Annotated in this window: 103 protein-coding genes, 2 tRNA genes, 3 pseudogenes and 1 riboswitch; of the genes and pseudogenes, 55 read left to right on the forward strand and 53 right to left on the reverse strand. The window is 63.5% G+C overall.

The window, feature by feature from the left end:
- Both V6M52_RS01250 and V6M52_RS01255 read left to right on the forward strand, forming a co-directional pair.
- Positions 1-466 (forward strand): annotated as a pseudogene (locus V6M52_RS01250) (ABC transporter ATP-binding protein); the annotation flags it as partial.
- The gene (locus tag V6M52_RS01255) at positions 463-1,596 is read left to right on the forward strand and encodes an ABC transporter permease (RefSeq protein ID WP_332686650.1); all 1,134 of its coding nucleotides are present in this window, start codon (positions 463-465) and stop codon (positions 1,594-1,596) included. The pseudogene V6M52_RS01250 and the gene V6M52_RS01255, both read left to right, overlap by 4 nt.
- Before the next feature lie 208 nt (positions 1,597-1,804).
- Here the strand turns inward: V6M52_RS01255 and murA are convergent, their stop codons facing one another.
- Both murA and V6M52_RS01265 read right to left on the reverse strand, forming a co-directional pair.
- Entirely contained in the window at positions 1,805-3,097 is a 1,293-nt protein-coding gene (murA, locus tag V6M52_RS01260) for a UDP-N-acetylglucosamine 1-carboxyvinyltransferase (protein ID WP_332698588.1), read from the reverse strand.
- A gap of 158 nt (positions 3,098-3,255) precedes the next feature.
- Entirely contained in the window at positions 3,256-3,420 is a 165-nt protein-coding gene (locus V6M52_RS01265) for a hypothetical protein (protein ID WP_332686654.1), read from the reverse strand.
- A gap of 122 nt (positions 3,421-3,542) precedes the next feature.
- Between V6M52_RS01265 and V6M52_RS01270 the strand changes: the two genes are divergently transcribed.
- Positions 3,543-3,617 (forward strand) — tRNA-Thr (locus tag V6M52_RS01270).
- A 135-nt stretch (positions 3,618-3,752) separates the two neighbouring features.
- Here the strand turns inward: V6M52_RS01270 and V6M52_RS01275 are convergent.
- The 3 genes from V6M52_RS01275 to V6M52_RS01285 all read right to left on the reverse strand — a co-directional run bounded on the left by V6M52_RS01275 (position 3,753) and on the right by V6M52_RS01285 (position 7,037).
- Positions 3,753-4,862, reverse strand: coding sequence for a LacI family DNA-binding transcriptional regulator (locus tag V6M52_RS01275; RefSeq protein WP_332686656.1), 1,110 nt, complete (start codon positions 4,860-4,862; stop codon positions 3,753-3,755).
- A 159-nt stretch (positions 4,863-5,021) separates the two neighbouring features.
- Positions 5,022-6,011, reverse strand: a complete 990-nt coding sequence (locus V6M52_RS01280) for a substrate-binding domain-containing protein (RefSeq protein ID WP_332698591.1) — start codon at positions 6,009-6,011, stop codon at positions 5,022-5,024.
- A 45-nt stretch (positions 6,012-6,056) separates the two neighbouring features.
- The gene (locus V6M52_RS01285) at positions 6,057-7,037 is read right to left on the reverse strand and encodes an NAD-dependent epimerase/dehydratase family protein (RefSeq protein ID WP_332698594.1); all 981 of its coding nucleotides are present in this window, start codon (positions 7,035-7,037) and stop codon (positions 6,057-6,059) included.
- A 231-nt stretch (positions 7,038-7,268) separates the two neighbouring features.
- Here V6M52_RS01285 and V6M52_RS01290 point away from each other — a divergent pair, with 231 nt between their 5' ends.
- From V6M52_RS01290 to V6M52_RS01310, 5 genes are all read left to right on the forward strand, one after another.
- A complete protein-coding gene (locus V6M52_RS01290; RefSeq protein ID WP_442881797.1) occupies positions 7,269-8,066 on the forward strand; it encodes an ATP-binding cassette domain-containing protein in 798 nt (265 codons plus the stop codon).
- An 11-nt stretch (positions 8,067-8,077) separates the two neighbouring features.
- On the forward strand, positions 8,078-9,094 hold the full coding sequence (locus tag V6M52_RS01295) for an ABC transporter permease (protein ID WP_332686664.1): 1,017 nt from the start codon (positions 8,078-8,080) through the stop codon (positions 9,092-9,094).
- A gap of 170 nt (positions 9,095-9,264) precedes the next feature.
- The gene (locus V6M52_RS01300) at positions 9,265-10,215 is read left to right on the forward strand and encodes a sugar-binding protein (protein WP_332686666.1); all 951 of its coding nucleotides are present in this window, start codon (positions 9,265-9,267) and stop codon (positions 10,213-10,215) included.
- Positions 10,216-10,286: 71 nt separating this feature from the next.
- Positions 10,287-11,861 (forward strand): sugar ABC transporter ATP-binding protein, encoded by a 1,575-nt coding sequence (locus V6M52_RS01305; protein WP_332698597.1) that lies wholly within the window; start codon positions 10,287-10,289, stop codon positions 11,859-11,861.
- Positions 11,858-12,835 (forward strand): ABC transporter permease, encoded by a 978-nt coding sequence (locus V6M52_RS01310; RefSeq protein WP_332698606.1) that lies wholly within the window; start codon positions 11,858-11,860, stop codon positions 12,833-12,835. The genes V6M52_RS01305 and V6M52_RS01310 overlap by 4 nt, the downstream gene beginning before the upstream one ends.
- Before the next feature lie 94 nt (positions 12,836-12,929).
- Here the strand turns inward: V6M52_RS01310 and V6M52_RS01315 are convergent, their stop codons facing one another.
- From V6M52_RS01315 to V6M52_RS01325, 3 genes are all read right to left on the reverse strand, one after another.
- Positions 12,930-13,124, reverse strand: a complete 195-nt coding sequence (locus V6M52_RS01315) for a hypothetical protein (protein ID WP_332698608.1) — start codon at positions 13,122-13,124, stop codon at positions 12,930-12,932.
- Between the two features lie 40 nt (positions 13,125-13,164).
- Complete coding sequence (locus V6M52_RS01320; RefSeq protein ID WP_332698611.1) at positions 13,165-13,620, reverse strand: MucR family transcriptional regulator; 456 nt, start codon at positions 13,618-13,620, stop codon at positions 13,165-13,167.
- A 178-nt stretch (positions 13,621-13,798) separates the two neighbouring features.
- Positions 13,799-14,191: a PRC-barrel domain-containing protein gene (locus V6M52_RS01325; RefSeq protein WP_332690602.1), complete on the reverse strand. Its 393-nt coding sequence runs from the start codon at positions 14,189-14,191 to the stop codon at positions 13,799-13,801.
- Positions 14,192-14,360: 169 nt separating this feature from the next.
- Between V6M52_RS01325 and V6M52_RS01330 the strand changes: the two genes are divergently transcribed.
- Positions 14,361-14,618, forward strand: coding sequence for a hypothetical protein (locus V6M52_RS01330; RefSeq protein WP_332690599.1), 258 nt, complete (start codon positions 14,361-14,363; stop codon positions 14,616-14,618).
- Positions 14,618-14,917 carry a hypothetical protein gene (locus V6M52_RS01335; protein ID WP_332698614.1) on the forward strand — a complete coding sequence of 100 codons (300 nt, stop codon included), beginning with the start codon at positions 14,618-14,620 and terminating at the stop codon, positions 14,915-14,917. The genes V6M52_RS01330 and V6M52_RS01335 overlap by 1 nt, the downstream gene beginning before the upstream one ends.
- A 54-nt stretch (positions 14,918-14,971) precedes the next feature.
- Here the strand turns inward: V6M52_RS01335 and V6M52_RS01340 are convergent, their stop codons facing one another.
- Positions 14,972-15,637, reverse strand: a complete 666-nt coding sequence (locus V6M52_RS01340) for an OmpA family protein (RefSeq protein ID WP_332690593.1) — start codon at positions 15,635-15,637, stop codon at positions 14,972-14,974.
- Between the two features lie 215 nt (positions 15,638-15,852).
- On the opposite strand from V6M52_RS01340, the gene V6M52_RS01345 reads away from it, so the two are divergent.
- The gene (locus V6M52_RS01345) at positions 15,853-16,551 is read left to right on the forward strand and encodes a methyl-accepting chemotaxis protein (RefSeq protein WP_332698617.1); all 699 of its coding nucleotides are present in this window, start codon (positions 15,853-15,855) and stop codon (positions 16,549-16,551) included.
- Here V6M52_RS01345 and V6M52_RS01350 read toward each other — a convergent pair.
- The gene (locus V6M52_RS01350) at positions 16,548-17,318 is read right to left on the reverse strand and encodes an SDR family NAD(P)-dependent oxidoreductase (protein WP_332698620.1); all 771 of its coding nucleotides are present in this window, start codon (positions 17,316-17,318) and stop codon (positions 16,548-16,550) included. The two genes, V6M52_RS01345 and V6M52_RS01350, sit on opposite strands and share 4 nt — an antisense overlap.
- Before the next feature lie 297 nt (positions 17,319-17,615).
- Here V6M52_RS01350 and hemA point away from each other — a divergent pair, with 297 nt between their 5' ends.
- Positions 17,616-18,896 carry a 5-aminolevulinate synthase gene (gene hemA, locus V6M52_RS01355; protein ID WP_332690584.1) on the forward strand — a complete coding sequence of 427 codons (1,281 nt, stop codon included), beginning with the start codon at positions 17,616-17,618 and terminating at the stop codon, positions 18,894-18,896.
- 28 nt (positions 18,897-18,924) lie between these two features.
- Here the strand turns inward: hemA and V6M52_RS01360 are convergent, their stop codons facing one another.
- Positions 18,925-19,617, reverse strand: coding sequence for a helix-turn-helix transcriptional regulator (locus V6M52_RS01360; protein ID WP_332698623.1), 693 nt, complete (start codon positions 19,615-19,617; stop codon positions 18,925-18,927).
- 74 nt (positions 19,618-19,691) lie between these two features.
- Between V6M52_RS01360 and V6M52_RS01365 the strand changes: the two genes are divergently transcribed.
- From V6M52_RS01365 to V6M52_RS01375, 3 genes and pseudogenes are all read left to right on the forward strand, one after another.
- On the forward strand, positions 19,692-20,117 hold the full coding sequence (locus V6M52_RS01365) for a VOC family protein (protein WP_332687851.1): 426 nt from the start codon (positions 19,692-19,694) through the stop codon (positions 20,115-20,117).
- Positions 20,118-20,185: 68 nt separating this feature from the next.
- Positions 20,186-20,323, forward strand: a pseudogene (locus V6M52_RS01370) (EamA family transporter); the annotation flags it as partial.
- 11 nt (positions 20,324-20,334) lie between these two features.
- Positions 20,335-20,916, forward strand: coding sequence for a cation transporter (locus V6M52_RS01375; RefSeq protein WP_332687850.1), 582 nt, complete (start codon positions 20,335-20,337; stop codon positions 20,914-20,916).
- Positions 20,917-21,108: 192 nt separating this feature from the next.
- On the opposite strand, the gene V6M52_RS01380 is transcribed toward V6M52_RS01375, so the two are convergent.
- Together V6M52_RS01380 and mscL are read right to left on the reverse strand one after the other, a co-directional pair.
- Positions 21,109-21,744: a response regulator transcription factor gene (locus tag V6M52_RS01380; RefSeq protein ID WP_332698630.1), complete on the reverse strand. Its 636-nt coding sequence runs from the start codon at positions 21,742-21,744 to the stop codon at positions 21,109-21,111.
- Between the two features lie 251 nt (positions 21,745-21,995).
- A complete protein-coding gene (gene mscL, locus V6M52_RS01385) occupies positions 21,996-22,430 on the reverse strand; it encodes a large conductance mechanosensitive channel protein MscL (protein WP_332687848.1) in 435 nt (144 codons plus the stop codon).
- 140 nt (positions 22,431-22,570) lie between these two features.
- Between mscL and V6M52_RS01390 the strand changes: the two genes are divergently transcribed.
- The 3 genes from V6M52_RS01390 to V6M52_RS01400 all read left to right on the forward strand — a co-directional run bounded on the left by V6M52_RS01390 (position 22,571) and on the right by V6M52_RS01400 (position 25,820).
- Positions 22,571-24,190, forward strand: coding sequence for an ATP-binding response regulator (locus tag V6M52_RS01390; RefSeq protein WP_332687847.1), 1,620 nt, complete (start codon positions 22,571-22,573; stop codon positions 24,188-24,190).
- Between the two features lie 86 nt (positions 24,191-24,276).
- Complete coding sequence (locus V6M52_RS01395; protein ID WP_332698633.1) at positions 24,277-24,618, forward strand: YciI family protein; 342 nt, start codon at positions 24,277-24,279, stop codon at positions 24,616-24,618.
- 5 nt (positions 24,619-24,623) lie between these two features.
- Positions 24,624-25,820 (forward strand): RNA polymerase sigma factor, encoded by a 1,197-nt coding sequence (locus V6M52_RS01400; protein ID WP_332698812.1) that lies wholly within the window; start codon positions 24,624-24,626, stop codon positions 25,818-25,820.
- Between the two features lie 58 nt (positions 25,821-25,878).
- Here V6M52_RS01400 and V6M52_RS01405 read toward each other — a convergent pair whose 3' ends face one another.
- Positions 25,879-26,553, reverse strand: a complete 675-nt coding sequence (locus V6M52_RS01405) for a nucleoside/nucleotide kinase family protein (RefSeq protein WP_332687844.1) — start codon at positions 26,551-26,553, stop codon at positions 25,879-25,881.
- A complete protein-coding gene (locus tag V6M52_RS01410; RefSeq protein WP_332698636.1) occupies positions 26,553-26,843 on the reverse strand; it encodes a DUF6460 domain-containing protein in 291 nt (96 codons plus the stop codon). The genes V6M52_RS01405 and V6M52_RS01410 overlap by 1 nt, the downstream gene beginning before the upstream one ends.
- Positions 26,844-27,059: 216 nt before the next feature.
- On the opposite strand from V6M52_RS01410, the gene V6M52_RS01415 reads away from it, so the two are divergent.
- Both V6M52_RS01415 and pdeM read left to right on the forward strand, forming a co-directional pair.
- Positions 27,060-29,552, forward strand: coding sequence for a ligase-associated DNA damage response DEXH box helicase (locus V6M52_RS01415; protein ID WP_332698639.1), 2,493 nt, complete (start codon positions 27,060-27,062; stop codon positions 29,550-29,552).
- Positions 29,553-29,614: 62 nt separating this feature from the next.
- Positions 29,615-30,322 (forward strand): ligase-associated DNA damage response endonuclease PdeM, encoded by a 708-nt coding sequence (pdeM, locus tag V6M52_RS01420; protein ID WP_332698642.1) that lies wholly within the window; start codon positions 29,615-29,617, stop codon positions 30,320-30,322.
- Here pdeM and V6M52_RS01425 read toward each other — a convergent pair.
- The 3 genes from V6M52_RS01425 to V6M52_RS01435 form a co-directional block, all read right to left on the reverse strand.
- A complete protein-coding gene (locus tag V6M52_RS01425; protein ID WP_332687840.1) occupies positions 30,319-31,041 on the reverse strand; it encodes a TIGR02186 family protein in 723 nt (240 codons plus the stop codon). The genes pdeM and V6M52_RS01425 overlap by 4 nt on opposite strands.
- 35 nt (positions 31,042-31,076) lie before the next feature.
- Positions 31,077-32,003 carry a sulfite exporter TauE/SafE family protein gene (locus tag V6M52_RS01430; RefSeq protein ID WP_332698687.1) on the reverse strand — a complete coding sequence of 309 codons (927 nt, stop codon included), beginning with the start codon at positions 32,001-32,003 and terminating at the stop codon, positions 31,077-31,079.
- Between the two features lie 147 nt (positions 32,004-32,150).
- Positions 32,151-35,672: a peptidoglycan-binding protein gene (locus V6M52_RS01435; RefSeq protein WP_332698690.1), complete on the reverse strand. Its 3,522-nt coding sequence runs from the start codon at positions 35,670-35,672 to the stop codon at positions 32,151-32,153.
- A 208-nt stretch (positions 35,673-35,880) separates the two neighbouring features.
- Here V6M52_RS01435 and V6M52_RS01440 point away from each other — a divergent pair, with 208 nt between their 5' ends.
- The gene (locus V6M52_RS01440; protein ID WP_332687378.1) at positions 35,881-36,552 is read left to right on the forward strand and encodes a response regulator transcription factor; all 672 of its coding nucleotides are present in this window, start codon (positions 35,881-35,883) and stop codon (positions 36,550-36,552) included.
- Here V6M52_RS01440 and V6M52_RS01445 read toward each other — a convergent pair.
- Complete coding sequence (locus tag V6M52_RS01445; RefSeq protein ID WP_332698693.1) at positions 36,549-37,661, reverse strand: quinone-dependent dihydroorotate dehydrogenase; 1,113 nt, start codon at positions 37,659-37,661, stop codon at positions 36,549-36,551. The two genes, V6M52_RS01440 and V6M52_RS01445, sit on opposite strands and share 4 nt — an antisense overlap.
- Positions 37,658-38,014 carry a DUF952 domain-containing protein gene (locus V6M52_RS01450; RefSeq protein ID WP_332698696.1) on the reverse strand — a complete coding sequence of 119 codons (357 nt, stop codon included), beginning with the start codon at positions 38,012-38,014 and terminating at the stop codon, positions 37,658-37,660. The genes V6M52_RS01445 and V6M52_RS01450 overlap by 4 nt, the downstream gene beginning before the upstream one ends.
- A gap of 134 nt (positions 38,015-38,148) precedes the next feature.
- Between V6M52_RS01450 and V6M52_RS01455 the strand changes: the two genes are divergently transcribed.
- Together V6M52_RS01455 and aac(6') are read left to right on the forward strand one after the other, a co-directional pair.
- Positions 38,149-38,790: a S24 family peptidase gene (locus V6M52_RS01455; protein WP_332698698.1), complete on the forward strand. Its 642-nt coding sequence runs from the start codon at positions 38,149-38,151 to the stop codon at positions 38,788-38,790.
- Between the two features lie 2 nt (positions 38,791-38,792).
- Positions 38,793-39,239, forward strand: coding sequence for an aminoglycoside 6'-N-acetyltransferase (aac(6'), locus tag V6M52_RS01460; RefSeq protein ID WP_442881800.1), 447 nt, complete (start codon positions 38,793-38,795; stop codon positions 39,237-39,239).
- On the opposite strand, the gene V6M52_RS01465 is transcribed toward aac(6'), so the two are convergent.
- Positions 39,236-40,846 (reverse strand): lysine--tRNA ligase, encoded by a 1,611-nt coding sequence (locus V6M52_RS01465; protein ID WP_332698704.1) that lies wholly within the window; start codon positions 40,844-40,846, stop codon positions 39,236-39,238. The genes aac(6') and V6M52_RS01465 overlap by 4 nt on opposite strands.
- A gap of 155 nt (positions 40,847-41,001) precedes the next feature.
- Here V6M52_RS01465 and V6M52_RS01470 point away from each other — a divergent pair, with 155 nt between their 5' ends.
- Positions 41,002-41,415: a tellurite resistance TerB family protein gene (locus tag V6M52_RS01470; protein ID WP_332687384.1), complete on the forward strand. Its 414-nt coding sequence runs from the start codon at positions 41,002-41,004 to the stop codon at positions 41,413-41,415.
- Here the strand turns inward: V6M52_RS01470 and V6M52_RS01475 are convergent.
- Together V6M52_RS01475 and metZ are read right to left on the reverse strand one after the other, a co-directional pair.
- Positions 41,412-42,215 carry a transporter substrate-binding domain-containing protein gene (locus V6M52_RS01475; RefSeq protein WP_332698707.1) on the reverse strand — a complete coding sequence of 268 codons (804 nt, stop codon included), beginning with the start codon at positions 42,213-42,215 and terminating at the stop codon, positions 41,412-41,414. The two genes, V6M52_RS01470 and V6M52_RS01475, sit on opposite strands and share 4 nt — an antisense overlap.
- A gap of 161 nt (positions 42,216-42,376) precedes the next feature.
- Positions 42,377-43,585, reverse strand: a complete 1,209-nt coding sequence (gene metZ / locus V6M52_RS01480) for an O-succinylhomoserine sulfhydrylase (protein ID WP_332687386.1) — start codon at positions 43,583-43,585, stop codon at positions 42,377-42,379.
- 40 nt (positions 43,586-43,625) lie between these two features.
- Positions 43,626-43,701: riboswitch (SAM riboswitch) on the reverse strand.
- Between the two features lie 74 nt (positions 43,702-43,775).
- On the opposite strand from metZ, the gene V6M52_RS01485 reads away from it, so the two are divergent.
- The 4 genes from V6M52_RS01485 to V6M52_RS01500 all read left to right on the forward strand — a co-directional run bounded on the left by V6M52_RS01485 (position 43,776) and on the right by V6M52_RS01500 (position 47,799).
- On the forward strand, positions 43,776-44,888 hold the full coding sequence (locus V6M52_RS01485) for a 2'-deoxycytidine 5'-triphosphate deaminase (RefSeq protein ID WP_332698710.1): 1,113 nt from the start codon (positions 43,776-43,778) through the stop codon (positions 44,886-44,888).
- Positions 44,889-45,069: 181 nt separating this feature from the next.
- Complete coding sequence (locus tag V6M52_RS01490) at positions 45,070-46,254, forward strand: aminotransferase class I/II-fold pyridoxal phosphate-dependent enzyme (RefSeq protein WP_332698714.1); 1,185 nt, start codon at positions 45,070-45,072, stop codon at positions 46,252-46,254.
- Between the two features lie 123 nt (positions 46,255-46,377).
- Positions 46,378-46,451, forward strand: a tRNA-Gly gene (locus tag V6M52_RS01495).
- A 76-nt stretch (positions 46,452-46,527) separates the two neighbouring features.
- Positions 46,528-47,799: an MFS transporter gene (locus V6M52_RS01500; RefSeq protein WP_332698716.1), complete on the forward strand. Its 1,272-nt coding sequence runs from the start codon at positions 46,528-46,530 to the stop codon at positions 47,797-47,799.
- Here the strand turns inward: V6M52_RS01500 and V6M52_RS01505 are convergent.
- Entirely contained in the window at positions 47,794-48,672 is an 879-nt protein-coding gene (locus V6M52_RS01505; protein WP_332694162.1) for a hypothetical protein, read from the reverse strand. The genes V6M52_RS01500 and V6M52_RS01505 overlap by 6 nt on opposite strands.
- A gap of 215 nt (positions 48,673-48,887) precedes the next feature.
- Here V6M52_RS01505 and V6M52_RS01510 point away from each other — a divergent pair, with 215 nt between their 5' ends.
- From V6M52_RS01510 to V6M52_RS01520, 3 genes are all read left to right on the forward strand, one after another.
- Positions 48,888-49,871, forward strand: a complete 984-nt coding sequence (locus V6M52_RS01510) for a helix-turn-helix transcriptional regulator (RefSeq protein ID WP_332694177.1) — start codon at positions 48,888-48,890, stop codon at positions 49,869-49,871.
- A gap of 117 nt (positions 49,872-49,988) precedes the next feature.
- Positions 49,989-50,735: a helix-turn-helix domain-containing protein gene (locus tag V6M52_RS19935; protein WP_442881798.1), complete on the forward strand. Its 747-nt coding sequence runs from the start codon at positions 49,989-49,991 to the stop codon at positions 50,733-50,735.
- On the forward strand, positions 50,732-51,652 hold the full coding sequence (locus tag V6M52_RS01520) for an EAL domain-containing protein (RefSeq protein ID WP_332698718.1): 921 nt from the start codon (positions 50,732-50,734) through the stop codon (positions 51,650-51,652). The genes V6M52_RS19935 and V6M52_RS01520 overlap by 4 nt, the downstream gene beginning before the upstream one ends.
- Before the next feature lie 4 nt (positions 51,653-51,656).
- Here V6M52_RS01520 and V6M52_RS01525 read toward each other — a convergent pair whose 3' ends face one another.
- The 5 genes from V6M52_RS01525 to ytfQ all read right to left on the reverse strand — a co-directional run bounded on the left by V6M52_RS01525 (position 51,657) and on the right by ytfQ (position 56,959).
- Positions 51,657-52,397: a FadR/GntR family transcriptional regulator gene (locus V6M52_RS01525; RefSeq protein ID WP_332698721.1), complete on the reverse strand. Its 741-nt coding sequence runs from the start codon at positions 52,395-52,397 to the stop codon at positions 51,657-51,659.
- Between the two features lies 1 nt (position 52,398).
- Positions 52,399-53,376 (reverse strand): galactofuranose ABC transporter, permease protein YjfF, encoded by a 978-nt coding sequence (gene yjfF / locus V6M52_RS01530; protein WP_332694168.1) that lies wholly within the window; start codon positions 53,374-53,376, stop codon positions 52,399-52,401.
- On the reverse strand, positions 53,373-54,377 hold the full coding sequence (locus tag V6M52_RS01535) for an ABC transporter permease (RefSeq protein WP_332694171.1): 1,005 nt from the start codon (positions 54,375-54,377) through the stop codon (positions 53,373-53,375). The genes yjfF and V6M52_RS01535 overlap by 4 nt, the downstream gene beginning before the upstream one ends.
- Entirely contained in the window at positions 54,374-55,891 is a 1,518-nt protein-coding gene (locus V6M52_RS01540; RefSeq protein WP_332698723.1) for a sugar ABC transporter ATP-binding protein, read from the reverse strand. Before V6M52_RS01540 ends, V6M52_RS01535 begins: the two co-directional genes overlap by 4 nt.
- Positions 55,892-55,984: 93 nt before the next feature.
- Complete coding sequence (gene ytfQ, locus V6M52_RS01545) at positions 55,985-56,959, reverse strand: galactofuranose ABC transporter, galactofuranose-binding protein YtfQ (protein WP_332688397.1); 975 nt, start codon at positions 56,957-56,959, stop codon at positions 55,985-55,987.
- Positions 56,960-57,350: 391 nt separating this feature from the next.
- Here ytfQ and V6M52_RS01550 point away from each other — a divergent pair, with 391 nt between their 5' ends.
- Positions 57,351-58,973: an ABC-F family ATP-binding cassette domain-containing protein gene (locus V6M52_RS01550; RefSeq protein WP_332688395.1), complete on the forward strand. Its 1,623-nt coding sequence runs from the start codon at positions 57,351-57,353 to the stop codon at positions 58,971-58,973.
- A gap of 9 nt (positions 58,974-58,982) precedes the next feature.
- On the opposite strand, the gene V6M52_RS01555 is transcribed toward V6M52_RS01550, so the two are convergent.
- The 6 genes from V6M52_RS01555 to V6M52_RS01580 form a co-directional block, all read right to left on the reverse strand.
- Positions 58,983-60,797 (reverse strand): glycosyltransferase family 2 protein, encoded by a 1,815-nt coding sequence (locus V6M52_RS01555; protein WP_332688393.1) that lies wholly within the window; start codon positions 60,795-60,797, stop codon positions 58,983-58,985.
- 15 nt (positions 60,798-60,812) lie between these two features.
- Complete coding sequence (locus tag V6M52_RS01560; RefSeq protein WP_332698726.1) at positions 60,813-61,469, reverse strand: acyl-homoserine-lactone synthase; 657 nt, start codon at positions 61,467-61,469, stop codon at positions 60,813-60,815.
- A gap of 133 nt (positions 61,470-61,602) precedes the next feature.
- Positions 61,603-62,322: an autoinducer binding domain-containing protein gene (locus V6M52_RS01565; RefSeq protein ID WP_332688389.1), complete on the reverse strand. Its 720-nt coding sequence runs from the start codon at positions 62,320-62,322 to the stop codon at positions 61,603-61,605.
- 147 nt (positions 62,323-62,469) lie between these two features.
- Entirely contained in the window at positions 62,470-63,492 is a 1,023-nt protein-coding gene (locus V6M52_RS01570; RefSeq protein WP_442881799.1) for an Hsp33 family molecular chaperone, read from the reverse strand.
- A gap of 235 nt (positions 63,493-63,727) precedes the next feature.
- Positions 63,728-64,660 carry an ornithine carbamoyltransferase gene (gene argF / locus V6M52_RS01575; RefSeq protein ID WP_332698729.1) on the reverse strand — a complete coding sequence of 311 codons (933 nt, stop codon included), beginning with the start codon at positions 64,658-64,660 and terminating at the stop codon, positions 63,728-63,730.
- 121 nt (positions 64,661-64,781) lie between these two features.
- The gene (locus tag V6M52_RS01580) at positions 64,782-65,987 is read right to left on the reverse strand and encodes an aspartate aminotransferase family protein (protein ID WP_332688383.1); all 1,206 of its coding nucleotides are present in this window, start codon (positions 65,985-65,987) and stop codon (positions 64,782-64,784) included.
- A 365-nt stretch (positions 65,988-66,352) separates the two neighbouring features.
- Here V6M52_RS01580 and V6M52_RS01585 point away from each other — a divergent pair, with 365 nt between their 5' ends.
- A complete protein-coding gene (locus tag V6M52_RS01585) occupies positions 66,353-66,916 on the forward strand; it encodes a GcrA family cell cycle regulator (RefSeq protein WP_332688402.1) in 564 nt (187 codons plus the stop codon).
- Positions 66,917-67,847: 931 nt separating this feature from the next.
- Here V6M52_RS01585 and V6M52_RS01590 read toward each other — a convergent pair.
- On the reverse strand, positions 67,848-69,131 hold the full coding sequence (locus V6M52_RS01590) for a sensor histidine kinase (RefSeq protein WP_332698732.1): 1,284 nt from the start codon (positions 69,129-69,131) through the stop codon (positions 67,848-67,850).
- A gap of 90 nt (positions 69,132-69,221) precedes the next feature.
- On the opposite strand from V6M52_RS01590, the gene ppk2 reads away from it, so the two are divergent.
- Positions 69,222-70,079 carry a polyphosphate kinase 2 gene (ppk2, locus tag V6M52_RS01595; protein ID WP_332698735.1) on the forward strand — a complete coding sequence of 286 codons (858 nt, stop codon included), beginning with the start codon at positions 69,222-69,224 and terminating at the stop codon, positions 70,077-70,079.
- Between the two features lie 5 nt (positions 70,080-70,084).
- On the opposite strand, the gene V6M52_RS01600 is transcribed toward ppk2, so the two are convergent.
- Positions 70,085-70,921, reverse strand: coding sequence for a MurR/RpiR family transcriptional regulator (locus V6M52_RS01600; protein WP_332698738.1), 837 nt, complete (start codon positions 70,919-70,921; stop codon positions 70,085-70,087).
- A gap of 115 nt (positions 70,922-71,036) precedes the next feature.
- On the opposite strand from V6M52_RS01600, the gene V6M52_RS01605 reads away from it, so the two are divergent.
- From V6M52_RS01605 to V6M52_RS01630, 6 genes are all read left to right on the forward strand, one after another.
- Positions 71,037-71,783 (forward strand): N-formylglutamate amidohydrolase, encoded by a 747-nt coding sequence (locus V6M52_RS01605; protein ID WP_332688375.1) that lies wholly within the window; start codon positions 71,037-71,039, stop codon positions 71,781-71,783.
- Between the two features lie 36 nt (positions 71,784-71,819).
- Positions 71,820-73,301, forward strand: coding sequence for an amino acid permease (locus V6M52_RS01610; protein ID WP_332688373.1), 1,482 nt, complete (start codon positions 71,820-71,822; stop codon positions 73,299-73,301).
- A 76-nt stretch (positions 73,302-73,377) separates the two neighbouring features.
- Complete coding sequence (locus tag V6M52_RS01615) at positions 73,378-74,739, forward strand: glutamine synthetase family protein (protein ID WP_332688371.1); 1,362 nt, start codon at positions 73,378-73,380, stop codon at positions 74,737-74,739.
- A gap of 131 nt (positions 74,740-74,870) precedes the next feature.
- Positions 74,871-76,253, forward strand: coding sequence for an aldehyde dehydrogenase family protein (locus V6M52_RS01620; RefSeq protein ID WP_332698740.1), 1,383 nt, complete (start codon positions 74,871-74,873; stop codon positions 76,251-76,253).
- Positions 76,254-76,257: 4 nt separating this feature from the next.
- Positions 76,258-77,412: an iron-containing alcohol dehydrogenase gene (locus V6M52_RS01625; protein ID WP_332698742.1), complete on the forward strand. Its 1,155-nt coding sequence runs from the start codon at positions 76,258-76,260 to the stop codon at positions 77,410-77,412.
- A 49-nt stretch (positions 77,413-77,461) separates the two neighbouring features.
- A complete protein-coding gene (locus tag V6M52_RS01630) occupies positions 77,462-77,782 on the forward strand; it encodes a hypothetical protein (protein WP_332698744.1) in 321 nt (106 codons plus the stop codon).
- Here V6M52_RS01630 and V6M52_RS01635 read toward each other — a convergent pair.
- Positions 77,779-79,248 (reverse strand): mannitol dehydrogenase family protein, encoded by a 1,470-nt coding sequence (locus V6M52_RS01635; protein ID WP_332698746.1) that lies wholly within the window; start codon positions 79,246-79,248, stop codon positions 77,779-77,781. The genes V6M52_RS01630 and V6M52_RS01635 overlap by 4 nt on opposite strands.
- A 123-nt stretch (positions 79,249-79,371) precedes the next feature.
- Between V6M52_RS01635 and V6M52_RS01640 the strand changes: the two genes are divergently transcribed.
- Positions 79,372-80,283, forward strand: a complete 912-nt coding sequence (locus V6M52_RS01640) for a sugar kinase (protein ID WP_332698749.1) — start codon at positions 79,372-79,374, stop codon at positions 80,281-80,283.
- A gap of 53 nt (positions 80,284-80,336) precedes the next feature.
- Here the strand turns inward: V6M52_RS01640 and V6M52_RS01645 are convergent, their stop codons facing one another.
- Entirely contained in the window at positions 80,337-81,257 is a 921-nt protein-coding gene (locus V6M52_RS01645) for a VOC family protein (protein ID WP_332698752.1), read from the reverse strand.
- Positions 81,258-81,516: 259 nt separating this feature from the next.
- Between V6M52_RS01645 and V6M52_RS01650 the strand changes: the two genes are divergently transcribed.
- Positions 81,517-83,442, forward strand: coding sequence for a methyl-accepting chemotaxis protein (locus V6M52_RS01650; protein ID WP_332698755.1), 1,926 nt, complete (start codon positions 81,517-81,519; stop codon positions 83,440-83,442).
- A gap of 54 nt (positions 83,443-83,496) precedes the next feature.
- Here V6M52_RS01650 and V6M52_RS01655 read toward each other — a convergent pair whose 3' ends face one another.
- Both V6M52_RS01655 and V6M52_RS01660 read right to left on the reverse strand, forming a co-directional pair.
- Entirely contained in the window at positions 83,497-85,296 is a 1,800-nt protein-coding gene (locus V6M52_RS01655; protein WP_332698759.1) for an ABC transporter ATP-binding protein, read from the reverse strand.
- Positions 85,297-85,770: 474 nt separating this feature from the next.
- Positions 85,771-85,896: a hypothetical protein gene (locus V6M52_RS01660; protein WP_332689024.1), complete on the reverse strand. Its 126-nt coding sequence runs from the start codon at positions 85,894-85,896 to the stop codon at positions 85,771-85,773.
- 154 nt (positions 85,897-86,050) lie between these two features.
- Here V6M52_RS01660 and V6M52_RS01665 point away from each other — a divergent pair, with 154 nt between their 5' ends.
- Positions 86,051-87,283 carry an aminopeptidase gene (locus tag V6M52_RS01665; protein WP_332698762.1) on the forward strand — a complete coding sequence of 411 codons (1,233 nt, stop codon included), beginning with the start codon at positions 86,051-86,053 and terminating at the stop codon, positions 87,281-87,283.
- A 5-nt stretch (positions 87,284-87,288) separates the two neighbouring features.
- The gene (locus V6M52_RS01670) at positions 87,289-88,032 is read left to right on the forward strand and encodes a fumarylacetoacetate hydrolase family protein (RefSeq protein WP_332698765.1); all 744 of its coding nucleotides are present in this window, start codon (positions 87,289-87,291) and stop codon (positions 88,030-88,032) included.
- Positions 88,033-88,047: 15 nt separating this feature from the next.
- Here V6M52_RS01670 and V6M52_RS01675 read toward each other — a convergent pair whose 3' ends face one another.
- The 5 genes from V6M52_RS01675 to V6M52_RS01695 form a co-directional block, all read right to left on the reverse strand.
- Entirely contained in the window at positions 88,048-89,322 is a 1,275-nt protein-coding gene (locus V6M52_RS01675; RefSeq protein ID WP_332698768.1) for an L-fuconate dehydratase, read from the reverse strand.
- A 15-nt stretch (positions 89,323-89,337) separates the two neighbouring features.
- On the reverse strand, positions 89,338-90,069 hold the full coding sequence (locus V6M52_RS01680; protein WP_332698771.1) for an SDR family oxidoreductase: 732 nt from the start codon (positions 90,067-90,069) through the stop codon (positions 89,338-89,340).
- A 64-nt stretch (positions 90,070-90,133) separates the two neighbouring features.
- Positions 90,134-91,078 carry an ABC transporter substrate-binding protein gene (locus tag V6M52_RS01685; RefSeq protein WP_332689015.1) on the reverse strand — a complete coding sequence of 315 codons (945 nt, stop codon included), beginning with the start codon at positions 91,076-91,078 and terminating at the stop codon, positions 90,134-90,136.
- Positions 91,079-91,172: 94 nt separating this feature from the next.
- Complete coding sequence (locus V6M52_RS01690; protein ID WP_332689013.1) at positions 91,173-92,168, reverse strand: ABC transporter permease; 996 nt, start codon at positions 92,166-92,168, stop codon at positions 91,173-91,175.
- Positions 92,165-93,691, reverse strand: coding sequence for a sugar ABC transporter ATP-binding protein (locus V6M52_RS01695; protein ID WP_332698773.1), 1,527 nt, complete (start codon positions 93,689-93,691; stop codon positions 92,165-92,167). The genes V6M52_RS01690 and V6M52_RS01695 overlap by 4 nt, the downstream gene beginning before the upstream one ends.
- A 200-nt stretch (positions 93,692-93,891) precedes the next feature.
- Here V6M52_RS01695 and V6M52_RS01700 point away from each other — a divergent pair, with 200 nt between their 5' ends.
- The 3 genes from V6M52_RS01700 to V6M52_RS01710 all read left to right on the forward strand — a co-directional run bounded on the left by V6M52_RS01700 (position 93,892) and on the right by V6M52_RS01710 (position 96,593).
- Entirely contained in the window at positions 93,892-94,659 is a 768-nt protein-coding gene (locus V6M52_RS01700) for an IclR family transcriptional regulator (protein ID WP_332689009.1), read from the forward strand.
- A gap of 48 nt (positions 94,660-94,707) precedes the next feature.
- The gene (locus V6M52_RS01705; protein ID WP_332698776.1) at positions 94,708-95,529 is read left to right on the forward strand and encodes an amidohydrolase family protein; all 822 of its coding nucleotides are present in this window, start codon (positions 94,708-94,710) and stop codon (positions 95,527-95,529) included.
- A 230-nt stretch (positions 95,530-95,759) separates the two neighbouring features.
- The gene (locus tag V6M52_RS01710; protein ID WP_332698779.1) at positions 95,760-96,593 is read left to right on the forward strand and encodes a sugar phosphate isomerase/epimerase family protein; all 834 of its coding nucleotides are present in this window, start codon (positions 95,760-95,762) and stop codon (positions 96,591-96,593) included.
- Positions 96,594-96,602: 9 nt separating this feature from the next.
- On the opposite strand, the gene V6M52_RS01715 is transcribed toward V6M52_RS01710, so the two are convergent.
- The gene (locus V6M52_RS01715) at positions 96,603-97,982 is read right to left on the reverse strand and encodes an FAD-containing oxidoreductase (protein ID WP_332689005.1); all 1,380 of its coding nucleotides are present in this window, start codon (positions 97,980-97,982) and stop codon (positions 96,603-96,605) included.
- Positions 97,983-98,190: 208 nt separating this feature from the next.
- Here V6M52_RS01715 and dapD point away from each other — a divergent pair, with 208 nt between their 5' ends.
- The 5 genes from dapD to V6M52_RS01740 all read left to right on the forward strand — a co-directional run bounded on the left by dapD (position 98,191) and on the right by V6M52_RS01740 (position 101,928).
- Positions 98,191-99,033, forward strand: a complete 843-nt coding sequence (gene dapD / locus V6M52_RS01720) for a 2,3,4,5-tetrahydropyridine-2,6-dicarboxylate N-succinyltransferase (protein WP_332698782.1) — start codon at positions 98,191-98,193, stop codon at positions 99,031-99,033.
- A gap of 87 nt (positions 99,034-99,120) precedes the next feature.
- Positions 99,121-99,600 carry a DUF805 domain-containing protein gene (locus V6M52_RS01725; RefSeq protein ID WP_332698785.1) on the forward strand — a complete coding sequence of 160 codons (480 nt, stop codon included), beginning with the start codon at positions 99,121-99,123 and terminating at the stop codon, positions 99,598-99,600.
- A 21-nt stretch (positions 99,601-99,621) separates the two neighbouring features.
- Positions 99,622-100,782 carry a succinyl-diaminopimelate desuccinylase gene (gene dapE, locus V6M52_RS01730; RefSeq protein WP_332698788.1) on the forward strand — a complete coding sequence of 387 codons (1,161 nt, stop codon included), beginning with the start codon at positions 99,622-99,624 and terminating at the stop codon, positions 100,780-100,782.
- A complete protein-coding gene (locus tag V6M52_RS01735; RefSeq protein ID WP_332698791.1) occupies positions 100,779-101,321 on the forward strand; it encodes a hypothetical protein in 543 nt (180 codons plus the stop codon). Before dapE ends, V6M52_RS01735 begins: the two co-directional genes overlap by 4 nt.
- 16 nt (positions 101,322-101,337) lie before the next feature.
- Positions 101,338-101,928: a hypothetical protein gene (locus tag V6M52_RS01740; protein WP_332688994.1), complete on the forward strand. Its 591-nt coding sequence runs from the start codon at positions 101,338-101,340 to the stop codon at positions 101,926-101,928.
- Positions 101,929-101,935: 7 nt separating this feature from the next.
- Here the strand turns inward: V6M52_RS01740 and truA are convergent, their stop codons facing one another.
- The 3 genes from truA to def all read right to left on the reverse strand — a co-directional run bounded on the left by truA (position 101,936) and on the right by def (position 104,228).
- Entirely contained in the window at positions 101,936-102,673 is a 738-nt protein-coding gene (gene truA, locus V6M52_RS01745; protein WP_332698794.1) for a tRNA pseudouridine(38-40) synthase TruA, read from the reverse strand.
- The gene (gene fmt, locus V6M52_RS01750; protein WP_332698797.1) at positions 102,674-103,594 is read right to left on the reverse strand and encodes a methionyl-tRNA formyltransferase; all 921 of its coding nucleotides are present in this window, start codon (positions 103,592-103,594) and stop codon (positions 102,674-102,676) included. It lies immediately after the preceding gene.
- A gap of 118 nt (positions 103,595-103,712) precedes the next feature.
- Positions 103,713-104,228: a peptide deformylase gene (gene def / locus V6M52_RS01755; protein ID WP_332698800.1), complete on the reverse strand. Its 516-nt coding sequence runs from the start codon at positions 104,226-104,228 to the stop codon at positions 103,713-103,715.
- 125 nt (positions 104,229-104,353) lie between these two features.
- Between def and V6M52_RS01760 the strand changes: the two genes are divergently transcribed.
- From V6M52_RS01760 to V6M52_RS01770, 3 genes are all read left to right on the forward strand, one after another.
- Positions 104,354-105,772, forward strand: a complete 1,419-nt coding sequence (locus V6M52_RS01760; protein ID WP_332698803.1) for a DNA recombination protein RmuC — start codon at positions 104,354-104,356, stop codon at positions 105,770-105,772.
- 87 nt (positions 105,773-105,859) lie between these two features.
- Entirely contained in the window at positions 105,860-106,351 is a 492-nt protein-coding gene (locus tag V6M52_RS01765; protein WP_332688985.1) for a hypothetical protein, read from the forward strand.
- Positions 106,352-106,424: 73 nt separating this feature from the next.
- Entirely contained in the window at positions 106,425-107,321 is an 897-nt protein-coding gene (locus V6M52_RS01770; RefSeq protein ID WP_332698806.1) for a dienelactone hydrolase family protein, read from the forward strand.
- On the opposite strand, the gene recR is transcribed toward V6M52_RS01770, so the two are convergent.
- From recR to V6M52_RS01785, 3 genes and pseudogenes are all read right to left on the reverse strand, one after another.
- Entirely contained in the window at positions 107,318-107,911 is a 594-nt protein-coding gene (gene recR, locus V6M52_RS01775) for a recombination mediator RecR (RefSeq protein ID WP_332688981.1), read from the reverse strand. The genes V6M52_RS01770 and recR overlap by 4 nt on opposite strands.
- Positions 107,912-107,921: 10 nt before the next feature.
- A complete protein-coding gene (locus V6M52_RS01780) occupies positions 107,922-108,245 on the reverse strand; it encodes a YbaB/EbfC family nucleoid-associated protein (RefSeq protein WP_332698809.1) in 324 nt (107 codons plus the stop codon).
- Positions 108,242-109,019: pseudogene (locus V6M52_RS01785) on the reverse strand (DNA polymerase III subunit gamma/tau); the annotation flags it as partial. The pseudogene V6M52_RS01785 and the gene V6M52_RS01780, both read right to left, overlap by 4 nt.

Below are 109,019 nucleotides of genomic sequence, written 5' to 3' on the forward strand. Positions count from 1 at the left end.
GCTCGACGAACCAACAGCGGGCGTCGACCCCAAGGCGCGGCGGGATTTCTGGGATGAGATCAGGCGGCTGAGCAAGGCCGGCGTCACGGTGCTGGTTTCGACCCACTATATGGACGAGGCGGTACAGTGCGATTTCATCACCTACATCGCCTATGGCAAGAAGCTGATCGACGGGCCGTCGGCCGACATTCCAAGGATGGTCGGGCTGACCACGTGGCGAGCCGAAGGGCCAGAGCTGGCGGCACTGGAGGCCGCGCTTGTGGGCCAGCCGGGGGTGGTCCAGATCGCGCGGTTCGGCTCGACCCTGCATGTGTCGGGGGTGGATGCGGCGGCGCTGGAGACGACGGTGCGGGCGTTCGAGGCGCGGGGCCGGCAGCGCTGGAGCCTCATGCCGGCGGGGCTGGAGGAGGCGTTCATTTACCTGATGACGGGGGCGCGCGACAATTTCTCGCGTGATGCGGCATGAGCCTTTTCTCGTTCTCCCGCTTCCTGGCCGTGCTGATGAAGGAATTCATTCAGATGCGGCGCGACCGCGTCACTTTCGCCATGATGATCGGCCTGCCCATCGTGCAGCTCATGCTGTTCGGCTTTGCCATCAATGCCGATCCGCGCAACCTGCCGACGCTGGTCGAACTCAATGACGATGGCCCTCTGGTGCGCTCGGTGCTGGCCGGGATGGAGACCTCTGGCTATTTCGATTTTCGCGGCGTGGTCTATGGGCCGGACGAGGGCGAGGATGCGCTGCGGCGTGGCACCGCCAATTTCGTCGTGGTCATCCCTGCCGACTTCGAACGCGATGTGGTGCGAGGGCTGCGGCCGGATATTCTGGTGGCAGCAGATGCGGCGGATCCGTCGGCGGTCGGCGGTGCCGCGGCGGCCTTGAGCGGGATCGTCAATGGGGCAATGGCGCAGACGCTGACCGGGCCGCTGGCTTCGATAGCCGGTCCCCCTGCCCCGTTCGGCGTTATCGTGCACCGGGCATACAATCCCGAGGGCAAGACCTCGACCAATATCGTGCCGGGGCTGCTGGCCATCATCCTCAGCATGACCATGGTGATGATCACCGCCGTGGCCATCGTCAAGGAACGCGAGCGCGGCACGATGGAGATGCTGATCGCGACCCCGGTGCGACCGTTCGAGGTGATGCTGGGCAAGATCCTGCCCTATGTGCTGGTCGGCTATGTGCAGACGGCTGTGTTTCTGGTCGCTGCCTTCGCCGTGTTCGGCGTGCCGTTCGAGGGCACGTTCACGGCCTTTTTTATCGGCTTCAACCTGTTCATCCTGGGCAATCTGGCGCTGGGCTTTCTGATCTCTACGGCGGCGCGCAACCAGATGCAGGCGATGCAGCTGAGCTTTTTCACTATCCTGCCGTCGATCCTGCTCTCGGGCTTCATGTTCCCCTTCGCGGGCATGCCGGGCTGGGCGCAGGGCCTGGGCACGGCGGTGCCGGCGACGCATTTCATCCGGCTGGTGCGCATGGTGATGCTGAAGGGGGCCGACAGCAGCGATCTCACGGGCGAATTCACAGCGCTGGCTGTGATCGTCTGCGTGATCTCGGTGCTGGCGATGCTGCGCTACCGGCAGACGCTGGATTAGGCGGATTGCATGCGCTGCCAACGACAGTGCCGCCCTCGGGCTCGACCCCAGGGCCATCCACCGCTCGTGCCGGTTGGGAGTGGCCCTCGGATCAAGTCCGAGGGCGGTCCTGCGGTTGGGAGGCACCTGCCCCGCCATTCGACCATAGGTCTCATGGCCTAGCGCGCTAAAACCGCTCCACCGGAGCGATTTTGCCTGCGGCCGCGTGCTAGCCCGCAACCCGTTCGATCTGGGCGCCGCAGCGGCTGAGTTTGTCCTCCAGCCGCTCGAAGCCACGATCGAGGTGATAGATGCGGTTGACGATGGTCTCGCCCCTGGCGGCCAGGCCGGCAATGACCAGCGATACCGAGGCGCGCAGATCGGTGGCCATCACCTGGGCACCCTTGAGCTGGGACTTGCCATGCACGGTGGCCATCTGGCCATCAACCGTTATGTCGGCGCCGAAGCGGACCAGTTCGGCCACATGCATGTAGCGGTTCTCGAAAATAGTCTCGCGAATCTGGCTGGTGCCGGAGCTCATGGTCATCAGCGCCATGAACTGGGCCTGCAGATCGGTCGGGAAACCGGGGAACGGATCGGTCTCGACGTCGACGGGCTGCAGGCCGTTGCCATTGCGATGGACGCGCAGGCCGCCGGGCTCCACGGTGAGCTCGACCCCGGTCATGGCCAGGATATCGAGGGCGGACTGGAGATGCTCGGGTCGCGCGCCCTTGAGCAGCACATTGCCCCCAGTCATGGCGGCGGCCATGGCGAAGGTGCCGGTTTCGATGCGGTCGGGGATCACATCAATGGTGGCGCCATGCAGGCGCTCCACACCCTCGATGGTGAGGGTGCGCGTGCCGATGCCGGAAATCCTGGCGCCCATGGCCACGAGGCATTCGGCGACATTGGTGATCTCGGGTTCCTGGGCGGCGTTTTCGAGCACGGTGGTGCCACGGGCCAGGCTTGCCGCCATCAGCAGCGTGTGGGTCGCGCCCACCGAAACCTTGGGAAACTTTATATGTGCGCCGATCAGGCCGCCCTTGGGGGCCTTGGCGACGACATAGCCGTCATCGATATCGATCTCGGCGCCCAGTTCCTTGAGACCATAGAGGAAGAGATCGACCGGGCGGGTGCCGATGGCGCAGCCGCCGGGCAGCGAGACGCGGGCCTCGTGGCAGCGCGCCAGCAGCGGCCCGATGACCCAGAAGCTGGCGCGCATCTTGGAGACGAGCTCATAGGGGGCGGTGGTGTCGACGATGTCGGCAGCAAGGAAGGTCATGCGCTGGCCCACACCCTCCTCCTCGCCGCGGCGGCGGCCATGCACGGCGATGTCGACGCCATGATTTTCCAGGATGCGTTCGAGCTGCTTGACGTCGGCGAGGCGCGGCACGTTCTGCAGCACCAGTGGTTCGTCGGTGAGCAGCGAGGCGATCATGAGTGGGAGAGCGGCATTCTTGGCGCCCGAAATCGGGATTTCGCCGTTGAGTTCATTGCCACCGATCAAACGAATACGGTCCATCAGTCTTGTCCTATATGGCGGGCGTAAAAGCCCTTGCTACCTGGGATGGAGGTAGGCCAAGTCCTAGTTGCCACGTAAGCCAGACTCGCCGTTCTCAAAAATATGCCGGAGACGTCAGGGAAGCCGCCAGCAGTCGGTTATCATCGCCTGAAACTGGTTTACGGTTTATTGACCGTATCGGTTTCCGGGGCCGGTTGGGGATCGGGAGCCTGACGCTCCGAATCGGCGCGTGCCTTGGCCTGTCCCTTCCGGCGCTTGAGGTTCTCGCGGAGCTTTGCGGCCAATCTTTGCTCACGCTGGGTGGCTTGTTCGGTTTTGCTCATTGTTGCCACAGGGGAATCGTGTTGGCCCTGGGCGGTTGATAGGCGCTTTTTGGCCTTGCGTCGAGATTGGGGCTATGGCAGTAGAGCCCCGTCGCGCCGGGCAGCTTTGCCGCGCGCCGGATGCTGCCGTAGCTCAGTGGTAGAGCACCCCCTTGGTAAGGGGGAGGCCGACAGTTCAATCCTGTCCGGCAGCACCAGTTTTCCCAACACATTCAATAGCATACGAATGCGCGGCACCACTCGTACAGCTCACATTGGCTCAGCACCAATCGGATCGCAGGGTGAGGATAACCAACGAGGGGCTGTTTGGCACCGGCTCGCTCGGGCAAGCGCTACTCGAGCGGTCCCCGCTTGGCGCCGAAGGCCGGTGGCGGACCAACCGAGGCGCGCTCGACCAACGGACATTCGAGCTTGGTGATGGGGTAGCGCCTGGATTCGCTGGCATGGGCGGCGAGCTGCTCCACTGCCCACATGCCCATGGCCCGGTGGGGCAGGATGGAGGTGGTCAGGGGCGGATGCATGTGGCGGGCGATTTCCTCATCGTCATAGCCGACCACGGACATATCCTCGGGAATGGAGAGGCCGGCTTCCTTGAGCGCCTCGTAGCAGCCGATGGCAGTGCGGTCGTTCTGGCAGAAGATGGCGGTAGGCCGATCCGGCAGGGCCAGCAGCTGCACCGTCGCCCGATAGCCGGCGCCGGCCGACCAGTCGCCCTCCACCACCAGATCGGGATCGAATGGAATATCGGCCGTCGCCAGGGCGCGGCGATAGCCTTTGAGTCGATGCTCGGCCGCCTCCATCCACGGCTCGCCGGTGATGGTGGCGATGCGCCGGTGCCCCTGTTCGATGAGATGGCGGGTCGACATCTGCCCACCCGCAATCTCGCTCGGCACCACGGCCGGGAAGGCGTGATCGGCAGTATAGCAGTTGAGCAGCACAACCGGGATTTCCAGCTCCGACAGATAGGCCGGGGCAACGATCTCGCGCGTGAAGATGGCCATGTAGATCAAGGCGGAGACCCCCGGACCGGTCAACGCCCGGAGCGTCCTCGGCTCCATTTCAGCGTCGCACAGGGTCTGCGCCACAAGGACAATATTGCCGGCATTCCAGGAGGCCTGGCGCACGCCCTCGATCGCCACCACCGCTTCGGGGCTGGTGGCCAGTTGATCGACGGCAAAGCCGATGATTCCATCTATTGGCTGAACTCTGGCCGCCGGACCAATCGCCCGAACCGGAAACGTGGGCGAAACGTAGCCCAGGGTTCGGGCGGCCTCGATAACGCGGTCCCGAGTCTGCTGCGACAGCTTCATGCCGGCGGTACGATTGAGGACGAAGGACACGGTGGCCTGCGAGCAGCCGGCCGCCTTGGCGACATCGGTCATCGTAACGCGCCGCTCCTTGGCCCCATTGCGGGTCCTGTTCGCCGATGCCCTGTCAGTCATGTTTTGCGAATCTTTCAATCAAGTCATCTTTGCCGCGCACCAATTGCTGCGGGCCACCAGCAGATTCGCGCCAAGAACAGCATGTGGGCGCAATGACTTGCACGCAAGAGGTGAGGTGGTGGACGCATCGAAACGCGTCCACCAGTCGCGGGAGGTCGACTATGGTACGCAGATGCCCGGATCTTCCAGGGTGCACAGGTCAAGACCGGTGAACTTGGGATCTTCGACCGTGCCGCCCTCAATGAGCGTGATCAGGATATCGGGCGCTTCATTGCCCATCTGGTAGGGGCGCTGGCCGATCTGGAAGTGGCTGCGGCCCTCGCTGAAGGCCTGGATCTGCGGCGGCAGTGTGTCGCCGGCAATGATGATCAGTTCCTTGCTCTGGAGGCGATCCATGACCTGATCGGTGTTCTGCGCATAGGCCTGCGGGCCGAACTGCGCCCAGCCACCCACCAGGATGAAGGCCGTCAGATCCGGATTGGCAGTGAACACGTCGGCCATCTGCTGGTTGGCCGTCGGGATATCGTCATTGGTGAAAACCGGGCAGCCGTCGATTTCCGTCCAGCCATTGGTATCGGCCAGGCGCTCGATGCCCATAGTGCCGGCAATGGTATCGCGGAAGCCGGCGGCACGTTCGTTGATATTGGCGGCCGCCACATTGCCGAGCTGCAGGCACACCGTGCCGCCTTCCGGCTTGAGCTTCATCAGCTCATTGGCCATGCCGACACCCATGTCGTAATTGTTGGTCCCGAAATAGGTCTTGCGCAGGCCAGCATCGGCCGGCAGCAGGTCAGCGTCCACGGTGATGATCGGCATGGTGGGCGCGGCGGCCTTCAGCATATTGGCCATGGCTGGGGCGTTTGAGGGCGAGATAGCGATGCCGGCTACGCCGCGGCTGATGAGATCCTGCACGATCTGGACTTCACCAGATTCGTCCGAACTCAAGGCCGGGCCGGTATAGAGGCATTCATATTCGCTATCGGCATGAGCCGTGTTCCAGTCGGCACAGCCCTGTCCCATGACCGTGAAGAACGGGTTGTCCAACCCCTTCACCACGACCGCCAGGATCTTCTTGTCCTGGGCATAAGCGCTGCCGGAGAGCGCTCCAATGATGGCAAGTCCGGCCAAGGCAAGCATAGTCTTCTTCATAGTGTCCTCCCTAGTGACTTTGTCCGTTATCGGACCCTGGTTGGTTCAGCCGACGTACCAGACCTTTCGCGGATCATCCGCGGCCCTTTGGTAGGCGAAGGCTGCATCAACAAGACCTATGGCGTCGTGGTTCGGCTCCCAGTTCAGCGCTTGCCGCGCCTTGCTGTTGTCGAGCCAGTTGGAATGGAACGGCGTCTCGATGCGGACGCTCCCGAGGCCGCGCGTACGCGCCAGGTGGGCGGCGACAGTGCCGTAATCGAGCGGCCGGTTCATCGCGATGTTGAACAATTGCTGGTGCGCGGCCGGATTGCCCAGCGCTGCCAGCATGGCTTCCACCAGGTCAGTAACGTGCACGAAGCTGCGCTTGAGCGGTTGGCCCGCGGCATCGATCAGCAGCGGAATTTTGGATTCCCCCGCATAGCGGGCCTGCTCTTCGGCAGATATCACACTGCTCCATGCCGGCCCGCCGAACTGGTCCTCCCCGAAGCTCAGTACATGGCGGAAGTCGTCCTTCTCCATGATCCAGGGCGCGCGCAGGCAACAGCCATTGATGCCGTACTGGATGTAGTATTGCTCGAGCATCACCTCCTCGAGCACCTTGGACAGGGCATAGACGCCCGGATAGGGCCGCCGCGGCGATGCTTCGGTGATCGGGGCATCATAGGCGACCGAGATGTGGCCAACCGTGCAGTCGCCGCCGATCAGCATGAACTGCTCGGCCGTCGGGCTGGCCCGAAAGGCCTCCAGCAGCCAGAACATGCCCTTGACCGACACGTCCATCGCCTGCTGCGGGTCTTCCTTGACCGTGGCCATGTGGATCACGTGAGTGACCCCGGCCATGGCGGCATCGACCGTGGTGCGGTCGGCGATCGACCCCCTGACGCTCTCGACCCGCGCATGCGGCGGCAGCGAGCGGTTGTGACAGAGGGCACGAATGCGCGCCGCCGCCCAGCGCGGGTCCGCCAGAATGCGTCCTAGCAGAACCTGGCCGACCTTCCCGGTTGCCCCGGTAACAAGCACAAGCATCTGGCCCCTCCCATGACTAATACTAATTAGCTGCCTTGCGCGCAGTCAATGCGGAAAGCAGATAGGCCCCGGACTGAGGAGCGACAGCAGTGCTGACCAAATCCCCGGATTGCTGGAGTTGTGTTGCCGCGCTCGGCGCGTCCTCGATTGACGACCACGAGTCTGGCTGCCTATATGATGATTACTAATAGAACGCGGGAGCAACCCGCACATTGGTGGAGGGGCGCCGCCATGGCGGTTCTGGAGCTCGAAGGTATTTCCAAGCATTACGGGGCCATAACGGCGCTGACGGACATCTCGCTAACCCTGCAGGCCGGCGAAGTCGTTGGGCTGGTGGGCGACAACGGCGCGGGCAAGACCACGTTGGTCAAGATCATCGCCGGCAACTTCCATCCCAGCGAAGGCCAGATCCGACTCAACGGGCAGGTGGTCGAGTTGCACGGCCCCAAGGATGCACGCTCCAAGGGCATCGAGATCGTCTATCAGGACCTGGCACTGGCCGACAATCTGACGGCGGCAGCCAATATCTTTCTCGGCCGCGAACTGACCTCGGTTGCCAAGACGCCCGCCCATGCGGAACTCCCCTGGTACAAGCGGCGCAAGTGGTGGCAATTCCTCATTCCCGAAATCCTGGACTACCAGGCGATGTATCGGCGTTCGGCCGAACTGTTTGCCGAGCTGAAATCGGAGACCCGCCCGCGCGACCTGGTGCGACGCATGTCCGGCGGCCAGCGCCAGGCCGTCGCCATCGCCCGCACGCGGCTGTCCAATCCGCGTATCGTGCTGATGGATGAGCCCACCGCGGCCATTAGCGTGCGGCAGGTGGCCGAAGTGCTGAACCTGATCCGGCGTCTGCGCGAGCAGGGCATGGCGGTCATCCTCATCAGCCACCGCATCCCCGACATCTTCGCCGTATGCGATCGCCTCCTGGTGTTGCGGCGCGGCCAGATGGTGGCCGACAAGCTCGTGGCCAACAGCTCACCCCAAGAGGTGACGGGCCTGATCACCGGCGCCATCGAGCGCGCATAGAAGGACCCGCCATGAGCGCCGATACGTCCCTGCAAAAAGCCATCGACCAGCAGACCCACACCACCTTCCTATCCTGGCTGGTCAGCCGCCAGATCTTCTGGGTCCTGCTCGCCGCGGTACTGGCCGTCATCGCCATGTCCCTGATGACCCGAACCTTTGCCACACCCAACAACCTCTTCAACGTCACCCGGAACTTCGCCTTTGTCGCCATTGTCGCCATCGGCATGACGGCGGTGATCATCACCGGCGGGATCGATCTGTCGGTGGGGTCCACCGTGCTGATTTCGGCGATGGTGACCACCGTCATCATGCATGCGGGTCTCCCCATAACGCTGGCTTTTCCGGCCGCCATGGGCGCATCGCTGCTGGTCGGCGCCATCAACGGCACGCTGATCGCCATAGCGGGCATGCCGCCCTTTGTGGTGACGCTGGGCATGATGTCGATTGCGCGCAGCATCGGCATGGTGATGTCCAACAATGCACTGATCTACGAATTCGGCCCGGATCAGGCGATCCTATTCGCCATTGGCGGCGGCTCAGTGAGCCTGTTCGGACTGCCCATTCCCAATCCGGTCCTGGTGATGGTCGCGCTATGCATGGTGACGGCCTTCATGCTGCGCTGGACGCGTTGGGGACGCTATCTCTACGCCATCGGCGGCAATGAGCGCGCAGCAATCCTGACGGGTGTACCCGTCAGGGCCGTCAAAGTCTCGGTCTATATGTTCGCCTCGTTCTGCGCCGGCATTACCGGCTTTCTCGAAGCGGGTTGGCTGGGATCGGTCACTACGGGCCTCGGCACCGGCATGGAGTTGACCGTGATCGCGGCCACGGTGATCGGCGGCGCCAACCTGGCCGGCGGCAGCGGCACGGCGCTCGGCGCGATCGTGGGCGCCGCGCTCATAGAAATCATCCGGAACAGCCTCACCCTCCTGGGCATCAGCACGTTCTGGCAGGGCACTTTTGTCGGCGGGTTTATTGTTCTGGCGGTCGCCTTCGATCGGCTACGCAACAAGGACATCGGGGAGTAGTAGCGACCCGAGACGTTGCGACGCATATTTACTAATATTCATAATCTGCATACCATCGATTATAACCAAGGTCGCAGTCACCAGGAGGACGTGAGTGCAAAAAGGCCGGGTTGGATATCGCTGATCGTGAGCAATGGCTGTGCATACCGCACGGCAAGGGAGGACGAACTATGAAGCATGCAACGACTTTTGCTGCCGTTTTGGCAGCTAGCCTGACACTGGGCGTTTCTGTGCAAGCCCAGGACAAGCAGCAGCTCGCCTTTGTGGTGAATGCCGCATCCGATTTCTGGAAGCTGGCCGAGGCCGGGGTCAACAAGGCCCAGGAAGAGCTACCCAATTACGAGGTGCAATTCCGCTATCCGGCCCAGGGCACGGCCGCGCTGCAGAATGCGCTGATGGATGACCTGGTTGCCGGCGGCACCGATGCCATCATGATCTCTTCGGCCGACCCGGCCAATTCGATCGACGCCTTCAATCGCATTGCCGCACAGGTGCCGCTGTTCACCACCGATAGCGACGCCCCGCAGAGCGATCGGATCGCCTATCTCGGATCGTCCAATACCCTGGCCGGCGTGCAGGCGGGCGAAGAAATGGTCAAGGCGCTGCCCGATGGCGGCAAGTGCATGGGCTTTGTCGGGTTCCTGGGCGCCGATAACGCCAAGGAGCGCATTGCCGGCTTCAAGCAGGCCATCGAGGGCCACAATATCGAGCTGGTCGATGTGCGCGGCGATGACGTGGACTTTGCGCGTGCCCGCACCAATGTCGACGACGTGCTCGTGGCCAATCCGGACATCACCTGCATGGTCGGGTTCTATTCCTACAACCCACCCAAGATTTACGAAGCCCTGCAGGCGGCCGGCAAGCTCGGGCAGATCACCGTTGTCGCCTTTGACGAGGACCCGGTGACCCTTGGTGCGGTGCGTGAAGGCAACTTTGCCTCCACCGTGGTGCAGCAGCCCTATGAATGGGGCTACCAGGGCATGAAGCTGATGGCGGCTTATCTGGAAGGCGACAAATCCGGCGTGCCGGAAGACGGCATCATCATCGTGCCGACCAAGGTGGTGAATGCAGAGAACGTCGATGCGTTCGAAGCAGACCTGAAAGCCAAGATCGGCGGCTAATCCCTTGCACCGATCGTCCGGCGGCGTGGCTTGTTGCCACGCCGCCGGTTTCTTGTAGTCTCGGACCTGCCATGACCTTGAGCCAATCTGCCACTGGCGCCCCTGCCCCGGCTGTATCTGCAGCGGCGGAGCCGTTCCTTCGGCTCACCGGAGTGCGCAAATCCTATCCCGGCGTCCTCGCCCTCGACGGTCTCGATCTCGAGGTTCGGCCCGGCGAAGTTATCGGCCTCGTCGGGGAAAACGGCGCCGGCAAGTCCACACTGATGAAAATCCTGGGCGGCGTCACCATGCCCGACAGCGGCAGCATCGAGGTGGATGGCACGCCCTATGCCGCGCTAACCGTGGGCGGCTCGCTGCGCGCCGGCATCGCCTTCGTGCATCAAGAACTCAATCTGTTCGACAATCTGGACGTGGCCGCCAATGTGTTCATTGGCCGCGAGCCGCGCCGCTTCGGCGTGCTCAATCTGGTCGATACGGCGCGGCAGCGTGCGGCGGTGCTGCCACTGCTGGCTCAGCTTGGCGCCAATTTCTCGCCGGACACGCCGGTATCAAAGCTGTCGCTGGCTCAGCAACAACTGGTCGAGATCGCCAAGGCGCTGTCGCAGGATGCGCGGCTGGTGATCCTCGACGAGCCAACATCGAGCCTCCCCATCGCCGAGACGGAAAAGCTGCTGGCCGTCATCGACCGGCTGCGGGCCCACGGCATCGCGGTGATCTTCGTGTCGCACCGGCTCGGCGAGATCGAGCGCGCCTGCGATCGCGTCGTGGTGCTGCGCGACGGGCGGCTGGTCGGCAAGCTGGCCAAGGACGAGATCAACCATGATCGCCTGGTCAAGCTGATGATCGGCCGCGAGCTCAAGGTCATCTATGCCCCGCCCAAGATCGAGCGCGGTGCCATTGCCCTGGCGGCGCGGGACGTCCGCACCGCAGCCTATCCGCGGCGCGCGGTCAATCTCGATCTGCATGGCGGTGAGATCCTGGGGCTGGCCGGTCTGGTGGGCTCAGGCCGCACGGAGCTGGCCCGTGCCTTTTTCGGCATTGACCCCATCTATGGCGGCACGCTGGTTCGCGATGGCGGACCCATCCGTCTGGCCGGCGCCAGCGACGCCGTCAAACACGGCATCTTCCTCGTGCCGGAGGATCGCAAGGGCACCGGCATCCTGCTCGACCTCTCGGTGGCCGAGAACATCACCCTGCCCAACCTGGGCGCCTATGCGGTCGCCACGCTGGTGTCGGTGGAGCGCGAACGCAGCCAGGCCGAGCAAAGTCGCACGCAACTGGCGATCAAGGTACCGACGGTCGCCACCCGCACCGGATCGCTGTCGGGCGGCAACCAGCAGAAGGTCGTCCTCGCCAAGTGGCTGGCCATGGCACCGCGCGTCATCATCTTCGACGAACCGACGCGCGGCATCGATATCGGTGCCAAGTCCGAGATTTACCGGCTGATGCGCGCTCTGGCGGATTCCGGCGTCGCCGTGCTGATGATCTCGAGCGATATGGAAGAGGTGATCGGCGTCTCCGACCGGATCGCCGTGATGCATGAAGGCGGCATTTCCGGCATGCTGGGGCGCGATCAATTCAGTGAAGAAAATGTCCTGTTGCTCGCGGTGGGCAAGCCAATCAACGCCCGGAGGCGCCTGCAATGAGCAAGAAAGACCTTGGCCTGCTGGTGCTGATCCTGGTGGTTGCTGCGGGGGTCTACCTGCGCAATCCGCTGTTCCTGTCGCCCAACAATATCTCCAACACGGCCAATCTGATTGGTCTGTTCGGCCTATTCTCCATCGCCCAGGGCTTTGTCATCATCACCGGCGGCATCGATCTGTCCTCCGGCTCGATGATCGCTTTGCTTGGCGTGCTGTTTGTCGATCTCGTCGGCAACAAGGGCGTGCCCTGGCCGATTGCGCTGGTGATCGTGCTCATTTTGGGCATCCTGCTGGGACTGGCGCATGCACTGCTGATCACAAGGCTCAAGATGCCGCCCTTCGTGGTGACGCTGTGTGGCCTCTTGATCTATCGCGGCGTGGCGCGCGGCTATACCGGCGACGCCACCGCCGGATTTCCATTCGGCAGCACCTATCCAGGCCTCGACTTCTTCACGGCCCGCATCTACGGCGTGCCCACCTCCATACTGTTGCTAGTCGTGGTCGCCGTCATCGCCTGGGTGGTGCTGCACCGCTCGGTGTTCGGCCGCTATCTGTTCGCCGTGGGCAAGAACGAAGAGGCGGCGCGGTTCTCGGGCATTCGCACCAATCTGGTGATCGGCGCAGCCTATGTGATCTGCGCGGCGCTGACCGCGCTCTCGGCGGTGTTCTTCGCCATGTACACGCGGTCGGTATCGCCATCCTCGCAGGCCAATTTCTACGAGCTCTACGCCATCGCCGCGGCGGTGCTGGGGGGCTTTTCGCTGCGCGGCGGCGAGGGGTCGATCATCGGCGTGGTGCTCGGCGCTATCTTGCTGCAAATCCTGCAGAACCTGGTCAATCTGCTCGGCATCCCTTCCTCGCTCAATTTCGCGGTGATGGGCACGGTCATTCTGATCGGCGTGCTGGTCGACCAGCAATTGGGCGTTTACCGGGCGCATCGCCGGCTGGTGGAATCGGCGCGCGAGACCGCGGACTAGGGTCCGGCCCGAGCCACTACCGGCAAACATCCACGCAATCTTTTGGGCGTCCGGCGCGGGCCGTGCATGACGGCCGCACGGGCGTCCAACCGCCCTAGCGGGCCGCTTGCTGGCGGTTTTTCGCTGCCTCGATCAACCCACGCACCTGCTTGGACAGTTGCGGGCCGGTGAGCTGATCGACCGCATAGCCCTCGCTACGAACGGCCTTCTTGATCTCGCCAAAGCTGGAGAACCGGCCCGACTGGGCCAGTTCGAATGTCCGTTCGAGGGCGGTCTTGTTCTGATCCATCTGGCTTCCAGTACTCAGGCAGTGCTTTGCCGAGGACCGACTAGGCGCGGGCTTTCGGCTTCCTGATTGACTTGGCAGATACGTCCGGCTTGCGGCCCAACCCATTGGACTTGGCAAGCGCCGACCGGGTCGCGGCGTAGTTCGGCGCCACCATCGGATAGTCCTTTGGCAGGCCCCATTTCGCACGGTACTCATCGGGTGTCATGCCCAGGACGCTTAAATGCCGCTTCAGCGATTTGAATTTTTTGCCGTCGTCCAGGCAGACAATGTAGTCAGGCGTCACCGACTTCCTGATGGACACGGCGGGCGTCAGTTCCTCGACAACGGCAGCCACCTCATTTGAGGACAGGGACCGCAGCGCCCGATGGGTGTCCGCGATCAGAGCTGGCAGGTCGGCGGCCGCGATTGCATTGCTGGAGACATAGGCAGAGACAATTTCCGTAACCTGCTCCATCAGGTCAGCATCCATCGCGTCGCGTTCAGCAGGGCTGGTCATTGGTAGGTCTTCCTCTCAGAACTCTTGCCGGTTCTGCGCCAAAGGTCGGGATATCTACTGAATAGCTTGGTGCGGATCAGTTAGCTAGGGCCTCGCGAGGCCGGGAACGGAAATACCGGCGTCCCCGAGGGGGCGCCGGTCGGCAGTATCACTTGGTCATGAAATGCCTTGGACGGGACTAGATCCAATAGGGGGCCACACCGTAATGGTCGTAGACGCGACGGCCGTTTTCGGCGGTCCAATAGTCCTCGTCGTTTTCGTAGTCGTATTTCGGGGCGCCCTCGAGCTGCTCCTTGGTCACATCGACGCGGTAGCCGCTGAGGCTCTCGTCGTAATTCAGCTTGGACCAGGGCAGCGGATAATGGTCGTGGCCGATGCCGAGGAAGCCGCCGAAGCTCAGAACGGCATAAGATACCTTGCCGCTGCGCTTTTCGACCAGAATGCGTTCGATCGAACCAATATGCTTGCCGCTCGGGTCATAGACCTTGGTGCCCTCGACCTTATCAGAGGCAATGAGGTCGTGGGTCTCCTTGACGCCGGCATCGCGATTGCGAATGTCATCGTAAGCCATTTCGAGCTCCTCTTGGTTGGGTGTGACAGGTCAACGTGTCCACCGCGCGACCGGTTCCGGCGGAAAAAAATGTGATCGGGAAGGCGCGTGAGCAGCAGGAACGGAACCCTCCGGCTTGGCAGCGCATTGGTCCGTTGGGGATCACCAGACCCATTGAAGGAGACGCGAGATGATTTTTGACAGCCTCCGCGACCGCATGGGCGGGAACGACAAAATCACCCCCATGGCTATCGCTCACAACAGCCTGTTCACGGCCAGGGAAAAGCTGGATCTGCTGCATCAGCTCAAGGCGGATGCGACTGGTGCGAGCCAGGAAGGCAAGGATTTGGGCTTCGATGCTGAAGAGATCGACCTTGCCATCGCCGAGGTTCGCCGGGGCGTGCAGGACGGTGTCGGCGCCGACACCGTGCTCAAAGGAGACTTTTGATGGCTACAGCACCCAAGCAACCCCAACCGACCGTGGCCAGCGTGGACAGCCTGGTCGATGAGAACGGCTCGCGCATCGACGTACCGGATGGCTCGGCGCTCAAGGTGGCGGGCGAGCATGAAGCGACTGTCGGCGCGACGGGACCGACTAACTGGTGGCTTTACGGCGTGTTCGGCCTCGCAGTCGTGATCGCGCTGCTCCTGCTGCTGCAGATGTTCAACGGGGCGCCGGGTAGCGATGTGCAGCCGGGAACGCCCTCGGCCGAGCCGGTGGTGGAACCGATCGTTCCCTCCCCCTGACAAGCAAAAAGCGCGGCCCCAGGGCCGCGCTTTTCAATTCCGGAGAAAGCTGGATCAGCCGTTGATCGGCGCGATCTGGATTTCGACGCGGCGGTTCTGGGCACGGCCGGCTTCGGTGGCATTGCTGGCGATCGGGCTCATCTCGCCCTTGCCTTCGATATAGAAGCGGCGCTGGTCGATGCCCTGGTTGGCCAGAATGGTGGCAACCGAAACAGCGCGGCGCTGGCTGAGGCTCAGATTGTAGGCATCGTCGCCCTGGCTGTCGGTGTGGCCATAGACGTCAACGATCGACTTATCGAACTTCTTGAGCACGAGCGCGACCGAGACCAGGGTCTGGTTGAAGGCCGGCTGCACCGTCGACTGGTCGGTGGCGAAGGTGATGTTGGACGGCATGTTGAGGACGATGTTCTGGCCAACGCGGGTCACCGAGACGCCGGTGCCCTGTAGCTGGGCGCGCAGCTCGGCTTCCTGCTGGTCCATGTAGGAACCGATGGCCGCGCCAGTGAGGCCACCGACACCAGCGCCGATCAGCGCGCCGACGCGTGGGTCGCCGCCCACGGCGGCGCCAACGAGAGCACCGGCAACGGCGCCGCCACCGACACCGATCAGGCTACCGCCGGCGGTGTTGGAAAGCTGGGACTGGCCCGTATACGGATTGGTGGTGGTGCAGGCGGTGAGCGCCAGGGTCGCGGCGAGCGCAACCAGAATCTTCGACTTCATGAATATGTCCCCCTGGGAAAACGAGTGGCCTTGTCTGGCAAGCGAATAAGGCAGGACGGTGTTAAGAGCAACTAGATGAACACAGGATGAAAGCACAAAAGGCGCAGTCGACTGCTCAACAAATGTGCATATCAGGCATGTGCTTTAACTGCGGGCAGCGTTAACTTTTGTGAAGGAGTTGCATGCCAGCGTCCCTCAGACGAGAAGGGGCTCTCATGGCAACTGGCGAGCAGGATCGCACCGACATCGATACCGCGCTCGGCGTGCTGATCAACCTGTCGGGCAAGATGCGGATGCTGTCCCATCGCGTAGCGATGTTTGCCCTGCTTTCAGCAAGCAAGCCCGACATGGCGGTAACCGCCTGCGCCGCGCTCGACCGCGCCCTGGCTGAGTTCAACGACATCAACCTGGCGCTTCAGCAGGGTGATGATCGGTTGGCCGTTCCGGCCCATGCGGTCGCGTATTTGTCTCGCACGGGTGCCATCGGCGCTGAGGCGATAGCCACAATCGAGGAATTCCTCGAGCGCGTAACACGGCTGCGCCGGTTCCCGCTCCATGGCGCGGCGACGGACAATTCATTAGTGGAACTGGTCGAGTTCGTTGCTTCGGACCTGCTGGCTGCCCTCAATTCGGTCACCGAGGGTATCGGGTGTACACTCGGTGCGCGGTTTGAGGAACGCGACAGGCGTGTCGCTGAAGCGCGCATGGCCATGCTGGGCGCAGTCGGCTCGATCAGCGAGGTGAGCATGAAGGTCAAGTTGATTTCACTTAATGCGTCGATCGAGGCCGCCCGTGCCGGCGTCCACGGCAAGAGCTTCGGCGTGATCGCGAGCGAAATCCGCAGCCTCAGTGAAGATGCGGCGCGTTCGGCACAGGGCCTGCGCCAACAGATGCAGTTGCAGGGTGATCGCTAGGTGTTGGCCCAGCCAGCATCGACGAGAAACTGCTGGGCCGAGATCATGGCGCTGTCTTCGGCGGCAAGGAACAGGGCCATGCGCGCGACGTCGTCCGGATAGACGTGGCCGGCAAGGGCCTGGCTGTCGACGATCTGCTTGAGCGCCGCCGCGTCGAGCCAGAGGGCCAGTTGCCGCTCGGTCAGGATGGCGCCCGGTACCAGCGAATTGACGCGGATGCCGGATTTTCCCAGTTCACGGGCCATGGCTCGCGTCAGCCCGTGCATAGCCGCCTTGGCGGTTTCGTAGATCGGGAGAGACGGCGTCAGGATCATCCAGCTGATCGAGCCGGTATTGATGATGGAGCCACGCTTGGCCCTGGCCATGCCCGGGGCCACGGCCTGGATGGCAAAGAAGGCGTGCCGGAGGTTGACCGCCATGCTGTCATCCCAATAGGCGGGGGTGACCTGGCTCCAGTCATGCCGCTGATCGTGGGCGGCATTGTTGACCAGCACCAGCGCATCGCCATGCGCGGCGGCGAAGCCAGCTATGGCGGCCTGGTAGGCGGGGATGTCCGTGACATCGCAGGGGGTGAAGCGTGCGGTATGACCGGCCTCGGTCAATTCGTGGGCGAGCTTTTCGCCCGCGGCGACGGCGATGTCGACAAAGCCGACCCTGGCGCCCTGCGCGGCAAAACTACGGACCAGGCTCTCGCCAATGCCCGAGGCGCCGCCAGAGATGATCACCGGCGTATTGGCGAGACTGGGATAGCGAGCAAACTGGGTCATGGAGCCTCCGTTGGGCGCGTGGTAGCGCAGGTGCGGATGCCCGACAAGCGTCGCGGCGCTCCGCTTTCGCAGGGGCAGTCAATATCTGCTGCCGGAGCGATACTGACGCATTGGCAGAAATGTCTGAGCACTTTAGAATGAGTCTGATGTTGCGAAGCAGGCGCCTTGCGCCAGAATGCCTTAGCAGCGTGCCGGTGCGCGTCGAATTGACATATATCAAAGACGCGAGTGCCTACATAGTTATGGCTTGTTGCCGTGTGGTTCGCCCCGGGGCGGCAGGGCAGAAGGACGTTTCCGATGGATTATCGCGGCATATTCGAAGATGCAGTGGATACGTTGCGAGCGGAAAAGCGCTATCGCGTATTCGCCGATCTCGAGCGTATCGCCGGGCAATTCCCACGCGCCATCTATCGCGACGATTCCGACAATCCGCGCGAACTGACCATCTGGTGCTCCAATGATTATCTGGGCATGGGCCAGCACCCCAAGGTGATCGGCGCCATGCAGGAGACGGCCGGCAAGCTCGGCGTCGGCTCGGGCGGCACCCGCAATATCTCGGGCACCAACCGGCCGCTGGTTGAGCTGGAGCGCTCGCTGGCCGACCTGCACCGCAAGGAGGCGGCGCTGGTTTTCACGTCGGGTTTCGTCTCCAACGAAGCGGCGATTTCTACCATTGCGCGCCTCTTGCCCGATTGCATCATCTTTTCAGACCAGCTCAACCACGCCTCGATGATCCAGGGCGTGCGCCAGTCCGGCATGCAGAAGCAGATCTTCCGCCACAATGATGTGGCGCACCTGCGCGAACTGCTGGCGGCCACCGACCGCAAGCGGCCCAAGCTGATCTGCTTTGAATCCATCTATTCGATGGACGGCGATATCGCGCCGATCAAGGAAATCTGCGACCTGGCCGAGGAATTCGGCGCGCTGACCTATATCGACGAGGTCCACGCCGTGGGCATGTATGGCCCGCGCGGCGGCGGCATTGCCGAGCGCGATGGCCTGATGGACCGCATCGACATTATCGAGGGCACGCTGGCCAAGGGCTTTGGCACCATGGGCGGCTATATCGCCGCCAACAAGGCGATCGTCGATGCCGTGCGCTCCTATGCGCCCGAATTCATCTTCACCACCTCCCTGCCCCCGGCGCTGTGCGCGGCGGCACGCGCCTCGATCGAGCATCTCAAGACTTCCAACCACGAGCGCATCATGCACCAGCGTCAGGCGCGCCTGACCAAAGCAATCCTGGCCGATGCGGGTCTGCCAGTGATGGACACCGATACCCATATCGTGCCGCTGATCGTGGGCGATGCGCGCCAGTGCAAGGCAGCGAGCGACATGCTGCTCGACAAGCACAATATCTATATCCAACCCATCAACTACCCGACCGTGCCCAAGGGTACCGAGCGCCTGCGCATCACGCCGACGCCGCTGCATACCGACGAGATGATCTTCGCGCTGCGCCACGCGCTGGTCAGCGTATGGGCGAGCCTGGAGCTGCCACGCGAGGCGGCCGATGCCAAGATCACGGCCAGCAAGCTGACGAGCGGCGACCTGACGCTTCCGACCACCGGGGGCTGAAAGTCGACCGCCGGTGGTCAGGACTGCTCTATGACCTCGGGCGCGCGTTTAGCTCGGCAAGATACTCGCGCAACATGACTACGCGTCTGGGCCTGAAACTTTGTCCGGTCCGCATGGGACGGCTGATCCGCGTAATGTCGAACATGCGATAAGCATTGCGCAGACCGCACCAGGCCAACGCAAGCAGCTTGCGGTCGGTATACATAAAACACAATGGCAGAATGGTGCGCTCGCTTACCTGTCCGTCCTTGTCGGTATAGCCAATCTCGATTGCCTCTTCCTGCCAGCATGCTTCGCGGATGAGCGCCACGGGACCGTCTGCGACGATGCGGGAATCCGGACGGTAAATCTGCGAGATCGCGTGGACCAGTTGCTGTTCGCGATCATCGGGGAGGCTCGCCGCGACCTTTGCCAGGGCGGAGTTCGCCGCTTTGGCCAACGCAGGATCGCCCATGCCGCGTACCTGGGCCAAGCCCAATGCTAGTGCCTCGATTTCTGTCCGGTCGAAAGTCTGCGGTGGTAGCGCGTAGTCCTCTACCAGGCGATAGCCATAACCGCGCTCTCCCTCGATCCGGGCGCCAGCAGCACGCAAGCTGTCAATGTCGCGATAGAGCGAGCGCAGCGAGACTTCCGTCTCTTCGGCAAGGCGCGCAGCGGTGATTGGCGCCGGCATAACGCGCATGGCGTGCAACAGGCGAAACAAGCGATCGGGACGGGCCATTCTGAAACTGCCGGAAATTGTCAGGTGGGCGCCTTTATAACCTGGCCATCGGGCAGGCCAACACGGAGATCGCCATGACCATCAAGACCACCACACATCTCAATTTTCGCGGCCAGGCGCGGGCAGCACTGGAATTCTACCAGAGCGTATTTGGCGGCCAGCAGGTGATGATCACCTATAAGGACGCCGGCGCCGTACAGGACCCCGCAGAAGCCGATCAGATCATGTGGGGCCAAGTCTCTTCCGACGACGGCTTTTCCGTCATGGCCTACGATGTGCCATCCCGTCTGGCTTATGATGCCGGTGAAATCCCGATGTTCGTATCTGTGCGTGGCGATCAGGCCGAAGCAATCACAAGATATTGGGCCACACTTTCCGAGGGCGCAACCGTTGCCCAGGATCTGGCGCCTGCCGGCTGGTCTCCACTCTATGGCATGCTCAAGGATAAGTTCGGCGTGACTTGGGTGCTGGACGTGGCTGTCGCCTACGCTGCTTCGTAAAACGGCGATTTCATCGGGGGATGGCGCTCATCCCCCGCCAAATTGCGGCTTCCGAGCAGTTCTGGCGCGCTCATGAGGTGGCGCCCATCGACAAGTTGAGCGTGGTGCTCGTCGCCGTCATATTCCTGGGCGAGAAACTGGCACCGCACAGTTGGCTGGGTGTTGCCCTCATCGGCGGCGGTGCCATACTGGTGGCCATCCAATGAAAGTCCCCGCCATGAACACCGCCCTCCGCCGCACCGTCCTCATCGTGGCGCTGCTCAACCTCGCCTATTTCGGAGTCGAGTTCGCCGTGGCGCTGCGCATTGGCTCGGTCTCGCTGTTTGCCGACAGCGTCGACTTCCTCGAAGACGCCTCGGTCAACCTGCTCATCTTCTTCGCCCTGGCCTGGGCCGCAACCACAAGAGCGAGGGTCGGGATGGTGTTGGCGGGCATCCTGTTGGTGCCTGCCTTGGCGCTGCTGTGGGCGCTGTGGGGCAAATTCACCAACCCGGTACCGCCTGAACCGTTTGCGCTGTCCATCACCGGGGCGGGTGCTCTGGCAGTCAACCTGTCCGGCGCATTCCTTCTTGCCCGGTTCCGAGCCCACAGCGGCAGCCTGACACGGGCCGCGTTCCTGTCGGCCCGCAACGACGCCATCGCCAATGTCGCCATCATCGGCGCCGGCCTGGTGACGGCCTATCTCTGGCCCTCGGTATGGCCGGACGTGATTGTGGGGCTGGCCATTGCTGCCATGAACATCGACGCCGCACGGGAAGTCTGGGAGGCTGCACGGGGGGAACACAGCGCGGCAGCCTAGCAGCCTGCGCCATGGCACAAGACCTACTGCACGACCTACTAGGTCCGCTTTCAGGAGACAGCTGGGGTCTGATTGGTGGCCAACATGGAGCGCATGGCCGCCAGCGGCGCGATCTGGCCAATGACCGCTTTTGGGATTTGATGGCTGGGGTCCGAAGGACCGAATTGGGGTCGGAAGCCGTCGTCCCTTCCCTCAGCCCGTCAGCACGATCCGCATCAGGTCCGCGGTGTTGCGGGCGCCCAGTTTTTCCATGACGCGGGCGCGGTGTACTTCGATGGTGCGGGGGGAAATGCCCAGCTCGCGGCCGGCTTCCTTGTTGGATTGGCCATTGGTGATCAGTTCGAGAACCTGGCGCTCGCGCGGCGTGAGCTGGGCAAAGCCGCGCACTTCCACCGGCCGGCGTCCCCCCTGCATGGGTCGCAGATGGACATCAAGGCGCAGCGCGTCGCGGATGACGGTCAGCAGATAGTCGGTGTCGATCGGCTTGGTGATCACGTCGGAAGCGCCCAGCTTCATGGCGGTGACCGTTGCTGCGACCTGTGGCGCTTCGGCGAGCATGAACACGGGCGTGCCGGTCCGCATGGCCTTGACGCTGCGCAGCAGGGCCAGACCGCTTTCCTCGCCCACAGCCAAGTTGATGATGACGACGTCGGGCCGCCGCCGCTCCAGATTGATGATGAAATGTTCGGCGTTCAGCGAAAAGGAAGTCTGGAAACCTTCGAGGCGGAACAGCACGCTCAGCGCCTCGCAGGTGGCCGGGTCCCCGTCCACGATGTGGATCAGCCGGCCTCGATTCAGGAAAGAATGGTAGTAGATCTCGTTGCTCATTTTGCCCCCGTCCAGCTGGCAAGTTTCGCTCAAGTCGCAACCCTTCGCCTGACGAGCCCGCACCCTCGCAGCGCTGCCGATGACAGCCCGCCAGCGTCGCCCCCTAGGTGAATCGCCGAGGTAGTTTGCGCTAAGTGTTCTTGCCGTCCGACAAGGAGAGTCCGTAGGATGAACTACCTAGGTAATAGGGTTATTTCCCTATTGCCGGTGTGTCAACGGATTTATGTCCTACGCTCCTTGTTGACGTGCTGTCAGCGCGGGTTGGCGCGCAGGGCGTCGCGGATTTCGGTGAGCAGGACTTCCTCCTTGCTCGGGGCCGGGGTTTCGGCAACCGGCTCCTTGGCCGCCTGGCGCTTGAGCGAGTTGATGGCCTTGACCACCATGAACAGCACAGCGGCGATGATGGTGAACTTGACTACGGCATTGATGAACAGGCCGGCATTGAGGGTGGCCACGCCCGCATCCCTGGCGGCGGCCAAAGACGGCACCGCCACATTGTCCGGATTGGACAGCACAATGAACAGGTTCGAGAAATCGACGCCGCCGATCAGCAGGCCGATCAGGGGCATGAAGATATCGTCGACAACCGAGGACACGATCGCGCCGAAAGCAGCGCCGATGATCACGCCGATGGCCAGATCGATCATGTTGCCCTTGATGGCAAAGTCCCGAAATTCCTTGAACATTGATTATCCCCTCTCGATTGCGCCGGAGCGCAAGCCTTCATCAGCCGCCGCGCAAATGCAATGGGGCCAGAGTAGGTCTTGCGCAGCTTTGATGGCGGGCCGATAGTCCGGCGCGCCCCAAAAATCCAGGACCGCACGAGATGCCCGCCCACAAGAACGAGGCAGCCGGCCTCAGGCATGCGATCGACCACATTCCGCAAGGCATTGCGGTATTCGACGCTGCGCTGCGCCTGGTTACCTCCAACAGTCGCTACAATACGCTGCTGGTGCTGCCCGATGAACTGGTGAAGCCCGGTACGCCGCTGTTCGATATCGCACTGTTTCTCGGCGACCGCGGTGACTTTGGCAGCGGCGACGCGGCGCGCCTGGCCATTGAGCGCATCAACCTGCTGACGGCATCGCCAACCACGGTGACGCAGCGGCTGGGCAATGCCGGGCAGACTCTGGAATTTCACTCGAGCCGGCTGCCCGATGGCGGCCTGGTCATCAGCTTTTCGGACGTCACCGCGCGGGTGCGGGCCGAGCGCGAGCTGGAGCGCATGAACCAATCGCTTGAAGAGCGGGTTGCGGAGCGGACGGCGGCGCTGACCCGGGTCAATGCGGAGCTCGAAAGCGCGCGCGCCAAGGCGGATGCCGCCAACCATGACAAGACGCGGTTCCTGGCGGCAGCCAGCCACGACCTGCTGCAGCCGCTCAACGCGGCACGGCTCTATACCTCGACGCTGATCGAGCGGGCCAAATCGACCGGGCTGGCCGATCTCGCCAACTCCATCGAAGCCTCGCTGACCGCGGTGGAAGACATAATGGGGGCCCTGCTCGATATTTCGCGTATCGACAGTGGTGCGCTCAAGCCCGTGCCGGCGCCGGTGGCCGGGCGGGACATCCTCAAGAAGATCGAGGTGGAATTTGGTCCGCTGGCGCGCGAACGCAATATTTCGCTGCGCATCGTGGCGACCGGTACGTCGGTGATGGTGGACCGTTCGCTGGTGGGCCGCATCGTGCAAAACCTGGTGTCCAACGCCATCAAATACACCCTGCCGGGGGGCAAGGTACTGGTGGGGTTCCGGCGCCGCGGCAGCCGCATGCGGCTGGACGTGATCGACACCGGAATCGGCTTCAACAAGGACCAGCACCGGCTGCTATTCGCCGAGTTTTCGCGGCTTGAACGGGGCGCGCGCATGGCGCAGGGGCTGGGACTGGGGCTTTCCATCGTGCAGCGTCTGGTGACGGCGCTGGGGCTCGTATTGGAACTGGACAGCCGGGAGGGGCAAGGTTCGCGCTTCTCGCTATTCCTGCCGGCAACGCGCACCATCAAGGCGTCGCCCGAGGCCAGCCCGGCCCCGGCCGAAACGAGCTTTGGGACGCAGGGCCTCAAGATCCTGTGCGTGGACAATGAGAGCGCCATCCTCGAAGCGATGGAGGGGCTGCTGAGCCATTGGGGATGCGATGTGCGCAGCGCCCTCTCGCTCAAGCAGATCGACCGCGAACGACTGCTGGAGGGCTGGTATCCCGACCTGGTGCTGATGGATTATCACCTCGACCAGACCTCGGGGCTCGATGCCATTGAATGGCTGCGGCACAATGTAGGCGGGCACCTGCCGGCGGCGCTGGTGACAGCAGACCGCAGCCCGGCCGTGCGGGCGCTGGCCGAGGAGCGCGGCATTGCTGTGGTCACCAAGCCGGTCAAGCCAGCCGCTCTGCGCGCGGCCATCAGTGGGCTGGCCAACCAGAGCCGCAGCCCAGCCAAGCGCGCTGGGTAGCGAATCCCGCTGGCAGCATGTTGATGTCGATTCCACGGCTGCCCGTTCGACCAGAGTCCGGTACAACCACAACCGGAGGATCCGACATGAAGTATCTCTGCCTCGTCTGCTTCGACAACACCCTGCCCGACACCCTACCTCCCGCCGAATGGGCGCAACTGGTCAAGGATTCCGCGGAATACGACCAGGAACTGCAGCGGCAGGGCCATTTCATCGCAGCCGAGGCGCTGATGTCGCCCGATACCGCCACCACGGTGCGGATGCGCCAGGGCAAGATGAGTGCCACCGACGGGCCCTTCGCCGAGCTCAAGGAACAGGTGGCCGGCTTCATCCTCATCGAGGCGGCGGACCTCAACGAGGCCATGCGCATCGGCGCCAATATCCCCCTGGCCCGCGTCGGCTGTGTCGAAGTGCGGCCGGTGATGTGAGCGGTATCCACGCCAGCATCGAGGCGGTCTATCGCGCCGAGGCGCCACGGGTACTGGCGACGCTCATTCGCTTGCTGGGCGGGTTCGACCGGGCCGAGGAGGCGCTGCACGATGCCTGGCTCGCCGCGCTTGCCAGCTGGCCCGACAAGGGGATACCCGCCAATCCGCGGGCCTGGCTGGTCTCTGCCGGGCGCTTCAAGGCCATCGACCGCATCCGCCGGGATGTGCGCTTCGACAGGGCCGCCGACCAGCTGGCCCAGCAGATCGAGCTGGCGGCCCTGCCCGATGACGAGGACATGCCGGCCATTGCCGACGACCAGTTGCGACTGATCTTCACCTGTTGCCATCCGGCGCTGTCGCCCGATGCGCAGGTGGCGCTGACCCTGCGCGAAATCTGCGGGCTGACGACCGAGGAAATCGCCGCGGCCTATCTCACCAAACCGGTGACGATTGCGCAGCGCATCGTGCGGGCCAAGGCCAAGATACGTGACGCAGGCATTCCCTATGTGGTGCCGGGGCCGGAAGAGCTTGCGGAGCGCATCGAAGCGGTGTTGCAGGTGATCTATCTGGTGTTCAACGAGGGCTACCTCGCCTCGTCGGGCACCAGCGCGCTGCGGACTGATCTTTGCGCCGAGGCGATAAGGCTGGCGCGGCGGCTGGCCACGCTGATCGAGGAGCCCGAGGTGACGGGGCTGCTGGCACTGATGCTGCTGCACGATGCGCGGCGGGCCGCCCGCGTGGTGGGTGGGGAGATCGTGCCGCTCGACGAGCAGGACCGCACGTTGTGGAACCAGGCGCAAATCGCCGAAGGGCAGGCCCTGGTGCGCCAGGTGCTGGGCGGGCGGTTCAGCCTCTACTCGATCCAGGCGGCCATTGCGGCGGCCCATGGCAGCGCCGGAAGCGACTGGCCGCGGATCGTGACCTTCTACGACCTGCTGATGCGGGTCGATCCGTCGCCCATCGTCGAACTCAATCGTGCGGTGGCCATAGCCATGCGCGATGGGGCGGAGATCGGGCTCAAACTGGTGGACGGGTTGGAGACGGCGTTGGGCGACTATCGCCTGTGGCACGCCGCCCGCGCTGATCTGTTGCGGCGGCTGGGGCGGATGGATGAGGCACGCGCGGCCTATGAAGCCGCATTGGCGCTGACCACGCAGCCGGCGGAGCGACGATTCATCGAGCGGCGGTTGCGGGCGTTGTAGGCAGTTACGCGAAAATCACGACGCCGGCTTACCCTTCTCTCCGAGGGAGAAGAAGAAGCTACCGCTCCACATCCATCTCGATCACCACGTCGGCGCGGTCCTGCGACAGGCAGACCAGATCGTAGTTTGGCAGGTCGTTGCGTTCGATATGGGCGCGGTTGCGTTCCTCGGAGAACAACCCCTCCTCGCCATGGCGCTTGAGCAGGCGGGCCTTGACGATATCGCGCGGCACATCGACGAAGACCGCATAGTCGAGTGCTGCTTTGACCCCGGCCCAGGGACCTTCCGTGAGCAAGAGGTAGTTGCCCTCGACGATCAGGACGCGCACCTCGGGCTGTATGGTGAAGGCGTTCTCGACGGTATCCTCGATCTTGCGGGAATAGCCCGGGCCGCTGACCGGCTCCTTTGCCGCCTTGAGGTGGTGGAGAAAGCTGACGAACTCGGCGCCCTCGAAAGTGTGCGGGGCACCCTTGTAGTCGACCTGGCCCATGGCCTCGATCTTGGCATGCTTCATGTGGAAGCCATCCATGGGCACCAGTGCCGTGCTGCCGGGATGGGTCGCATTAAGCATGGTCACCAGTTCGGCGGCGAGCGTCGACTTGCCGGTGCCGGGGCCACCGGCCAGGCCGATGGCAATGCGCTGGCCTTGCGCGTTGCTGGTCATCTCAAGGATGTGTGGAACCAGCCGCGACAGGGCCGCCTGCGGCGAGAGACGAAGGCGTTCGGGAACCATCAGCGCCCCTTGGAAAGGCGCAGCACCAGCCAGACCGGCACGACGATGGCGGCACCGGTGAGGATGTAGCCGCCAATGTTGCGGAACAGGCCCGCGCCATCACGCAGGGCCTCGCGCACCAGATCGATGGCGCCCCGCACCAAGCCCTGCACGTTAACGCCGAAGACGCTCATGACAAAGCCGACCAGCAGCGAGACGAAAGCCAGCTTGATCAGGACATTGATCGGGTGGCCGCCGAAGAAGCGCTGGGCCGGGGAACGCGGCGTCTCGGTCTGGGGTTGATCGGTCATGGCAGGTCTCCGCACCTGTTTGTGGTGGCTGGGGGATCATATAGGGTCGAATGTGATTTGCAGAAGGTGTGACTTGCCACATTTGCGCGTGACCGCCACCCCCTCCCAGCCTCCCCCTGAGAGGGGGAGGAGCTGCATCGAGGCATTGGCACGATCAGGGGCGCCGCACCGGACCGATTCCTCCCCCTTCCAGGGGGAGGTTAGGTGGGGGTGCCGGTGACCACGCCCCTTCCCCCCATCATCACCGACTGGTTCGCCCGCAAGGGCTGGGCGCCGCGGCAACACCAGCTGGATGTGCTGGAAAGCTGGCAGGCGGGCGCATCGGCGCTGTTGATCGCCCCGACCGGGGCGGGCAAGACGCTGGCAGGCTTCCTGCCGACGCTGACCGACCTGGTAGATGGCCAGTTCGAGGGCCTGCACACACTCTACATCTCGCCGCTCAAGGCGCTGGCTGTGGACGTGCAGCGCAATCTCAATGCGCCGATCCTCGAGATGGGCCTCAAGATCAATGCCGAAACCCGCACCGGCGACACACCGGCAAGCAAGCGGGCGCGGCAGCGTGCCAAGCCGCCGCATATCCTGCTGACCACGCCGGAACAGCTGTGCCTCCTCATCAGCCATCCACATGCCGACCTGTTCTTCGGCTCGCTGCGCCGCATCGTGCTCGACGAGTTGCATGCGCTGGTGACCTCCAAGCGCGGAGAATTGCTGTCGCTGGCGCTGGCCCGCATTGCGCGGCTGGGGCCGGATGTGCAGATCACCGCCCTCAGCGCCACCGTGGCGCGGCCGGACCTGCTGCGCGACTGGATCGCCCGGCCGGTGCCCCAGCGGGTGACGCATTTGCTCACTGCATCGGGCGGCGCCCCGCCGGTTTTGTCGATCCTTGAGACCGAACAGCGCCTGCCCTGGGCCGGCCACTCGGCCAATTATGCGCATCGCGACCTCTACGAGACCATCAAGCGGCACAAGACGACACTGCTCTTCGTCAACACGCGCAGCCAGGCCGAGATGCTGTTCCAGGGACTATGGGCGGTCAATGACGACATGCTGCCGATCGCGCTGCATCACGGGTCGCTCTCGGTGGAGCAGCGGCGCAAGGTTGAAGGCGCCATGGTGGCGGGCAATCTCAAGGCGGTGGTTTGCACCTCGACACTCGACCTGGGCATCGACTGGGGCGATGTGGACCTGGTGGTGCAGGTGGGAGCACCCAAGGGGTCGTCGCGCATGCTGCAGCGTATCGGCCGCGCCAATCACCGGCTCGACGAGCCGTCCAAGGCGCTGCTGGTGCCGTCCAACCGCTTCGAGGTGCTCGAATGCGAGGCGGCGCTGGAGGCAGTGGCGGAAAGCCACCAGGACAGCGAGGACCCAGTATCGGGCGGCTATGACGTGCTGGCGCAGCACATTTTGGGCATGGCCTGTGCGGCGCCGTTTGCGGCGGACGATCTCTATGACGAGATCCGGCGTGCCTGGCCCTATCGCGACCTGCCGCGGGGCCAGTTCGACCGTGTGCTCGAATTCGTCGCCACCGGCGGCTATGCGCTCAAGGCCTATGAGCGCTATGCGCGGCTCAAGCCCACCGAGGACGGCAAATGGCGCGTCGCCAATCCACAGGTGGCGCAGCAATACCGGCTCAATATCGGCACGATCATCGAGGAGCCGATGGTGCGGGTGCGGCTGATCCGCTCGCGCGGGCTCAAGAAGGGGCAGAGCAACAGTCCGGTGGGCGCCGGTGGCCGGGTGTTGGGCGAGATGGAGGAGTATTTCTTCGGTACGCTGCTGGTCGGCGACACCTTCATGTTCGGCGGCGAAATCGTGGCGTTCGAAGGCATGCGCGACAACGAGGCCTTCGTCTCCCGGGCGCAGGCAACCAATCCCAAAATCCCCAGCTATATGGGCGGCAAATTCCCGCTCTCGACCTATCTGGCCGAGCGGGTGCGCAAGATGCTGGATACGCCGGCCAGTTGGGGCGTGCTGCCTGACCAGGTCAGCGACTGGCTTCGGCTGCAGCGCGACATTTCGGTGCTGCCAAAACGCGACAGCCTGTTGGTGGAAACATTTCCGCGCGGTGCGCAGAACTACATGGTCTGCTACCCGTTCGAAGGCCGGCTGGCGCACCAGACGCTGGGCATGCTGCTGACGCGGCGGCTGGAACGAGCGCGGGCCCGCCCGCTCGGCTTCGTCGCCTCCGAATATGCGCTCGCCATCTGGGGATTGGGCGATTTGTCCGCACTGATCCGAACCGAGCGGCTGTCGCTGGATGAGCTGTTCTCCGAGGATATGCTGGGCGATGATCTCGAAGCCTGGCTCGATGAATCAGCGCTGATGAAGCGCACCTTCCGCAACTGCGCCATCATTGCCGGGCTGATCGAGCGCCGCCACCCGGGCAAGGAGAAGACCGGAAGGCAGATCACCATGAGCAGCGACCTGATCTATGACGTGCTCTACCAGCACGAGCCGGACCACATCCTGATCCAGGCGACACGGCGAGACGCTGCGCGGGGGCTGCTCGACATCGAGCGGCTGGGCGACATGCTGGCCCGCATCCGCAGCCATATCGTGCATCAGCCGCTGGAGAGGATATCCCCGCTCGCGGTGCCGGTCATGCTCGACATAGGCCGGGAGCCGATTTTCGGGGAAGGCCGCGAATCGGCTATGGCTGATGCTGCAGATGAATTGATGCGGGAAGCCTTGAGCGGTTCCGCGGGGTAATCGCTCCGATGGAGCGAACGCGAGAAGGCCATAAGAGCTGCGCTCGAATGGCAGGGGCAAAGTTGAGCCAGGTCCTATATCAAGCCGAGATCACGGAGACGCCGATCTTGCGCTTTGCCGGCCAGAATTTCGAACCCCTGCCCTCCGGCGCGCTGTTCTGGCACGCCCAGCAAACGCTGCTGGTGGCGGACCTGCATCTCGAAAAGATGAGCAGCTTCGCCCGGCGCGGGCAGATGCTGCCGCCCTACGACACGGGCATGACCCTGGCGCGGCTGGAAGCCGATATCCGCCGCACCGGGGCGCAGCGGCTGGTGTCGCTCGGCGACAGCTTCCACCGCGACGAGGGCACGACGACGCTGAGCGAGGCGGACCGGGCGCGGCTCGACACCATGACTGGTATTGCCGAATGGCTCTGGCTTTCGGGCAATCATGACCCGCGGCCGCATGCGCTGGGCGGGCAATGCCTGAGCCAGGTGGCGCTGGGCGGGCTGACGCTGACGCATGAGCCGCGGCGTGGCGCGACCGGCCTCGTGGCTGGGCATCTGCATCCGGCGGCACATATCTATTTCGAGGGACGATCGACGCGGCGGCCCTGCTTCGTGCATGACAACCGACTGCTCATCCTGCCGGCCTATGGCGCCTCGACCGGCTCGATCAATATCCTGTCGCCAGCCTTTTTCGGGCTGTTTCACTGGTCGGGGCTGGAGGTGACCATGCTGGGAAAGGACCGCACTTATCCGGTGAGTCCGAAGCGGTTGGTCAGAGGCTAGCGCTTGAAGATCACGCCGCCGAGCCAGCCGGTGAACAGCGCCAGGACGACGCAGACCAGGCCATAGAGCAGCGGTTGCTGCACCGCCGAGAGCGCCAGGAAACGCTCGAAGCCGATCTTGCGCACGGCAAAACCCTCGGACTTGCGCGCGATGATCTCGCCGTCCCTGAAGACATAGGTCAGTGCCAGATAGGGACCGGGCGGGGCATTACTGGGCAAGGTCAGCCGAGCCGAATAGAAGTTGTCGGCGAGGAAGTTGACGCCGTTCTCCTGCACGCCGAACAGACCTTCCTCCGTCATCAGGCGCACCAGTTGGCGGCCGAAGATGGCGCTCTTCCACCAGTCGCCACTGTTGGCCACCAGGGTATGGGCCTCCGGCAGGATGTAGTTGGTGGTCAGCGTTGTGATGTCGGTGATATCGGCCAGCCGACCGCTCGAGAGCACCTGGAAATAGCTCGGGAAGTTCGAGAACTCGACCTGACCGGTATTGATCCAGATGCCGAAGTTTCTGGTCTTCTGTCGCGCCACGCGGTTCTGGGTTGGCCCCAGAACCACAACGACGACATGGAATGGGCCAGCAACGAATTTTTCCTCGGCGCCGGCATCGGGCACGATGGAGCCGAAGAAGTTCATCCGCTCGCCATCGAAGCTCGAGGTGATCTCGATGGTCTCGTTGGAGACCTGGGAGATCAGCCGCGCGGCCTGGGCCGGAACCAGCATTCCGCAAGCAAGAAGCAAGCAAAGGGCAAGAAATCTCACTGACTGCCCCCCAGTACGGCCATGGTGAACGGGTCGGCGGGCGTCAGCACCAGCGAAAGGCCAAAGCGGATCGCCACGGCCAGCACCAGCAAGGCCAGCAGCCCGCGCAATTGCTCGCCGCGCAAATACTTCCCAGCCGAGGCGCCGAACTGGGCGCCGGCGGTGCCACCGACCATGAGGCAGAAGGCCAGCAGGATATCGACGCTCTGGCTCTGCACGGCATGCAGGATGGTCGTCGCGGCCATCATCGCCACCACCTGGGCCAGTGAGGTGCCGATGACGACATTGCCGGGCACACGCAGCAGGTAAACCAGCGCGGGCACCATGATGAAGCCGCCGCCAATACCCAGCAGCGACCCCACAAAACCGATGAACAGCCCAATGATCAGCACGGGCAGGACGCTGATATAGAGCCGCGATTTCTTGAACCGCACCCGCATGGGCAGGCCGTGAATCCAGTTGTGCTGATTGGGCAGGCGCTCGCGCACCACGATGCCCTGGCGCTGCTTGAGGATGGCGCGGGTGGATTCGATCAGCATCAGGGTGCCCACGAAGCCGAGCAGCACCAGGAAACCGAGCGAGATCACCAGATCGAGCTGGCCGGCATCGCGCAGCAGGGCAAAGGCCGCGACACCGCCGAAGGCACCGATAACGCCCGACAGAACCAGATAGAGCGCCAGATGCAGATCGATGGCACCCCGCCGGTAGTGCGCGAGCGCGCCGGAAGTGGACGCGGCCACGACCTGCCCGGTGACGGAAGCAACGGCGACGGGCGCCGGCACGCCGGAGAAAATCAGCAAGGGGGTCAGCAGAAAGCCGCCGCCGACGCCGAACAGTCCGGACAGAAAGCCGACGGCCCCTCCGATCCCCACGAGAAAGAAGAGGTTTACCGACATTTCAGCGATCGGCAGATAGACCTGCAAGACCGGATCCGTTCAAGAAAACGCTACGCCGCACGAGCTTACAGGATCGTACGTCAACAATAGGTCAAAGGCTCCCGCCTGGCGGCGAGAACCTTGATGATTGGGCTTTAGGACCGCGCCCCAGCGGTGTCAAACGACAGTTTGGTGTCAGACGGGCTGGCTGCCGAGGACAGCCAGCAGGCGTGGATTGATCGCGCCGCTTTCCGTCATGCCGGTGCTGCGTTCAAAGGCCTTGATGGCCTCAACCGTCTTGGGACCGGCCAGGCCATCTGGCACGCCCACATCGAAACCGAGCTTGCCGAGGGCCATTTGCACCTTGGCCACGACATCCTTGGTGGTGATGACTTCGCCTGGATCGAAACTGGTGGACCAAGTGCCCAGCGGGGCAAAATTGGCGGCGAGATTGAGCGGCTCGGCCTTCCACACTGCGATTTCATCGGTGACACGGCTGACGGCCTCGGCGGTCAGCGATTTGGCAATGTCGTCGCGCGCCTCACCGGCATCGGCATCGCCATTGCCAGCGGCGAGGGAGAACCACTTGTAGGATTGCTCGAAGTCCTGCTGCACGCCCAGGCCACGGGCATAGAGCATGCCGAGATTGAACTGGCTGTCGGTCATGCCGCGCGCTGCGGCCTGCGCGAACCATTCGGCCGCAGTTTCGAACTCCTGTTCGCCCAGCAGGCCGCCGGCATAGAGCGCCGCCAGATTGTGCATGGCCATGCGGTTGCCGGCCTCGGCACCCCGCTGATACCAGAGCTTGGCAATCTCGATGTCCTTGTCGACGCCCTGCCCGGCTTCATAGAGATTGCCCAGCCGATACTGGGCCGGAACAAAGCCCTGGGCAGCGGCACGCTCATACCATTTGGCGGCCTCGGCATAATCCTGGGTGACGGCGCGGCCTTCGGTGTAGATGGCGCCGATTTCGAACTGAGCGCGAGGGTCGCCATTGGCGGCCGCCTGGCGCAGTTCGAGCGGGCCAACAGCTTCAGCCGGCATCGCGAAGGTCTCGGGACTGGCCGCGGCGGCGACGGGAATGCTGCCGGTAGTCTCCGGCGCGGTCTCGGTGGGGAGGTCAACCGGAACGGCTGCGGCCGGCGCCGTCGATGTTGCCAACAAGGTCCGGGGCATCGGCGTGGTGGCAACCGGCTTGGTGAAGCTCATTGCTTCGCCCGGATTGATGGAGCCAGTGGCGGTGTTGTCGATCATGTCGATGACGCGCGGCTCGGGCCGGACGAAGGACACATCGTCGGAGGTTGCATCCACGGCGGCTTCAGCCGGCGCTGGCTGCGGACTGTCCGGCCCCATGCGCTGGATCACCAGGTTGAGAGCCAGCATGGAGACGGCGACCAGCGTCGCGGCAAGCAGCAGTGGACGACGATGCCGGGTAAGGAAGCTCTGCTGTTGGGCAGGTGCGTCCGCGTCGGGTCCGAAGACGGGCGCTACGGCTGGAGCCTCGGCCTTGCTGGCCTTCTTTTCCCGGACCGGTTTGACCGACCTTTCGGGCTTCGAGGTGGAGACGGACCGTGCCGCCGCTGTTTCCCCTGCCGGTGACATGGGGGACTGGCCGGGCATGACGCGTGCCAGAGCGCGGCTGATCAACGAATTGCTGCCGGCAGCGGCGGGAGCCGAGGCATCCTGGCGCGCGCGCTGGGCGCGGCGGGCGGCGGCAACGAACGTACTGGTGCCGTTCTGGCTGAGGGGTGCATCGACCACCGGCGCCGCAACCTGTGCCGATGGCACAAAGGGGTCGGGCCCGGTCTTGGCAAAGCTCGACTGTGGCGGGGGCGGACGCTCGGCAGTACCGGGATCGAATACAGGACGGGCAGCCGTCGTTGGTTCGGCGACGGGTGGCTTGGCGTGAACCCCGACCTTGGCGTCCAGTGCGGCCCGAACCGGGCCACTGTGCTTGAAGCCAGGGTCGATCAGCGGTGCATCATCGACCGGATTGGCCGGCATGCGATCGCTCTTGGCCGAAGAGCGTGGCCCGGAGAGGGCCGACAGCATCGCGTCAAACCGGGTGCGCTCCTCGGCCGAGGTTTCTTCGCTCGGTGCCGATGGTGCCGTGGTGGTGGCCGGGCGGGCCAAGATTGCCGGTTCGGCAGTATCCTTGCGACCCGCCAATGCCGCCTCAAGCCGCGTCAGGCGTTCGGCGGTATCCTTGCCGGCGGTATTGAACAGGGCGGCCATGCGCTTTTCGAGCGCGCCCATGCTTTCGTCGCTAATGCCGCCGGCGCGCGCGGGCGATGCCGACTTAGCCATCGCTTCGGACGTCCGCTCAGCCACCATGGCCGCGAGAGTCTCGTAATCCGGCGTCTTGCCCGCCGACTTGATCAGGCCGGTCAGCCGGTCTTCGATGCTCTTGAGGCTATCGGGGCCAAACATGGCCACCGGCGCCGGCGCCTTGCGGGTCACCGCATCGCTGGTGCGTTCGGCAACCAGGGTAGCCATGGCCTCCAGATCCGCCGGGTCGGACTGGTTGGAATAGAGTTTGGCGAGACCGTTGAGCTGGGTGCCGGTCTCATCCATGCGCTGCATGAGCTGCTTGAGCTGGTTTTCAACCTGGGCGTTGTCGCCTGGCGCCATGCGACCGGAAAGCGCCTCGATCTGACTCTCGATGCGCAGGAACCGCGGCTCCATGCCGGCCATGACCGCATCGCGCAGGGCAGCAATATCCTGCTTGAGGCCGACGACATCGCCATTGGAGGCGTCGAGGCCACCGATCCGCGACGCCAGGGCGTCAACCTTGGCCATCAGCTTGTCGGGCGCGGCTTCGCGGTCACGCATCGTTTGGGTGAAGGCAGCCATCTCTGCGGTGAGGCGCTCGAAATCCCCCGACGATAAGGTGACGTTCTTCTCGATGGAGTCGATACGGTCGTAGACGTTGCGGACGTTCTTTTCGATCGCGTGCATGGCCGGAGCCAGCCCGTCGCTCTTGTTGGTGTCGCGCGAAATCTCGCGCTCCATCTGCTCGGCCTGCAGTTCGGCCAGTTTGCCGACGGTGGTGGAAACATCGTCCAGGCGCTGGTTGATCGCCGAGAGGTCAACCCTTGACCCTTCTTCGATCAGCGCCGCAAGGGCACCGATCTGGGATTCCAGACGCTTGACCTGCCCGGTTTCGCCCACGGCGCCCGCCAGCAGTTCCACGACATGGGTCAGCTGTTCGACCTGACTGGCGACCTCGTTCACGCTGCCATTGCTGGCGCGCTGGGACCTCAGCTCGTCTTCGAGATGCTCAAGCCGGCCCGAGAGCCCGCTCACCAGGGAACTCAGCTGACGGAATTCGGGCATGTCACGAGCACGATGGCCAAGCGCGGCGGCAGGCGCCGACACCTGGCGACCGCGGATTTCGGCGATGGCGCTGCTCAGGGGGTCATGGTCATCGTCCAGCGCCGCTTCATCGCGCTCGCTGAAGCGGTCCACTGCGCGCTTGACCATACGCAGCGCCTCGCGACGACGCACTGCCGGCTCGGGGCCCACGACCTGGTCACGCAAATTGCGGACGCGACGGGTTATGCCGGTGAGTTCGGGTTCGGACGGTTCAATACGGGAATAGCGCCCCTCGACCTGGTCGAGCAGGGCGACCAGTTCACCCCGCAGGGCCTGCCACTCACCCGGCTGCGGCTCATGAGCCGGGTCGGACATATCCGGGTTTGGGTAGGCGCGGGCCATTGTCAGTCCCTGTCATAGAAGGCGGACCCCTCGCGATTCAACACGAAGGTATGACGGTCACTCTTGGGAAAACATGGTAAAGAACCCGTTAAGTATTGCCGCAATATGCAAGAGCAAAGGGCCCGCTGACCTGATTGTGTGGGCACAAGAAGCGGTCGAATCGGGGGCTCACGTTCCCGGGACCGCGCCACGAGGAGCCTCGAGTCACATGACCCGCCGCCGCATCATCATCGTCGACGACCATCCGCTGTTCCGGGCAGCCCTGCGGCAGACACTGGCGGGCGGTGACGCCACGGTGAGCGTCGAGGAGGCAGGGGACCTCGCCAGTCTCAGCGCGGCTCTCGAGGCCGACCGGGACTGCGACCTGGTGTTGCTCGATCTCAATATGCCAGGCGTCAGGGGCTTTTCAGGGCTGCTACTGCTGCGCGCACAATATCCCGACATTCCGGTGATGATCATCTCTGCGGTCGAGGACAGTACCGTGGTTCGCCGGGCGTTTGAGCTGGGCGCAGCCGGCTATCTTCACAAATCGGTGGGTCCCACCGAGATCCGCCGCGCCATTGAAATGGTGCTCTCGGGCGAGGTATTCGTGCCCGAAGGCACGACGCTGGGCGGTGACGATGCCCATACCGCGCTGATGCGGCGCCTATCGACGCTGACGCCGCAGCAGGTCCGTGTGCTGATGATGCTCAGCGACGGGCTGATGAACAAGCAGATCGCCTATGAGCTCTCCATCTCGGAGGCGACCGTCAAGGCACATGTCTCCGCCATTCTGCAAAAGCTCGATGTCGACAGCCGCACTCAGGCGGTGATAGCAGCGGCGCGCATCGAGGATGGCCAGTTCGAGGCACTGTTCTCGACCGGCGCGGAGAAGGCCTAGCCGATCCGGCCACGGCCCGAAGCCCAAGCATCGGTATCGACGCCAACCAGTTCGCCGATATTGGTCTTGCCCTGGGCGCGGATGGCGGCAACCAGGCCTCGCTTGAGACGATCAAGCAGATCGAGGCCGCCGAATACCATCGCCGAATAGAGCTGGATGGCATTGGCGCCAGCCTCGATCTTTGCCAGTGCCGACTGCGGCGAGTGGATGCCCCCGACACCGATGATTGGCAGCGCGCCGACGCGCTGGCGCATCTGTGCCAGGCGTTGCGTCGAAAGGTCGAACAACGGCTTGCCCGACAGACCACCGGTTTCCTCGGCATTTTCGAGACCGGCCACCGCATCGCGGGTGATGGTGGTGTTGGAGATGATCAGCCCATCGAGATCGGTCGACAGCACCACGGCGGCAATAGCATAGAGCGCTGCCTCATCGAGGTCTGGCGCGATCTTGAGGAAGACGGGCACACGCGTCTTTGCCTTGGCGCGGGCGGCGAGGACTTCGCCCAGCAGGCGCCGCAGGGCCTCGTCCGCCTGGAGATTGCGCAGGCCCGGCGTATTGGGCGAGGAGACATTGACCGTCAGATAGTCGGCCAGGTCGGCAAAACGTTTTACGCCCAGCACATAGTCGGCGACGAAGTCCGAACTGTCCTTGTTGGCGCCAATATTGACCCCAAGCGCCGCAGATATGCGCTGTCCCTTGAGGCGGGCGAAGACGGCGTCATGCCCTTCATTGTTGAAGCCCATGCGGTTGATGACGCCTTCGGCCGAGGCGACGCGGAACAGGCGCGGTTTGGGATTGCCGACCTGCGGGCGGGGCGTGACGGTGCCGATTTCGACCATGCCAAAGCCCATCCGCGCCAGCGGGCGCGCCACTTCGGCATTCTTGTCGAAGCCCGCGGCCATGCCGATCGGGTTTGAAAGATCCAGGCCGCAGAGTGTGGTCCGCAGCTCTGCGCCATCGGCATGGGTCTGCTCGGGAGCAAGGCCAAGGCGAAGGGCCGTAATGGTCGCGCCATGGGCCGTCTCAGGGTCCATCTTGAGCAGAGCCTCTCGCGTGAGACCAGACAGCGCTGGAATGCGCAGCAGCGGAGAGAGCGCGGAGAAGATCATCGGACGGCCTCGGGCAAGGTGCAGGAACCATCAGCGGCAACGCTGAGCGGAGCCTCCCAGGCAATAGCGGCGTTTGGCAGCGGCCCGCCGTAAAGGTGGGGAAAGAACGCGCCACCCCGCGATGGCTCCCAGACCAGCCGGTTGCCCAGATCGGCACAACGCACAGCGAGCAGCACCAGCCCATCCTGACCGGCAAAATGCAGCCGGAGCGTCTCGCGCAGCTGTTCAGCAGTCGAAAAATGCATGTAGCCGTCGATCGCGTCGATCGGCATGCCGGCAAATTCCTCCGTGCCGCGGGCGGGACCGAAAACGGCTTCAGTGGCGATCTTGTAGACGAATTGTTGGGTGCTCATGCGCGCGAACCTAATGGCGCTGTGACGGCGCTGCAAGCCGGAGCGACCCGGGACTTTACAAGGCTGAAGAGCAGCGGTAGTAATAGGACTTAATTCCGGAAATAAGATATATTTCCTGCATCAGGACTTCTGCCATGCTGTCACACAGAGCCATCTGGGACGGGATCGACGCTCTCGCGCGTCGCCATGGCCACTCGGTGTCGGCCCTGGCCAAGCTTGCCGGCCTCGATGCGACCGCCTTCAACGTCTCCAAACGTATCAGCAAGGATGGCCGGGAGCGCTGGCCCTCGACCGAGAGCATCTCCAAGATTCTGGAGGCTACCGGAGAGAACTTTGATTCCTTCCTCACCGGCAGCGGCGCCTTTTTGCAGCTCAACGACAACCAACCCAACCGCACTGTTCCCCTGCTTGGCCTGGCCCAGGCGGGTACGGGCGGCTTCTTCGACAGCGCAGGCTTTCCCGCGGGTCAAGGCTGGGACGAGATCGACCTGCCTTCGCCGGGCGAAGGGGGCATCTATGCCCTCGAAGTGCAGGGCGATTCCATGGAGCCGCTCTATCGCGAGGGCGATCGTATCGTGGTCTCACCCACCGAACAGGTGCGGCGCGGGGATCGCGTCGTGGTCAAGACCCGCGACGGCGAGGTGATGGCCAAGATCCTGTTCCGCCAGACCGGCAAGCAGATCGAACTGCATTCCCTCAATCCGGCCTATGCGCCGCGCATCTTCGATCTGGTGGATGTCGAGTGGATCGCGCGGATCATCTGGGCGAGCCAGTGACCATCATCGCCCGCGCCACTGTCGCCGACGCAAAGGCCTGGACAGTTCTGCGCCAGGCACTGTGGCCGGCTGGCGGAGATACCGGCACACATGCTGACGACATTGCTCGCCTGCTGGCCGATCCCGGTGACACTGTGAACCTGATCGCCCGCAACGAAACAGGTGATACCGTCGGCTTTGCCGAGGCAAGCCTGCGGCATGACCATGTCAATGGCTGCGATACGTCGCCCGTGGCCTTCCTCGAAGGCATCTACGTGATACCGTCCGCGCGCCGGCGTGGCGTGGCCCGGGCCTTGGTGGCTGCAGTGCAGAACTGGGCGCGCCAGCAGGGCTGCGCCGAACTTGCTTCCGACACGGCGATCGACAATGCGGACAGCCTGCAGATGCACGACGCGCTCGGCTTCGTGGAAACCCAGCGCGTCGTTTATTTCCGCAAGATTCTGTCCTAGGCCAGCAGCTTGCCAGCCAAGGCATCCGCGATCAGCTTGCGGGTTTCGGCCACGCCGAACAGGGCGATGAAGGAGCCGAAACGCGGGCCTTGATCGTCGCCCAGCAACACCTGGTAGATGGCCTTGAACCAGTCACGCAGGGGCTCGAACTTGTGGGCGTTGCCGATCGCATAGACCAGGTCCTGCAGCGCGCCGCCATCGGTAGAGCCTTCGTGGCCGGCGAGCTGGTCGTACAGATCCTGCAGGGCCGCACGTTCCTGATCGGTGGGGGCGCGATAGACCTTGAACGGCTTGACCTTGTCATTGAAGTAACGAACGGCATAGCCGGCCAGACGGTCGATCTCGGGATGGTTCTGGGCGGTGGCGCCCTTGAGATAGCGCGAGATGAAGCCCCAGAGCACCTTGGTGTCCTCGGCATTGGCCGTGGCGACCAGATTGAGCAGGAGGGCGAAGCTCACCGGCACGTCCGGGTTCGGCACGGCGCCATAGTGGACGTGGAATACCGGGTTCTCGAGGCGTGCGGCGACATCCTGGGCCTGATAGGCGGCGATGAAGCTGTAATATTCATCGACGGCGCGTGGAATGACATCGAAATGCAGACGCTTGGCCGTGCGTGGCTTCTGGAACATGTAGAGTCCCAGACTGTCATTGCTGGCATAGGTCAGCCATTCGTCGATGGTCAGGCCATTGCCCTTGGACTTGGAGATCTTCTGGCCCTCGGAATCGAGGAAGAGCTCATAGACATAGTGCTCGGGCGCCTTGCCGCCGAGGATTTCGCAGATGCGATCATAGATCGGCGCATTGGTCTGGTGATCCTTGCCGAACATCTCGAAATCGACGCCCAGCGCCGCCCAGCGCATGCCAAAGTCCGGCTTCCACTGCATCTTCACATGGCCGCCGGTGACCGGGACGGTAGTATCGCGCCCGTCCTCGTCGGTGAAGGTGATGGTGCCATTGGCGGCGTCGACTTCCTTCATCGGCACATAGAGCACGCGGCCGGAAATCGGGGAGATCGGCAGGAAGGGGCTGTAGGTTGCCTGACGCTCGGCGCCGAGCGTGGGCAGCATCACCTTCATGATGTCGTCGTAGCGCTCCGCGGCGCGGCGCAGTACGGCGTCGAACTTGCCCGACCGGTAGTAATCGGTGGCGCTGGCGAACTCGTAGTCAAAGCCGAAAGTGTCGAGGAACCGGCGCAGCATGGCGTTGTTGTGGTCGCCGAAGCTGTTGAACTCATTGGTCCACGGGTCGGGTACGGAAGTGAGCGGCTTCTGCAGATGCGGCTCCATGGCCTCCTTGGAGGGCACGTTGTCCGGGATCTTGCGCATGCCGTCGAGATCGTCCGAAAAACAGATCAGCCGGGTCGGGACCTGGTCGCGCGTCAGCAGCCGGAAGGCCGTGCGCACCATGGTGGTGCGGGCCACTTCGCCGAAAGTGCCGATATGGGGCAGGCCCGAAGGGCCATAGCCGGTCTCGAACAGGGCTTCACCCTTGCCCGATTTCTCGATGCGCGCGACCAGTTTGCGGGCCTCCTCAAACGGCCAGGCACGGGCAGTCTGGGCAGCGTCGAAGAACGCGGGGTCGAGAACGGGCAACGGGGCGGGCGACAAGGGTGTAGCCTTTCAGGATGGAGGAGTGCCGGGTGTGTTGCATCCCAAGGCGCCTGCGTCAACGTCGGGCGTGCAAAGCAACGCGTGTCGCAGGCGCTTGCCAACGCGCCGAGACACGCCTAGCTATCGATGCAAAGCCAGACCGGGAATGCCTGATGCCCAATACCGCCCATGACGCCCTCATCCACCTGATGATCGTCGCCGCCTCGTCCGACAGCGCCATGACGGAAAAGGAGCTTGTGCGCATCCAGTCCCTGATCGGGCGGTTGCCGGTGTTCGAGGGCTTTGACAAGAACCGGCTGACGGCCGTTGCCAATGCATGCGCCGACAAGCTCAATGGCCCCGGCGGGCTGGATCAGGTGATGGACGACGCCATCGCCGTGTTGCCCAAGAAGTTGCAGGACACCGCCTATGCGGTCGCCGTGGAAATCGCCTCGGTCGATCTTTATCTCGAACAGGAGGAACTGCGGTTCCTCGAAATGCTGCGCGACAAGCTCGATCTTGACCGGCTGACCACTGCCGCTATCGAGGCGGCCGCCCGTGCCCGCCACCGGCGCATGCCGGTCTAGTAAAACCCGACGGGGAACCAGCGCAGGTAGAGTTCGTCCAGCGCGCCATTATCCTGCAGCTTGATCAATGCCCAATCGATGGCGTGGCGCACCGCGTCGTTGCCGGCGGGGACGGCAACGGCCAGCCCTTCGCCAAATAGCTGCGGGCGGAAATAGGGTTCGCCGGCAAAGCCGCAGCAGCTCAGATTCTCGTTGAGCCAGAACGAGGCGCGCATGGCGTCGCCGAAGAAGACATCGGCGCCGCCCTCCCTGAGGGCCACGAGCGCGTCAATCTCGCTGTCAAAGCGCACAATCGTCGCCTCGGGCAGGTAGCGGGTGAGGAAGGTCTCATGCGTGCTGCCGGTACGCACCGCCACGGTCCTGCCCGCCAGCGAGTTGGCGTCGAAGGTGCCGATATCGGCGGCGCGGGTCACGAAGCGACCAGGCAGCGCCAGATAGGTCGCAGAAAAATCGAACTGCTCGCCCGTCTCCCCCGACATGGCAAGCCCTGCGATCAGGGCGTCACCCTGATTGTCGGCCAATGCGTTGGCGGCCTGTTCCCAGGGCCAGGCCTGGATGGTGCAGGCGACGTTGACCTCGGCGCAGATGCGCTTGGCCAGATCGATATTGAAGCCGATCAGTTCACCCCCCGCATCGCGGAAATTGAACGGCGGAAAGTCGGCCGTGGTGAGGAAGCGGATAGCCGGCACGGCATTGAGGCTGGGCAGGACTTCGCGGGCCGTTGGATCAGAATGGTGGGGGAGCGACTGGGCCAAGGCGGGCGTGGCGAGGAGGGCTAGCGCAAGGGCGAGGCCCGCCATGCAGCGCCAGACCCTACCCCCACCCTTGATCCCTCCCCACAAGGGGGAGGGAGACGATGGAGCCGAGAGTGCACCACTTGCGCATCCCTCCCCTCGATGGGGAGGGAACGAGGGTGGGGTGGAACCAAGAAAGCTGCGCGTCGATCTTGGGCAATCGCTCATCAAACCTGATCCAGCCCATACATCAGATCGGCAATGAGGTCGTCGGCATCTTCCAGCCCCACCGACAGGCGCAGGAGGCCGGGCGTGACGCCGGTTTCGAGCCGCACTTCCTCGGTCAGCCGCTGATGCGTGGTGGTACGCGGATGGGTGATGAGCGACTTGGCGTCGCCCAGGTTGTTGGAAATCAGGATAACGGCCAGCGCATCGGACAGCGCGAACGCGCCTTTCTGCCCGCCCTTGACGTCGAGTGCCAGCAGCGTCGAGCCGCGCAGCATCTGTCGCTTGGCCAGCTCATATTGCGGGTGGCTGGGGTGGTGCGGATAGATCACCCGCTCGATCTTGGGATGCGACGCCAGGGCATTGGCGATCTTTTCGGCACTATCGGTCATCTGCCGCACGCGCAGGGCATAGGTCTCCAGCCCCTTGGTCAGCACCCACGCATTGAAGGGCGACAGCGTCGCGCCGGTATGGCGCAGGAAGGTATGGACATCGCCTTCGATGAGCGCCTTCGAACCCAGCACGATGCCGCCCATCACCCTGCCCTGCCCGTCGATATGCTTGGTGGCAGAATAGGTCACGAGGTCGGCGCCCAGTTCGAGCGGCTTCTGGTAGAGCGCCGTGCTGAACACATTGTCGACGATGAGCTTGGCGCCATGGGCGTGAGCAATGTCGGCAACGGCCTTGATGTCCACCAGTTCCAGGGTCGGATTGGTCGGCGTTTCGATGAACACGACCTTGGTATTGGGCTGCATGGCGGCGGCGAAATTGGCCGGGTCGCGGCCATCGACCAGGGTGGAGGCGACGCCGAAGCGCGGTGCGTAATCTTCCACCACATAGCGACAGCCGCCGAACAGCGCCTGGGCGGCAACAATGTGGTCGCCCGCCCGCACCTGGCTCATGATCGCATTGGTGACGGCGGCCATGCCGGTCGCGAAAGCACGAGCCGCTTCGGCGCCTTCGAGCAGCGCCATGCGATCCTGGAACATATCGTAGTTGGGGTTGGCGAAGCGGGAGTAATTGTGTCCGCCGGGGACCTTGCCCTGGAACAACAGTTCGGCATGCTCGGAACTGGGATAGGAATATCCCGAATTGAGGAACAGCGCTTCGCTGGTCTCATTGAACGGCGTGCGCTTGCCCCCGCCATGCACGAGCTGGGTGTCGGCCGAGAGATTTTTCGGATCGCTGAGGGGGTTGTTCGCCTTGGACATCGTCACGCTTTCAAACAAAAAACCGGCACGCATATAGGCGGCCGGTTCCCAAACGGTCTTTAGCAATTTGTTTTAAGTGGCTGCAAGCGACCGGCCAAATCACCACTGGGTTGTGATCTAAAGCCAATTGCCAGTTGGCGTCAATTGCCGGGGTTGCTAGGGAACAGCAGGGATAGGAAACGCGAACAGTATGGACAAGCAACAGGACTGGCCGCAGGGCGTGTTTCCGGCGCGGTTGATCGAGCTGCTGCACAAGCAGGGCTCCATCCTTGCAGGCCGGCCGTTCGAGGCCGATCAGGTGCAGCCGGCGAGCCTCGACTTGAGGTTGGGCGATGTCGCCTTCCGCGTGCGCTCGAGCTTTCTGCCCGGGCCCAGCCATTCGGTGGCCGAGCGCATCGAGGCACTGAAGCTGCACGAGATCGACCTGACTAAAGGTGCGGTGCTCGAACGCGGCTGCGTTTATCTGGTGCCCTTGCAGGAAAGCCTCGACCTGCCGGACGTGGTCAGCGCCTCGGCCAACCCCAAGAGTTCGACGGGCCGCCTCGATGTCTTTACCCGCATCATCGGCGATCGGGCGCGTGGCTTCGACCAGATGCCGACGGGCTACAAGGGGCCGCTCTATCTCGAAGTCAGCCCGCGCACCTTCCCCGTCCTGGTGCGGACTGGCTCGCGCCTGTCACAGATGCGCTTCCGCTGCGGCGACAATCGCCTGACCGTGGCCGAACATCAGGCGCTGCATGCCAGCGACACGCTGGTGTTCGACAATGACGTACCGGTGGCAGAAGGCGTGGCGCTTTCCATCGATCTCAAAGGCGCGGGCCGCAACGGGTTGATCGGCTTCCGCTCCCGCCGCCACACAGCGGTGGTCGACGTCGACAAGAAAGCCGCCCTCGATGTGCTGGATTTCTGGGACCCGCTGGTCAATCGTGGCCGCGAGGAACTGATCCTCGATCCGGACGAATTCTACATCCTGGTCAGTGATGAGGCGGTGCATGTGCCGCCTACCCATGCCGCCGAGATGGTGCCGTTCGATCCGCTGGTGGGCGAGTTCCGCGTCCATTATGCGGGGTTCTTCGATCCCGGCTTCGGGCATTCCTCGGCCGGCGGCACCGGCAGCCGCGCGGTGCTGGAAGTGCGCAGCCGCGAAGTGCCGTTCCTGCTCGGCCACGGCCAGACCATCGGCCGGCTTATCTATGAGCGGCTGGCCGAAAAGCCCGACCGGCTTTATGGCTCGGCGCTGGGTTCGAACTATCAGGCACAGACCCTCAAGCTCTCCAAGCACTTCAAGCCCTATGCGGGCTAGACCACGCTAGAAGCATGTCGTCATCAGCAGCGGCCGTTGCAGCTTGCTGTGCAGGCGGCGGCGCCGTCGTATCACGCCCGAACATCCGCTCGTGGGCAGCCGATCTGGCAAGGCTCAACCGACTAGGCAAGATTAAGGCAGGGGCGTAGGGTCAGTGCCGATGGCCTCGAGGGAGAGGACGATGGCGCAGATCGGCTCGAGGATATCGCGGCGCGCATTGGCCGCCGACAGGTCCTTTGCAGCAGTCGCCGACTTTTATTTCAATTCCCGGTACGGCCAGCACCGCGGGGACGGCGACATCGCGGACTTCACCTTTGGCAATCCTCACGAAATGCCTCTGCGTGGCCTTGTAACTGCTCTGACCCGCGCGGCGAAACCCGAAGACGAAAATTGGTACGCCTACAAGTCGAGCGAACCGGAGTCGCAGGCTTTCCTTGCAGAGCGGCTGAGCGGGGAGCTCGGTCTGTCCTTCGAACCTGAGGATTTCGCACTAACGGCGGGCGCCTTTGCTGCCATCTCACTGGCCTTCCGCGTCCTGCTGGATGCCGGCGATGAAGCAATCTATTCTGAGCCCGCATGGTTCTGCTACGAGCCGATGCTGCATCTGGCAGACGCAGTCCCGGTGAAGGTGGACCTGAAGGCTGAAAGCTTTGATCTGGACATCGAGGCAATCGAGGCGGCGGTAACGCCCAGAACGCGCCTCGTTATTATCAATTCACCGCATAATCCTACAGGGCGAATCTACAGCGCCGAACTGCTCAAAGCTTTAGCGGAGATGCTTGAGCGTCAGTCCTTGCGGATCAATCGACGTATATACCTGCTTTCGGATGAGCCTTACCGTAGGCTACGCTTCGACAACGCCCCGTTCGTCAGCGCCGCACAACTCTACCCGTGGACCTTGATCGACTATAGCTATGGCAAGGTATTGCTCGCGCCTGGGCAACGGCTCGGATATCTGGCGATTTCGCCATTGATGCCAACAGCCGAACGCCACCAGTTGCGGGCGGTGATGTTTCCGAGCCAAATGGCGCTTGGCTGGTGTTTTCCCAACGCGATCATGCAGCACGCGATCCGCGATCTTGAGGATCTCAGTATCGATCTTGCTGCGTTGCACAGGCGAAGGAACGCCCTTGTGCAAGAACTTCAAGGCTCCGGATGCCAGGTTACCAACCCACAGGGCACGTTCTATCTCTGGGGCCGGTGGCCCGGAGATCCGGAACGGCTCTGGAATGACCTGGCTGACAGGAACGTCTTCGTCATGCCCGGCGCGATCCTCGGAGCGCCCCACTGCTTCCGCATCAGTCTGACTGCTTCCGATGCAATGGTGGAAGCAGCTCTTCCAATTTTCCATGAGGTTCTGCATTAGGCGGTTTTGAACCGATGGCGGCAGGCGTATTGAGCTGTCGTGAAATTCGCTCTGGCTTCGATGCCTCGCCGTCACCGAGCCGCCTTGACGCCCCGGCCGATTTCACGCATCTAGAAGCCGCAGGCGGGTGTAGCTCAATGGTAGAGCAGAAGCTTCCCAAGCTTACGACGAGGGTTCGATTCCCTTCACCCGCTCCAGCGACCCGTCCAGCCATAAATCATCAATGCTTCTCGCCTAGTGTGTCTGCGCGTTCATCGGGCGGACAGGTAAGTCATGCTGGCAGGACAGAAGGCAGGAAGCGATCGGAGTCTGGTGGCGCTGCTAGTGGCCCAGGCACTCAGTTCATTCAATCACAGCATGCTGCGTTCGGCTTTGTTGACGCTGGTGTCGTTTCGAGGGCTGGCGGCCTTTGGCCTCGGCCCTGAAGCCACCATTGCTGTAAGCACGCTTGTCATCGTGCTGCCCTATATATTCCTGTCACTGCCCGCCGGCCGCATGGCCGATCGATTTGCCAGGGCGCGGGTTGTGCGGGCCACGATGGCGCTGGATATCGTGGTTCTCGCCCTCGGCGCCGCGGCCCTGGGCATGGGCGATGGGGCGCTCCTGCTCGTGGCGATGCTGCTGGGCGGGATACAAGCCGCCCTGCTCGGGCCGGCGAAATACGCCATCCTGCCCGATCTTTCCAAACCTGGCGCCCTGATTTCCAGCAATGGCTGGATGAGTGCAAGCAACACGCTCGCTATCCTGCTTGGAATGGTTCTGGGCAATATACTTGTGCTTGATGCTGCGGGTTTCCGGGCGCTCATCGTCGGCGGCGTTGTTCTCGCCGGCATCGGCTGCGCACTGAGCCTTGTGATCAAAGGAGAGGCGGCCAAGGACGCAACGCTGCCGCTCGGCCCGGCCACGCTGCTGGCCGATTACCGCGCATTGGCGGCAAAACTCAGAGACACGCCGCTCATCGTCTGGCCCATGATCGGCAGTTGCTGGTTCTGGTTCCAGGGCACGATTTGGGCCGCGCTCATGCCCCTTTACGTGGCGCAGGCGGGCCAGCCTGCCCATCATGTGTCGTTCATGCTGTTGGCATCAAGTGCTGGGGTGGCGCTCGGGGCCCTGTGCGCAAGCCGGCTCGTCGGCCGGTTTCAGCCTCTCCCGCTGGCGCTGGCCCTGATACCGCTCATCGTGCTGCCCGGCTTCGATTTCTGGCTGATGTCCATCGTCCCCGGTGCGCAGGCCACGCCCCGCGCAGCCTTCGACCTCTTCATCCTGTCTGCCGGATCGGGCTTTTATCTTGTGCCACTCTCGGCGGCCATTCAACGGCTGACGCCGGCCCAGGAGCGGGCGCGCTTCATCGGCATCAGTCATACGTTGAGCGGCCTCTCCATGTGCGCGGCGGGCCTTGCCATCCTGTTCTATCCGGCAGCGGGCCTGTCGGTGACGGACATCTACCTGCTGGTCGCCCTGTCGACGGGCGTGGTCGCCGCTTTTTGCCTGTTCCAGACACTGGGTTCTTTCAGGCGTGCGGCCATCAGTCACCTGGCCCTATGACATCCTGTTGCCAGGCGGGCCGTCCGGCGAGGGCGTGAGGAAACGCTCGCATGCAGCATCGATCACGGCCAGCTTGACTGCCTGAGCTTCGATCATCTCGCACACAAAACCCGCCGAAACCCACATCGTGCCCTGCCTGTCAGTCCATCCCATGCTGCCCATGGCCCCGGCCTCCCGAAGCTTGCGGGCAAGGTGTGTGCGGGACAGTTTTATCCATCCCGATATTTCGGCAATCGAGCTGATCGAGGTGGCATATCTGCTGCCATCGGGGCTGACCTCGCCCAGATTGGTGATCAGCCAGTCCATGATAACGCCGCCATTGTTAAGCCAGGTGAACAAGGAAAATGTGCGCTGCGGCTGGCGGATTGCTGCATTGGTCAGCAGGCCCTCGGCAATGCCGGTCTGCAGGCGCGCAAAGGCATCCTCAGAGGCCATGAATGCCGCAAGCCGCGTGCCGCCATCGAGACGGTCGAGCGTGACGAGATGGGCGATTGCCCAGCCCCGCAACGTCTGCAACGCCTCGGGAGAGACAACGATGGGTCGAGATCGCCTGTCGCTGGGGTTGGTCGTGGAAATGGCATAGCCGTAATGGAGCATTTCCTTGAGGAAGGCGTCCGCCGTGTTGCGGCTGGCGATCTGGTGCGTCGTCACTTCGTCGAGAAATCGCGACAATGTCAGGGAAGGCATGCCCGGCGGTCCTTCCCTGAAGCTGAGCGCAACGGCCGCGTGAGCGAGCAGCCAACGCTGCTGGGTGGCGAAAACGGATGAGAGCCTCGGATTGGCGTGAAAAGCCTGCTGCATTGTCGAGGACTGCTGCTGGATCAGCGGCAGTATCAAAGGGCTGTCGGCAATCTCCGCACTCGTCAGGGCCATGGGCCGCTCACCCACTGTTGCAGACCAACTATTCCGGCGACGCATGCCACTCTGGCGCCGACAAATGGCACCAAATCATCAACACCCCCAAATATAATCATGGTATGGGACTGTTCTCCGTTTTCTCCAGGCTGCATTATAGCGACAGAGACTTACTGGAAACTCTATTCCCCGTGCACAACTAGCTAAAATTGCGTCGATACATGAAGACCATTATGTTTTCTACCAACAGTTTAGCGCCGGACCAACGCTTCGACCACTGGCGTGAGGAGCGCGCGAAGCTCGTGTTCGGCGCGACGTTGGAACTGCCGCGGGAACGGCGCCGCAGCTTCAATGGTTCTTACAGCGCGAGCGCCATCGGCGACGCCATTGCCTCGGAACTGCAGGCCTCGGCCTATGTGGTCAGGCGCACGGAGTCCGACATAGCCCGCGTCGCCGGCGATAGCCTGGTCGTCTTCCACCAGATCAGGGGACCAGGGTTGCTGAACGCTTCGGGAGATCACGTTGGCAGGGTGCTCAATGGCGACCTGGCAGTCGCCCATTCCGACCTGCCCTATTCTGCCGTACCCGAAACAGAGAACGACTGTCACTGTCGCATGCTGACGATCCCACTGAGCGAGGAACTGGCGCTCGGTCAGCATACCCACGACCTGTTCGCGGCAAAGCTCATGGACGGCTCCAGGTTCATGCGTCCCTTGCGGGCGCTGTTCAATGCGCTGACATCTGGGGAAGGCAGGCTTGCCGATCCCGCGCGCGATGTCACCCACATCGCCCGCCTTGCCCTGGCTGCAAGGGGACGGCTGGCCCCGGGCATGCCCGAAGTCCGGGCCGCGCTCCGCTCCGCTCTGCTGCAGGCGGCATTGCAGATCATGGAGCGGGAGAAGAACCAGCCGAACCTGTCGCCCGCCATGGTTGCAGCGGCGCTCGGCGTTTCCCGGCGCCAGCTCTACGTGCTGTTCGAGGCCAGCGAGCTTTCATTCGCCCGCGCTCTGGCGAGCTTTCGCATCGAGGAGGCGCGCCGGCTCTTGCTCGCGCATCCGGATTGGTCGGTCACCCAGACCGCCTTTGCCTGCGGGTTCGACAGCCTGGCCACGTTCTATCGGATTTTCGGGAGCACCTATGGCATGGCGCCCACCGAACTGCGCCTGCTGGAACAAGGCCGGCATGCGCCTGCATCGACGCATTCCGCCATGGCGTGACCGGCTCCTCCCCTCGGGCGCGGACTGCACGCAATGAGAAGACACGCTGCCTCCGGCGTTTGTACAACCCCCCCTCTCGTTGGCCGAGCCAGCGCTGGCAAACCGTGTTGAGGCGTGATGGAAACGGATCAGGATATGGACGCAAATCGCAGCCTGGACGGCCGGCCCGACCAGCATGAAATGGTCGAGGAGAGTGCCAACGGGCCTGTCGATCTTTCTGGCTCTGATGGCAAGCGCCAGCGCCTTTTCGGGCCCTATGCTGACGAGCCAGGCGGCGCGCTGGCGCGGCCCCCCGTATTCGGACGCCGCGTTCGGTTGGTATCGCATGCCGCCATGCACCGGGAGTGGCTGCGCGACCTCTATACCGAGCTACGCGTGGTGTTTTCAGACCCCGTTTCTCCCCAGGAAGGTCCGCCGCTCACGTTTCTCGATGCGGACAAACCCGTCATCCATCTTGGCGATGAAGTGACGATCGGGGTCGACGACGTCAAGGGCACTTTCGTATTCCAGCGGACGCAGGACACGCGCCTCATCGATACGATCACCACCTCGGATGGCGACCGAGTGACGGATTTCGTTGTCGCCTATCTGGCGCGAGTGGAGGACGCGTCGCTGGGCGCACTCGCCTACGTCGAACGGAGCGTGGGCCGAACCGTCGAGGACGTCGAGCGCGCGCTCATCCTCGCCACCCTTCGCCATTGCGGGGGTAACCGGGCCCTGGCGGCGGGCATGCTCGGCATTTCACGGCGGACGCTGCGCGGCAAGCTGCAATCGTACTGGGCAGGCCTGCTGGCAGAGGAACACCCAGGTAAGCGCGGGCCAATCAGGTGTCGTGGCGTTCGGGCGAGAGAAGTGGCGAAATGATCTCTGAAGACGTTTTGACGGCGGCCCACCGCGCCGACGCAAAGGGCGCGACCCGCGGCGACTGGTCCGCCGCAAGCCCGCCGGCGCAATCGGTGAAGCTGGCGGGCGAGATGCGGGCGGGTTTGACCCGAGGGGAGTTCTTCTTGGTCTTCCAACCCCAGATAGACCTGCTGACCCAGCGGATCGCCGGCGTCGAAGCTCTGGTGCGCTGGCAACATCCCCGACATCGCATCTTGCTGCCCAACCAATTCATCCGCGTGGCCGAGCTTTCCGGCCTGATCGTCCCCCTGGGGAACCAGATGCTGCGCCTGGCATGTATCGAGGCGGCGCGGTGGCGATCCGGCCCGCTGGCCGGGGTCAAAGTGTCAGTAAGCGGCTATCCGTTGCAGCTCAGGCATGAAGGCTTCATCCAGCATATTGCCAGCACGCTGCACCAGACCGGCCTTCCCGCCGAAAGGCTTCTCATCCAGTTGCCCGAAAGCGCTATTGTCCACCCCGGACACGCAAACTTCTCGGTCTTGAAAAGGCTCCGGCAGCGGGGAATCAGGCTGGCGATTACGGGTTTTGGCACGGGCTTTTCCTGCCTTGCCTATCTGCCGCAGGTGCCCGTCAGTTCGCTCAAGATCGACAGATCCTTCCTCAGCGACGTTCCCGGCAATACGCGAAACGAAGCGGTAACGCGGACAATTGTCGAGCTGGGACGCACGCTGGATTTGCACCTGGTTGCCGAAGGCGTCGAAACAGAGGCGCAGGCCGATTTCCTGCGAGAGATCGGGTGCGGCTCGGCACAAGGCCCTCTATACGCCCCGCCCCAGACGGCGAGCATTCTGAGTGAATGGATCCGAACTTGGCCGGCCGGAACTCAAGCGCCGCGCATGGCTGGGCAGGCAGGGAACAGCCCGCGGCCGGGCGCCTAGAACCCTATGGTAGCGCTGCGAGGACGCAGGCTTCGTCGAGGGCGATGACTTGCTCTACCGCTGCCGTGGCGGCCTCGGCATTGGCATCGCCGATGGCCTTCACCAGGCGCGAAAGGGCCTCGTAGGAGAGCCGCAGATAATTGGTCGCGTCGGTGCCGGTGCATTGCCGCAGCGACAGGGCCAGTGTCAACTCGACGATGCCGGTTACCGATCGCAGCAGCGCATTGCCCGAGGTCTCGGCCACGGTGCGGTGAATTTCCAGCGCGGCTATGCCGTGGTTTTCAAGATCACCAGCGGCCGAATCCATCTGGTGCAGCCAGTATTTCATCACGCGGATATTCTCTGCGGTTCTTCGCTGCGTTGCGAGCGCGGCGGCCCGCGCCTCCAGCGCGCGGCGCACGTCGAACAGGCTTTCGTAGAAGCGCCGGTCGGGCTTGGCGTAGAAATGCCAGGACAGCACCTGGGGATCAAAGAAGCTCCAGCGGCTGGTCGGCGACACGCGCGTGCCCACCTTTGGACGCGCCTCGACCAGGCCCTTGGCCTCCAGGGTCTTGAGCGCCTCGCGCAGCACCGTGCGCGATACGCCATAGGTTTCCATCATGACGGCGTCGCTGGCCAGGATCGAGCCGACCGGGAACCTGCCGGTGACAATGGCATGGCCGATTTCGTTGATGACAAAGGTATGGAAATTCCGTGCAGCGGGTCGCCCTGACAACGAGCGAATAAGGCTGCCTGCTTCGATCATGCTACACTTTCTCGGGCGGCTCATCTCCGGGAGCGGAGGCCGCGAATATGATGCGCTGCAAGACGATGAACAAGAACAGCAGCACGCCGATCACGATCTTGGTCCACCAGCTCGACAGCGTGCCATCGAAGATGATGTAGGTCTGGACTAGGCCCAGCAGCATGACGCCGACAAAGGTACCCAGCACGAAGCCATAGCCCCCCGTCAGCAGCGTGCCGCCAATGACGACGGCGCTGATGGCATCGAGTTCGACACCCACTGCCGCCAGCGGATAGCCGGCCGAGGTGTAAAGGGAAAAGACGATTCCCGCCAATGCCGCCAATACGCTGGACAGCATATAGATCTGCACGGTGGTGCGCGCCACCGGCACGCCCATGAGCAGCGCCGAGACCGGATTGCCGCCCAGGGCATAGACGTAGGAGCCGAAGCGGGTGCGGTGAGCCAGCAATGCGCCGAGCAGAAAGACTGCCACCATCAGCAGGCCAATGGAGCTCAGCCTCCCACCACCGGGCAGGCGGATGATGAGTTCGGAAATGGTGCGGTAGAATTCGTGGTTGATGGGCACCGAATCCTGGGTGATCACCGAGGCGCCACCACGCGCCAGGAACATGCCGGCGAGGGTGACGATGAAGCTGGGCACCTGGAGATAATGAATCGTCAGCCCCATGGCGGCGCCGAACAATGCTGCCACCCCCAGTGCAATGACGAAGGCGAGCAGTGGATGGACACCCAGCCAGGAGATGAGCACCGCTACCAGCACGCCAGTAAAGCCGATGACCGCTCCGACCGACAGGTCGATGCCACCCGAGATAATGACAAAGGTCATGCCCACTGCGGCGATGCCGAGAAAGGCGTTATCGGTGAGGAAGTTGCCAAGCACCCGGGTCGACAGCATGCCGGGGAACTGTGCGACGCTCAGCGCATAGGCGATGAGAAAGATGACGGCGGTGGCCGCAAGCGGGCGAAGACTGCGTTTCATCGGGAGGCCGCCTGCTTGGGGTCACGCTTGAAGAAGCCGAGTGCCGTGCCGACCAGCGGCGATTGCAGCATCAGGATCAGGATGATCATGCCGGCCTTGACGATAAGATTGAACTCGGGCCGGAAGCCGGAAACCAGGATGCCGGTATTCATGGCCTGGATGATCAGCGCGCCGACCACTGCCAGGGGAATCGAGAACTTGCCGCCCAGCAGCGACGTGCCGCCGATCACCACCGCCAGGATGGCGTCGAGTTCGAGCCAGAGGCCGGAATTGTTGGCGTCGGCGCCACGGATATCGGCCGCCACGACAATGCCGGCAATGGCGGCGCAAAGGCCGCTCAGCGCATAAACCAGCACCAGCAGCATGCGGCTGTGGATGCCCGCGAGCGAGGCTGCTGCCCGGTTGACGCCGATGGCCTGGATGAACAGCCCGATGGCGGTGCGCCGCACCAGCAGCGTCACGAGGATCATGAGCACCAGGGCAATCACCGCAGCCATTGGGAAGCCGAGGAAGGAGCCGGTGCCGATGAAGATCAATGCCGGGTCATTGAAGGTGACGATGGAGCCCTCGGTGATCAGTTGGGCAATGCCGCGTCCGGCCACCATCAGCACCAGGGTGGCGACGATGGGCTGGATGTCGAGCACGGCGACCAGAAAGCCGTTCCAGAGGCCGCAAAGCAGGCCGACGGACAGCGCCGCCACCACGGCAATCGGCGTCGGATAGCCCGCCACGACCATGGTCGCCGCCACCGCGCCGCAGACCGCCATGATGGCGCCAACGGAGAGGTCGACACCCTTGGTGGCGATGACACCGGTCATACCGATGGCCAGGATCGCCACCGGCGCGCCGCGATTGATCACGTCGATGACACTGCCGAACAGGCGCCCATCCTGCCAGGAAATGCGGAAGAAATTGGGAAACAGCAGCCAGTTGATCAGCAGGACGGCGACCAGCGCCAGCAATTGCGGATTGGCGAGACGCTCAAGATGGAGCCGCTTCATGCGACGGCCTCGTCGATGTGGTTGGCGATCGCCTGGACGATCACGCCGGGGTTGATGTTCTTGCCGCGCAGTTCGGCGACCATTTCGCGGTCGCGCATCACCACGATGCGGGAGCTATAGGCCACGACCTCGTCGAGTTCGGAGGAGATGACCAGCATGGCCATGCCGTCGTCACGCAGCCGGTTGATGGTGCGGACGATTTCAGCATGGGCGCCGACATCGATGCCGCGCGTCGGCTCGTCGAGAATGAGGAAGGCCGGATCGGTGGCGAGCCAGCGGGAGAGGATGACCTTCTGCTGGTTGCCGCCCGAGAGGAGCTTTACGGGCATATCGAGTGAAGCGGCGCGGATGTCCATGGCCTCGCCGAACTTGCCGGCGATCTCGAGCTGTTCGTCGCGGTTGAGCGCCTTGAACCAGCCCAGCTTGCCCTGCAGCGCAATGACGATGTTTTCGCGCACCGACAGATCGCCCAGAATGCCCTCGGCCTTGCGGTCTTCCGGGCAGAAGCCGAAGCCGTGCTTGATGGCATCGGTGGTGCGGCGAAGGGCGGTCGGCTTGCCATTTATGCTCACCGTGCCCTGGTCGGCCGGGTCGGCGCCGAACATGATGCGCGCCACTTCGGTGCGGCCCGAGCCGAGCAGTCCGGCGACGCCGATGACTTCGCCCTTGTGGATCGTGAGATCGAAAGGCGCCACGCTGCGCCTGCGGCCGAAGCCCTTGAATTCCAGCAGTATCTCGTCGGGCGTCTCGCTCGGCTCGACATCGGTGGCGCCGGAAAAGGCGATGTCCTTGCCCAGCATCAGGCGGACCACGTCCGTCCGGCTCAGCGCGTCAAGCGGGCGGGTATCAATCAGCCGGCCATTGCGCAGTACGGTGACGCGGTCGGATATGGCGAAGACCTGGTCGAGAAAATGGGTGATGAAGATGATGGCGAGGCCCTTGGCCTTGAGGCCGCGCACCACTTCGAACAGGCGCTCGACCTCGTTGCGATCAAGGCTCGCCGTGGGTTCGTCGAGGATCAGCACCTTGCCCGAGAGTTGCACGGCCCGGGCAATGGCGACGATCTGCTGCACCGCCACAGAATGGGTGCCCAGCTCGCTCGCCGGATCGATGTGCAGATCGTAATTGGCCAGCAGCACGCGGGCATCGGCCTCCATCTTGCGAAAGTCGACAAAGCCGAAGCGCAGGGGCTGGTGTCCCAGGAACAGGTTCTCGGCCACCGAGCGGTTGGGCAGGAGATTGACCTCCTGATAGACCGTGCCGATGCCAAAGGTCTGGGCATGCAGGGGATTGTCGAGCGACACGGCAGCGTCGTCGACATGAATGCTGCCGCCATCGGGCTGATAGGCGCCGGTCAGGATCTTGATGAGGGTGGATTTGCCCGCACCATTCTCACCGAGCAGCGCATGGACCTCGCCGGCCTTGAGCCCGAAATCGACCTTGTCGAGCGCGACATGGTTGCCGAAGATCTTTGTGACGCTGCGCGCTTCGAGCACGTATTGGCCGTCGGCCATGCAAGTCTCCCCCAGTGCTCGCGCCGCCGTTCCGGCATTGTCGCGATAGATCGGTTCCGCCGGCGCACCGGCGGAACCATCATTGCTATCCGATTAGTAGCCCAGACCCTTGCGGGTGTCATACTCACCCTGCGGGTTGTCCGCAGGCGTATAGAGCTTGGATTCGGTGATGATGAACTTCTCGGGTTCGGTGCCGTCGGCCAGGTAGGCCGAGAGGGCTTCAAAGGCGGGGCCGGCCATGTTGGGGGTCAGTTCCACCGTGGCATTGGCTTCGCCGGTTACCATGGCGGCAAAGATGTCCGGCACGGCGTCGATCGAGACCACCTTGATGTCGGTGCCGGGCTTGAGGCCGGCATCCTTGATGGCCTGGATGGCGCCAACGGCCATGTCGTCATTGTGGGCGTAGACCGCGCAGATGTCGGCGCCGCCGTTTTCAGCCTTGATAAAGCCTTCCATGACTTCCTTGCCCTTGGCGCGGGTGAAGTCGCCAGTCTGGCTGCGGGCGATGGTGAGGTTGGCGTGGCCGGCAATGGCTTCCTCGAAACCCTGCTTGCGGTTGATGGCGGGGGTGGAGCCAACCGTGCCCTGCAGTTCGACGATCTTGCAGTCGGCATCGCCGATTTCGGCAACCAGCCACTCGCCGGCAACGCGGCCTTCCTTGACCTGATCGGAGGCCACTGAAGTCAGATAGAGATCTTCCGGCGCATCGACGCCGCGATCGAGCAGAACCACCGGAATTTCAGCTTCCTTGGCTTCGGTCAGCACGTCTTCCCAGCCGGTGGCAACCACAGGCGCCACGAGAATGGCGTTAACGCCCTGGGCAATGAAGCCGCGGATGGCCTTGATCTGGTTTTCCTGCTTCTGCTGGGCATCGGCAAACTTGAGATCGATGCCGAGCGCTTCGGCCTGCTGCTTGGTCACCGAGGTCTCGGCGGCGCGCCAACCGGATTCCGAACCGATCTGGCTGAAGCCGATGGTGAGACCCTTGAGGTTCTCCTGGGCGATGCTGACCGAGGTCAAAGCAGTAGCGAGGCTCGCCGCGATGGCGAGCTTGGAAATGATGGTCACGATGTCCTCCCAATGTGGCCGTCGCGGCGTGTTCACCTGCGACGATGAGAGGACGCTATATAAAGTACTATTATATGTAAATAGGGAAAAGTATGACTAAAAGCGGCACGCTGAAAGGGCGGCCAAACCTGCAGAAATCCGGCCTTTTCGAGCCATGCTGGCTCATAGCTGCCTACGATTGCCCAATTCAGTGCTGACCCGTTTCCCGGTCCCGCGGCCAATCGCCCATCCGGCACAGATGGCCATGCTGCGAATGGGCGCCGGATCCCCAAGTCGTCTGACCGCATAGGTCCTGTGACATCGGCGGAGCTTGCGCTGGCGGGCGGCCAGTGCTTTACGGACGCGTTCGCCGTGGCTCCCGCTCGGCACAGTCCGCAGGATCGCGCAGCGCATGATACGTCTCGAAAGCATCGGCAAGCAAAACGGCAAGCAGATTGTCTTCATCGACGCATCAGCGACGCTGCTGAAGGGCGAGAAGATCGGCCTCGTCGGCCCCAATGGCGCCGGCAAGACCACCCTGTTCCGCATGATCACCGGCGAAGAGCAGCCCGATGAGGGCCAGGTCTCGGTCGATCGCGGCACCACCATCGGTTACTTCAGCCAGGATGTCGGTGAGATGACCGGCCGCAGCGTCGTGGCCGAAGTCATGGATGGAGCCGGCCCGGTCAGCGCGCTGGTCACCGAAATGCGCGCGCTCGAAGCCGATATGGGCGACCCGGATAAAGCCGACGCAATGGATGCCATCATCGAGCGCTATGGCGAGGTGCAGCATCAGTTCGAGGAACTGGACGGCTATTCGCTCGATGGCCGCGCTCGCGAAGTTTTGGACGGTCTAGGCTTTTCTCAGGAGATGATGGACGGCGATGTCGGCGCCCTCTCGGGCGGCTGGAAGATGCGCGTGGCCTTGGCCCGCATCCTGCTCATGCGCCCCGATGCGCTGCTGCTCGACGAGCCGAGCAACCATCTCGATCTTGAAAGCCTGATCTGGCTGGAAGCATTCCTGCAGAATTATTCCGGCGCCCTGTTCATGACCTCGCACGACCGCGAATTCATGAACCGCATCTGCACCAAGATCGTCGAGATCGATGCGGGAGCGCTGACCAGCTACAGCGGCAATTACGAATTCTATCAGCAGCAGCGTGCCATCGGCGAGAAGAACCAGCAGGCGCAATTCGAGCGGCAGCAAGCCATGCTGGCCAAGGAGCTGGACTTCATCGCCCGCTTCAAGGCCCGCGCCAGCCATGCCGCCCAGGTGCAGAGCCGGGTCAAGAAGCTCGACAAGATCGACCGGGTCGAGCCCCCCAAGCGGCGCCAGACCGTCGATTTCGAATTCCGCCCTGCCCCGCGCTCGGGCGAGGACGTCGCCCTGCTCAAGGGCGTCAGCAAGAGCTATGGCAGCCGTTCCATCTATGACGGGCTGGACTTCCATGTGCGCCGCAAGGAACGCTGGTGCATCATGGGCGTCAACGGCGCCGGCAAGTCTACCCTGCTCAAGCTGGTGACCGGCACGGCCGATCCCGACACCGGCACGGTGTCACGCGGTCCCTCTGTCAAGATGGCCTATTTCGCCCAGCACGCCATGGATGTGCTCGATGGCGACCTGACAGTGTTCCAGCAACTGGAAAGCTCGTTCCCCCAGGCCGGACAGGCGCCGCTCCGCGCGCTGGCCGGCGCCTTCGGCTTTTCCGGCGACGAGATCGAGAAGAAGTGCCGCGTCCTCTCAGGTGGCGAGAAGGCACGTCTGGTGATGGCGATGATGCTGTTCGATCCGCCGAATTTCCTCGTGCTCGACGAGCCCACCAACCATCTCGATATCGCCACCAAGGAAATGCTGATCACTGCCCTGGCGCAATATGAGGGCACCATGCTGTTCGTCAGCCATGACCGCCATTTCCTCGCCGCGCTGTCCAATCGCGTGCTGGAATTGACCCCGGAAGGCGTGCGCACCTATGGCGGCGGCTATACTGAGTATGTTCAGAGCACGGGCCAGGAGGCGCCGGGACTGCGCAGCTGACCGGTCAGGTTATGCGCCCGCCCGCCGACGCGCTGGCAGTGGCTGGTGCGGAGACTTGAACCAGTAGAACGGGCGCAGCACGAGTTCGCGCACCGCCCTTATGGTGGCAAAGCCGATGAGCAGCCAGTAGACGGGTAACCAGAGCTGATGGGGCGCCAGGTCGAGCATGCGCAGCCGCCCGAGGCCGAGCGCGGTCATGGCCAGGGAGCTGCCATAGCCCAGCGCGAGCACGGCCAGGTAGAACATCGTGCCCACCGAGCCATCGACAAGCCCTGCGCCCAGCAGCGCGCGCACCAGCACTGACAGCAGGAAGGCGCAGTGCAGGATGGGTGCCACGATCATGCCGAGCACCAGCACCTCGAAGGCCAGAAAGGCCGGCAGGCCCATTTCCTGTAGCAACCGGCCCGGATTGCGATTGTGCACGATGAATGTCTGCATCCAGCCTTTCATCCAGCGCGTCCGCTGCCCGAGCCATGGCAGCAGCCAGGTCGGCGCGGCCTCGCGGGTTTGCGACGTCAATACCGCCACCCGCAAGTGCCGGCGCGCCAGCCTGATACCCAGATCGGCGTCCTCGGTGACATTGAAGGCGTCCCAGCCGCCCAGTTCGCGCAAGGCGCGCAGACGGAAGTGGTTGGAGGTGCCGCCCAAAGGCATGGGCAGGCGCCAGCGCGCCAGCGCCGGCAGCAAGACGCAGAACAGGCCCGCATACTCGCCGGCAAACAGCGCCGTCAGCCAGTTCTGCTTGCCATTGTCAATTACCAGATGCGCCTGCAGGCAGACGATATCGGGCGCATCCCGGAAGCGCGCAGCGGCCTTCCAGAGCTGATCGCTATCGGGAATATCCTCGGCATCGAACACCACGACGTGCTGCCCCCAGCAGAGTGGCAGGGCAAAATCGAGCGCCTTGGGCTTGGTATGCGGCAGCGCGTCGGGCACCGGCACCAGTGAGAAACGTGGGTCCCCCAGACGCTCCTCGACCGCCGCAATCGTGCGTTCCGAACGGGCCTCGACCACGAACTTGATGTCCAGTCGTTCAGCCGGATAGTCGAGGGCTTCCATCGCGGCAAACAGCTGCGGCACCATGGCGGCTTCGTTGCGCAGCGGGATAAGCACCGAATAGACCGGCAGTTCCTCATTGGGTGGCCGCCTGAGCAGGGGCTCGGGCGGAAGCGGTTCAAGGACCGCGGCAAGCCTGAGCGCGGCGGGCACGACCAGAATGATCAGGACCACGGGCAACAACAGCACTTGGGCGAAGTGCGGCGCGATCAGCACCAGGCACAGCAGCAGCACCAGCCCGACGGCAAAGCCCCAACGTGCCAGCGCGGTCAGTTCCAGTTGCGCCGAGGCATAGGGCCAGCGACGCGCCAGGTTCTGCCGCGCCGCATCGATAAGCGCCGGCGCGGCGACGGCGGTAAGATGATCGCGCAGGGCCTGCTCTGGCACAAGACAGAGCAGATGACTGAGCCGCGGCGTCGTGGCCAGCCGGTGCTTGAGGCGGATCAGGCCGACAAAGTCCGGGGCGGCGAAGGCTACTTCCCGGTCCAGCAGCCGCACACGGAACAGGCGGATTTCGGCCAGCGCCTCCAGTCGCGTGGGTTCGGCGCTCCCCATCAACCCGCGGGGCACGCGGTCGAAAAAGCCGTAGCCCGCCCAGCGGGCCGCGCGTTTCATGATGGTGGTGGGGTCTATGCCCAGCGCCGTGGCGCAATAGACCAGGACGTCCACTTCGCGTTCGAGCGCGCTCTCGAGCACGGCTCGCGCAACGGCCCCGTCCGGATCATCCTTGGCCAGTATTGCCTTGATCAGGTCCAGGGCATCCGACATCAAGGCGCGCCGGGTTCAGTACCGGGGCAAAACGAGTATGTCCGACCCTGGGCGGCCGGACGGTGCGTAGTCAAGCAGTCCCTGCGCAGGTTGCCCGGTGATGCGGCGAACATTGGCCAGCGCCTGCTCGCTGACCTCGATCCAGGCCGCCACGGTAGGCTTGCCATCGATGATGGCCGGCGCACCGAGCGGGGTAATGCGCCAGCCCACGCTAACGCCATGCTCCAGCATGTAGATGGTGGAGACGAAAGTGATGAAGGCGTAGCCCTCCAAAAGGGCATATTCCATCACCGCGCAGAAAAGGGCTGCAGACTCCGGTGCGCGCCGCCGGCCCTCACGACGATCGGGTCGCACATAGAAGCGAGTCCAATCGGCCCCATGTGAGGGAGAGGCGGGGAGATTTCCTTGCACGAGTCCGGAAAAGACTGTCTGCAGCAAGTTCGGTTTATCGAGCGGGGTGAAGCGGGATCCGCCAACCAGCTCATCGCCATCGGTGAGCAGCAGGTGAGTCGCGTCGTCCGTATCGAAGTCATCGACATCGCGCTGATCGGGGCGACGGATCGCCTCCCACCCTTGCATGTCAACGAAAATAGTGTGTCTCAGCCGGTAGTTACGCTCCAGCAGGTCAATAGAAGAGCGCTCGACAGGCGCGCGGACGATGTGCACCTTCATCGCTGCCCCCCCAGCCGCTTATGACGCAGCGCAATAAGGCACGTCCCTCAGGCGGGGCGATATTGGTAAAAATCACAATAAATGCCTCACCTTTCCCTCGGGGGGAGATGAACAGAACCAGTGCCGGTAGCGCCTAAAGCGTGATCAGCTTGTGCCGGATTGCCTCGACGACCGTATGGACGCGGTTGTTGGTGCCCAGCCGTTTCTGCGCGTTCTCGCAGTGCTGGTTGACCGTGCGCTGGCTAAGCCCGGTGATGTCGGCGATCTCCGAAGCGGTCTTGCCCGCCGCCACCCATTTGAGCACCTCGCCCTCGCGGTTGGTGATGGCGCGCTTGGTCGAGCGGTCGCTGGGGCGGCTGTTGAGAAAGCGCAGTTGCCCATGTGCATAGAGCGCCAGCATATGCAGTTCCAGCCGGGCCTTGTCGTCGATCTGCGCGGAGTCCCCCACCAAGGATACAACGCCCTGCATGCCCCCTTCCATATGAATGGGCACGCAGAAGCCGTCGGACATGCCGAAATCGCGCGCCTCGTCCATCACCCGGCGTGCCGGCAGGTCGGCCTCACGATCATAGGGAGCCTCGGACCAGTCAAAAGGCAGGGTGGTTGAGAAACAGTGCCGCGCGACGGGGTCCAGATGCACATAGCCCAGACCGGTATAGCGCTCATACCACTCGTCCGACCAACCAGAGAGCAGCACGAAGGGTCGTACATCCATGCCACGATCCGGCAGCCCCGAGACGATGAAGCGCTCGAAGCCGTAATTACCGATGGCCTTGTACATGATATCGAGGATACCAGCGCTGGCGTGCTGCTGCTGAAGTGCCGCGATTGTCGTCATAAGGTCGGCGTTCATCTACATCCCCCCGGCGCAGATTCTTAATATACCACTTTTGATCAGGTTTGTTTCTTTATGCAATGCGGACCTTGCCAGACCGCTCGCATATGCAAAAACGGCCACCTGCGAGGCGGCCGTTTTTGGTCAGTCGGTTTACGAAAGCACTCAGTGCTTTGGGTCGAACTGGTGCGGATTGAAGTGATAGGCGGTCGAGCAGAACTCGCAGACCACTTCGATTTCGCCGTCCACCGCCATTTCATGGCGGTCCTCGGGGGTGAAGCTGGTGGCGAGCATGTCCTCGATACGTTCGGCCGAGCAGGAGCAGCGCTCCACCATGGGCAGGGGGGTAAACACGCGCACGCCCGTCTCGTGATAGAGCCGGAACAACAGCCGTTCCGAACTGAGATCAGGGTCGGCCAGTTCCAGGTCATCGATGGTGGACATCAGCGAGCGCGCCTCGTTCCAGCCATCGGCCTCCTCGAAATCGGGGTCCGCCGTCTCCGGATTGTCGAAATTGCCATCGCCGGGCAGGTCGCGCATGTGCGACATGCCGTGGTCGGGCAGGTGCTGTATCAGCACGCCCCCCGCACGCCAGTGCGGACGGTGATCGCCTTTCCGGGTAAACTCGGCCACGGCCATGCGCACCTGGGTGGGGATCTGCTCGGACTGCATGAAATAGGTATGGGCCACCTCTTCCAGCGAATGGCCGTCCAGCGCCACGATGCCCTGGTAGCGTTCGGTATGCGGCCCCTGGTCGATGGTCATGGCCAGATGCCCCTTGCCCAGCAGTTCGCCCGGCCGGGTCCGGCCGTCCTCGGCCGCCCTGACCAGCGCGTCATGGTCGAAGCGCGCATAGCCGCGCAGCCCGTCCGGTGCGTCGAAATCGACCACCAGCAGGTTCACCGGACCATCGGTCTGGGTCTGCATGATGAAGCGCCCCTCGAATTTGAGGGAGGAGCCGATCAGGGCGGCCAGCACCACCGCCTCGCCCAGCAGCCGCGCGACCGGCGCGGGATAGTTGTGACGGGTCAGGATCGTGTCCAGCGCTTCGCCCAGGCGAACGCTGCGGCCACGGGTATCCAGCTTTTCGAGGGTGAACGGCACGACGGAATCGTCGCCGCTTTCCGGCCGGTCGAGCCCGAAGGCGCTCATCAGGTTCTCGGTCATGGTCGTCGTATCCGTCGTCATTGAGTCACGTGGCTTTCAGGTTGGCTTGGCCACAATGGTACTAGAGCCCAAACCCGGCAAGAGTTTGAGGCAGCCATTGCCGGGGCGAGCACCAAACTGCGATGAGCTTCTGGTTGGGACGAGCCGAAAATTGTGGCTTTCCAGAACCGGGGCGCAGCGTACATGAGTACGTGAGCACCGGAAGCGGAGACGACCGCCAATTGCAGGCCGTCCCCGGCCAGAAGATCGAAGCAGTTTAGTTGACGTCGACCCCGAAGGCCCAGCACAGGATGGCTTTTTGGGCGTGGAGGCGGTTTTCTGCCTCGTCCCACACAACCGATTGGGGGCCGTCGATCACCTCGTCGGTCACCTCATCGCCACGATGGGCGGGCAGGTCATGCATGAACAAGGCGTTCTTGTCCGCCAAGGCCATCAAATTGGTGTTGACCTGGTAGGGTTTCAAGACCCGGCGGCGCTCGGCAATGTCGACGTCGCCCATCGACACCCAGGTGTCGGTGATGACGAGGTCTGCGCCCTCGACTGCCTCGCGCGGATCCTCGATGAGCTTCACATAGTCGCCGGCGCGGCGAATATCGTCCATCAGGTCCTTTTCGGGGCTATATTCCTCAGGCGTCGCGATGGTCAGGTGGCACTCGAACAGTTCAGCCGCGTTGACCCAGGAATGCAGCACATTATTGCTGTCGCCGACCCAGGCGACCTTGGCGCCCTTGATGTTGCCGCGGTGCTCCTCGAAGGTCATCAGATCGGCCATGATCTGGCAGGGATGCGCGCGCCGGGTCAGCCCGTTGATCACCGGGACGGTGGCTGCCTCGGCGAGATCGAGCAGATCGGCATGGCTGAGGATGCGGATCATGATGGCGTCCACATAGCGGCTGAGCACCCGCGCTGTGTCGGCCAGGGTCTCCTCCCGGCTGAGCTGCATTTCCTGGCCGGAGAGCATGATGGTCTCGCCGCCCAGTTGACGCATGCCGACGTCGAAGCTGACGCGGGTACGGGTCGACTGGCGCTCGAAGATCATGGCCAGGACTTTGTCCTTGAGCGGCTGCGGGCGGTCCCCGTCTTTGAGGCGCGCCTTGAGCGATGTGCCGGCATCGAGCATGCCGCGCAGTTCAGGATAGGTGAAATCGTCTATGGAAAGAAAATGCCGTGGGGTGCCGGTCGAGGTCATGGGCCGGGTTCCTTTGTGACGCTATGAGTGTTCGGTGCATGCGAGTTTTCGCCCTCCCCCTCAGGGAGGAGGAAACAGACCGCGTCGTCGCCGACCAAAATAGCGAACACTCAAACCCATCTCAGCCAACCGCCGGAACCGACGCCGTCTCGGCTTCGATGGCGTCGAAGGCCGCGGCGAGCTTGTCCATCGCCTCTTCGATCTCGGCCTCGGTGACAATCAGCGGCGGGATCAGCCGCAGCACATTGTCCCCTGCCCCGATCGCCAGCATGCGGTGATCGTCACGCAGCCGCGCCACGAAGTCGCGCACCGGCGGGGTGATCTTGATGCCGGCGAGCAGGCCCTTGCCGCGCAATTCCAGCACATAATCGGGATAACGCTGCGCCAGCTGCTGCAGGTGCCAGGCCAGTTTCTGGCCCATCTGGTTGACATGATCGATGAAGCCCGGCGCCAGGATGCGATCGAGCACGGCATTGCCCACGGCCGAGGCCAGCGGATTGCCGCCATAGGTCGAACCATGCGTGCCCGGCACCATGGAGGCCGCGACCTCGCCCTTGGCGAGGCACGCGCCGAGCGGGAAGCCGCCGCCAATGGCCTTGGCCACCGCGACGATGTCGGGGGTGATGCCACTCCATTCAAAGGCAAAGAAGCGCCCGGTCCGGCCATAGCCGCACTGCACTTCGTCCAGGATCAGCAGCATGCCGTGCTCATCGCACAGCTTGCGCAGGCCCTGCATGAATTCGGAGGTCATGGCGGTGACCCCGCCCTCGCCCTGCACGGTCTCGATCAGGATGGCGCAGGTCTGCGGCCCGATCAGCGCCTTGACCGCTTCGAGATCGCCCGGCGCGGTGTGCTTGAAGCCGGCCATTGGCGGGCCGAAGCCTTCGAGATAGCTCGGATTGCCGCCCGCCGCGATCGTGCCCATGGTGCGGCCGTGGAAGGAGCCGGTAAAGGCTATGATCTCGTAGCGATCGACTTCGCCCTTGGCCCAGAAATAATGCCGCGCCGTCTTGATGGCGCATTCAAGCGCCTCGGCGCCCGAATTGGTGAAGAAAACCGAGTCCGCGAAGGTGGCGTCGACCAAGCGCTGGGCCAGCCGTTCCTGTTCGGGAATGGTGAAGACATTGGAGGTGTGCCACACCTTGTCGGCCGCGCTTTTCAGCGCGCTGACAATATGGGCGTCGCCATGACCCAGCGCGTTGACCGCGATGCCGGAATGGAAATCGAGATAGTCTCGGCCGTGCTGGTCATACAGGCGCATGCCCTCGCCCCGCTCGAAAGCGAGATCGGACCGGGCATAGGTGCCGTATAGCGCAGACATGGTCATTTCCTTCAGTTTGGGTGGGTTGAAAAGGCGGCTCGTGGCGAAACGTGACAATAGCGCCACAAAAACCAAAAACGCGCTCGGTACGCAGCGCGTTTCGGCGTCAGAGTTAGGCCATTTTTGCCAGATAAGTCAATGATTGCGCCCCAAGCCCCTGATTTGACTCAAGAGTTCGTTAGGACAATTTTAACTGGTGATTTCACGGGGAAACTCTTCCCCGACTCTTGATCCGGATTCCTCCGATGGCGTAAACTCAACGTCATTGGGAACACGATATCTCGTGTGGCGGACCCACTCAACATACGACGCCTAGCGTTTGATGGCTGCAATAATCATTTGGCAGCGCAATGAAGGATTCTGTTTTGACGATGGTTTCAGGAGCACAACCGGCGGGCTGGACTGATGAGCGCGTCGAGACTTTGAAGAAGCTCTGGATGGAAGGTCTCAGTGCCAGCCAGATCGCCGGCGAGCTTGGCGAAGGGGTCACCCGCAATGCCGTTATCGGCAAGGTGCACCGGCTCAAGCTTTCGGCCCGGGCCAAGCCCACCAATTCCGCGCCGCGCGCCCGTCCGGCAGCGCGTCCGGCTCCCCGTCGCGTTGCCAGCCCCTCGGCTGGCATGTCAAACATGGGCAATGTGGGCAAGCCGCGCCCAACCATGTCGCGGCCACAGTCGATGGGCGCCACCGCGCTCGCGCACAATCCGGACATGGAAGCCCAGCTCTATGTGGCGCCAGCCGTGGCCGAGCTGTTCATTCCCGAGGACAAGCGCCTCAGCCTGCTGCAGCTCACCGAAGCCACCTGTAAGTGGCCGATCGGCGATCCGCTCAACAAGGATTTCTACTTCTGCGGCCAGCACAGCCTGGAAAGCGGCCCCTATTGCGAGTTCCACTCGCGCCGGGCCTATCACCAGGTCGACAAGAAGCGCCGTTAGTCACGGCATAGGAATGACAAAGGGCGCCCACGAGGCGCCCTTTTTGTTGTCCACCGATCGCTCAGTCGACCTCCCCCTTTGCTGGGGGTAGGTTGGGAGGGGTGCGGGAGCCCGGATATCCGGGCCAAACCACCCCCACCCTTGATCCCTCCCCACAAGGGGGAGGGCGTCGACTGCTTGTTTAGGGTCGTCGCTACTTTTCCACGACCACCGGACCACCCTCCCCCTTGAGGGGAGGGTCCCCCCGACGCGTTCAGCCGCGGGAGGGGTGAGGGGTCCTGCGTCCGCCCATGCGTGAATTGATGTGGATGGCAAGAGGACCCTCATCCGCCCTTTCGAAGCACCTTCTCCCTCAAGGGGAAAAGGAAGAACGTCTCGCACGGGCCAGGATGACAGTTTGGTTGAGGCAAGGTGTCCTCCCAGCCCCAGATCGTCACCCTCGGGCTTGACCCGAGGGCTCTTCACTCGCCGAACGTGAGATAAGTGCAGTCCCCTCGGGTCAAGCCCGAGGGTGACGACTGTATTTGTTGGAGTTTTCTGCGATCCACAGAAACTTATCCCCTCTGCCAAAACCTCCCGCATACTGCTCCCATCTACCCGCCAGAGCGCGATCATGACGAGTGATGAGCGGGCTAGACTGCCGGGGAGCATGGGTCGCCAGGCTCCCGCATGGATGCTGACCACCGGCCGGACGGCGGGTGACGGGGTGCGAGCCGACGACCGAGGGCTCAGCCGCCGGAATCTGCACCGTCCAACCCGAAAGGGCGGCCGCTCGATGCGTGTGTGAAAAATCCCGGCGTGATGGCGAGACTACAGCCTCACCTTCTACTACCCAATTCGAGACTGCGGTCTCGCCATCATCGCTCTCCGACAAGCAGAGCGGTACCGAGCCAAGCGACAACCGCAGTACAGGCGGCGTTTGCGCACGTCCCTAAGGCAGAAACACATCCACCCGCATGCCTTCACCCGGCTTACTCTTGATGGACAACTGCCCGCGATGGCGACTGACGATATGCTTGACGATGGCCAGCCCCAGGCCGGTGCCCTTCTTCTTGCGACTGACATCGGCGTCGATGCGATAGAAACGCTCGGTCAGGCGCGGCACGTGTTCGGGCTCGACACCCGGCCCATGATCGATCACCGTTATCATGTGCTGCAAGCCGGGGCGCCCGGCCGGCGCCAGGGTCACCTCAACGACCTTGCCGGCCGCGCCATATTTGACGGCGTTGTCGATGAGGTTCTCGAACACCTCGTAAAGCTGGCTGCGATCACCCGTCGTCGTGCTCGGCCCCTCGAACAGGCTCAGCCGGATTTCGACATCGGCGGCCTTGGCCTGCATCATCAGGCCCTCGCGGACCTCCCGCAACAGGCCCGCCAGATCGATGCTTCCGGTGGGGCGCACGTGCTGGTGCATCTCGATGCGCGACAGACTGAGCAGATCGTCGATCAACTTGCTCATGCGCTCGGCCTGGCCGCGCATGATGCCGAGGAATTTCTCCCGTGCTGCGGCGTCCTTGGCGGCCGGCCCCAGCAGCGTGTCGATAAAGCCAAGCAGGGACGCCAGCGGGGTGCGCAGTTCGTGACTGGCATTGGCAATGAAGTCGGATCGCAGCGCGTCGACACGCTTGAGCTCGGTCAGGCTCTGGAACGTGACAACGAGCTGGCGATCTTCGTCCTCGAGCCAGTCCCGTCCCGGCCGGCGCAGAGGGGACACCAGGACCTTTTCCCAGGTCTCGGACGGCACCGTTTCGTGCAGCTCGATGCTGCGCACGCTGCCGCTGCGCATGGCCGTGTCAATAGCCCCCACAAGTTGCGGATTGCGCAGCGAGAAGGTGATGGGGTTGCCGCGAACCACCGAGGGGAACTGCCGGCCCGCCGCCGCATTGGCATGCAGCACAACGCTGCGGCGATCCAGCACCAGGCAGGGATCAGCCAGCGCATCGGCGAAGGCGAAGACCGCGCCGGTGTCGGCGACGATTTCGGGCCGCGGCAGCTCGATGGTCCGGGTCACCGTTATCCGGCCAGCGGGCAGCATGGCGACGCCGGCCACCACGACGAGAAAACTGACAAGGGCCGCAACGATGCCGATTTCGCCAAACAGCACCAGCGCCGCGAAGACGCCCAATATGCCAGCCAGCAGTCCCCCTTGCGCCACGACGCGGGCGCGCGCCACGGTCAGCGGCGACATGGGCTCGTGGAACTGTGGTTCGTCCATGTTTTGTTTCTGAGAATCAGTCAGTTGCGCCGCCTCTTGCGCGCAAGGGCGCCTTCATAGCACGGTGAAGATGACAATGGAGCGACACCAGTGACCGACCCTTCCGACGGCTTTGACCTCGACAATCCCGAACTGCCCAAGGCGATCAAGAAACACGCGATGACCTCGGGGGGTTATCCATACGAGGATAAGCTGGATAAGGACATCTATGAAGCACAGATGTACCGGCTGCAGTTGCAGCTGGTCCTGCTGCAGGCCCACCTCGCCACCTCGGGCGAGCGCGTCATGATCGTCTTTGAAGGGCGCGATGCTGCCGGCAAGGGCGGCACCATCAAGACCTATCTCGAAAACCTCAATCCGCGCCACAACCTCATTGCGGCCCTGCCCAAGCCGAACGACCGCGAGCGCACGCAATGGTATTTCCAGCGCTATGTCGACTGGTTGCCGGCCGCCGGCGAAACGGTGCTGTTCGACCGCTCCTGGTACAACCGGGCCGGCGTCGAGCCGGTCATGGGCTTTTCCACGCCTGAACAGACCGAGCATTTCCTCGAGGAGGCGCCCGAATTCGAAAAGCGCATCACCAAGGACGGCATCCATCTCTTCAAGTTCTGGCTGTCGATCGGTCGTGAAATGCAGCTCAAGCGCTTCCATGACCGGCGGCACGATCCGCTGAAAATCTGGAAGCTCTCACCGATCGATCTGGAGGCGCTGGCCAGGTGGGACGCCTATACGGCGGCGCGCGACGAAATGCTCAAGCGCACCGATTGCGCGCATGCGCCCTGGACGGTGGTCCGCACCAATGACAAGCTCCGCGGTCGCATCAACGTCATCCAGTCCGTGCTGCACCGCATGGATTTCCCCGGCAAGAATCTCAAGGCGATCGGCGAGATCGATCCGAACATCACCCTCAGCGCCGAGGCGTTCCTCAAGCTGAACAAGTCGGACTGAGTGACCTACTTCGCCTCGATCGAGCCCATGCGCTTGCTGGCCGTCGGCCAGCTCAGCTCCGTCGTCCGCGCGATGACGGCTTCGACCAGGGTGAAGAGCGCGCCATTGGCGTCCCAGGTGCGACCCATCTCGGTGCGGCAGGGCAGCACCAGCTTGGCAAAGCGCGCCACCGGGCTCATCCACTCGTCGGTGACGAGCACGATTTGCGCTCGCCGCGCCGTTAGTTCGGTTGCCAGCTCCGTCAGGCTGGGATCGTAGCGGCGCACGTCGAAGATGATGGCCAGGTCCCCCGGCTTGACGTCGATCAGTTGGTCCGCTCGTGTCGCCGGGCGACCGTCCAGCCGGCGCACGCCCTGGCGTATCAACCGCAGGTGGGCCTCCATATAGCCGGCCAGGAAATCGGTGAAGCGGCCGCCCGCCAGATAGCAGTTGCCCTTGTTCTCGGCGAGCCGGGCGCAGACCGCCTCGAATTCGGAGGCCGGAATCAAAGCTGCAGAGCTGCGGAGATTGTCGACCTCCTGGGACACGAAACGATCGAGAAAATTGTTATCCCCCCGCTCCTGTCCGGCTGCAGAATGGCTGCGCTGGAGCGGCGACTTGGAACGCTCCTCCAGTTCCTCGCGCAAGGCGCGCTGGAAGTCCGGATAGGATTTGTAGCCGAGCTGGGCAACGAACCGCAGCACCGTGGCCGAGCTTGCGCCCGCCTGCTGGGCGAACTCGGCGACCGGCGCCAATCCCAGCGTGGGATAGGATCCGAGCAGCCCGCGTGCCGCGCGCTTCTCGGCTGCCGTTAGCCGGTGAATCGCTTCGTGAATGCGCCCGGCAACCGACTTTCCCTCCATGCGCCCCTCTGAATTCAGGATTTCAGTATTGACAGTTATTCTCAGTATGAAACTACTGATACAGAAATTAACCGACTATGCGTAGGGCTAAGTGGACGTTAGCGGTCAAAAAGCAGTGCTGGTTTCCAACGCGCGGGGGCAATCGCCCTTCGTCATTGTCTGCGACCACGCCAGCAACCGCATTCCCGCGAAATATGGCGATCTGGGCCTGACGCCGAGCCAGAGGCTGACCCACATCGCCTGGGACCCCGGTGCGCTGGCCGTCAGCCACGCGCTCTCGGATCTGCTCGATGCGCCGCTGGTGCAATCCACGGTGTCGCGCCTCATCATCGACTGCAACCGCGAACTCGACGCACCGGACCTGATCTGGACGATGTCGGAGTCTACCCATATCGCTGCCAACGAAAACCTCGATGACGCCGAGCGGCGATACCGGATCGACCAGTTTCACCGCCCCTATCACGCTTCGATCGAGACCCTGCTCGAAGCCCGTCGCCATGCCGGACGCGAGACAATCCTGGTGTGCATGCATTCCTTCACGCCGATCTATCATGGCGTTGCCCGGCCCTGGCCGATCGGGCTGATCCACGGCGTGGATGTCGGCTACACCAAGGCGCTGTTCAACGCGCTCAAGGCGGATGACCCAGGGCTCGATGTCGGCTGGAATGAGCCTTATGCCGCCCTCAACGGGGTGACGCTGACGCTCGAAAAACATGGCGACGCCCGAGGGCTGGACGCCACCATGATCGAAATTCGTCATGACGAAATTCTCGAACCCGCCGGGGTGACCCTATGGTCGTCGCGGCTGGCCCGTTGTCTCGAAACGGCGCGCCAGGCGCGCAAAGGGGCAATGGCAGTCTAGATCTATTCGTGGGCTCATTTTCAGGGGGACGTGACTATGGCTGAGACGAGAAGGGTCGGTAGTGTCGCATACGCGACACGCGACCAGAACTATTTCGCAAAGCGCGGGCTGATCCGGCACGCCAATGTCTGGCATTTGTGGGCGCTGGGGGTCGGCGCCGTTATCTCGGGACATTTCTCGGGGTGGAACGGTGGGCTGCTGCAAGGCGGCTGGGGCGGCATGTTCATCGCTACCGTCATTATCGGCATCATGTATCTGGGCCTTACCTTCGCCATCGCCGAGATGAGCCCGGCTCTGCCGCATACCGGCGCCGCCTATTCCTTCGCCCGCACCGCCATGGGGCCATGGGGTGGGTTCCTGACGGGTCTGGCCGAAAACGTCGAATATGTACTCACCCCCGCGGTGATCGTGTTCTTCATCGGCTCCTATCTCACCGGCATCTTCGAAACGCCGGACAGTTTCCAGCCGGTCTGGTGGGTGCTGGCCTATATCGCCTTTGTCGGGCTCAATGTCTGGGGCGTGGCGCTCAGCTTCCGCGTGACGCTGATCGTGACGCTGCTGGCGCTGGCGTGCCTGCTGGTCTTCTGGGTCTCGGCCATTCCCAACATGGATTTTTCGCGCTGGGCACTGAATATCGGGGAAGGTGGCGTCGAATTGCCGGATGGCAATGGCCCCTTCCTGCCCAATGGCATTATGGGTGTGTTCTTCGCCCTGCCCTTCGCCGTCTGGCTGTTTCTCGCCATCGAGCAATTGCCGCTGGCTGCCGAAGAATCCATGGATCCCAAGCGGGACATGCCGCGCGGCATCATCGCTGGCTTCCTGACACTGGTGGTGTCGGCACTTGCCATCCTGACGCTCAACCCGTCGGTGATGGGCATTGGCTCATTCGCGCTGGGTTCGTCCGGCGAGCCGCTGCTTGATGGCTTCAGGGCCATCTATGGCGACGGCATCGCCAAGGGCCTGGCGCTGGTGGCTGTGCTGGGGTTGATCGCCTCGTTCCACACCATCATCTTCGCCCAAGGCCGGCAGATCTTCTCGCTCAGCCGGGCCGGCTATTTCCCGACCTTCCTGTCGGTGACCCACGACACGCGCAAGACCCCGCATGTCGCCATGGTCGCCGGCGCCTTGCTCGGCCTCGTCGTCATCATGGCCGTGTGGTTCCTGGCCGGCGAGGAAAACCGCGGCTCGGTGATTGGCTTCACCCTGCTCAACATGGCCGTGTTCGGAGCCATGCTCAGCTACATCATGCAGGGCATCAGCTTCATCCTGCTGCGGCAAAATCAGCCCAATATGGACCGACCCTTCCGCAACCCGTTCGGCAACCCCGGCGCGGCCCTCACGGTCATCATCGCCGCTGTCACCATCTATTTCCAGGTGACCGGGGATGCGGCCTATCGGGCCGGCATTCTGGGCGTCGCGATCTGGTTCGCGGTGTTCATCGCCTACTTCGCTGTCGTCGGACGACACAAGCTGATCCTGTCGCCCGAGGAAGAGTTTGCGCTAGAGCACAAGGCCTAAGCGCCGACCGACCCACGCGCGGCGTCACCTAGAGACACTGCGCGTGGGATCATCAGCAAACCGGGAGGAGAATACCGTGCCCTACACCCTTGCAGAGCTGCGCAAAGACGTCGCCGCAGGCAGCATCGATACCGTGCTGGTCGCCTTCCCAGACATGCAGGGACGGATGATCGGCAAGCGCTTCCAGGCCGAATATTTCCTCGAAGTGGCCAATGACGAGACCCATGGCTGCGATTACCTCCTGGCCGACGACATCGACATGGAGCCGGTGCCCGGCTACGAGGCGGCCAATTGGGGCAAGGGCTATGGCGACTTTGTCATGAAGCCAGACCTCGGGACGCTGATGAAGGCGAGCTGGCTCGAGGGCACTGCCATCGTGCTCTGCGACCTTTCCGATCACCACCACCACGAGCCGATCCCGCATAGCCCGCGCGCCATTCTCAAGGCACAGATCGAGCGGCTTGCCGCCATGGGCTACACCGCCAATGCGGCGACCGAGCTCGAATTCTACCTGTTCGACGACGATTACCGCACCATCAGCGAGAAGGGCTATCGCAGCGCACAGACCGCGGGCGACTACATCCAGGATTACCACATCTTCCAGACCACCAAGGAAGAAGGCGTGATGCGCGCTTTGCGCAAGCACCTGCAGGCGTCAGGCATTCCCGTCGAATCCTCCAAGGGCGAATGGGGTCCGGGCCAGGAAGAGATCAACGTCAAATATTCCGATGCCCTTACCATGGCCGACCGCCATGTGGTGCTCAAGAATGCGACCAAGGAAATCGCCTGGGCCCAGGGCAAGGCCGTGACCTTCATGGCCAAGTGGGATTTCGGCCTCGCCGGTTCCTCCAGCCACATCCACATGTCGCTGGCCGACAAATCCGGCAAGCCGCTGTTTGTCGATGGCAAGGACGAGCGCGGCATGAGCGAGCTCATGAAACATTTCATGGCTGGCCAACTTGCCTATGCCCGCGACATCACCTATTTCCTCGCGCCCTATATCAACAGCTACAAGCGCTTCCAGGCCGGCACGTTCGCCCCCACCAAGGCGATCTGGTCCCCTGACAACCGCACCGCCGGCTTCCGCCTCTGCGGCGAGCACTCCAAATCCATCCGCGTCGAATGCCGCATGGGCGGCGCCGACCTCAACCCGTACCTTGCGATCGCCGCGCTCATCGCGGCCGGCATCAAGGGCATCGAGGACAAGATGCCGCTGGAGCCCGCCTTTGTCGGCGACGCCTACATCACCAAGAAACTGCGCGAAATCCCCAAGACACTCAGGGAAGCGACCGACACGCTGCGGAAGTCGAAGATGCTCAAGGATGCCTTCGGCGAGCAGGTTATCGGGCACTACGTCCACACGGCCGAATGGGAGCAGTTCGAGTATGATCGCCGCGTGACGGATTGGGAGCTTAAGCGCGGCTTCGAGCGGAGCTAAGTCTCCTTGCTGCCACAGAACGCGTCACATACTCGGTGTCACCCCGGCCTGAGCCGGGGCCTATCTCGAAATTTCAGGACGGATCCCCGCTTTCGCGGGGATGACACCGCCGAATAACCAGAGGCCCAAAAATGACCGAGACGGTCAAGATCATCTCCCCCATCGACGGCAGCACCTATGCCGAGCGTCCGCTCGCCAGCGCCACCGAGATCGACTCCGCTGTCGTCCGCGCCAAGTCCGCTCGCCATGCCTGGCACGACACCACCATTCCCGAGCGGCAGAAAATCCTCAGCCATTTCGTCGACGCTCTCTTGCTGATGAATGACGACATCGTGCCCGAACTCGCCTGGCAGATGGGCCGACCGATCCGCTTCGGCGGCGAGAAGCGCGGCGTCGAGGAACGCGCTCGCTACATGATCGAGCTGGCCGCCGAGGCGTTGGCGCCGTCCATCAGGCCGGAGAAAGAAGGCTTCACCCGCTACATCACCCGCGAAGCGCTGGGCACGGTGATGGTGATCGCGCCCTGGAACTACCCGTTCCTCACCGCGGTCAATTCCATCGTCCCTGGCCTGATGGCCGGCAATGCCATCATCCTCAAGCATGCCAGCCAGACGCTGCTGGCCGGAGAACGCTTCGCCGCCGCCGCCGAAAGCGCAGGCCTGCCCGCCGGCCTGTTCCAGAACCTGGTCCTCGGTCACGCAGACACCGAAAAGCTCATCGCCTCCGGCCGGATCGACCACATCAACTTCACCGGCTCGGTCGAAGGCGGCCGCCGCATCGAGAAGGCCGCCGCCGGCACTTTCGCCACGCTCGGCCTCGAACTGGGCGGCAAGGACCCCGCCTATGTCCGCGCCGATGCCAATCTCGACAATGCGGTCGAGAACCTCGTCGACGGTTCCTTCTTCAATTCGGGCCAGTCCTGCTGCGGCGTCGAGCGCATCTATGTGCACGAATCCATCTATGGCGATTTCGTCGAGCGCTTCATCGAAAACGCCAAGGGCTGGACGCTGGGCAACCCACTCGATCCGAATACCATTGTCGGCCCCATGGCCCGCGGCAATTTCGCCGATCATGTGCGTCAGCAGACCGAAGAGGCCCTCCGCGGCGGTGCCACGCGCCACCTCAATTCAAAGCACGACCTCGACAAGCCCGGCTCGCCCTATCTGGCGCCCGAAGTGCTGACCAACGTCAACCACCAGATGAGCGTGATGCGCGAAGAGAGCTTCGGCCCGATCGTCGGTATCATGAAGGTCGCCGACGACGCCGAAGCCATCACCCTGATGAATGACAGCCCCTATGGCCTCACCGCCTCGATCTGGACCCAGGACCTCGACGCCGCAGCGAAGCTGGGCGGCAGCATCGAGACCGGCACAGTCTTTGCCAACCGCTGCGACTATCTCGATCCGGCGCTGGTCTGGACCGGCGTCAAGGACACCGGCAAAGGCGGGGGCCTGAGCGAAATCGGGTATGCCAACCTGACGCAACCGAAAAGTTATCACTTGAAGCGGGTATGACCTCATGACCAAAGCCAACTGGAACTACCCTACCGCCATCAAGTTCGGCCCCGGCCGCATCGCCGAGCTCCCCGAGGCGCTGAAAACCGCTGGCATAGCCAAGCCGCTGCTCGTCACCGATGCCGGCCTCGTCAACCTGCCCGTCACGCAAAAAACCATCCAGCTCCTCAAGGAGGCTGGCATCCCTGTCGGTGTCTTCGCCGATGTCAAACCCAACCCGATCTCGGCCAATGTCGAAGCGGGCATCAAGGTTCTGCGCGAAGGCGGCCATGACGGCGTCATCGCCTTTGGCGGCGGCTCGGGGCTCGATGTCGGCAAGGTCATCGCCTTCATGGCCGGCCAGACCCGCCCGATGTGGGATTTCGAGGACATTGGCGATTGGTGGACGCGAGCCGACCCCAAGGGCATATTCCCCATCGTCGCAGTGCCCACCACGGCTGGCACCGGCTCGGAAGTCGGCCGGGCGGGCGTCATCACCGATGAGACGACCCATACCAAGAAGGTGATCTTCCACCCGCTGATGATGCCCAAGGTGGTCATCGCCGATCCCGAACTGACCGTTGGCATGCCCAAATTCATCACCGTCGGCACCGGCATGGATGCGCTGGCCCATTGCCTCGAAGCCTATTGCGCTCCCGGCTATCACCCGCTGGCCGATGGCATCGCAGTCGAGGGCATCCGCCTCGTTTTCGAGAACCTGCCCAAGGTCTATGCCGATCCCAACGATGTCGAGGCCCGCGGCCACATGATGAGCGCCGCCGCCATGGGCGCCACCGCCTTCCAGAAGGGCTTGGGCGCCATCCACGCCCTCAGCCATCCGGTGGGCGCGCTCTATGACACCCATCACGGCATGACCAATGCGGTGTTCATGCCCTATGTGCTGGCGGTCAACAAATCGGCCATCGAGGCCCGGATCGCGCGCCTCGCCGCCTATCTCGGCCTCGCACCGAGCTTTGAGGCCTTCCAGCACGCCGTCATCGGGCTGCGCCTGCGGCTCGACGTGCCGCACACCCTGGCAGAGTTCAAGGTGGATGGCACCAAGCGCGAACTGATCGGCGACATGGCAATCGTCGATCCCACCGCTGGGGGCAATCCCATCGAACTCACCAAAGCCCGTGCGCTGGAAATCTTTGATCGTGCGATGGAGGGGCGGGTGTGAAACGAATGGTCCGGCGCGGCGTTTGGTAGGTTCACGCGAAGGAACCGCCATGCGTCGCATCATCACCGCAACTTGCCTCACCCTGCTACTCGGCGTCACCGGTGCCGCAGCCCATCACAAGGCGGGGCACCACATGCCGCCCGGCCAAGCCAAGAAAATGCTGCCGGCCGATTTCGTCATCGTCGCACCGCCCGTGGGGGTAGAAGATGTGTGCCTCGTCACCACGGCTACACCGGGCGACGTATTTGCGCCGATCATCGTCACCGAATGGCTCTCCCGCCGCCTGGCTGAGCAAGAGGCGGCGGCGCGCGACAGCTTCATCATCTATCACCCGGACTACAATACGGAAGAGGGTTGCCTCGGTCTCTAGCCCTTGGCGACCTCTGCCACCGTATCCTTCACACCCTCTTCGAACAGGCTGTCGAGATGGGTCGCCACCGTCTCGCCAAACGCCTGATTTTCGGCGAGGTCGGTCCCGAATACTTCGGTCAGCCCCGCCAGCCCCACATAAAGGGCCTCGGCGTCGTCGCCTGCGTCTGCCGCAATCGCCATCATGCGCATGGCCAGCGGATCGCGGACGTCGATGGTTTCGCCCTTCTCGTCGATGCCGGTGACGTAGCGCATCCATGCCGCCACCCCGAGCCCCAGCCGCTCGAAGGGCTGGCCGGCCTCGAGCCGATCGCGGATGGTGCCAAGCAGACGCTGCGGCAGTTTCTGGCTTCCGTCCATGGCAATCTGCCAAGTGCGATGCTTGAGCGCCGGGTTGCGGAACCGGTCGAGCAGCTGGTCGCGATAGGCGCCGAGGTCGACGCCGGGCATATCCAGCGTCGGCATGGCTTCCTCGGTCATCAGCCCGTGGATCAGCTTGACGAAGTTATCATCGCCCATGACGTCGGAGATATACTCGTAGCCCGCGAGGTAACCGAGATAGGCCATGGTCGAGTGACTGCCGTTCAGCATCCGCAGTTTCATGCGCTCGAAGGGTTCGACGTCCTCGACCAGTTGCGCCCCGGCTTTTTCGAAGGGCGGTCGGCCTTGGGGGAAGTGGTCCTCGATCACCCATTGGGTGAAGGGCTCTGTCATGATCGGCCAAGCATCCTCCGCCCCGATCAGCCCGGCCACCATGTCGCGGTCGGCGTCGGTGGTGGAGGGCACGATGCGGTCCACCATGGTGCCGGGGAAGGCCACATTGGCGACCCATTCGCCCAGCGCCGCATCGCGCAAGCTGGCGAATTTGGTGACGATGCGCTTCACCGTCGCGCCGTTGGAGGGAAGATTGTCGCAGCTCATCACCGCGAAGGGCGCGATACCCGCCGCCTTGCGCCGCGCCAGCGCCTCGACCAGCATGCCGGGCGCCGATTTCGGCGACGCATGATTGGCCAGGTCATAGGCGATATCGGGGTGGCGCTGGTCCAGCTCTCCCGTTGCCGGATCGTGGCAATAGCCCTTCTCGGTCACCGTCAGCGAGACAATGCGGATCTGGGGGCTCGCCATCAGCGCCAGCAGGTCCTCGCGTTCGGTATTTGCATCAAGCACCTTGAGGATCGAGCCGATGACGCGCGGATGGGTCCCCGCCGCGTCGCGTATGGCGACGGTATAGAGCCCATCCTGGGGCTCCAGCGCTTCCTTGGTGTCGGGCCGGCGCAGGCTGGCGCCGACAATGCCCCAAGTGGGATTGTCCTTGAGCAGATCATCGACATAGACCGCCATATGCGCGCGGTGAAAGGCGCCGATTCCCAGATGCACGATGCCGGGCGTGATCTTGCTGCGGTCATAGTCGGGCCCGCTCACCCCGGCAGGGGTATTGGCGAGGATGGCGGCGCTGAGGCGCGTCATGGAAATCTCCGGGGTAAAATCAACGGCACCATAGTGCCTTCCTATCTTGTATGGAAGATACTGGCTTGCGGGTTCTTGGGCTTTACCGGCATAAGCCTCAGGCACGCAAGGGAGGAGCAGGGTTTGGCACAGCAGCGCTTCGTCAGCATTGGTGAATGCATGATCGAGATGAGCGGTGGCGAGGATCGTCAATACCGTCTCAGCTATGCTGGCGACACGCTCAATACCGCCTGGTACATGCGGGCTTTGCTCGGCAAGGACTGGTCGGTGGACTATTTCACGGGCCTGGGCGAGGACAAGTATTCCGCCGATATCCGCGCCTTCCTCGATGCCAACCATATCGGCACCAGCCACATCCGCACCGTGCCCGGCCGCCGCCCCGGCCTCTACATGATCCACCAGGAAAAGGGCGACCGCCATTTCACCTACTGGCGCGATACCTCGGCGGCCAAGCTCCTGGCCGATGACAAGGAAGCACTGGCCAAGGCGCTGGATGGTGCCAGCATGGTCTATTTCTCCGGCATCACCCTGGCCATCCTGGCGCCCCGCGCCCGCGGCCGGCTGCTTGGCGCCATCGTCAAGGCGCGCGATGCGGGTGCCAGGGTCGTGTTCGACACTAATATCCGCCCGGCCCTCTGGACCAGCCCGCGCGTCATGACCGCGGTGCTGACCGCTGCCGCCACCATGTGCGACATCGTATTACCCACCCATACCGACGAAGCGCCGCTATTCGGCGACAAGTCGGTCGAGGATACGGCCGACCGCTATCTGGAACTGGGCGTCGAAGAAGTGGTGGTCAAGGACGGCGCGGGCGAGGCGCTGATCGCCACAACAACCGAGCGCGTCCGGGTCGCGCCGAAGCCCGGCGCCACGGTAGTGGATGCTACCGGCGCCGGCGACAGTTTCAACGGGGCCTATTTGTCGGCCCGGCTGGCCGGCAAATCACTTCGCGAGGCGGCCGAGGCAGCGCATCGCGTGGCTGGCGTGGTCATCGGCCAGAAGGGAGCGCTGGTCGACCCCAAGCTGCTCGCCTGAGCCATCGACCCGCTGCCCTCAGGGTGTCCACCGCCGCGTCGAACGGAGGGCCACTAGGCGACCAGAACCCTGATCCGATTGCCGAAGGGATCCCGCGTCTCGACACCGCCCTCGACCGGCGATGCCGGCGCCCTGGCGGAGGCCAGCCGTGCCTTTACCCCATCGAGCGTCGCTGCATCAGGCACCACAATGGTGAACCAGCGCAAACCTGCGGCACCCGCCGAGGGCAGTCCGGCATTGGGGCCGGCCCAGATGTTGAAGGCAAGGGTATGCGGCATGTAGTCGAGCCCCACATCGCCCATGCCGAAGGAATGGATCATCAGGAAACCGGCAAAGCCGATGACATCGCGATAGAAATCCATCGCCAGGCCGAGATCGTTCACATGCACATGCACATGGCCGATGCGGGTGCCGGCAGCCATGCGCGGGGCCAGAACGGGCGATGGACCCAGTTCGGCCAGCAGCCCGTCGAGGTCGATAGGTTCGCGGCCCGAATGGGGCCGGCCCTCAGCGGTCACCGCATAGGTCTGGCCCTTGTCGGGGTCGCCCAGCGTGCCGCGCCAAGGCGTCTCGAGGGTGATCTCGATGCCATTGCCGTCCAGGTCCCACAGATAGATCGCCTCGGAGACGAGGTGATCGGTGGGCGAGATACGAACATTGCGCTGCAACGCCCGCACCGCCATCTGCGCCAGCTCGACCCGGCTCGGTACATGGATGGCCACGTGATAAAGCCCGATGGTGCGCGGCACGACAGGGCGCACAGCGCCGGTCTCCAGCACAATCAGCGGCTTGCCGCCCGCCCCCAGCGTCAGCTCATTGCCGGCCTCGGCGATAAGATCGAGGCCCACCACCTCCTGCCAGACGGCCAGCGCCTTGGCCCGGTCGGTGACGGCGATGTGGACGGGCCCCAGCATCGTGTTCAGCGGCAGGATGGGCTTGGACTTCACATTGGTCTGTACGGATGCGTCGATCATGGCGAGGCTCCTGAATTTCACTGTTGGCCAGCATATAGGCCCGGCAAGGCCCTGCCACCATCGGCGCTGCGCCGAAGGCATTGTTCGCCAAAGCCGGATGGTCTCCGCAGACGTGGTTGCGTGTTGACGCATACGAGCCATGCGAGGGGCCTTAACTCCCGGCAGTTTCACGCAAACTTAAGCAGTTTCAGAGATTGCTGTTGCACTGTCTGAAGGCTGATCGCCGAGGACATCACTCGGGCATCAGGGTCGCTTCGCCATGAATTTTCGCAATATTCCAATCCTGCAAAAGCTGGTCCTGACCGTCCTGCTGATGGGCGTGGTCGCTACCGCCATCGCCGCCATCGGCTGGCGTGAACTGGGCTCGCTGCGCGACGTCATGGATCGGGTGGGTGCCAAGGAAGTGGCGGCGCGCGAGGCCATGGATCTGCGCATGGACGTGATCGCCATCAGCCGCATGACCTACCAGCTGGTGCTGAACCCTGCGGGCGTCGCCGATTTCGTCACCCAGGCCGACCGGCGCATGACCGAGATGAAGGGGCGCTTTCCCATCATCGAAGCTGCCGCCGACGAGACCGAACTCGGACAGCTCGAGGCCGTCAAGCCGGTGATGGATGCGTATTTCGGCAAGATCAACGACATGCTCAAGGTCGCCGCGGCGCAACCCTTCGATGCCGCCGCCCTTGATGCCGCCCTCGCCGACGCATTGGCAGCCCAACTGGTGGTCACCGACACGATCAAGCTCTACAGCACCTATTCGGGCGAGCTGATGGCGAGCATGCGCGATGCGGCCGAGACCTCTGCCTTCACCGCCATGCTGACCCTGGCTATCTCGGCCGCGGCCGGTATCGTCATCGGCCTGGCGGTCAGCCTCCTGGTGGGCCGCCGTACCATCGTCAATCCGGTCCGCGAGCTGACCCACACCATGATCGAACTGGCCGATGGCAAGCTCGACGTCACCATTGCCAATGCCGACGCCAAGGACGAGATCGGGGCCATGGCGCGCGCTGTCGAAGTGTTCCGCCAGAATGGCAAGCGCGTCGCCGCGCTCAGCGCCGAGGAGGCCGCGCGCAATCTCTCCATTGTCGAGCGCGCCGACATGATGGCGCTGCTGCAGGCTGAGCTTGGCTCGGTGATGAAGGCCGCCAGCGCCGGCGATTTCGCCCAGCGCGTACCCACCAATTTCAGCGACGATGAACTCAATGGCCTGGCCGCCAGCGTCAACGGTCTGGTCGAAACAGTCGACCGGGGTCTGGCAGAAACTGGCACCGTGCTCTCGGCCATCGCCAATACCGATCTCACCCATCGCGTCACCGGCCAATATCAGGGCGCCTTCGGTGCCCTCAAGGACAATACCAATGCGGTGGCCGAAAAGCTGGCCGACATTGTCGCTCAGCTCAAGGGCACCTCGCGTTCGCTCAAGACCGCCACCAGCGAAATCCTGGCCGGCGCCAATGACCTCTCCGAACGCACCACCCGCCAGGCCGCTACTATCGAGGAAACCTCGGCCGCCATGGAGACCCTGGCCTCCACCGTGCTGGAAAATGCCAAGCGCGCCCAGGACGCCAATGGCAATGCGAACCGCGTCACCGCCTCGGCCGAAATGAGCGGCGAAGTCATGGCCCAGGCCACCGGCGCGATGGAGCGCATCACCACCTCCTCGTCCAAGATCTCCAACATCATCGGGCTGATCGACGACATCGCCTTCCAGACCAACCTGCTGGCGCTCAACGCCTCGGTGGAAGCCGCCCGCGCTGGCGATGCCGGCAAGGGCTTTGCCGTGGTGGCCGTGGAAGTGCGGCGCCTGGCGCAATCGGCGGCGAGTGCCTCGGCCGACGTCAAGGTGCTGATCGAACAGAGCGCCAAGGAGGTCAGCGATGGCAGCCGCCTGGTCGCCGATGCCGCCGAGCGCCTCAATGGCATGCTCGAAGGTGTCCGTTCCAGCTCGACGCTGATGGAGGGAATTTCCCGCGACAGTCAGGAGCAGTCCACCGGCATTACCGAAGTCAGCATCGCCGTGCGCCAGATGGACGAAATGACCCAGCACAATGCGGCGCTGGTCGAGGAAATGAACGCGGCCATCGAGCAGACGGAGAACCAGGCGACCCAGCTCGATGCCATCGTCGACATCTTCAAGGTGAGCGAGACCAGCACCGCCCGCCGCGGAATGGCCCGCGCGGCCTGAGGATCACACTACCAAAAAGCAAAACGCCGGGGCTCACACCCCGGCGTTTTCGTATCAGGCGATCTTGAGCCCCTTGGTGAGTTCCAGCGCCTGCCGCTCGAACAGCCGGCGATAGATGCCACCGTTGAGGCGGATGAGCGCCTCATGCGTGCCTTCCTCGACGATTCTGCCCTTGTCGAACACCAGCAGGCGATCGAGGGCGCGAACCGTCGACAGCCGGTGCGCAATCACCAGCGTAGTGCGACCCACCATGAGCCGTTCCATGGCCTGTTGGATCTGCACTTCGCTCTCGCTGTCGAGGCTGGACGTCGCCTCGTCCAGGATCAGCACCCGCGCATCGGCGAGGAACGCCCGGGCGATGGCGACGCGCTGCCGTTCACCACCCGACAGCTTCACCCCGCGCTCGCCGACAAGGGTTTCGTAGCCCTTGGGCAGGTCGAGAATGAAGTCATGCGCATTGGCCTGTTGCGCCGCTAGCTCGATCTCGGCGCGCGTGGCGTCGGGACGGGCATAGGCGATGTTCTCAGCCAGGGTGCGGTGGAACAGGATCGGCTCCTGTTGCACGATAGCAATCTGGCCGCGCAGGCTCGCCTGCTTGAAATCGGCGATGTTCTGCCCGTCGATGGTGATGGCGCCATCATTGACGTCATAAAGCCGCTGGATCAGCTTGACGAAGGTCGTCTTGCCCGAGCCCGAATGGCCGACCAGCCCCACGCGTTCGCCCGGCGCGATACGCACCGAGAAGTCGCGATAGAGCGGCGTCGGATGTGCACCATACTGGAAGGTCACATGGTCGAACGCGATCTCGCCCTTGCCGATGGCAATGGCCCCAGCATCCGGCCTGTCGTCGATGCCGAGCGGCGTCCGGTCGAGCGCCACCAGCTCTTCCATATCGTTGACCGCCCGCTGCAGGTTGCGGATATGCTGGCCCACGTCTCGCAGATAACCCTGCAGCACGAAGAACATGGCCAGCACGAAGGTGATGTCGCCCGGCGTCGCCAGCCCGCGCTGCCACATCAGCAGGCCAGTGCCCAGAATGCCGGCCTGCATGGTCACCATCATAAAGCCCTGGATCGTGCCGCTCAGTGTGCCGCGCTTCCAGGTCCGTCGGGTTCGCACATCCCACTTGCCCAGCACATGGCGCAGCCGCTGCTCTTCCCGGTCCTCGGCGCCGAAGGCCTTGACCACCGAGTTGCAGCTCACCGCATCGGCCAGCGCGCCGCCGAGCCTGGTATCCCAGGCGTTGGCGAGGCTGGCCGCCGGCGAGACAAAGCCCATCGACAAAGCCACCGTGACGCCGATGTAGATGATCGAGCCGAGGCCCACCACGAGACCCATCACCGGCCAGTACGAGCCCAGGATGACGGTGGCACCCACCAGCATGACCACCGATGGCAACAGCGCCACCAGCAGCACGTCATTGAGCGAATCGAGCGCCCACATGCCGCGGGTGATCTTGCGCACGGTCGAGCCGGCAAAGCTGTTGGCATGCCAGTCGGTCGAGAAGCGCTGCACCCGGTGGAAGCCGTTATTGACGATCTCGGCCATCATGCGGATCGTCAGCCGGATGACGCCCTGGAAGATGAACCAGCGCAGCGCGACGCTGGCGAGGCCAAGCCCCACCACAATGACAAAGGCGCGCAGAGCCTCATCGGCGCCCGAGCTGGTGCCACCAGCGATGGCATCGACGATCTGACCGGAGAATACCGGCACCATGACTTCGGCCAGCGTCGAGACGATGACCAGCACGCAGATCAGCGCAATCAGAGCCGGACGGCCCGACCAGTGGCGGAAGGTAAAGCCGAGCACGTTGCGATAGGCATCGGCGCGGAAGTCGAGTTTCTTGCGACTCATAATGGCAGCCCGGTCCCGTTTTCCGGTGACCGGCCCTCAATAGCAGGGGATGAAAGGCACAGCCGGAACGGGAGGCAAAATGATCCCGTCAGATCAATTGGGCTGTGATGGAAAAACCGCGGGCGGCGGGCCTATGCGGCGGGCCGCGGATGGCAGGGACCTAACGTCCGGTCATGCCAATCGGAGGGAGTTCGATGAATGTCACTGCCATACAACGCCTCCCTGGTTCGAGATCTGAAGCGGTGGACGTTTTGTAGCCAAACCGTTCGGACTTGCCAACCGGATATTTGCAACGTCGCAAGAGATGGTGCGGGAATGACACACTTCGCGCCGGCCGAAAGCAAAATCGCGCCAGTGGCACGATTCTAGGTGCGAGGGCCATGAGGGCTAAGCCCGAATGGCAGGATCAATGCGGTTGGTCTCGGTGCCATTCGCGGTCGGGCGCCCACAAGGGCTAGGGTGTCGACTGCGTATTCAGCGCTTCTCTGCCCGATAGACCTCGATGCCGCGCGTAGCCCACTGCGCATACCCCAGCGCAGCGGTGAACACGCCAAAGAACGTCAGTACCGCGATGATGACCAAATGCAGATTGGCAGCCATTGTCAGCTCCTATGATGACTGCCGGAGCCTTGCCGCGTCGCCGCGATTCACCCTTGATTCAGATCAAGATATTTTCCGATTTGGCCGGGTGGCGCTCATTCCATACCGGGTCTAGGGTTCAGCCAACCGATTCAGAACAGAGGCATTCGCCCCAATGACTATCGATCCCGTCAAGCTCGACAAGCTCGCCCAGGTTGCCATCAAGGTCGGCCTGCAACTGGCCGAGGGCCAGGACCTGATCATGACCGCGCCGATGACGGCCGCACCGCTGGTCCGCCGGATCACCGAACACGCCTACAAGGCAGGCGCGGGTCTCGTGACCACTATCTATTCCGATGAGGAAGCCACCCTCGCCCGCTACAAGCATGCCAACAATGCCAGCTTCGACAAGGCCGCCGGCTGGCTCTATTCGGGCATGGCCGAGGCCTTCAAGAACAATGCAGCGCGCCTCGCCATTGCCGGGGACAATCCGATGATGCTGGCCGGCCAGGACCCCGACAAGGTGACCCGCGCCATGCGCGCCAATTCAGCCGCCTACAAGCCAGCGCTGCAGCTCATCACCGGCTTCGATATCAACTGGAACATCGTCTCCTATCCCAGCGCCGCCTGGGCCAAGCTGGTCTTCCCCAATGACAGCGAAGAAGAAGCGGTGACCAAGCTCGCCGATGCCATCTTCAAAGCGTCGCGCGTCGATCAGGACGATCCCATCGCCGCCTGGGCGGAGCACAATGGAAATCTCAAGAAGCGCTGGACCTGGCTCAACGGCAAGTCCTTCGCCGCGCTCAAGTATACCGGGCCGGGCACCGATCTCACCGTCGGTCTCGCCGATGGTCACCGCTGGAAGGGCGGCGCTTCGGAAGCCAAGAACGGCATTACCTGCAATCCCAATATCCCGACCGAAGAAGTCTTCACCACGCCACACAAGCTGCGCGTTGACGGCTATGTCGCCGGCACCAAGCCGCTCAGCCACAATGGCGCGCTGATCGAAGACATGCAGGCGCGTTTCGAGGGCGGCAGGCTGGTCGAGTTCAAGGCATCCAAGAACCAGGACCTGTTCAACAAGGTGCTCGACACCGACGAGGGCGGTCGGCGCCTCGGCGAAGTGGCGCTTGTGCCTCATTCCTCACCGATTTCGGCTTCGGGCATCCTGTTCTTCAACACGCTCTATGACGAGAATGCCTCCTGCCATATCGCGCAGGGCCAGTGCTATTCGGACTGTTTCGTGGGTGGCAAGGATCTGAGCCAGGAGCAGATTTCCGCGCAGGGCGGCAATATGTCGAACATCCACATCGACTGGATGATCGGCAGCGACAAGATCGACATCGACGGCGTCCATGTCGATGGCAGCACCGAGCCGGTCATGCGCGGCGGCGAGTGGGCGAACTGAGTACCGTGACCGACGCGGTTATCGACCTCGCCCTACGCCTCAATGCCGCTCATGACGGCGGCCCGCTCATCGAGAGCGTGCCAGAAAACCTGACGCCGGCCGACATGGCCGCCGTCTATGCCATGCAGGACGTTGTCATCGGCCTGCTCGGCCCAGTGGGCGGCTGGAAGGTCATGGCCGGCGGCCAAGGCGAACCGACCTGTGCACCGATCCCGGCCAATCGTTATTTCGACAATGGCGCCGGCATCGATTCCACGCGGCACCGCTTCATCTTTCCGGAGGTGGAGGTGGCGGTAAAACTCGGGAGCGACCTGCCCGGCGACGCCGACGCCGCCCAAGTCGAGGCGGCCATTGCCAGCCTCCATCCGGTGCTGGAAATGATCGGCAACCCCTTCGTCGACCGCGATTCTATCCATGCCAATGTCAGGCTGGGCGACCTGCAGAGCAATGGCGCCGTCGTGGTCGGCCCGGCTTTCGATCCGGCCATCAAGGCGGACCTCGCCACCCTGCCGGTGAGCCTGCTGCTCGATGGCGTCGAGACCAAGAGCACTGCTACTGGCGCAAGCTGGGACGCCATCGTGGAAGCCATCACCTGGCTCGCCCGCCACGCCGCAACCCGCGGCCTGCCACTGACGGCAGGTCAGGTCATCATCACCGGCTCACGGGTATTAGCGCCGCATGGCACATCCAAGCACGTCGAAGGCAAGATGGGCGATTGGGGCAGCGTGACGGCGGAGATGAGCTATTGAGGCGGTACTCCGATCTCAGCCCTTAAACTCATTCTCCGCGATCGACTCCGCCTTCATCTGGATCGAAAAGCCCGGCAGCTTGGGGGGCATGTAGGCGGCATTGCGGATGTCGCAGGGCTCGATGAAGTGCTCGTGCAGGTGGTCGACATATTCGATCACGCGACCTTCCTTGGTGCCCGACACCACGAGATAATCGATCATGCTGAGGTGCTGCACATATTCGCAGAGGCCGACGCCGCCGGCATGCGGCCAGACCGGCAGGCCGAATTTGGCCGCCATCAGCAGCACTGACAGCACTTCGTTCAAGCCGCCGATGCGACAGGCGTCGATCTGGACGATATCGATCGCGCCATCCTTGATGAACTGCTTGAACAGGATCCGGTTCTGGCACATCTCGCCGGTGGCCACCTTGATCGGGGCAATGGCCGAGCGGATGGCCCTATGGCCGGACACATCGTCGGGGCTGGTCGGCTCCTCGATGAAATAGGGGTTAAAGCGCGACAGCGCCTTGACCCAGTCAATGGCCTGATCGACTTCCCAGACCTGGTTGGCGTCGATCATCAGGAACCGATCCGGCCCCATGATCTCGCGGACGATTTCGAGCCGGCGGATATCGTCGTCGAGATCACGCCCCACCTTCATCTTGATATGCTGGAAGCCCTCGGCGACGGCCTCCGTCGCCAGCCGTGTCAGCTTCTCGTTGGAATAGCCCAGCCAGCCTGCCGAGGTGGTGTAGCACTGGTAGCCTTCGGCCTGGAGCGTGGCCATGCGCCCGGCCTTGCCGGCCTCGGCCTTGCGGAAAATCGCCAGCGCTTCATCGGGCGTGATGGCGTCGGTGAGGTAGCGGAAGTCGACGATGGAGACTAGCTGCTCAGGCGTCATGTCGGCGACGAATTGCCAGACTGGCTTGCCCGCCTGCTTGGCCAGCAGATCCCAAACGGCATTGACCACCGCTCCGGTCGCCAGATGCATGGCGCCCTTGTCCGGCCCGATCCAGCGCAATTGGCTGTCGCCGGTCACATGGCGCCAGAAGCGGCCAGGATTTTCCGCGATCCACTCCAGTTCGAGACCGACAACGCGGCTCTCCAGCGCCCGAATGGCCGCCACGACCACCTCGTTGCCGCGCCCGATGGTAAAGGTCAGCCCGTGGCCTTCGTGGGCGCCATCGGTGCCGAGGATGACATAGGCGGCCGAATAATCGGGGTCCGGATTCATTGCGTCTGACCCGTCCAGCGAGGCCGAAGTGGGAAAGCGCAGGTCGTGGGTCGCGAGGGAGGTGATCTTGGTCATGGGAGTTCCGAAAGGTCAGGCCGTCCAGCCGCCGTCGATGATGTGGGTTTGGCCCGTCGTATAGGTCGCCCCGGCCAGATAGACCGCGAGGTCCGCCACTTCCTCGGGCCGGGCAATGCGGCCGATCGGCTGGCGCGCGATGAAGGCTTTCTTGGCCGCCTCGAAATCGCCGGTGGCATACCAGCGCTCGTGCAGGCTCGGCGACTCCACCGTGCCGGGACAGATGGCGTTCACGCGGATGCCCTGTGTCACGTAATCGGCCGCCACCGATTTGGTCAGGCCGACCACCGCTGCCTTGGAGATGGAATAGGCCGCCCGATTGGGCACGCCTTTGATCGAGCTGGCCACGGTCGCCATGTTGATGATGGCCCCATCCTGGCGCTCCAGCATCTGAGGCAGGACGGCCTGGATGGTGCGGATCTGCGCCTTGACGTTGAGGTCGAGCGCGAAGTCGAGATCCTTGTCGCTCATCTCCAGCACGGTGCCGTTGTGGACGACGCCGGCGCAGTTGAAGAGCACATCGATGCGGCCGATCTCGGCCACCGCCTGTTTGACCGCCTCGGCCGACAGCACGTCGAGCAGACGCGTGGTGACGCCCGCGACCCCCTCCAGCTCGGCCAGCTTGGCGGCATTGATGTCGGTGGCGATCACCGTGCAGCCGGCTCGCACAAAGGCTTCCGCTGAGGCGCGACCGATCCCTTGGGCGGCGGCGGTGATGAGAACGATCTTTCCGGTGAGGTCGGCCATTGTCTGTCCTGGGTAAAGGTTGGGCCAGGCAGCCGTTGGGAGGACTGCCTGGCCCGGCGGGAGATTAGTCGTACAGCACGGCCGCGATTTCGGGTTCGGCCATGTTGTCTTTGTCGTAGTAGTAGAAGCCGGTATCGATCACCGGCGGAAGGGTTTCACCCTTGAGCGCAGCGACGGCAGCGGCAACGGTCTGGTAGCCGATGCCGACCGGGTTCTGGGTGATGGCGCCGGCAATCACGCCGCTTTCGATCAGGGCCTTCTGTGCGGCGCCCGAATCGTAGCCGATGATCACAACCGAGCTGCCCAGCTCCTGCTTGCCGTTGGCAACGCCCAGGACAGAACCTTCATTGGCGCCGAAAATGCCCTTGAGGTCGGGGTTGGCGAGCAGGATCGACTTGGTGATTTCGGTCGACTGCAGCTGGTCGCCACCGCCGTACTGAACCGAGACGACCTCGATGTCGGGATAGGCTTCCGCAATACGGTTCGAGAAGCCTTCGACGCGGTCAATGCCGGTGCGGCTGGTCTGGTCGTGCGCAACGATGGCAACCTTGCCCGAGCCGCCGATCAGTTCGGCCATCACGTCGGCAGCCAAGGCGGCGGCGGCGACGTTGTCGGTGGTGGCAGTGGTCAGCGGAATGTCGCTGTCGACGCCGGAGTCGAAGGCGATGACCGGAATGCCGGCATCCTTGGCCTGCTGCAGCAGCGGCGTGGCGGCCTGGCTGTCGAGCGCCGCAAAGCCGATGGCGGAGGGCTGGCGTGACAGGGCGGCCGCCAGCATGTCCATCTGGCGATCGACCTGGCTTTCGGTTTCCGGACCTTCGAAGGTCACGGTCACGCCGAGATCGATCGCGGCCTGATCGGCACCGGCCTTCACGGCCTGCCAGAATTGGTGCTGGAAGCCCTTGGAAATCAGGGCGATATCGTAATTGTCCTGGGCCGAGGCAGAGCCGGTGGCGGTCAGAAGGGCTACGGCGCTGAGAGCGCCGAGCAGGGTACGTCTATTGAGCATGGTAATCCTCCCATTGGGTAAAACTCAGTCTTGCGGCGAAGCCTTGGCGGCTTTCTTGTTGGCGCCTGTGGACGGCGCGGGGGATCGTCGGCGCCTAAAGTGCACGGCGCCGCAGGATATCGGCATAGACCGCAAGGATGATGATCGAGCCGGTCACGACCGTCTGCCATTCCTGGGGAACCGAAAGGATGCGCAGGCCATTGGCCAGCACGGAGATAATGAGGGCGCCGATCAGCGTGCCGATCACGGTGCCACGCCCGCCCGATAGCGATGTGCCGCCGATGACCACCGCTGCGATGGCGTCCAGTTCATAGCCCTGCCCGAGCGCGGGTTGAGCCGAATTGAGGCGACTGGCGATGAGCAGGCCGGCCACGCCGCAGATGCTGCCGGCCGTGGCATAGACCGCGATCTTCCATCGATCGATGTTGACGCCCGACAAGCGCACGGCTTCTTCGTTGCTGCCCAGTGCGAAGGTGTAGCGGCCTAGGGCCGTCTTGCCGAGCACGAAGGCCGCCACCAGCGCCACAACGAACAGAATCAGCACGCCATTGGGCAGCGGAACGGATGGGAATATCGTGCCCACCAGCGAGCCCAGCGCGATCTGATTGAAGCCCGGCGTGTCGTTGAAGTAGATCGGCTTGGTGCCCGAAATGACCAGCGACAGGCCCTTGAGGATCAGCATCATGCCCAGCGTGGCGATGAAGGGCGGCACCTTGAGCTTGGCGATGATGGTGCCCGAAATGAGCCCAACCCCCGTCCCTGCCAGGATCGATGCCACGATACCCAGCGGCAGGGGCAATCCGAGATAGGTCAGCACGACGCCGGTTATGACCGCGCAGAAGGTCATCAGCGTACCCACCGACAGGTCGATGCCGCCGGTAATGATGACCAGGGTCGCCGCGATGGCAAGCACGCCATTGACCGAGGTGGCCTGCAGGATGGCCAGTACGTTCTGGGTCTGCATGAAATTGGGCGATGCCAGCGAGAACACGATCACGAGCGCGATCAGCCCGGAAAAGGCTAGCAGCCGGTGGAAGGCGCCGGTAATGCGTAGTCCGGGTTTCTGCGCGGGGGCTGCGGTATCGGTCATGCTGACCTCCGTTCGTCTGATGTTTCAATCACGGCACTCTGCCGCTGGGTGGCCAGCCGCATGATCTCTTCCTGGCTGGCGCCGCCCGGCAGAATGCCCGTGAGCCGGCCCTCACACATTACCGCGATGCGGTGGCTAAGGCGCAGCACTTCGGGCAGTTCGGAGGAAATCATGATGATCGCCTTGCCCTCGGCCGCCAGGGCATTGAGCAGCTTGTAGATTTCCGATTTGGCGCCGACATCGATGCCGCGCGTCGGTTCGTCAAAGATCAGGATGTCACAGTCGCGCAGCAGCCATTTGGCGATGACCACTTTCTGCTGGTTGCCGCCAGACAGGAGTCGGGCCTCCTGCGTGTCGCTGGGTGTCTTGATGGAGAGTTGCCCAATGTAGTCCTGGGCCGCCCTCTGCATCGCGCCATCGTCCAGCACCCCCACCGGATTGGTGAACCGTTCAAGCGAGGCGAGAGCGACGTTGTTGCGCACGTCCATGCCGGTGGCGAGGCCGAAATGCTTGCGGTCTTCGGAGAGGTAGCCGATACCCGCGCGCACTGCATCCCGCGGCGAGGAAATGCCCACGCGCTTGCCATGCACCCAGATTTCCCCGCTGCCGCGGCGGTCGGCGCCGAATATGGCTCGGGCAACTTCCGTCCGCCCCGCCCCCATGAGACCAGCAAAACCGAGAATCTCGCCCTTGCGTACCGAAAAGCTCACATCGCGGATTTCCCGGCCACGGTTGAGCTTGCGCACTTCGAGCGCCACGGGCGCACTGGCCGTATCGGGGATGACCAGCGCCTCGGTGGCAAGAGTGCGGCCCACCATCATTGAGATGATGGTTTCGATCGGCGTATCGGCGGCCGGCACGGTGCCCACATACTCGCCATCGCGCATCACCGTCACCCGGTCGGAGATGCGTTTGATCTCGTCCATCTTGTGGGAAATGTAGACTATGCCGACGCCCTCGGCCTTGAGCCGGTTGATGATGGCGAACAGCTCGGAGATCTCGGCATCGTTGAGCGCCGCGGTGGGCTCATCCATGATCAGCACGCGCGACCTATAGCTCAGCGCCTTGGCGATCTCGACCATCTGTTGCTTGGCGATGGTCAGGGTTTCGACCCGCACCGTCGGCTCGATCTTGAGATGCATGGACTCAAAGATTGCCTTGGCGTTGCGGTTGAGCGCGCCCTCGTCGAGCATGAAGCCACGACGCGGCTCGCGGCCGATGAATATATTCTGCGCTACTGTCAGGTCGCGCATCAGCGCCAGTTCCTGGTGGATGATGCCCACACCGAGATCCTGCGCTTGGCGGGGAGAGGCAATTTCCACGGGCTTGCCATCGAGGCGAACTTCGCCCGTGTCGCGGGAATAGACGCCGGAGAGAATCTTCATCAGGGTCGATTTGCCGGCACCGTTCTCGCCCATCAGCGCGTGGACTTCGCCAGCCCTGAGGTCGAAACGCGCTCGCGACAGCGCACGCACGCCGGGAAACGACTTATCGATGTCGATCATTTCGACCAGCGATGTCATCACGACCTCGCCTGGCGGCGCCGGTGCCGCAGGTGTCCGAACTGCATTGTAGAAACATCCTCCCGCGCATTCTTGCGATGCGCATACAAACAATCTATTCATAAATGAACTATGGTGGCAAGCACTAACATGTCAGTGTAGGCAAACCGGCATCTATTGCGACCCGCAGTCGACGTGGCGCAACCGGTCGGGGAGGCAGGATGAACGAGGCAGACGACGTCGACAGGTATCGCGCTCCGGCACTCGACAAGGGTCTGGATATTCTCGAGCTTCTGGCAGCAACGGCCGAGGGTCTGAGCCAAGCCGAAATCGCCAAGGCGCTCGATCGCTCCCCCAACGAAATCTACCGCATGCTGGACCGGCTGGTGCGGCGCGACTACGTTTGCCGCACCACGGGAGATCGCTACGAGATCACGCTCAAGCTATTCGAACTGGCACACCAGCGGCCGCCGCTGCATCGGCTGATCAGCCAGGCAGCGCCAGTCCTGCGCAGCTTCACCGCCCGGGCCGAGCAGTCCGTCCATCTGGTCGTGCAGGAGCGCAACATCCTGGTTGTCATCGCCCAGTTCGACGGGCCCGGCTATTGGAACGTTTCGATCCGCATCGGTTCGCGGATCGGCCTGATCAATACCGGGTCGGGTCATGTCTTCCTGGCCTTCGCGCCGCCCGAGGAACGCGCCCTGATGCTAGAGGCGCAGGGGCTGGACATGCCGGGCACGCTGCCGCCGGGGCTTGAGGCGCGCCTGGCGGTGGTTCGCGAACATGGCTACGAAAGCATGCCCAGCGCCCAGACACCGGGTGTCTTCAATCTCTCGGTCCCCATCTTTGGGCCGCTTGGCAGCGTGCTGGCCGTGATTACGGCGCCCTATACTCAGCGGCTCGACAAGGATGACGCACCCGATATCGCGCAGGTGCTCGCCTTGCTGCGCGAAGCCGGGCGCGAGATTTCGCAGCGCGCGCCAGCCTGAACGGGCTATCGTCCGCAACACAAGCTGGCAGCAAAGGAAGAACCGGCAATGCGCATTCTCGATACCCATCTGCACCTGATCTATCCGGACAAGTTCTCCTATCCCTGGCTCCCGGGCTATCCGACCATCAACAAGCCCTGGCACATCGCCGAATACTTCGCCGAGGCCGCACCGCTGGGGATCGAATCGGCTCTGCATATGGAGGTGGATGTCGCCGAGGCCGACATGCTGGCCGAGAGCGAATTCGTACTCACCCTGCCCCGCATTTCCGGCGCCATCGCCGCCTGCCGGCCGGAACATATGAACTTCGTCGACCAGATCGAGCGGCTCAGCGAACATGCCCATATCAAGGGCGTACGCCGGATTTTGCATCAAGCGCCGGATGATCTCAGCCAGTCGGACCTGTTCGTCGAGAATATCCGCCACCTGCCCGATTATGACCTGAGCTTTGATCTTTGCGTGCGTGCCGACCAGTTGCCTGTCGGCCAGATGCTGGTTGAACGGGCGCCCGACGTGACCTTCATCCTCGACCATTGCGGTGTCCCGGACGTGACCCGCGCCGGTCTCGATCCGTGGCGCGCCAATATCAGCCGCATCGCCAAACTGCCCAATCTCAACGCCAAGATCTCCGGCATCGTGGCCTATTCCGGCCCCGACTGGACCGTCGAGACCATCCGCCCCTATGTCGAGCATGTCATTGAAAGCTTCGGCTGGGACCGCGTGGTCTGGGGAAGCGATCATCCGGTGGTGAGGTTGACCGGCTCGCTGACCCGCTGGGTCGAGGCGACGCGCGAGATCATCAGCGGCGCCAGCGAAGAGGAGCAGGCCAAGCTGCTGCATCGGAATGCGGAGCGGATTTACAAGGTTTAGAGCCCACTGCCCCTTGCAGCATACTGGCGAGACGCTGCAAGCATGCTGGCGTTTTGCCTGCATTTTGCCGCAAGCCTGAATGGGTAATGAACGTACGATCTACATCATGGGGGCGGGCGGCATCGATGACGATGCCCATCTGCCCACGAAGTCCGGCGGTTGAGCGATAATACCGGTTGAATCCAACCCTTTGGCATGGAAGGCTCGCCAGCAAAATGGAGAGCCTCATCATGGCCCAGATCGCCGCCGACCGTATCGCCGTTTCCACCTGGTCACTGCATCGCCTTTTGGGCATGACCTATCCGCACGACCTGACCACCAATGAGGTTGGGCCGATGCAGGAGACCTATGGCGAGGGCGAGGAATCGCTGCTGGGGCTGCCGTCGGTGCTGGCCAATCACGGCTATCATCGGCTGGAAATCGTGTCGTTCCACCTGCGCAGCCGCGACCCGATCTATCTGGGCGAATTGCGCGACCAGCTCAAAATTGCCGAGGTGCGGCTGCAGACGCTGCTGATCGACGCCGGCGATATCAGCCATCCACAGGATGGGGCACGCGACCAGAAATGGATCGCTGGCTGGATCGAGGTCGCCAACGAGCTGGGCGCGGAAAATGCCCGCATCATCGCCGGCAAACAGAAGCCGACGCGCGATGCGCTGGACCGTTCGGTCAAGGCGCTGACGGCGCTGGCGGACGGCAATGCGGGGTCACCGGTGCGGCTCGTCACCGAGAACTGGTTTGACCTGCTGGCCGAGCCGGCGCATGTGCATTTCCTGCTCGACAAGCTGGATGGGCGGATCGGCCTGCTCGGCGATTTCGGCAATTGGGGCGGGCCGAACAAGTATTCGGACCTCAAATCGATCTTCGGGCGGGCGGAGCTGTGCCATGCCAAGGCCAACTTCATCGATGGCGACCTGGATGAAGCCGACTATGGCGCCTGCGTGCGGCTGGCCGAGGAGGCGGGCTACACGGGACCCTATACGCTGATCTTCGACAGCGACGTTCCGAACGAATGGCATGGGCTGGCCACCGAGCGGGATTTCATAACAACGCGCGATGTATGAGGCTGAGCTCTAGTCCAGCGGCTTGAGACCAGCCAGCAGGGTCGGGATCAGTTCGGTCACCGTGGGGTGGACATGCATGGTGTGCATCATGGTGGTGTAAGGCGTGCCGGCGACCATCAACTGCAGCAGGGACTGAACGACTTCGTCGCCGCCAATGCCCAGGATGGCTGCGCCCAGAACCTGCTTGCTCTCGGCGTCGACCAGCACCTTCATCAGACCCTGGGTCTCGCCGCGCTCCTTGGCCCGGCCGACCAAGGCCATGGGCATCACGCCCATCAGGGCCTTGCGGCCTGACTTGCGTACCTCAGATTCGCTCATGCCAATGCGGCCGAGTGGCGGATCAATGAAGAGACCGTGGGCCGGAACGCGACCGGCGGTGGAGCGCTTGCCGCCGTCGACGACATTGTCAGCGACGATCTCGAAGTCGTTGTAGGAGGTGTGGGTGAAGGCGCCGCGGCCGTTGACATCGCCCATGGCCCAGATGCCCTTGACCCTGGTGCGCAGGTGATCGTCCACCGGAATATAGCCGCACTCGTCGGTCTCGATGCCGGCGGCGGCGAGGTTGAGGTCGGCCGTGTTGGGCGTGCGCCCCATGGCCAAAAGGAGATGGCTGCCTTCCACCGAGGCGCGACGTTCGCCCGATTTGAGCGAGAGCAGCACGCCATGGCCGGCGCGGGCGACGGCCTCGATCGTGGTGTTGAAGAGGAAGGTCACGCCTTCGGCCTCAAGGATGCCCCTGATGGCGGCGGAGATATCGGCATCCTCGCCCGAGGCTGGGCGGGCGCCGCGAGCGATGACGGTGACCTTGGCGCCGAAGCGGGCATACATCTGGGCGAATTCGAGCCCGACATAGCCGGCCCCGGCGATGATCAGATGACCCGGCAGGGTATCCAGATCCATCATCGACGTGTTGGTGAGGTAGCTGACCCCATTCAGCCCCGGCCAGTCCGGCACGCTGGCCGTGGCCCCGGCATTGATGAATATCTGCGGCGCCGTGAGGATGCGCTTGCCGACACTGACTTCGGTGGGTGACACGAAGCTGCCCGAGCCCATAATATATTCAAGGGTCTGCAGGCCGCCCAGCCAATCGGCGAGGCTTTTGACCGAGGCGCCTACGACGGCGTCCTTGCGGGCCTTGACCGCTTTCATGTCGACAGTCACCGGCCCCTTGACCACCACGCCGAACTCGGCGGCGTGACGCGCTGCCCAGGCGGCGCGGGCACTGGCCACCAGCGTCTTGGTGGGCGTGCAGCCATCGTTGACGCAGGTACCGCCGAGATGCTCGCGCTCGATCAGCGCGACTTTCCTGCCGGCGCTGGCAAGCCGGGCAGCGAGGAATGGCCCGGACTGGCCGGCCCCGATAATGATGGCATCGAATTGTTCCGACATGGTTTTTGCACCCCCAAATCGCGCGCGAGTTTATGGCGGGGCCGATGACGGCGCCAGTGGATTGGCGCGCGCGCCCACAGCCGATAGATGCCCGCTGGTTAACGGCAGGACTGATCGAGCCATCGGATGCCCGGCTGCGGCGCAACGCAATTGACACCGCGGCCCTCCCCGCTATGGTCCGCTCCACATTCATCCAAGGAATTCTTCCATGTCCCACGCCGATCTCGCCAAGACCATCGATGACGCCTTCGAGGCCCGCGCCGAGATCGGTTTCAGCACCAAAGGTCCAGTGCGCGAGGCTGTCGAGGAAGCGCTGCGCCTGCTGGACACGGGCGAAGCGCGCGTCGCCGAGAAGATCGATGGCACCTGGCAGGTCAACCAGTGGCTCAAGAAGGCCGTGCTGCTCAACTTCCGGCTCAACGACAATCGCCTTATCGAAGGCGCGCCGGGCGGCTCGCATTACTGGGACAAGGTGGCCACAAAGTTCGAAGGCTGGAGCGAGAATACGTTCCGCGAAGCCGGCTTCCGCGCCGTCCCAGGCGCCATCGTCCGCAGCCCGGCCTTTATCGGGCGCAACGTTGTGCTGATGCCCAGCTTCGTCAATGTGGGCGCCTATGTCGACGAAGGCACGATGGTGGACACCTGGGTCACCGTCGGCTCCTGCGCGCAGATCGGCAAGAACGTGCACATTTCAGGCGGCGTGGGCATTGGCGGGGTCCTGGAGCCGCTGCAGGCCGGCCCGGTGATCATCGAGGACAATTGCTTTATCGGCGCGCGCTCGGAAGTGGTCGAGGGTGTGGTTGTGGGCGAAGGCTCGGTGATCTCGATGGGTGTTTTCATCGGTGCATCGACCAAGATCGTCGACCGCAATACCGGCGAAATCCACATCGGCAAGGTGCCGCCCTATTCGGTGGTGGTCTCGGGCTCGCTGCCCGGCAAGCCGCTGCCAAACGGCAATCCCGGCCCGAACCTCTACTGCGCCGTCATCGTCAAGACCGTGGACGCGCAGACCCGCAGCAAGACCGGTATCAACGAGCTGCTGCGCGACTGAGCCGGACTGGCGGGAGACCTGCGATTCACCTAAGGTATCGGCGTGCCGGATGGGTCCTGGCGCGTTCGATTTCCGAGGGGGAAAATCATGGACAAACTCAAGCTACTCTACACCACCACAGACGGGCGCATTTCGCGCAAGGAGTGGTGGATCGGCGTTGTCGGCCTCATCGTTGCCAGCATCTTGCTGAGCATCATCCTGAGGATCGTGGGGCTGGGCGGGGCATCGGGCTGGGGACAGCTGATCGCCTATGTCATCCTGTTTTATCCGGGCTGGTGCATCGGCATCAAACGCCGGCAGGACCGGGACAACAATGCCACCGACTTCAAGGTGCTGATGGGCGTTTCGGGCCTGTTGACGCTCATGCAGGCCTTCGGAATCGGCGTGAGCATGACCGATATTGGCAATGGCATCATCGTGCCCACGCCGGACATGTGGATGTCGATCCTCTATCTGCTGCTGGGCGTTTTCGGCATCTACATGCTGGTGCAGCTCGGCTTCCTGCGCGGCACGGCGGGTCCCAACAGCTATGGGTCCGATCCGCTGGGCTACGCCGCCGCTGCCTGATCGACAAGGACGGGATTGCACGTGACGAATGAACGACCGGACGATCCCGTCCGACTGCTCAAGGACCTGATTGGCTGCGCTTCGGTAACACCCGAAACTGCGGGCGCTCTTGATGTGCTCGATGGCGCCTTGAGCGCCATCGGCTTTGCGGTGACGCGGCTGCGCTTTGAGGGCGACGGCTCCTATCCCGTGGACAATCTCTTCGCCATCCGCGGCACTGGCGGCCGCCGGCTGCTGTTTGCCGGGCATACCGACGTGGTGCCGCCCGGCGAGCTGGCGAACTGGACGTCCGATCCATTCACCCCGCGCGAGGCCGACGGCAAGCTTTATGGGCGGGGCGCTGCCGACATGAAGTCGGGTATTGCCGCCTTCGTTGCCGCGGCGGCGGCGATTCCGGCCCAGGCCGGCACGGTAATGCTGGCCATTACCAATGACGAGGAAGCCGACGCCATCAACGGCACCGACAAGCTGATGGAATGGGCGCAGGACCAGCAGCAGCATTTCGACTTTGCCCTAGTCGGGGAGCCGAGTTCGGCGGCGCTTTTGGGCGACAGCATCAAGATCGGCCGGCGCGGCTCGCTGTCGGGCAGCATCACGGTGACTGGCATGCAGGGGCATGTCGCCTATCCCGACAAGGCCAACAATCCGCTGCCGGCGCTGGCGCGGATCGTGACGGCGCTGGATTGCGAAATCGACACCGGCACGGCGCATTTTCCGGCGAGCAATCTGGAAGTCACCTCGATCGATGTCGGCAATGCCATTTCCAACGTCATCCCGGCCGCAGGGACGATCCGCTTCAACATCCGCTACAATGACTTGTGGACGCCCGAGACGCTGACCGACTGGGTGCGCGGGCGCATTGCCGGAGTGGACACGGCGGGGGCCAAGGTGGACTTCACGGTTGCCGGCATACCCTCCCGCTCGTTCCTGTCGCCGCTGAGCGGGGATGTCGACACGCTGGCCGACGCCATCGCCGCAGTGACCGGCAGGCGGCCGGAGCTGTCGACCGGCGGCGGCACGTCGGATGCGCGCTTCATCGCGCAATATGGGCCGGTGGTGGAATGCGGGCTGGTGGGGCCGAGCATGCACAAGGCGGACGAACATATCGCCATAACCGACCTCATCGGGCTGACCGATATCTATCGCAGCTTCATGGTCCGGTTCTTTGGAGGGGTCGCATGAAGCTGTGGGCCGCGCTGTCGCAGGCCGTTGCCGGCTGGATGATGATCCTGCGCGGGGAGCCGGATTGGCGCGAGCGCTTTTCGCTGACCGCGCCCGGGCTGGTTACGGCCCTCGTCATCTTCGGTTTCGTGGCGTTTCTGGCGGTAGCCGTGGCATCGATGAGCATCGGCATGCCCAGCTTTGGCGGCGTGCTCACCGCCATGTTCGTGTTGGCGCTGCCGGTCACCTCGCTGGTGGTGACCTTTCTGGGCACGCGCATACTGCTCAAGACCGCCGCGCCGATCTATGCGGTGCTGGTGCCCGGCATCCATGCGCTGACCGCCTTCCTCATCACCGAGGGACTGCTGGCCATGATCGGCGGGCCGGTCGTCATGCTGAGCTGGCTGGCGCTGGCCTATCTGCTGTTTGCGCTGACGCGGGCAGCGACCGGCTGGACGATCGGCGTTTCGGCGGGTTTCGCAGTTTTGACCGTCGTGCTGCTTGTCGCCATGCGCGTGGCGCTCTACATGCTGAGCACGCAAGCCGGTTCATCCATTTAAGCATCGAGACAAGCCCTTGGCCCAGCCGACCACGACCTTCCTCGATGAACTGGTGGCTGCCGCGCGCGGTTGCGTTGCCCTCGTCGTCGGCAACCGGCAGGCCCCCACATTCTTCGATTTCCGCCAGGCCGGCCTTGTCGGCTCGTTCATCGCGCTGGTGATTGGCCTCGCCGTGCAGGCCTTTGGGCCGCCCCTGCTCGGAACGCCAGCACCCGCCGGCGTGGCCAGCACGGTGGTGATCCTGGGGGCCGTGGTCGCCGGCATCCAGTTCGGCGTCGCCTATGTGGTGCTGCGTCAGTTCGGCCGCGGCGATGGCTTCGTGCCGTTCGTGGTGGTGCAAAACTGGGCGACCATGTTCCAGGGCATTCTTGCCGTGGCGATGATCGCGATCTTCGGCGAACCCCTTGCCATGGAGCCTGGCGGAGAAATGGCCCGGCTCACCACTGGCAGCATTCCGTTCGTCGCACTTGGCATTGCGGCTTTTGTGATTTCCATCAACATCGCCCGCCTGATCCTGACGCTGCGCCCGCTGCATGTGGCGCTGTTCGTCATCGCCCAACTGGCGACGGCATTCGTGATGCAGCCGCTATTGGGCGCGCTGCTCTGAGCCAGAGCTAGTAATCGACGCGCGTCAGGTAGAGCCCGGCTGACGGGGCCATGGCCCCGCAGCGTGTGCGGTCGCGCGCATCGAGCGCGGCACGGAAATCGGCCGGCGACCATTTGCCCTCCCCCACCATTTTGAGCGAGCCCACCATCGAGCGCACCTGATGATGCAGGAAGCTGCGGGCGCTGGCGGTGATGACGATATGGTCGAGTTCGCGCCGCACCGCGAAGGCGTCGAGCGTGCGCAAAGGCGACCTGGCCTGGCACTCGGCTGAGCGGAAGGTGGTGAAATCATGCGTGCCCAGGATCAGCCCGGCGGCATGATCCATGACGTCGGCATCAAGCGGCATGGGCAGGTGCCAGACGTGATTGCGCTCGATGACCGGCGGGGCGCGGCGGTTGAGGATGCGATATTCGTAGTGGCGCGCTTTGGCGGAGAAGCGGGCTTCGAAACTGTCATCGACGGCTTGGGCGGCGATGATGGCGACCGGCTGCGGACGCAGATGATAGTTCAGCGCCTCGCGGATGCGGAACGGGTCCCATTGCTTTGACAGGTCGAAATGGGCGACCTGGCCCAGGGCATGCACGCCCGCATCGGTGCGGCCGGCGGCCTGGGTGGTGACGGTTTCGCCCGACATGGCGGCGATGGCCTGTTCGAGCGCCTGCTGCACGCTGGGGCGATCGGGCTGGCGCTGCCAGCCGGAGAAGGGGGTGCCGTCATATTCGATGGTGAGCTTATAACGGGGCATCTAGCGCACGGTCGGCGGCAAGGCCCCTGCCCCGCGCAGGAAGGTGGCGGTGTCCATGGCGCCCTTGCCTTCGCGCTGCAGCTGGGTGAGGCGGACGGCGCCGGTGCCGCAGGCGATGGTGAGACCGTCGAGCAGCGTGCCGGGGGCGCCGGTGCCCTGGGCAAGGGTGGAGCGCAGGGCCTTGATGCGGACGGGCTTTCCGGCCAACTCGAGCTCGAACCAGGCGCCGGGGAAGGGTGAGAGGCCACGGATGTGGTTGTGCACCTCGGCGGCGGGGCGGGACCAATCGATGCGGGCTTCGGCCTTTTCGATCTTTCTGGCATAGACCGCGCCGGTTTCGGGCTGGGGTGTGAAATCGAGGCTGCCGCGCTCCAGCGCCGCGAGGGCCCGGCCCATCAGGTCGGCGCCGGTGCGCATCATGGTGTCGTGAAGCTCGCCAGCCGTCATGTCGGGGCCGATGGGCATGACTTCGCCAATGGCGACCGGACCGGTATCGAGGCCCTCGTCCATTTGCATGACCATGACGCCGGTCTGGGTGTCGCCTGCCATGATGGCGCGCTGGATGGGGGCGGCGCCGCGCCAGCGCGGCAGCAGCGAGCCGTGCAGGTTGAGGCAGCCGAGGGCCGGCGCGTCGAGAATGGGCTTGGGCAGCAGCAGGCCATAGGCGACGACGATGGCCACATCGGCCTCGTGGCTGGCGAAGACGATCTGCTCGGCCTCGCCCTTGAGCGAGCGCGGGGTGAAGACCGGAATGCCGAAGGCTTCGGCCGCCAGGTGGACCGGCGACTTGCGCTCTTCCTGGCCGCGCCCGGCGGGCTTTGGCGCGCGGGTATAGACCGCGACGACCTCATGGCCGGAGGAAACGATTTCGGTCAGGGTGGGGACGGAAAAATCGGGCGTGCCCATGAAGACGACGCGCATGAAACAAACTCCTGGGCACGCCCTCTTGGTTCGACAGGCTCACCATGAGGGCTACTGGTCATTCGCGGCGTATCAGTAGACCTCATCCTGAGCTTGTCGAAGGACGAGGTCGTGGCAATCAGCCAGCAGCCCGCTTGGCGGCTTTGTCGAATTTCTTGATGACGCGGTCGCGCTTCAAACGGCTGAGATAGTCGATATAGAGCACGCCATCGAGGTGATCGAGTTCGTGCTGGATGCAGACGGCAAGCTTGCCCTCGGCTTCCTTGATCACTTCCTTGCCGTCGAGATCGGTATATTTCACCGTGACCTCGTTGGGGCGCTCGACCTCGTAATAGAGCTCGGGGATGGAGAGGCACCCTTCTTCGGTGACCTGCATCTGCTCGCCGAAATGGGTGATTTCGGGATTGATCAGCACCATGGGTTCGGGCGTTTCGCCCTCGGGAGCCAGGTCCATCACGACGATGCGCTTCATCACCCCGATCTGGGGCGCGGCCAGGCCAATGCCGGGGGCATCATACATGGTGTCGAGCATGTCCCTGGCCAGCGTCTTGATCTCGTCATCGACCTCAATGATGGGATCGGCGACGGCCCGCAGGCGCGCATCGGGAATGACAAGAATAGGGCGGATGGCCATGGGTAGAGGTCCGGCGGAAAGGGATTTGCCCTTTCGATATGGTATTTGCCGCGCTGTGGTCAACTCTTGTGGCCGCCGCGAAAGAGAACATTCTGCGAACAGACGAATCGCGGTAAGAAGCGGGGATGGATAATGTGCTCTTTATCATCGGCGATTTCCCCGTAACGCTGGCCATGGCGCTGGTCGGCGGCGTGGCGCTGGTTGCCCTGTTGCTGGTGGTGGTGACGATTGCCGTGATGAGCGCCAGTGCCAGCCGGGCGGCCGAGGCCGGTGCACAATTGGTGGCGCAGCTGCGCGAGGGTTTCCTCGCCCAGCTCGGCGAGCGCGACCGCCGCATCCAGGAGCTGGATCATCAGGTGCGGGTCGAGCGCGAGCGCGGCGTCGACTTGCTCGACCGCGAGCGGGAAAAGAGCGCGGCCCTGCTGGCCGACGTGTCGGCATTGCGGGCGCGGATGGCCGAGCAGACAGCGCAGGCCCAGGCCAGCGAGGCGCGGTTCCTCGCCGCCCGGCAGCAAATGACCGACGAGTTCAAGGCCATTGCCGGGGATGTGCTGAAGAACCAGAGCGAGACCTTCACCAAGCAGAACCGCGAGCAGGTCGATACGCTGCTCAAGCCGCTGCAGGAGAAGATTGGCGAGTTTCACGTCGGGCTGATCAAGGACCGGGCGACGATGGGCGAGCAGATCCGTGCGCTGCTGGAAAGCAATGTGCAGATCACCACCGAAGCCAACAACCTGACGCGGGCGCTCAAGGGCAATTCGCAGACGCAGGGCGCCTGGGGAGAGATGATCCTTTCGACCATCCTGGAACGCTCCGGCCTGCGCGAGGGCGAGCAATATGTGACCCAGCAGAGCCATGCCGGCGAAGACGGGGCGCGCCTGCGCACGGATGTCGAAGTGCTGATGCCGAACGATGATCGGCTGGTGATCGACTCCAAGGTCTCGCTGACTGCCTTCGAGGCCTATACCAATTGCGAGGACGACACGCGCGAGCAGCACCTGGCGGCTCATATCGTGTCGGTGCGCAGCCATATCCGCACGCTGGGCGAGAAGACCTACCAGCGGCATGCGCGCAGCAGCCTCGACTATGTCATGATGTTCGTGCCCATCGAGGCGGCGCTGGCCACTGCGATGCAGGCCGATGCCAAGCTGTTCGAATATGGCATGAGCCAGGGCGTGATGCTGACCACGCCGACGACGCTGATGACCGTGCTGCGCACGGTGCGCAATGTCTGGGACATCGAGAAGCGCCATCGCAATGCCGACGAAATCGCCGAGCGGGCGGGCGCGCTCTACGAAAAGGTGGCCGGGTTCCTGGCGAGCATGGACAAGCTCGACGGGCAGCTGGACAAGGCACGGCAGAGCTTTGACGAGGCCAGGGGCCAGCTCTCGACCGGCCGGGGCAATGTGGTGCGGCAGGTGGAGTTGCTGCGTGAACTGGGCGCCAAGACCAATCGCGGCCTGCCCTCGGGCTGGGATGGCGGCACCGAGGAGACACCAACCCTGCGCATCGTGGGCAAGGACGAACCGGGCGACCTGGCGTAGGCCGCCGGATCACGTTTATGCGCCTTGGGTCGAACCTCTTGGCTCCCGCCGCGTTGATCTCCTGCTCATCCAGCACGGGAGGCGAGAATGGCGCAGCATCACGACCATCATGGCACCATGGTGCCGCAGGATACCAATTTCGATAATGCCGATCAGCCGGGCATTGCCCAGCCCTATAGCCAGAGCGAAATCGAAGAACTGCTCTATGGCGATGATCGCCCTGCCAGCGAGAGGCTGGCGCGGCTGCGGGAGCTGCGGGAAGAAAGCGCCATTCGCGAAAGCGGCGACTGGGGCGACCAGGACCCGGCCGCGATGCTGGAGGAACTGGACCGGGCCATCGACGAACTCAGCGCGATCATTGCCAATGGCGAGGATGGCGAAACCTATTCCGGGCTCACCACCAACTTCGACAATGATCCCGCGGATCGGCTGGATGCCCTGTCACCCGACGACGAGGACGGCCGCTACGCCATCGAGGGGGATGAAGAGGTTCTGGACGAAGAAGATGAGGCTGCCCTGCTCGAAGAGCAACAGTGGGATGGCGGCGACGAGTTCCGGGCCGACAAGGATTTCCACTAGGGTTTCAATCGCCGTTATGTCCATGGGCGCGCCATGGCGGGGCCTATCGTCCTGGCTCCAAGCGGAGGAGACGATGATGACGGACCACCTTGGCGACGACCGTCCGGCGATTACGCAGGACATGATCAACCTCTTCGACGAATACACCCATCTCTCGCTCGATCGTCGGGCGTTCATGGATAACCTGGCCAAGCTCGCCGGCTCCATGACAGCCGCAACGACGGCAGCGACGCTGATGGCCTCCAATGCACAAGCGCAGAGCCTGACGTCGGAGACCGACGCCAATCTGACCATTTCCGATGTGACCTATCCGGGTACCAAGGGCGAAGTGAAGGGATATCTCGCTGTCCCCACGGCCGGCGGCCCCCGTGGCGCGGTGATCGTGGTGCACGAAAATCGCGGACTCAACGCCCATATCAAGGATGTAGCTCGTCGCGTGGCGCTGGAGGGATTCGTGGCGCTGGCGCCCGACTTTCTCTCCGACCTGGGTGGTACGCCCGCCGATGAAGAAGCGGCCCGGGGCCTGTTCGGCAATCTCTCGGCGACAGACGTGGCGGCCAATGGCGTTGCCGCCATCGCCTATCTCAAATCACTGCAAAACGTGACGGGCAAGGTCGGCGCCATGGGCTTTTGCTGGGGCGGTGGCACGGTCAACAATCTGGCGGTAGCGTCCCCCGACCTGGCGGCCGCGGTGGCCTATTATGGCGGTCAGCCCGCCGCGGAGGGCGTGCCCCGGATCAAGGCCCGGCTGATGCTGCATTATGCCGGGCTGGACGATCGGATCAATGCCGGCATTCCGGCTTTTGAGGATGCGCTCAAGGCCGTCGGGACCGACTATCAGCTGTTCATGTATGACGGGGTCAACCACGCCTTCAACAATGACACGAGCAAAGCCCGCTATGACAAGGCGGCGGCAAACCTGGCGTGGTCGCGCACCATAGCGCTGTTCAGGGAAACGCTGTCGGCCTAGATCTCGGTGCGGGCCTTGAGCGCCTGGCTGAGGGTGCCTTCGTCGAGATAATCGAGCTCGCCCCCCACGGGAACCCCGTGAGCGAGGCGGGTAACCTTGACGCCGGAGCCGGCCAGGCGGTCGGTGATGTAATGGGCCGTGGTCTGGCCCTCGACGGTGGCGTTGACGGCCAGCACCACTTCCTTGAAGGACGCGGCGCGGCTGAGCAGCGCATCGACAGAGAGATCATCCGGTCCGACGCCGTCGAGCGGGGAAAGGACGCCGCCCAGGACATGGTATTTGACGGGGCCGACGCCGGCCCGTTCCAGCGCCCAGAGATCGGCGACATCTTCCACCACGATCAGCATGCCGCTATCGCGCCGTGGATCGGCGCAGATCGAACAGGGGCTCATGGTGTCGATATTGCCGCAGACCTCGCAGGTGCGCACGGCGACGACCGCGCGGTCGAGCGCCGCCGAGAGCGGGATCATCAGTTGATCCTTCTTCTTGACCAGGTGCAGCACGGCACGCCGGGCCGAACGCGGCCCGAGCCCCGGCAGGCGCGCCAGGAGCTGGATCAGCTGTTCAATTTCGGGTCCGCCGGATGCCATTGTATAGGCTCTAGAACGGGAACTTCATGCCCGGGGGAATGGGCAATCCAGCCGTGACCTCGGCCATCTTCTTCTGCATTTCGGCTTCGGACTTGGCCTTGGCGTCGGCATGCGCGGCGACGATCAGGTCTTCGAGCACTTCGACATCGTCTTCCTTGAACAGGGACGGATCGATCTTGAGGCCCTTGAGATCGCCCTTGCCGCTGAGCGACACGGTGACCATGCCACCGCCGGAGCGGCCTTCGACCACGAGAGTGGCAAGCTCGGCCTGCATGGCCTCCATCTTGCCTTTCATCTCGCCGGCGGCCTTCATCATACCCATGATGTCTTTCATTCGTCGTCCTCTTCGGGTGGGGGCGGGGGCGCTTCAGGCAGCGTGGTGGTGGCGTCGTCGCGTACCGTCACATTGACCACCTTGGCCCCGGGAAATGTATCGAGGATGGCCTTGACCAGCGGGTCCTCATGGGCGGCGGCCTGGGCCGCCTGCTGACGCTGGGCTGCTTCCTGCCGGACGGTCATGCCCTCGGGCGGCTTGCTGGAGACGGTGACCAGCCAGCGCTGGCCGGTCCAGAGCTGGAGGCGCGCGGACAGCGTGGCGATCATGCCCGGATCGGCGCCATCGGCGAGGGCGACCTCGATGCGGCCCTGCTCGAAGGAAATGGGCCGCATCTGCCCTTCGAGGGCGATCTTGACCAGCACGTCGCGCTTGGCCTGGGCCAGGGCAATCAGTTCCTTGTAGCTGGTGACGGTGGCCAAAGCCGCCTGTGGCTGGGGCACGGATGGCTGGGCGGCTACCGCCTCTGTCATCACCGGACGGGGCGCTTCGACGCGCATGGCCGAAGGTCCGCCACCACCGCCATTGGAGGGCCCACGCGAGATCGGCGCGCTGGGCGGCAGGCTGGGGGCCGGGGCGGGCTGGTTGGCGAGGCGGGCGATGAGATCGTCTGGGCTGGGCAGATCGGCGGCATAGGCCAGCCGGATCAGCGCCATTTCGGCGGCCTGCAGGCCATTATTGGCGCGGGCGACTTCGTCATGGCCCTTGAACAGGATCTGCCAGGCGCGGGTGAGCGCGCGCATGGGCAGCTTGCCGGCAAGCTCGGCGCCGCGC

It is taken from the genome of Devosia sp. (genome assembly GCF_036676215.1).
In the GTDB taxonomy this organism is placed as follows: domain Bacteria; phylum Pseudomonadota; class Alphaproteobacteria; order Rhizobiales; family Devosiaceae; genus Devosia.

What these genes read in the sequence shown, in the direction of transcription:
- V6M52_RS01690 (WP_332689013.1), bottom strand. Translation starts at nt 92,168, where the DNA reads ATGACCGATACCGCAGCCCCCGCGCAGAAACCCGGACTACGCATTACC.
- dapD (WP_332698782.1), top strand. Translation starts at nt 98,191, where the DNA reads ATGTCCCACGCCGATCTCGCCAAGACCATCGATGACGCCTTCGAGGCC.
- V6M52_RS01255 (WP_332686650.1), top strand. Translation starts at nt 463, where the DNA reads ATGAGCCTTTTCTCGTTCTCCCGCTTCCTGGCCGTGCTGATGAAGGAA.
- V6M52_RS01405 (WP_332687844.1), bottom strand. Translation starts at nt 26,553, where the DNA reads ATGGTTCCCGAACGCCTTCGTCTCTCGCCGCAGGCGGCCCTGTCGCGG.
- argF (WP_332698729.1), bottom strand. Translation starts at nt 64,660, where the DNA reads ATGACCTCGACCGGCACCCCACGGCATTTTCTTTCCATAGACGATTTC.
- V6M52_RS01315 (WP_332698608.1), bottom strand. Translation starts at nt 13,124, where the DNA reads ATGGATCAGAACAAGACCGCCCTCGAACGGACATTCGAACTGGCCCAG.
- V6M52_RS01510 (WP_332694177.1), top strand. Translation starts at nt 48,888, where the DNA reads ATGTTTTCTACCAACAGTTTAGCGCCGGACCAACGCTTCGACCACTGG.
- V6M52_RS01265 (WP_332686654.1), bottom strand. Translation starts at nt 3,420, where the DNA reads ATGAGCAAAACCGAACAAGCCACCCAGCGTGAGCAAAGATTGGCCGCA.
- V6M52_RS01445 (WP_332698693.1), bottom strand. Translation starts at nt 37,661, where the DNA reads ATGATCTTCTCCGCGCTCTCTCCGCTGCTGCGCATTCCAGCGCTGTCT.
- V6M52_RS01610 (WP_332688373.1), top strand. Translation starts at nt 71,820, where the DNA reads ATGGCTGAGACGAGAAGGGTCGGTAGTGTCGCATACGCGACACGCGAC.
- V6M52_RS01360 (WP_332698623.1), bottom strand. Translation starts at nt 19,617, where the DNA reads ATGGCCCGTCCCGATCGCTTGTTTCGCCTGTTGCACGCCATGCGCGTT.
- V6M52_RS01765 (WP_332688985.1), top strand. Translation starts at nt 105,860, where the DNA reads ATGGCGCAGCATCACGACCATCATGGCACCATGGTGCCGCAGGATACC.
- mscL (WP_332687848.1), bottom strand. Translation starts at nt 22,430, where the DNA reads ATGTTCAAGGAATTTCGGGACTTTGCCATCAAGGGCAACATGATCGAT.
- V6M52_RS01520 (WP_332698718.1), top strand. Translation starts at nt 50,732, where the DNA reads ATGATCTCTGAAGACGTTTTGACGGCGGCCCACCGCGCCGACGCAAAG.
- V6M52_RS01705 (WP_332698776.1), top strand. Translation starts at nt 94,708, where the DNA reads ATGCGCATTCTCGATACCCATCTGCACCTGATCTATCCGGACAAGTTC.
- V6M52_RS01560 (WP_332698726.1), bottom strand. Translation starts at nt 61,469, where the DNA reads ATGAAGGTGCACATCGTCCGCGCGCCTGTCGAGCGCTCTTCTATTGAC.
- V6M52_RS01570 (WP_442881799.1), bottom strand. Translation starts at nt 63,492, where the DNA reads ATGACGACGGATACGACGACCATGACCGAGAACCTGATGAGCGCCTTC.
- V6M52_RS01620 (WP_332698740.1), top strand. Translation starts at nt 74,871, where the DNA reads ATGACCGAGACGGTCAAGATCATCTCCCCCATCGACGGCAGCACCTAT.
- V6M52_RS01310 (WP_332698606.1), top strand. Translation starts at nt 11,858, where the DNA reads ATGAGCAAGAAAGACCTTGGCCTGCTGGTGCTGATCCTGGTGGTTGCT.
- V6M52_RS01340 (WP_332690593.1), bottom strand. Translation starts at nt 15,637, where the DNA reads ATGAAGTCGAAGATTCTGGTTGCGCTCGCCGCGACCCTGGCGCTCACC.
- V6M52_RS01680 (WP_332698771.1), bottom strand. Translation starts at nt 90,069, where the DNA reads ATGGCCGACCTCACCGGAAAGATCGTTCTCATCACCGCCGCCGCCCAA.
- V6M52_RS01295 (WP_332686664.1), top strand. Translation starts at nt 8,078, where the DNA reads ATGAGCGCCGATACGTCCCTGCAAAAAGCCATCGACCAGCAGACCCAC.
- V6M52_RS01380 (WP_332698630.1), bottom strand. Translation starts at nt 21,744, where the DNA reads ATGAGCAACGAGATCTACTACCATTCTTTCCTGAATCGAGGCCGGCTG.
- V6M52_RS01555 (WP_332688393.1), bottom strand. Translation starts at nt 60,797, where the DNA reads ATGTCGGATGCCCTGGACCTGATCAAGGCAATACTGGCCAAGGATGAT.
- V6M52_RS01695 (WP_332698773.1), bottom strand. Translation starts at nt 93,691, where the DNA reads ATGACATCGCTGGTCGAAATGATCGACATCGATAAGTCGTTTCCCGGC.
- V6M52_RS01645 (WP_332698752.1), bottom strand. Translation starts at nt 81,257, where the DNA reads ATGATCGACGCATCCGTACAGACCAATGTGAAGTCCAAGCCCATCCTG.
- V6M52_RS01365 (WP_332687851.1), top strand. Translation starts at nt 19,692, where the DNA reads ATGACCATCAAGACCACCACACATCTCAATTTTCGCGGCCAGGCGCGG.
- V6M52_RS01490 (WP_332698714.1), top strand. Translation starts at nt 45,070, where the DNA reads ATGGCGCAGATCGGCTCGAGGATATCGCGGCGCGCATTGGCCGCCGAC.
- V6M52_RS01500 (WP_332698716.1), top strand. Translation starts at nt 46,528, where the DNA reads ATGCTGGCAGGACAGAAGGCAGGAAGCGATCGGAGTCTGGTGGCGCTG.
- V6M52_RS01505 (WP_332694162.1), bottom strand. Translation starts at nt 48,672, where the DNA reads ATGGCCCTGACGAGTGCGGAGATTGCCGACAGCCCTTTGATACTGCCG.
- V6M52_RS01425 (WP_332687840.1), bottom strand. Translation starts at nt 31,041, where the DNA reads ATGCTGGTTCCGGCCCAGGCCGCGCGGCTGATCTCCCAGGTCTCCAAC.
- V6M52_RS01375 (WP_332687850.1), top strand. Translation starts at nt 20,335, where the DNA reads ATGAACACCGCCCTCCGCCGCACCGTCCTCATCGTGGCGCTGCTCAAC.
- V6M52_RS01330 (WP_332690599.1), top strand. Translation starts at nt 14,361, where the DNA reads ATGATTTTTGACAGCCTCCGCGACCGCATGGGCGGGAACGACAAAATC.
- V6M52_RS01395 (WP_332698633.1), top strand. Translation starts at nt 24,277, where the DNA reads ATGAAGTATCTCTGCCTCGTCTGCTTCGACAACACCCTGCCCGACACC.
- V6M52_RS01650 (WP_332698755.1), top strand. Translation starts at nt 81,517, where the DNA reads ATGAATTTTCGCAATATTCCAATCCTGCAAAAGCTGGTCCTGACCGTC.
- V6M52_RS01540 (WP_332698723.1), bottom strand. Translation starts at nt 55,891, where the DNA reads ATGGCCGACGGCCAATACGTGCTCGAAGCGCGCAGCGTCACAAAGATC.
- V6M52_RS01665 (WP_332698762.1), top strand. Translation starts at nt 86,051, where the DNA reads ATGACTATCGATCCCGTCAAGCTCGACAAGCTCGCCCAGGTTGCCATC.
- V6M52_RS01455 (WP_332698698.1), top strand. Translation starts at nt 38,149, where the DNA reads ATGCTGTCACACAGAGCCATCTGGGACGGGATCGACGCTCTCGCGCGT.
- V6M52_RS01625 (WP_332698742.1), top strand. Translation starts at nt 76,258, where the DNA reads ATGACCAAAGCCAACTGGAACTACCCTACCGCCATCAAGTTCGGCCCC.
- V6M52_RS01440 (WP_332687378.1), top strand. Translation starts at nt 35,881, where the DNA reads ATGACCCGCCGCCGCATCATCATCGTCGACGACCATCCGCTGTTCCGG.
- V6M52_RS01410 (WP_332698636.1), bottom strand. Translation starts at nt 26,843, where the DNA reads ATGACCGATCAACCCCAGACCGAGACGCCGCGTTCCCCGGCCCAGCGC.
- V6M52_RS01580 (WP_332688383.1), bottom strand. Translation starts at nt 65,987, where the DNA reads ATGACCATGTCTGCGCTATACGGCACCTATGCCCGGTCCGATCTCGCT.
- V6M52_RS01435 (WP_332698690.1), bottom strand. Translation starts at nt 35,672, where the DNA reads ATGGCCCGCGCCTACCCAAACCCGGATATGTCCGACCCGGCTCATGAG.
- V6M52_RS01290 (WP_442881797.1), top strand. Translation starts at nt 7,269, where the DNA reads ATGGCGGTTCTGGAGCTCGAAGGTATTTCCAAGCATTACGGGGCCATA.
- V6M52_RS01305 (WP_332698597.1), top strand. Translation starts at nt 10,287, where the DNA reads ATGACCTTGAGCCAATCTGCCACTGGCGCCCCTGCCCCGGCTGTATCT.
- V6M52_RS01550 (WP_332688395.1), top strand. Translation starts at nt 57,351, where the DNA reads ATGATACGTCTCGAAAGCATCGGCAAGCAAAACGGCAAGCAGATTGTC.
- V6M52_RS01760 (WP_332698803.1), top strand. Translation starts at nt 104,354, where the DNA reads ATGGATAATGTGCTCTTTATCATCGGCGATTTCCCCGTAACGCTGGCC.
- metZ (WP_332687386.1), bottom strand. Translation starts at nt 43,585, where the DNA reads ATGTCCAAGGCGAACAACCCCCTCAGCGATCCGAAAAATCTCTCGGCC.
- murA (WP_332698588.1), bottom strand. Translation starts at nt 3,097, where the DNA reads ATGGACCGTATTCGTTTGATCGGTGGCAATGAACTCAACGGCGAAATC.
- V6M52_RS01525 (WP_332698721.1), bottom strand. Translation starts at nt 52,397, where the DNA reads ATGATCGAAGCAGGCAGCCTTATTCGCTCGTTGTCAGGGCGACCCGCT.
- V6M52_RS01335 (WP_332698614.1), top strand. Translation starts at nt 14,618, where the DNA reads ATGGCTACAGCACCCAAGCAACCCCAACCGACCGTGGCCAGCGTGGAC.
- V6M52_RS01635 (WP_332698746.1), bottom strand. Translation starts at nt 79,248, where the DNA reads ATGACGCGCCTCAGCGCCGCCATCCTCGCCAATACCCCTGCCGGGGTG.
- truA (WP_332698794.1), bottom strand. Translation starts at nt 102,673, where the DNA reads ATGCCCCGTTATAAGCTCACCATCGAATATGACGGCACCCCCTTCTCC.
- recR (WP_332688981.1), bottom strand. Translation starts at nt 107,911, where the DNA reads ATGGCATCCGGCGGACCCGAAATTGAACAGCTGATCCAGCTCCTGGCG.
- V6M52_RS01535 (WP_332694171.1), bottom strand. Translation starts at nt 54,377, where the DNA reads ATGAAGCGGCTCCATCTTGAGCGTCTCGCCAATCCGCAATTGCTGGCG.
- V6M52_RS01285 (WP_332698594.1), bottom strand. Translation starts at nt 7,037, where the DNA reads ATGCTTGTGCTTGTTACCGGGGCAACCGGGAAGGTCGGCCAGGTTCTG.
- fmt (WP_332698797.1), bottom strand. Translation starts at nt 103,594, where the DNA reads ATGCGCGTCGTCTTCATGGGCACGCCCGATTTTTCCGTCCCCACCCTG.
- yjfF (WP_332694168.1), bottom strand. Translation starts at nt 53,376, where the DNA reads ATGAAACGCAGTCTTCGCCCGCTTGCGGCCACCGCCGTCATCTTTCTC.
- V6M52_RS01325 (WP_332690602.1), bottom strand. Translation starts at nt 14,191, where the DNA reads ATGGCTTACGATGACATTCGCAATCGCGATGCCGGCGTCAAGGAGACC.
- V6M52_RS01390 (WP_332687847.1), top strand. Translation starts at nt 22,571, where the DNA reads ATGCCCGCCCACAAGAACGAGGCAGCCGGCCTCAGGCATGCGATCGAC.
- V6M52_RS01770 (WP_332698806.1), top strand. Translation starts at nt 106,425, where the DNA reads ATGATGACGGACCACCTTGGCGACGACCGTCCGGCGATTACGCAGGAC.
- V6M52_RS01660 (WP_332689024.1), bottom strand. Translation starts at nt 85,896, where the DNA reads ATGGCTGCCAATCTGCATTTGGTCATCATCGCGGTACTGACGTTCTTT.
- V6M52_RS01585 (WP_332688402.1), top strand. Translation starts at nt 66,353, where the DNA reads ATGGTTTCAGGAGCACAACCGGCGGGCTGGACTGATGAGCGCGTCGAG.
- V6M52_RS01300 (WP_332686666.1), top strand. Translation starts at nt 9,265, where the DNA reads ATGAAGCATGCAACGACTTTTGCTGCCGTTTTGGCAGCTAGCCTGACA.
- V6M52_RS01675 (WP_332698768.1), bottom strand. Translation starts at nt 89,322, where the DNA reads ATGACCAAGATCACCTCCCTCGCGACCCACGACCTGCGCTTTCCCACT.
- V6M52_RS01725 (WP_332698785.1), top strand. Translation starts at nt 99,121, where the DNA reads ATGGACAAACTCAAGCTACTCTACACCACCACAGACGGGCGCATTTCG.
- V6M52_RS01280 (WP_332698591.1), bottom strand. Translation starts at nt 6,011, where the DNA reads ATGAAGAAGACTATGCTTGCCTTGGCCGGACTTGCCATCATTGGAGCG.
- V6M52_RS01485 (WP_332698710.1), top strand. Translation starts at nt 43,776, where the DNA reads ATGGACAAGCAACAGGACTGGCCGCAGGGCGTGTTTCCGGCGCGGTTG.
- V6M52_RS01630 (WP_332698744.1), top strand. Translation starts at nt 77,462, where the DNA reads ATGCGTCGCATCATCACCGCAACTTGCCTCACCCTGCTACTCGGCGTC.
- V6M52_RS01590 (WP_332698732.1), bottom strand. Translation starts at nt 69,131, where the DNA reads ATGGACGAACCACAGTTCCACGAGCCCATGTCGCCGCTGACCGTGGCG.
- V6M52_RS01685 (WP_332689015.1), bottom strand. Translation starts at nt 91,078, where the DNA reads ATGCTCAATAGACGTACCCTGCTCGGCGCTCTCAGCGCCGTAGCCCTT.
- V6M52_RS01710 (WP_332698779.1), top strand. Translation starts at nt 95,760, where the DNA reads ATGGCCCAGATCGCCGCCGACCGTATCGCCGTTTCCACCTGGTCACTG.
- V6M52_RS01780 (WP_332698809.1), bottom strand. Translation starts at nt 108,245, where the DNA reads ATGAAAGACATCATGGGTATGATGAAGGCCGCCGGCGAGATGAAAGGC.
- V6M52_RS01470 (WP_332687384.1), top strand. Translation starts at nt 41,002, where the DNA reads ATGCCCAATACCGCCCATGACGCCCTCATCCACCTGATGATCGTCGCC.
- V6M52_RS01700 (WP_332689009.1), top strand. Translation starts at nt 93,892, where the DNA reads ATGAACGAGGCAGACGACGTCGACAGGTATCGCGCTCCGGCACTCGAC.
- V6M52_RS01735 (WP_332698791.1), top strand. Translation starts at nt 100,779, where the DNA reads ATGAAGCTGTGGGCCGCGCTGTCGCAGGCCGTTGCCGGCTGGATGATG.
- V6M52_RS01655 (WP_332698759.1), bottom strand. Translation starts at nt 85,296, where the DNA reads ATGAGTCGCAAGAAACTCGACTTCCGCGCCGATGCCTATCGCAACGTG.
- V6M52_RS19935 (WP_442881798.1), top strand. Translation starts at nt 49,989, where the DNA reads ATGGAAACGGATCAGGATATGGACGCAAATCGCAGCCTGGACGGCCGG.
- V6M52_RS01345 (WP_332698617.1), top strand. Translation starts at nt 15,853, where the DNA reads ATGGCAACTGGCGAGCAGGATCGCACCGACATCGATACCGCGCTCGGC.
- V6M52_RS01350 (WP_332698620.1), bottom strand. Translation starts at nt 17,318, where the DNA reads ATGACCCAGTTTGCTCGCTATCCCAGTCTCGCCAATACGCCGGTGATC.
- V6M52_RS01320 (WP_332698611.1), bottom strand. Translation starts at nt 13,620, where the DNA reads ATGACCAGCCCTGCTGAACGCGACGCGATGGATGCTGACCTGATGGAG.
- V6M52_RS01565 (WP_332688389.1), bottom strand. Translation starts at nt 62,322, where the DNA reads ATGAACGCCGACCTTATGACGACAATCGCGGCACTTCAGCAGCAGCAC.
- hemA (WP_332690584.1), top strand. Translation starts at nt 17,616, where the DNA reads ATGGATTATCGCGGCATATTCGAAGATGCAGTGGATACGTTGCGAGCG.
- V6M52_RS01475 (WP_332698707.1), bottom strand. Translation starts at nt 42,215, where the DNA reads ATGGCGGGCCTCGCCCTTGCGCTAGCCCTCCTCGCCACGCCCGCCTTG.
- V6M52_RS01715 (WP_332689005.1), bottom strand. Translation starts at nt 97,982, where the DNA reads ATGTCGGAACAATTCGATGCCATCATTATCGGGGCCGGCCAGTCCGGG.
- def (WP_332698800.1), bottom strand. Translation starts at nt 104,228, where the DNA reads ATGGCCATCCGCCCTATTCTTGTCATTCCCGATGCGCGCCTGCGGGCC.
- V6M52_RS01275 (WP_332686656.1), bottom strand. Translation starts at nt 4,862, where the DNA reads ATGACTGACAGGGCATCGGCGAACAGGACCCGCAATGGGGCCAAGGAG.
- V6M52_RS01450 (WP_332698696.1), bottom strand. Translation starts at nt 38,014, where the DNA reads ATGAGCACCCAACAATTCGTCTACAAGATCGCCACTGAAGCCGTTTTC.
- V6M52_RS01600 (WP_332698738.1), bottom strand. Translation starts at nt 70,921, where the DNA reads ATGGAGGGAAAGTCGGTTGCCGGGCGCATTCACGAAGCGATTCACCGG.